At 57.4% G+C, this 112633-nt stretch carries 104 protein-coding genes and 6 tRNA genes (2 of these 110 cut by a window edge); 62 read left to right on the forward strand and 48 right to left on the reverse strand.

Going from position 1 to position 112633, the window contains the following annotated elements:
- From ACRZ9U_RS01700 to guaB, 3 genes are all read right to left on the reverse strand, one after another.
- Positions 1-417, reverse strand: partial view of an ATP-binding protein gene (locus tag ACRZ9U_RS01700; protein ID WP_170405860.1) — the start only. The gene continues 1875 nt to the left of window position 1, outside the view; the window shows 417 of its 2292 coding nt (coding positions 1-417); it begins with the start codon at positions 415-417; its stop codon lies beyond the left edge, outside the window.
- 103 nt (positions 418-520) lie between these two features.
- Positions 521-1684 carry an RsmB/NOP family class I SAM-dependent RNA methyltransferase gene (locus ACRZ9U_RS01705; RefSeq protein ID WP_170405863.1) on the reverse strand — a complete coding sequence of 388 codons (1164 nt, stop codon included), beginning with the start codon at positions 1682-1684 and terminating at the stop codon, positions 521-523.
- Between the two features lie 60 nt (positions 1685-1744).
- Positions 1745-3193: an IMP dehydrogenase gene (guaB, locus tag ACRZ9U_RS01710; RefSeq protein WP_170405866.1), complete on the reverse strand. Its 1449-nt coding sequence runs from the start codon at positions 3191-3193 to the stop codon at positions 1745-1747.
- Between the two features lie 215 nt (positions 3194-3408).
- Between guaB and ACRZ9U_RS01715 the strand changes: the two genes are divergently transcribed.
- On the forward strand, positions 3409-5454 hold the full coding sequence (locus ACRZ9U_RS01715; protein WP_170405869.1) for an ASKHA domain-containing protein: 2046 nt from the start codon (positions 3409-3411) through the stop codon (positions 5452-5454).
- Between the two features lie 24 nt (positions 5455-5478).
- Positions 5479-6336, forward strand: coding sequence for a class I SAM-dependent methyltransferase (locus tag ACRZ9U_RS01720; protein ID WP_170405872.1), 858 nt, complete (start codon positions 5479-5481; stop codon positions 6334-6336).
- Position 6337: 1 nt separating this feature from the next.
- Here the strand turns inward: ACRZ9U_RS01720 and ACRZ9U_RS01725 are convergent.
- The 4 genes from ACRZ9U_RS01725 to ACRZ9U_RS01740 form a co-directional block, all read right to left on the reverse strand.
- Positions 6338-6411 (reverse strand) — tRNA-Gly (locus ACRZ9U_RS01725).
- A 111-nt stretch (positions 6412-6522) separates the two neighbouring features.
- Entirely contained in the window at positions 6523-7587 is a 1065-nt protein-coding gene (locus ACRZ9U_RS01730) for a methyltetrahydrofolate cobalamin methyltransferase (protein ID WP_170393018.1), read from the reverse strand.
- Positions 7588-7596: 9 nt separating this feature from the next.
- Positions 7597-8523: a methylenetetrahydrofolate reductase gene (locus ACRZ9U_RS01735; protein ID WP_170393017.1), complete on the reverse strand. Its 927-nt coding sequence runs from the start codon at positions 8521-8523 to the stop codon at positions 7597-7599.
- Positions 8524-8549: 26 nt separating this feature from the next.
- Positions 8550-8846 carry a virulence factor gene (locus ACRZ9U_RS01740; protein ID WP_170393016.1) on the reverse strand — a complete coding sequence of 99 codons (297 nt, stop codon included), beginning with the start codon at positions 8844-8846 and terminating at the stop codon, positions 8550-8552.
- A gap of 241 nt (positions 8847-9087) precedes the next feature.
- Between ACRZ9U_RS01740 and ACRZ9U_RS01745 the strand changes: the two genes are divergently transcribed.
- Both ACRZ9U_RS01745 and ACRZ9U_RS01750 read left to right on the forward strand, forming a co-directional pair.
- Positions 9088-10200: a Ppx/GppA phosphatase family protein gene (locus ACRZ9U_RS01745; protein ID WP_170393015.1), complete on the forward strand. Its 1113-nt coding sequence runs from the start codon at positions 9088-9090 to the stop codon at positions 10198-10200.
- The gene (locus ACRZ9U_RS01750; RefSeq protein ID WP_170393014.1) at positions 10200-10916 is read left to right on the forward strand and encodes an RlmE family RNA methyltransferase; all 717 of its coding nucleotides are present in this window, start codon (positions 10200-10202) and stop codon (positions 10914-10916) included. Before ACRZ9U_RS01745 ends, ACRZ9U_RS01750 begins: the two co-directional genes overlap by 1 nt.
- 6 nt (positions 10917-10922) lie before the next feature.
- On the opposite strand, the gene ACRZ9U_RS01755 is transcribed toward ACRZ9U_RS01750, so the two are convergent.
- From ACRZ9U_RS01755 to ACRZ9U_RS01765, 3 genes are all read right to left on the reverse strand, one after another.
- Positions 10923-11117 (reverse strand): hypothetical protein, encoded by a 195-nt coding sequence (locus ACRZ9U_RS01755; protein ID WP_170405875.1) that lies wholly within the window; start codon positions 11115-11117, stop codon positions 10923-10925.
- A gap of 91 nt (positions 11118-11208) precedes the next feature.
- Complete coding sequence (locus ACRZ9U_RS01760) at positions 11209-13113, reverse strand: cytochrome c3 family protein (RefSeq protein ID WP_170406451.1); 1905 nt, start codon at positions 13111-13113, stop codon at positions 11209-11211.
- Positions 13113-13970 (reverse strand): YihY/virulence factor BrkB family protein, encoded by an 858-nt coding sequence (locus tag ACRZ9U_RS01765; RefSeq protein WP_170393012.1) that lies wholly within the window; start codon positions 13968-13970, stop codon positions 13113-13115. The genes ACRZ9U_RS01760 and ACRZ9U_RS01765 overlap by 1 nt, the downstream gene beginning before the upstream one ends.
- Before the next feature lie 158 nt (positions 13971-14128).
- Between ACRZ9U_RS01765 and ACRZ9U_RS01770 the strand changes: the two genes are divergently transcribed.
- Positions 14129-15220, forward strand: coding sequence for an AI-2E family transporter (locus ACRZ9U_RS01770; RefSeq protein WP_170393011.1), 1092 nt, complete (start codon positions 14129-14131; stop codon positions 15218-15220).
- Between the two features lie 7 nt (positions 15221-15227).
- Here ACRZ9U_RS01770 and ACRZ9U_RS01775 read toward each other — a convergent pair whose 3' ends face one another.
- A complete protein-coding gene (locus tag ACRZ9U_RS01775; RefSeq protein ID WP_170405877.1) occupies positions 15228-15908 on the reverse strand; it encodes a Crp/Fnr family transcriptional regulator in 681 nt (226 codons plus the stop codon).
- Positions 15909-16099: 191 nt separating this feature from the next.
- Here ACRZ9U_RS01775 and ACRZ9U_RS01780 point away from each other — a divergent pair, with 191 nt between their 5' ends.
- From ACRZ9U_RS01780 to cls, 3 genes are read left to right on the forward strand one after another with little or no spacing between them, the layout of a single operon-like run.
- Positions 16100-17710 (forward strand): arylsulfatase, encoded by a 1611-nt coding sequence (locus ACRZ9U_RS01780; RefSeq protein ID WP_255612093.1) that lies wholly within the window; start codon positions 16100-16102, stop codon positions 17708-17710.
- Positions 17711-17770: 60 nt separating this feature from the next.
- Positions 17771-18745 (forward strand): HAD family hydrolase, encoded by a 975-nt coding sequence (locus tag ACRZ9U_RS01785; RefSeq protein WP_170405881.1) that lies wholly within the window; start codon positions 17771-17773, stop codon positions 18743-18745.
- Positions 18746-18768: 23 nt separating this feature from the next.
- The gene (gene cls, locus ACRZ9U_RS01790) at positions 18769-20181 is read left to right on the forward strand and encodes a cardiolipin synthase (RefSeq protein WP_170405886.1); all 1413 of its coding nucleotides are present in this window, start codon (positions 18769-18771) and stop codon (positions 20179-20181) included.
- Here cls and ACRZ9U_RS01795 read toward each other — a convergent pair.
- Entirely contained in the window at positions 20178-20780 is a 603-nt protein-coding gene (locus ACRZ9U_RS01795; RefSeq protein ID WP_370644421.1) for a potassium channel family protein, read from the reverse strand. The two genes, cls and ACRZ9U_RS01795, sit on opposite strands and share 4 nt — an antisense overlap.
- On the opposite strand from ACRZ9U_RS01795, the gene ACRZ9U_RS01800 reads away from it, so the two are divergent.
- From ACRZ9U_RS01800 to ACRZ9U_RS01815, 4 genes are all read left to right on the forward strand, one after another.
- Positions 20779-21426: an ABC transporter ATP-binding protein gene (locus ACRZ9U_RS01800; protein WP_170405889.1), complete on the forward strand. Its 648-nt coding sequence runs from the start codon at positions 20779-20781 to the stop codon at positions 21424-21426. The genes ACRZ9U_RS01795 and ACRZ9U_RS01800 overlap by 2 nt on opposite strands.
- Positions 21423-23837 (forward strand): FtsX-like permease family protein, encoded by a 2415-nt coding sequence (locus tag ACRZ9U_RS01805; protein ID WP_170405892.1) that lies wholly within the window; start codon positions 21423-21425, stop codon positions 23835-23837. The genes ACRZ9U_RS01800 and ACRZ9U_RS01805 overlap by 4 nt, the downstream gene beginning before the upstream one ends.
- Entirely contained in the window at positions 23827-24861 is a 1035-nt protein-coding gene (locus tag ACRZ9U_RS01810; RefSeq protein ID WP_170405895.1) for a lipocalin-like domain-containing protein, read from the forward strand. Before ACRZ9U_RS01805 ends, ACRZ9U_RS01810 begins: the two co-directional genes overlap by 11 nt.
- Positions 24862-25476: 615 nt before the next feature.
- The gene (locus ACRZ9U_RS01815) at positions 25477-25701 is read left to right on the forward strand and encodes a hypothetical protein (RefSeq protein WP_170393004.1); all 225 of its coding nucleotides are present in this window, start codon (positions 25477-25479) and stop codon (positions 25699-25701) included.
- Between the two features lie 417 nt (positions 25702-26118).
- Here the strand turns inward: ACRZ9U_RS01815 and ACRZ9U_RS01820 are convergent.
- A tRNA-Leu gene (locus tag ACRZ9U_RS01820) sits at positions 26119-26204 on the reverse strand.
- 145 nt (positions 26205-26349) lie between these two features.
- Between ACRZ9U_RS01820 and ACRZ9U_RS01825 the strand changes: the two genes are divergently transcribed.
- Positions 26350-26928, forward strand: a complete 579-nt coding sequence (locus tag ACRZ9U_RS01825; protein WP_170405898.1) for a YqaA family protein — start codon at positions 26350-26352, stop codon at positions 26926-26928.
- Positions 26925-27389, forward strand: a complete 465-nt coding sequence (locus ACRZ9U_RS01830) for a disulfide bond formation protein B (RefSeq protein WP_170405901.1) — start codon at positions 26925-26927, stop codon at positions 27387-27389. Before ACRZ9U_RS01825 ends, ACRZ9U_RS01830 begins: the two co-directional genes overlap by 4 nt.
- A 3-nt stretch (positions 27390-27392) precedes the next feature.
- On the opposite strand, the gene ACRZ9U_RS01835 is transcribed toward ACRZ9U_RS01830, so the two are convergent.
- Positions 27393-27980 (reverse strand): HNH endonuclease, encoded by a 588-nt coding sequence (locus tag ACRZ9U_RS01835; protein WP_170405905.1) that lies wholly within the window; start codon positions 27978-27980, stop codon positions 27393-27395.
- A 211-nt stretch (positions 27981-28191) separates the two neighbouring features.
- Here ACRZ9U_RS01835 and ACRZ9U_RS01840 point away from each other — a divergent pair, with 211 nt between their 5' ends.
- Both ACRZ9U_RS01840 and ACRZ9U_RS01845 read left to right on the forward strand, forming a co-directional pair.
- A complete protein-coding gene (locus ACRZ9U_RS01840) occupies positions 28192-28797 on the forward strand; it encodes an rRNA large subunit pseudouridine synthase E (RefSeq protein ID WP_170405907.1) in 606 nt (201 codons plus the stop codon).
- Between the two features lie 31 nt (positions 28798-28828).
- Positions 28829-29254 carry a VOC family protein gene (locus tag ACRZ9U_RS01845; protein ID WP_170405910.1) on the forward strand — a complete coding sequence of 142 codons (426 nt, stop codon included), beginning with the start codon at positions 28829-28831 and terminating at the stop codon, positions 29252-29254.
- Between the two features lie 4 nt (positions 29255-29258).
- Here the strand turns inward: ACRZ9U_RS01845 and ACRZ9U_RS01850 are convergent, their stop codons facing one another.
- From ACRZ9U_RS01850 to ACRZ9U_RS01860, 3 genes are read right to left on the reverse strand one after another with little or no spacing between them, the layout of a single operon-like run.
- The gene (locus tag ACRZ9U_RS01850; RefSeq protein WP_170405913.1) at positions 29259-29561 is read right to left on the reverse strand and encodes a putative quinol monooxygenase; all 303 of its coding nucleotides are present in this window, start codon (positions 29559-29561) and stop codon (positions 29259-29261) included.
- 27 nt (positions 29562-29588) lie between these two features.
- Positions 29589-30254, reverse strand: coding sequence for an alpha/beta fold hydrolase (locus ACRZ9U_RS01855; RefSeq protein ID WP_170392997.1), 666 nt, complete (start codon positions 30252-30254; stop codon positions 29589-29591).
- Complete coding sequence (locus tag ACRZ9U_RS01860) at positions 30251-30883, reverse strand: DNA-3-methyladenine glycosylase 2 family protein (RefSeq protein ID WP_170405916.1); 633 nt, start codon at positions 30881-30883, stop codon at positions 30251-30253. The genes ACRZ9U_RS01855 and ACRZ9U_RS01860 overlap by 4 nt, the downstream gene beginning before the upstream one ends.
- A 98-nt stretch (positions 30884-30981) precedes the next feature.
- Between ACRZ9U_RS01860 and ACRZ9U_RS01865 the strand changes: the two genes are divergently transcribed.
- Positions 30982-32208: an MFS transporter gene (locus ACRZ9U_RS01865; RefSeq protein WP_170405919.1), complete on the forward strand. Its 1227-nt coding sequence runs from the start codon at positions 30982-30984 to the stop codon at positions 32206-32208.
- A 2-nt stretch (positions 32209-32210) separates the two neighbouring features.
- Here the strand turns inward: ACRZ9U_RS01865 and ACRZ9U_RS01870 are convergent, their stop codons facing one another.
- Genes ACRZ9U_RS01870 through cysS form a run of 3 tightly spaced genes read right to left on the reverse strand, consistent with a single transcriptional unit; the run spans position 32211 to position 36215 of the window.
- Complete coding sequence (locus ACRZ9U_RS01870; protein WP_170405922.1) at positions 32211-32987, reverse strand: squalene/phytoene synthase family protein; 777 nt, start codon at positions 32985-32987, stop codon at positions 32211-32213.
- 1 nt (position 32988) lies between these two features.
- Positions 32989-34623: a citramalate synthase gene (gene cimA, locus ACRZ9U_RS01875; RefSeq protein ID WP_170405926.1), complete on the reverse strand. Its 1635-nt coding sequence runs from the start codon at positions 34621-34623 to the stop codon at positions 32989-32991.
- Positions 34620-36215, reverse strand: coding sequence for a cysteine--tRNA ligase (cysS, locus tag ACRZ9U_RS01880; RefSeq protein WP_480453707.1), 1596 nt, complete (start codon positions 36213-36215; stop codon positions 34620-34622). Before cysS ends, cimA begins: the two co-directional genes overlap by 4 nt.
- Before the next feature lie 218 nt (positions 36216-36433).
- On the opposite strand from cysS, the gene ACRZ9U_RS01885 reads away from it, so the two are divergent.
- Both ACRZ9U_RS01885 and ACRZ9U_RS01890 read left to right on the forward strand, forming a co-directional pair.
- The gene (locus ACRZ9U_RS01885) at positions 36434-36778 is read left to right on the forward strand and encodes an MmcQ/YjbR family DNA-binding protein (protein ID WP_170405929.1); all 345 of its coding nucleotides are present in this window, start codon (positions 36434-36436) and stop codon (positions 36776-36778) included.
- A gap of 57 nt (positions 36779-36835) precedes the next feature.
- Positions 36836-38011: a pyridoxal phosphate-dependent aminotransferase gene (locus tag ACRZ9U_RS01890; protein WP_170405932.1), complete on the forward strand. Its 1176-nt coding sequence runs from the start codon at positions 36836-36838 to the stop codon at positions 38009-38011.
- 17 nt (positions 38012-38028) lie between these two features.
- On the opposite strand, the gene ACRZ9U_RS01895 is transcribed toward ACRZ9U_RS01890, so the two are convergent.
- Positions 38029-38547, reverse strand: a complete 519-nt coding sequence (locus tag ACRZ9U_RS01895; protein WP_170405935.1) for an outer membrane protein — start codon at positions 38545-38547, stop codon at positions 38029-38031.
- Positions 38548-38960: 413 nt separating this feature from the next.
- Here ACRZ9U_RS01895 and ACRZ9U_RS01900 point away from each other — a divergent pair, with 413 nt between their 5' ends.
- Entirely contained in the window at positions 38961-40505 is a 1545-nt protein-coding gene (locus ACRZ9U_RS01900; RefSeq protein WP_480901243.1) for a trimethylamine methyltransferase family protein, read from the forward strand.
- Between the two features lie 54 nt (positions 40506-40559).
- On the opposite strand, the gene ACRZ9U_RS01905 is transcribed toward ACRZ9U_RS01900, so the two are convergent.
- Positions 40560-40805, reverse strand: coding sequence for an EF-hand domain-containing protein (locus ACRZ9U_RS01905; protein ID WP_170405941.1), 246 nt, complete (start codon positions 40803-40805; stop codon positions 40560-40562).
- A 543-nt stretch (positions 40806-41348) separates the two neighbouring features.
- On the reverse strand, positions 41349-44966 hold the full coding sequence (locus ACRZ9U_RS01910) for a vitamin B12-dependent ribonucleotide reductase (RefSeq protein ID WP_170405945.1): 3618 nt from the start codon (positions 44964-44966) through the stop codon (positions 41349-41351).
- A 544-nt stretch (positions 44967-45510) separates the two neighbouring features.
- Between ACRZ9U_RS01910 and ACRZ9U_RS01915 the strand changes: the two genes are divergently transcribed.
- Complete coding sequence (locus ACRZ9U_RS01915; RefSeq protein ID WP_170392985.1) at positions 45511-45945, forward strand: hypothetical protein; 435 nt, start codon at positions 45511-45513, stop codon at positions 45943-45945.
- Between the two features lie 8 nt (positions 45946-45953).
- Here ACRZ9U_RS01915 and ACRZ9U_RS01920 read toward each other — a convergent pair.
- The 4 genes from ACRZ9U_RS01920 to pdxH all read right to left on the reverse strand — a co-directional run bounded on the left by ACRZ9U_RS01920 (position 45954) and on the right by pdxH (position 47799).
- Positions 45954-46030: transfer RNA gene (locus tag ACRZ9U_RS01920), tRNA-Pro, on the reverse strand.
- A 43-nt stretch (positions 46031-46073) separates the two neighbouring features.
- Positions 46074-46541, reverse strand: coding sequence for a DUF192 domain-containing protein (locus tag ACRZ9U_RS01925; RefSeq protein ID WP_170392984.1), 468 nt, complete (start codon positions 46539-46541; stop codon positions 46074-46076).
- 7 nt (positions 46542-46548) lie between these two features.
- On the reverse strand, positions 46549-47076 hold the full coding sequence (locus tag ACRZ9U_RS01930) for a cold-shock protein (RefSeq protein ID WP_170392983.1): 528 nt from the start codon (positions 47074-47076) through the stop codon (positions 46549-46551).
- A 117-nt stretch (positions 47077-47193) separates the two neighbouring features.
- Positions 47194-47799, reverse strand: coding sequence for a pyridoxamine 5'-phosphate oxidase (gene pdxH, locus ACRZ9U_RS01935; protein WP_170405948.1), 606 nt, complete (start codon positions 47797-47799; stop codon positions 47194-47196).
- Positions 47800-47933: 134 nt separating this feature from the next.
- Here pdxH and fabI point away from each other — a divergent pair, with 134 nt between their 5' ends.
- The 5 genes from fabI to trpE all read left to right on the forward strand — a co-directional run bounded on the left by fabI (position 47934) and on the right by trpE (position 53918).
- Positions 47934-48740, forward strand: a complete 807-nt coding sequence (fabI, locus tag ACRZ9U_RS01940; RefSeq protein ID WP_170405951.1) for an enoyl-ACP reductase FabI — start codon at positions 47934-47936, stop codon at positions 48738-48740.
- 6 nt (positions 48741-48746) lie between these two features.
- A complete protein-coding gene (gpt, locus tag ACRZ9U_RS01945; protein WP_170392980.1) occupies positions 48747-49256 on the forward strand; it encodes a xanthine phosphoribosyltransferase in 510 nt (169 codons plus the stop codon).
- A gap of 39 nt (positions 49257-49295) precedes the next feature.
- Entirely contained in the window at positions 49296-50471 is a 1176-nt protein-coding gene (locus ACRZ9U_RS01950) for an aminotransferase (protein WP_170405954.1), read from the forward strand.
- Positions 50472-50552: 81 nt separating this feature from the next.
- Positions 50553-52394: a peptidyl-prolyl cis-trans isomerase gene (locus ACRZ9U_RS01955; RefSeq protein WP_170405957.1), complete on the forward strand. Its 1842-nt coding sequence runs from the start codon at positions 50553-50555 to the stop codon at positions 52392-52394.
- Positions 52395-52406: 12 nt separating this feature from the next.
- Positions 52407-53918 (forward strand): anthranilate synthase component I, encoded by a 1512-nt coding sequence (gene trpE / locus ACRZ9U_RS01960; protein WP_170405960.1) that lies wholly within the window; start codon positions 52407-52409, stop codon positions 53916-53918.
- A 24-nt stretch (positions 53919-53942) separates the two neighbouring features.
- Here the strand turns inward: trpE and ACRZ9U_RS01965 are convergent, their stop codons facing one another.
- A complete protein-coding gene (locus ACRZ9U_RS01965) occupies positions 53943-55490 on the reverse strand; it encodes a divergent polysaccharide deacetylase family protein (protein WP_170405964.1) in 1548 nt (515 codons plus the stop codon).
- Positions 55491-55621: 131 nt separating this feature from the next.
- On the opposite strand from ACRZ9U_RS01965, the gene ACRZ9U_RS01970 reads away from it, so the two are divergent.
- The 6 genes from ACRZ9U_RS01970 (at position 55622) to lexA (ending at position 60439) form a co-directional block, all read left to right on the forward strand.
- Positions 55622-56203, forward strand: a complete 582-nt coding sequence (locus ACRZ9U_RS01970; RefSeq protein WP_170392975.1) for an anthranilate synthase component II — start codon at positions 55622-55624, stop codon at positions 56201-56203.
- Positions 56200-57219, forward strand: coding sequence for an anthranilate phosphoribosyltransferase (trpD, locus tag ACRZ9U_RS01975; RefSeq protein ID WP_170405967.1), 1020 nt, complete (start codon positions 56200-56202; stop codon positions 57217-57219). Before ACRZ9U_RS01970 ends, trpD begins: the two co-directional genes overlap by 4 nt.
- On the forward strand, positions 57216-58028 hold the full coding sequence (trpC, locus tag ACRZ9U_RS01980; protein ID WP_170405970.1) for an indole-3-glycerol phosphate synthase TrpC: 813 nt from the start codon (positions 57216-57218) through the stop codon (positions 58026-58028). The genes trpD and trpC overlap by 4 nt, the downstream gene beginning before the upstream one ends.
- Positions 58028-58501 carry a cyclic pyranopterin monophosphate synthase MoaC gene (gene moaC / locus ACRZ9U_RS01985; protein WP_170405973.1) on the forward strand — a complete coding sequence of 158 codons (474 nt, stop codon included), beginning with the start codon at positions 58028-58030 and terminating at the stop codon, positions 58499-58501. The genes trpC and moaC overlap by 1 nt, the downstream gene beginning before the upstream one ends.
- Complete coding sequence (locus tag ACRZ9U_RS01990; protein ID WP_170405976.1) at positions 58498-59670, forward strand: molybdopterin molybdotransferase MoeA; 1173 nt, start codon at positions 58498-58500, stop codon at positions 59668-59670. Before moaC ends, ACRZ9U_RS01990 begins: the two co-directional genes overlap by 4 nt.
- Positions 59671-59740: 70 nt before the next feature.
- On the forward strand, positions 59741-60439 hold the full coding sequence (gene lexA, locus ACRZ9U_RS01995; protein WP_170392970.1) for a transcriptional repressor LexA: 699 nt from the start codon (positions 59741-59743) through the stop codon (positions 60437-60439).
- Here the strand turns inward: lexA and ACRZ9U_RS02000 are convergent.
- Positions 60433-62460 carry a ComEC/Rec2 family competence protein gene (locus tag ACRZ9U_RS02000; protein ID WP_480901244.1) on the reverse strand — a complete coding sequence of 676 codons (2028 nt, stop codon included), beginning with the start codon at positions 62458-62460 and terminating at the stop codon, positions 60433-60435. The two genes, lexA and ACRZ9U_RS02000, sit on opposite strands and share 7 nt — an antisense overlap.
- Before the next feature lie 78 nt (positions 62461-62538).
- Here ACRZ9U_RS02000 and gltX point away from each other — a divergent pair, with 78 nt between their 5' ends.
- From gltX to ACRZ9U_RS02015, 3 genes are all read left to right on the forward strand, one after another.
- Complete coding sequence (gltX, locus tag ACRZ9U_RS02005) at positions 62539-63945, forward strand: glutamate--tRNA ligase (RefSeq protein WP_170405982.1); 1407 nt, start codon at positions 62539-62541, stop codon at positions 63943-63945.
- 114 nt (positions 63946-64059) lie between these two features.
- Positions 64060-65355, forward strand: a complete 1296-nt coding sequence (gene gltA, locus ACRZ9U_RS02010) for a citrate synthase (RefSeq protein ID WP_170405985.1) — start codon at positions 64060-64062, stop codon at positions 65353-65355.
- A gap of 171 nt (positions 65356-65526) precedes the next feature.
- Entirely contained in the window at positions 65527-66468 is a 942-nt protein-coding gene (locus ACRZ9U_RS02015) for an autotransporter domain-containing protein (RefSeq protein WP_170405988.1), read from the forward strand.
- Between the two features lie 9 nt (positions 66469-66477).
- On the opposite strand, the gene ACRZ9U_RS02020 is transcribed toward ACRZ9U_RS02015, so the two are convergent.
- Positions 66478-67545 (reverse strand): PA0069 family radical SAM protein, encoded by a 1068-nt coding sequence (locus tag ACRZ9U_RS02020; RefSeq protein WP_170405992.1) that lies wholly within the window; start codon positions 67543-67545, stop codon positions 66478-66480.
- Positions 67546-67860: 315 nt separating this feature from the next.
- On the opposite strand from ACRZ9U_RS02020, the gene ACRZ9U_RS02025 reads away from it, so the two are divergent.
- The gene (locus ACRZ9U_RS02025; RefSeq protein WP_170392964.1) at positions 67861-68559 is read left to right on the forward strand and encodes a corrinoid protein; all 699 of its coding nucleotides are present in this window, start codon (positions 67861-67863) and stop codon (positions 68557-68559) included.
- 101 nt (positions 68560-68660) lie between these two features.
- Entirely contained in the window at positions 68661-69326 is a 666-nt protein-coding gene (locus ACRZ9U_RS02030) for a DUF1638 domain-containing protein (protein WP_170405995.1), read from the forward strand.
- Between the two features lie 3 nt (positions 69327-69329).
- On the opposite strand, the gene ACRZ9U_RS02035 is transcribed toward ACRZ9U_RS02030, so the two are convergent.
- A complete protein-coding gene (locus ACRZ9U_RS02035) occupies positions 69330-69740 on the reverse strand; it encodes a SufE family protein (protein ID WP_170392962.1) in 411 nt (136 codons plus the stop codon).
- 141 nt (positions 69741-69881) lie between these two features.
- Here ACRZ9U_RS02035 and ACRZ9U_RS02040 point away from each other — a divergent pair, with 141 nt between their 5' ends.
- On the forward strand, positions 69882-70406 hold the full coding sequence (locus ACRZ9U_RS02040) for a hypothetical protein (RefSeq protein WP_170405998.1): 525 nt from the start codon (positions 69882-69884) through the stop codon (positions 70404-70406).
- On the opposite strand, the gene rnd is transcribed toward ACRZ9U_RS02040, so the two are convergent.
- The 3 genes from rnd to purM all read right to left on the reverse strand — a co-directional run bounded on the left by rnd (position 70403) and on the right by purM (position 73310).
- A complete protein-coding gene (gene rnd, locus ACRZ9U_RS02045; protein WP_170406001.1) occupies positions 70403-71560 on the reverse strand; it encodes a ribonuclease D in 1158 nt (385 codons plus the stop codon). The two genes, ACRZ9U_RS02040 and rnd, sit on opposite strands and share 4 nt — an antisense overlap.
- Before the next feature lie 110 nt (positions 71561-71670).
- The gene (gene purN, locus ACRZ9U_RS02050) at positions 71671-72267 is read right to left on the reverse strand and encodes a phosphoribosylglycinamide formyltransferase (protein ID WP_170406004.1); all 597 of its coding nucleotides are present in this window, start codon (positions 72265-72267) and stop codon (positions 71671-71673) included.
- The gene (purM, locus tag ACRZ9U_RS02055) at positions 72264-73310 is read right to left on the reverse strand and encodes a phosphoribosylformylglycinamidine cyclo-ligase (RefSeq protein ID WP_170406007.1); all 1047 of its coding nucleotides are present in this window, start codon (positions 73308-73310) and stop codon (positions 72264-72266) included. Before purM ends, purN begins: the two co-directional genes overlap by 4 nt.
- 107 nt (positions 73311-73417) lie before the next feature.
- On the opposite strand from purM, the gene ACRZ9U_RS02060 reads away from it, so the two are divergent.
- A tRNA-Ile gene (locus ACRZ9U_RS02060) sits at positions 73418-73494 on the forward strand.
- 2 nt (positions 73495-73496) lie between these two features.
- On the opposite strand, the gene ACRZ9U_RS02065 is transcribed toward ACRZ9U_RS02060, so the two are convergent.
- Complete coding sequence (locus ACRZ9U_RS02065; protein ID WP_170406010.1) at positions 73497-74816, reverse strand: ATP-binding protein; 1320 nt, start codon at positions 74814-74816, stop codon at positions 73497-73499.
- A gap of 44 nt (positions 74817-74860) precedes the next feature.
- Here ACRZ9U_RS02065 and ACRZ9U_RS02070 point away from each other — a divergent pair, with 44 nt between their 5' ends.
- The 3 genes from ACRZ9U_RS02070 (at position 74861) to ACRZ9U_RS02080 (ending at position 76115) form a co-directional block, all read left to right on the forward strand.
- Positions 74861-75775: an MBL fold metallo-hydrolase gene (locus tag ACRZ9U_RS02070; protein WP_170406013.1), complete on the forward strand. Its 915-nt coding sequence runs from the start codon at positions 74861-74863 to the stop codon at positions 75773-75775.
- 73 nt (positions 75776-75848) lie between these two features.
- A tRNA-Asn gene (locus ACRZ9U_RS02075) sits at positions 75849-75923 on the forward strand.
- Positions 75924-76040: 117 nt separating this feature from the next.
- Positions 76041-76115 (forward strand) — tRNA-Asn (locus ACRZ9U_RS02080).
- An 18-nt stretch (positions 76116-76133) separates the two neighbouring features.
- Here the strand turns inward: ACRZ9U_RS02080 and ACRZ9U_RS02085 are convergent.
- The 4 genes from ACRZ9U_RS02085 to zwf all read right to left on the reverse strand — a co-directional run bounded on the left by ACRZ9U_RS02085 (position 76134) and on the right by zwf (position 81598).
- A complete protein-coding gene (locus ACRZ9U_RS02085; protein WP_170406016.1) occupies positions 76134-77753 on the reverse strand; it encodes a long-chain-fatty-acid--CoA ligase in 1620 nt (539 codons plus the stop codon).
- 106 nt (positions 77754-77859) lie between these two features.
- Positions 77860-79470 carry a glucose-6-phosphate isomerase gene (gene pgi / locus ACRZ9U_RS02090; RefSeq protein ID WP_170406019.1) on the reverse strand — a complete coding sequence of 537 codons (1611 nt, stop codon included), beginning with the start codon at positions 79468-79470 and terminating at the stop codon, positions 77860-77862.
- 5 nt (positions 79471-79475) lie between these two features.
- A complete protein-coding gene (pgl, locus tag ACRZ9U_RS02095; RefSeq protein WP_170396937.1) occupies positions 79476-80147 on the reverse strand; it encodes a 6-phosphogluconolactonase in 672 nt (223 codons plus the stop codon).
- Positions 80144-81598, reverse strand: a complete 1455-nt coding sequence (gene zwf, locus ACRZ9U_RS02100) for a glucose-6-phosphate dehydrogenase (RefSeq protein ID WP_170626911.1) — start codon at positions 81596-81598, stop codon at positions 80144-80146. Before zwf ends, pgl begins: the two co-directional genes overlap by 4 nt.
- A gap of 163 nt (positions 81599-81761) precedes the next feature.
- On the opposite strand from zwf, the gene ACRZ9U_RS02105 reads away from it, so the two are divergent.
- Complete coding sequence (locus ACRZ9U_RS02105; RefSeq protein ID WP_170406026.1) at positions 81762-82715, forward strand: radical SAM protein; 954 nt, start codon at positions 81762-81764, stop codon at positions 82713-82715.
- A 3-nt stretch (positions 82716-82718) separates the two neighbouring features.
- On the opposite strand, the gene ACRZ9U_RS02110 is transcribed toward ACRZ9U_RS02105, so the two are convergent.
- On the reverse strand, positions 82719-82988 hold the full coding sequence (locus tag ACRZ9U_RS02110; protein ID WP_039535770.1) for an usg protein: 270 nt from the start codon (positions 82986-82988) through the stop codon (positions 82719-82721).
- A 194-nt stretch (positions 82989-83182) separates the two neighbouring features.
- Between ACRZ9U_RS02110 and gyrA the strand changes: the two genes are divergently transcribed.
- Complete coding sequence (gyrA, locus tag ACRZ9U_RS02115) at positions 83183-85906, forward strand: DNA gyrase subunit A (protein ID WP_170396932.1); 2724 nt, start codon at positions 83183-83185, stop codon at positions 85904-85906.
- A gap of 125 nt (positions 85907-86031) precedes the next feature.
- Complete coding sequence (gene trhA / locus ACRZ9U_RS02120) at positions 86032-86700, forward strand: PAQR family membrane homeostasis protein TrhA (RefSeq protein ID WP_170406032.1); 669 nt, start codon at positions 86032-86034, stop codon at positions 86698-86700.
- Between the two features lie 23 nt (positions 86701-86723).
- Here trhA and ACRZ9U_RS02125 read toward each other — a convergent pair whose 3' ends face one another.
- The 3 genes from ACRZ9U_RS02125 to ACRZ9U_RS02135 are packed head-to-tail and all read right to left on the reverse strand — an operon-like array spanning position 86724 to position 90146.
- Positions 86724-88193, reverse strand: a complete 1470-nt coding sequence (locus ACRZ9U_RS02125; RefSeq protein WP_170406035.1) for a carboxypeptidase M32 — start codon at positions 88191-88193, stop codon at positions 86724-86726.
- Between the two features lie 4 nt (positions 88194-88197).
- A complete protein-coding gene (gene ctaA, locus ACRZ9U_RS02130) occupies positions 88198-89343 on the reverse strand; it encodes a heme A synthase (RefSeq protein WP_170406038.1) in 1146 nt (381 codons plus the stop codon).
- A gap of 59 nt (positions 89344-89402) precedes the next feature.
- Positions 89403-90146, reverse strand: a complete 744-nt coding sequence (locus ACRZ9U_RS02135; RefSeq protein ID WP_170396917.1) for an RNA methyltransferase — start codon at positions 90144-90146, stop codon at positions 89403-89405.
- 164 nt (positions 90147-90310) lie between these two features.
- On the opposite strand from ACRZ9U_RS02135, the gene ACRZ9U_RS02140 reads away from it, so the two are divergent.
- The 4 genes from ACRZ9U_RS02140 to ACRZ9U_RS02155 all read left to right on the forward strand — a co-directional run bounded on the left by ACRZ9U_RS02140 (position 90311) and on the right by ACRZ9U_RS02155 (position 93532).
- Positions 90311-90931, forward strand: coding sequence for a thiamine phosphate synthase (locus ACRZ9U_RS02140; protein WP_170406041.1), 621 nt, complete (start codon positions 90311-90313; stop codon positions 90929-90931).
- A 55-nt stretch (positions 90932-90986) separates the two neighbouring features.
- Positions 90987-91880 (forward strand): PfkB family carbohydrate kinase, encoded by an 894-nt coding sequence (locus tag ACRZ9U_RS02145; protein WP_170406044.1) that lies wholly within the window; start codon positions 90987-90989, stop codon positions 91878-91880.
- The gene (locus ACRZ9U_RS02150) at positions 91877-92791 is read left to right on the forward strand and encodes a pseudouridine-5'-phosphate glycosidase (RefSeq protein ID WP_170406047.1); all 915 of its coding nucleotides are present in this window, start codon (positions 91877-91879) and stop codon (positions 92789-92791) included. The genes ACRZ9U_RS02145 and ACRZ9U_RS02150 overlap by 4 nt, the downstream gene beginning before the upstream one ends.
- A gap of 63 nt (positions 92792-92854) precedes the next feature.
- Positions 92855-93532, forward strand: a complete 678-nt coding sequence (locus tag ACRZ9U_RS02155) for a DUF502 domain-containing protein (protein ID WP_170396909.1) — start codon at positions 92855-92857, stop codon at positions 93530-93532.
- Here ACRZ9U_RS02155 and ACRZ9U_RS02160 read toward each other — a convergent pair whose 3' ends face one another.
- Positions 93533-94558, reverse strand: coding sequence for a patatin-like phospholipase family protein (locus ACRZ9U_RS02160; protein ID WP_170406050.1), 1026 nt, complete (start codon positions 94556-94558; stop codon positions 93533-93535).
- A gap of 64 nt (positions 94559-94622) precedes the next feature.
- The gene (locus tag ACRZ9U_RS02165) at positions 94623-95396 is read right to left on the reverse strand and encodes a 3-hydroxybutyrate dehydrogenase (protein ID WP_170406053.1); all 774 of its coding nucleotides are present in this window, start codon (positions 95394-95396) and stop codon (positions 94623-94625) included.
- 294 nt (positions 95397-95690) lie between these two features.
- Between ACRZ9U_RS02165 and ACRZ9U_RS02170 the strand changes: the two genes are divergently transcribed.
- The 5 genes from ACRZ9U_RS02170 (at position 95691) to ACRZ9U_RS02190 (ending at position 99957) form a co-directional block, all read left to right on the forward strand.
- Positions 95691-97517, forward strand: a complete 1827-nt coding sequence (locus ACRZ9U_RS02170) for an extracellular solute-binding protein (protein ID WP_170406056.1) — start codon at positions 95691-95693, stop codon at positions 97515-97517.
- A gap of 32 nt (positions 97518-97549) precedes the next feature.
- Positions 97550-98374, forward strand: coding sequence for an arsenate reductase/protein-tyrosine-phosphatase family protein (locus ACRZ9U_RS02175; protein WP_170406059.1), 825 nt, complete (start codon positions 97550-97552; stop codon positions 98372-98374).
- 26 nt (positions 98375-98400) lie between these two features.
- On the forward strand, positions 98401-98877 hold the full coding sequence (locus tag ACRZ9U_RS02180; protein WP_170406062.1) for an arsenate reductase ArsC: 477 nt from the start codon (positions 98401-98403) through the stop codon (positions 98875-98877).
- Positions 98874-99533 (forward strand): MIP/aquaporin family protein, encoded by a 660-nt coding sequence (locus ACRZ9U_RS02185; protein ID WP_170406065.1) that lies wholly within the window; start codon positions 98874-98876, stop codon positions 99531-99533. The genes ACRZ9U_RS02180 and ACRZ9U_RS02185 overlap by 4 nt, the downstream gene beginning before the upstream one ends.
- 187 nt (positions 99534-99720) lie before the next feature.
- Complete coding sequence (locus ACRZ9U_RS02190; RefSeq protein WP_170396893.1) at positions 99721-99957, forward strand: hypothetical protein; 237 nt, start codon at positions 99721-99723, stop codon at positions 99955-99957.
- Here the strand turns inward: ACRZ9U_RS02190 and ACRZ9U_RS02195 are convergent.
- Entirely contained in the window at positions 99946-100569 is a 624-nt protein-coding gene (locus ACRZ9U_RS02195; protein ID WP_170396891.1) for an XRE family transcriptional regulator, read from the reverse strand. The two genes, ACRZ9U_RS02190 and ACRZ9U_RS02195, sit on opposite strands and share 12 nt — an antisense overlap.
- A 65-nt stretch (positions 100570-100634) precedes the next feature.
- On the opposite strand from ACRZ9U_RS02195, the gene ACRZ9U_RS02200 reads away from it, so the two are divergent.
- The 5 genes from ACRZ9U_RS02200 (at position 100635) to ACRZ9U_RS02220 (ending at position 106487) form a co-directional block, all read left to right on the forward strand.
- Positions 100635-102152 (forward strand): class I adenylate-forming enzyme family protein, encoded by a 1518-nt coding sequence (locus tag ACRZ9U_RS02200; RefSeq protein ID WP_170406068.1) that lies wholly within the window; start codon positions 100635-100637, stop codon positions 102150-102152.
- Entirely contained in the window at positions 102149-102808 is a 660-nt protein-coding gene (locus ACRZ9U_RS02205) for a DsbA family oxidoreductase (protein ID WP_170406071.1), read from the forward strand. The genes ACRZ9U_RS02200 and ACRZ9U_RS02205 overlap by 4 nt, the downstream gene beginning before the upstream one ends.
- Before the next feature lie 73 nt (positions 102809-102881).
- Positions 102882-104090 carry a multidrug effflux MFS transporter gene (locus tag ACRZ9U_RS02210; RefSeq protein WP_170406074.1) on the forward strand — a complete coding sequence of 403 codons (1209 nt, stop codon included), beginning with the start codon at positions 102882-102884 and terminating at the stop codon, positions 104088-104090.
- A 58-nt stretch (positions 104091-104148) separates the two neighbouring features.
- Positions 104149-105813 carry a hypothetical protein gene (locus tag ACRZ9U_RS02215; protein ID WP_170406078.1) on the forward strand — a complete coding sequence of 555 codons (1665 nt, stop codon included), beginning with the start codon at positions 104149-104151 and terminating at the stop codon, positions 105811-105813.
- Complete coding sequence (locus tag ACRZ9U_RS02220; RefSeq protein WP_170406081.1) at positions 105810-106487, forward strand: SH3 domain-containing protein; 678 nt, start codon at positions 105810-105812, stop codon at positions 106485-106487. The genes ACRZ9U_RS02215 and ACRZ9U_RS02220 overlap by 4 nt, the downstream gene beginning before the upstream one ends.
- On the opposite strand, the gene mfd is transcribed toward ACRZ9U_RS02220, so the two are convergent.
- A complete protein-coding gene (gene mfd, locus ACRZ9U_RS02225; RefSeq protein WP_170406084.1) occupies positions 106484-109939 on the reverse strand; it encodes a transcription-repair coupling factor in 3456 nt (1151 codons plus the stop codon). The two genes, ACRZ9U_RS02220 and mfd, sit on opposite strands and share 4 nt — an antisense overlap.
- Before the next feature lie 21 nt (positions 109940-109960).
- Entirely contained in the window at positions 109961-110485 is a 525-nt protein-coding gene (locus ACRZ9U_RS02230) for a component of SufBCD complex (RefSeq protein ID WP_170406087.1), read from the reverse strand.
- A 120-nt stretch (positions 110486-110605) separates the two neighbouring features.
- Here ACRZ9U_RS02230 and hemB point away from each other — a divergent pair, with 120 nt between their 5' ends.
- The 3 genes from hemB to ACRZ9U_RS02245 form a co-directional block, all read left to right on the forward strand.
- Entirely contained in the window at positions 110606-111604 is a 999-nt protein-coding gene (hemB, locus tag ACRZ9U_RS02235) for a porphobilinogen synthase (protein WP_170406090.1), read from the forward strand.
- Between the two features lie 143 nt (positions 111605-111747).
- Complete coding sequence (locus ACRZ9U_RS02240) at positions 111748-112320, forward strand: lipid-binding SYLF domain-containing protein (protein ID WP_170396874.1); 573 nt, start codon at positions 111748-111750, stop codon at positions 112318-112320.
- A 165-nt stretch (positions 112321-112485) separates the two neighbouring features.
- Positions 112486-112633, forward strand: partial view of a penicillin acylase family protein gene (locus ACRZ9U_RS02245; RefSeq protein WP_170406092.1) — the start only. Its footprint extends 2315 nt past the window's final position; the window shows 148 of its 2463 coding nt (coding positions 1-148); its start codon is at positions 112486-112488; its stop codon lies off the right edge, out of view.

Below are 112633 nucleotides of genomic sequence, written 5' to 3' on the forward strand. Positions count from 1 at the left end.
CTGCAAACGCAACAGCGCCGCCGACGGGTTTGCAAATACGGTACGCAGAGACTCATCTAGTCGCGTACCCGCGTTCCGAATAAGACGCGCATTGGCCTGAGCGTTTGCAACTAGCACCTCGCCCGTCGCATCCGAAATGACACAGGCATCGGTTTCTTGCTCTAGAAAACCCGTCATCGCAGCGTATGTTTGCGCTTCGATCTGATTCAATATCCAAGCACGCGCCAATGCAAAGACCACTACTACCAGGAAGGACAAGCCAACGGCTGCGACCCCGGCACTTAACCGTGGCGGCAAGACGTCAAAGAAGGAAAGTACGCTCAATAAAATGGCGATCAATGCCAGCGAGGCATAGCGCCCACGATCGATGCCCCATCCACTTGATCGAGAGGGGGTAAATTCAGATTGAATAGACATAAACAGCCCGGATTATTACAATTTCTGATCAATATCTGCCTGCAATGGTTAATTGCTGCTTAATGATCAGTGACATAAACTTCTTAAGGTTGTGTTTTAAAGTTTATATTCGCGTCAAGTGTGCTGTGAAAAATCCATCGGTCCCGTGTGAAACCAGCCACGTTTTGCGGTATCCGCTCTGCCATTCGGGATTGCTGGCCAAGAATCCATCAATAATGCCGTCGTTTTCAATCGTCAGCATCGAGCAGGTCGCATAAGCAAGCACGCCTTTGGGCGCAACGAGAGGTGAAACATCTTGTAGAATAGCGGCCTGAATCTGCGTCAGCTCGTCCAAGCGCTCCGGTGTAAGCGCCCATTTCCCTGCCGGTGCGCGGCGCCACGATCCGCTGCCGGAACAGGGCACATCTGTCAAAACGACATCGAACGGCGCCTGACTGGAGACTTGGCCTGTGGTCAAGATCGTGACATCTGCGCCCGCCCTTGCCGCGCGTGCTGACAAATCCCGCATGCGTTTGGGACTGGCATCATGGGCAAAGACGTGAACGCCGGGGGCCCTTGCCGCCAATGCCAAAGCCTTACCACCGCCGCCTGCACAGTAGTCCAGAACTCGCATGCCTGGCTGCAAATCAAGCGCGGCAACAACCGCCTGGCTTGCGGCATCCTGCAACTCAACCAGCCCATCTGTATACGGACCGCTCTGAGATATCTTGCGTGCGCCCTCGGTAACTTCCAATGCAGTATCGCAGGCCGGATGTGGATGCGCCGTGATCTCCTCGGCAGCCAGTCGTTGAATGGCTGTAGGCAGGTCAGTTTTCAGCAGGTTGACCCTCAGATGAATCGGAGCGCGCGATTGTAGCGCGGCTGCGGCAAGTTCAGCTTCGTCCTTCAACGCGGCCTGAAATTGGGGCCACAACCACTCGGGGATATCCAGACGTTCTGCGTCGCTCCGAAATGACCTGGGTTGGTCAGCCTCGGTTACCTCTGCGGGTGCATATCGCGCGCTCGAAAATACTGACGTTAGGTCTGAGCCCAAGGATCGGGCGGCACCGATCATCAGGCCGCGCCCCGTCTCGGATCCACCGAGCGCCGAGAAGGATCGCTTGCACCGCAATGCATCAAACACATGATCCCGGATCGCAGCGCGATCCTTAGATCCCGCGAACCGACTGCGTCGAGCCCAGCCGGTCAACGCCTTCTCGACCGGTGCACCGGCAAGAATGTCATCGAGGATCTCGATCGAGGCCTGTACCCGAGCAGCAGGTGTCATCGCGTTTTCCGTTCGTCTACACGATCAATTTCGAGAGACCCCCTGAAGGGTCTCACAAACTTACATCACGCGATAATTGGGGCTTTCCCGTGTGATCTGAACGTCATGCACATGGCTTTCCTTCAAACCTGCGCCAGTGATTTTGACAAAGTTGCAGTTCTGGCGCATCTCATCGACGGTGGCACAACCGGTATAGCCCATCGCCGCGCGCAAACCTCCAACCAGTTGGTGCACAACAGCACTTGCGGACCCTTTGTACGGCACCTGGCCTTCGATCCCTTCGGGCACCAGCTTGTCATTCGCGGCGTCCTTCTGGAAATATCGATCCGCCGAGCCGCGCGCCATCGCACCCAGACTTCCCATGCCGCGATACGATTTGAACGAGCGGCCTTGATAGAGGATCACCTCGCCCGGGCTTTCATCCGTGCCCGCAATCATCGAACCCACCATGGCGCAAGATGCCCCTGCCGCAATCGCCTTGGCGAAATCGCCCGAGAATTTGATGCCACCATCAGCAATGACCGGAACTTCCCCCGCCGCAGCGGCACAATCCATGATGGCCGTCAACTGAGGGACGCCAACACCCGCGACCATCCGTGTGGTACAGATCGAGCCGGGCCCGATGCCCACTTTGATCGCGTCTGCACCTGCATCGATCAGCGCTTTGGTGGCCTCGGCAGTGGCGACGTTACCGGCGATGATCTGAACCTCATTCGACAGCGTCTTGGCACGTTTCACCGCGTCCAGAACCCCTTGCGAATGACCATGTGCGGTATCCACAACAATGATATCGACCCCGGAATCGACCAACTGCTCTGACCGCTCGAACCCAGCGTCTCCGACCGAGGTTGCAGCAGCCACACGCAGACGGCCCAACCGGTCCTTGCAGGCTGTAGGGTTCAGCACGGCCTGCTCGGTATCTTTCAGCGTCAGTAAGCCCGTCAGCTTGCCCTCGCCATCGACGACCAGCAATTTTTCGATCCGACGCGCACGCATGAGGCTTTTGGCCTCTTCCAGATCGGCGGGCTCTTGCAGCATCGCCAGATTGTCAGAGGTCATCATCGCTTTGATCGGCGTGTCATCCGAGGTCGCAAAGCGCATATCTCGGTTGGTGACAATGCCGACGACACGACCGCTTTCTTCAACGACCGGGAAGCCGGTGAAGTTGTAGCGCTCTACCAAAGCCTGAGCATCTGCCAATGTTTGATCCGCGCGCAGCGTGACCGGGTTATAGACGATACCGGATTCGAACCGCTTTACCCGCCGAATTTCACGAGCCTGTTCCTCGACCGAGAGGTTTTTGTGCACCACGCCGATGCCTCCAGCCTGCGCCATGGCGATAGCCATACGCGCCTCGGTCACCGTGTCCATCGCCGAGCTTAGCAGCGGGATGTTCATCGTAATCTCACGCGTCACGCGCGTGGTGGTATCAGCGGTTGCCGGCAGCACAGAAGATGCGCCCGGAACCAGAAGAACGTCGTCGAAGGTGAGTGCCTCACGAATCTGCATTTGATAACCCCATGCAAAAGCCCGTTTGACGGTGACCCTATTGCATGGATTTCACCAGAGGGAAAGCCCCGAACCCAAGTTGTTTTCCCCTGCGGGCTTCTGCCACGCCCGAAAACGACGCAAGCAATGCAAAACGTGCCGCTGAATGCCCTTTCCCTTTGCGTTCAAACCCATATGTTCGCCGGCATACGCGCGAATACAAAGGCAGGCCATTCATGACCACCGATCCTCTTGTCGTTTTTACCCCGTCCGGCAAACGCGGACACTTTCCCGTTGGCACGCCAATCCTGACGGCAGCGCGCCAGTTGGGTGTCGATCTTGATTCAGTCTGCGGTGGACGCGGTATTTGTTCGAAATGTCAGATCACCCCCAGCTATGGCGAGTTTCCCAAGCATGGCGTGACCGTCTCGGAGGACGCGCTGAGCGAATGGAACGCGGTTGAACAGCGATATGACGACAAGCGAGGCTTGAAACCCGGGCGCCGTTTGGGCTGTCAGGCCTCGGTTCAGGGTGACGTGGTGATCGACGTGCCTCCTGAAAGCCAGGTTCACCGTCAGGTGGTCCGCAAGGCCGCCGCCGCCCGCGCCATCACCATGGACCCTGCAACACGCCTGTATTTCGTGGTGGTGGAACAACCCGACATGCACTCGCCCACAGGCGATCTGGAACGGTTAGAACGCGCCTTGCGCGAACAATGGAAGATCGATGCGATTACCGCCGACCTGTCGCTGATGTCCAAGCTGCAGCCAGTGCTGCGCAAAGGGAAATGGGAGGTCACGGTCGCCGTCCACAAAGGCCACAAGGACAACGTAGCCCGTATCGTCGAAATTTGGCCCGGCCTGCACGAACATGGGCTTTACGGTCTGGCTATCGACCTCGGCTCGACCACCATCGCTGCGCACCTGACCGATCTGGAAACAGGTGAAGTCAAGGCTTCTTCCGGCCTGATGAACCCGCAAATTCGTTTCGGCGAAGACCTGATGAGCCGCGTGTCTTACGCCATGATGAATCCCGGTGGCGACAAGGAAATGACCCGGGCCGTGCGCGAAGCGATCAACGATCTGACCACTTCAATCGCTGATGAGGCCGGGATCGATGCCGCTTTGATCGTCGAAGCGGTGTTCGTCTGCAATCCGGTCATGCACCATCTTTTGCTGGGTCTGGACCCAGTCGAACTGGGTCAGGCGCCATTTGCGCTCGCGACGTCTGAAAGCATGTCCCTGCCTGCGCATGAGATGGACCTGACCACGATGAATCCGCGCGCGCAGGTCTACATCCTGCCGTGTATTGCGGGCCATGTGGGTGCGGACTGCGCTGCCGTTGCCCTATCCGAGGAACCCGGCAAGTCCGACGATCTGGTACTGATCGTGGATGTGGGTACCAATGCGGAAATCTTGCTGGGCAACACCCACCGCGTTCTGGCCTGTTCGTCACCCACCGGCCCCGCATTTGAGGGTGCCCAGATTAGCTCGGGCCAGAGAGCCGCGCCCGGTGCGATTGAACGAATCGAAATCGATCCTGTCACCAAAGAACCGCGTTTCCGCGTGATCGGGTCCGAGAAATGGTCGAATGACGAAGGCTTTGATCAGGACATTGCCACCACGGGCATCACCGGTATCTGCGGCTCAGGCATTATCGAGGCCGTGGCCGAGATGCGCATTGCAGGTCTTCTGGACGAAAGCGGGCTGATCGGCTCGGCCGCGCAGACGGGCACATCGCGTTGCGTTCCCGAAGGCCGCACCAACTCCTATCTGATCCACGACGCCAGCGCCGAGGGCGGTCCGCGTATCACGGTAACTCAGGGTGATATCCGTGCCATCCAGTTGGCTAAATCCGCGCTCTACGCCGGAGCGCGTCTCCTAATGGATGAGATGGAGGTTGACCGTGTGGATCGCGTGGTACTGGCCGGTGCCTTCGGCGCACATATTTCGACCAAACACGCGATGGTGCTGGGTATGATCCCTGATGCACCGCTGGAGAAGGTCTCCAGCGCGGGTAATGCCGCTGGAACCGGTGCCCGGATCGCGCTGTGTAACATCGGATCGCGGGCCGAGATCGAACGCGTGGTGCGCGAGATCACCAAGGTCGAAACGGCAATCGAACCCAAGTTTCAAGACCATTTCGTCGCCGCCAATGCGATCCCGCACAAAACCGATCCGTTCCCTGAATTGGCCCAGGTCGTCACCCTGCCCGCTCCGTCCTTCAATACCGGCGGCGGGGATGAGGAAAAATCTGGCCGCCGACGCCGCCGGAGGTCATAGTCGCCCCATCCACAGGAGGCGAACATGACATCAGTGAACGAGGAACAGGCGGAATTCTGGGGAAACTCGGAACAAGGCACCAAATGGCTGACCTATGAGGATCAGCTTGACCACGCCTTCGCGCCCGTTCTTGATCTCGTTCTGGACCGGGCCGCCCTGTCGGCGGGTATGCAAGTGCTGGATATCGGATGTGGCACGGGCGTCAGCGCAATCGCTGCCGCCCGCGCGGTAGGACCGAACGGGCACGTTCTGGCCGCTGACATTTCACAGCCCTTTCTGGACCGCGCAGCCAAACGCGCTGAAAGCAACGGGATACAGACTATCACTTTTCAGCACGCGGATGCGCAAACCTACGCGTTTGAACCAGGACAAATGGATGCCGCAATCTCCCGGTTTGGTGTCATGTTCTTTAACGACTCGATCGCAGCATTCCGAAACATCGCCTCGGCACTGAAACCCGGTGGGCAAATGACGTTCGCTTCCTGGGGGCCATTGGACGTCAACCCTTGGTTCAAGATACCCCATGTCGCCGCCGTTCGGCGAATGGGTCAACCGCCCCGCGTAGACCGCTATGCGCCCGGGCCGCTGGCGTTCCACGACATCGACCATGTCAAAGGTCTGATGACCCAAGCGGGGCTGTCTGAAATAACCGGCGACGCGATTACAGCGAACCTGACGGGTTTTGGCGGCGTTGAAGGCACGGCGAGGCTGGTGACACGTGTTGGTCCTGCGGGCCGTGTTGTTGCTCATTTCGAAGGGAGTGAGGCTGATACTGACGCTATTCAAGAAGCGGTCGCAAAAGAGTTCCGACAGTATAAGTCTGGTTCGGAGATCCTCATCCCGGCGATGATCAACCTCTATCAGGCCCGACGCGCAGAATGATTGGAGCGGGTAGCGGGAATCGAACCCGCGCGTTCAGCTTGGGAAGCTGACAGGCTACCATTACATCATACCCGCCGCTGAGCATTGATTAACACTGCTCTTTACTGGGGTTCAAGGGTCAACAAACGCTGACGAATCGAAAAGGCCGGATCAAAAAATCCGGCCCAATCCATTGTTTTATTTACCTTAAGCGCGGCGACGACGACCACCGCCACGACGTCCGCGTGCACCCTCGCCTTCGGCTCCGGCCTCGGCGGGTGGTTTGTTGAACCTGATCCACTCACCGCCATGTGCGTCGTTGTTGGTCAGCAGGTTGGCGGCGCGGATGGCCTCCATCTCTTTGCCCGCACGCGGAAGGGTCGAACCCAGACCGAACATCTGTACAAAGGTTTCGTCGTCCATATCCTCGGGCAGAATGATACCGGCGGCAGCAACGGCCTCTTTCTTTTCAGCAATCTTCTTCTGCGTAACCGGCAGAGCCACCGGGTTCATGATCGCTGAAGTCATTCCGGCACCCATTGCCATCGGCAGGAAGGCGTTGTTGATACCGTGACGGTTCGGCAGGCCGAACGAGATGTTGGACGCACCGCATGTGGTGTTCACGCCCAGCTCTTCCCGCAGACGACGGACCAGAGCAAACACCTGCTGGCCAGCAGTTGCCATCGCACCAATCGGCATGACCAGTGGATCGACCACGATGTCATGAGCCGGGATGCCGTGATCGGCTGCACGCTCAACGATGGTTTTGGCGACGGCAAAACGCACATCAGGGTCTTCCGAGATTCCGGTGTCATCGTTCGAGATCGCCACAACGGGTACGTTGTATTTCTTGACCAGTGGCAGAACCAGTTCCAGACGCTCTTCTTCACCGGTGACCGAGTTCAACAGCGGACGACCTTCCGCCGCCTCAAGACCGGCTTCCAAAGCGCCCGGAACCGAGGAATCGATGCAAAGCGGTACATCAACAAGCCCCTGCACCAGCTCGACGATCTTGGTCATCAGCGGCGGCTCGGTCTCGTTCGGGTTGGGGTTCGAGTTGTAGACGACACCTGCGTTGATATCCAGAACGGTCGCACCTGCAGCGACCTGCGCCAGAGCATCCTTTTCGACTGTCGAGAAATCGCCTGCTTCCAATTCGGCAGCCAGTTTCTTACGGCCCGTTGGGTTGATCCGCTCACCGATAACGCAGAACGGTTCGTCAAAGCCCAGAACGGCAGTTTTTGTTTTTGATTCTACGACTGTACGGGTCATGTCCGTTCCTTAGGAGTTAACCGGCTTTGCCGAAGCGCCGCCGTTGTTGATCGCCCAGTTGGCGTTGGTCTTGATCCCGCCCAGCGGGAAGAAGTGAACCTTGGTGATGTTGAAATCCGGGTTGGCCGCTTTGTGATTGGCCAGTTCGGTGACCACATCGGTTGGCTCGTAAGGCAACAGCAGCTTGGACACGTCCATGGCGCGCTTCTGCAGGACTTTCAGCGATGGACCAACGCCGCAGGCGATAGCGAATTTGATCAGCGTCTGCAGCTTCGCCGGGCCCGCGATACCGATATGGATCGGCAGATCAATACCCGCTTCTTTCAGGCTATCTGCCCAAGCGATGATCGGCTTGGCGTCGAACGCAAACTGAGTGGCCAGCGCCATTTCGGCGTCGGTGGTTTCCGAAAACTTCTGCTTCCAGCGCAGCGCGTCATCGACATTCTTGGTCGAGCCGTCGGGATCGATATCCTTGTTGCCTTCGGGGTGACCGGCTACGTGCAGTCGCTTGAACCCCGCCTTGTCGAACAGTCCGGTTTCCAGCAGCTGCATCGAGCTGTCGAAATCACCATGCGGTTTGGCGACCCCACCGGCCAGCAGAAGCGCCTGCTCGACACCCGCTTCACCCTGATACATGGAAATCCAGTTTTCCAGCGTTGCGGCATCCTTGATGATCCGTGCCGGGAAATGCGGCATGACAGGGTAACCTTCGGCCGCGATGCGCTTGGCAGTTTTGACCATGTCTTCGATTGGCGTGCCCTCGATATGGGCGATGTAGACACGGGTGCCTTCTGGCAGCAGCGCGCGGAAATCTTCGACCTTTTCCGCAGTGCGCGGCATCACCTCGATCGAGTAGCCCTGCAAAAAGGCTTCGACGGTCGGGTTCACAGGGCCGTTTTCGACCGCATCACGTTTCTTGAAGTTCAGCAAAGCCATAGCGGCCTCCCATAAAGATCTGGGGCTCATGCCCAACCGTCATTGGCGATCAGGGTCTTGATACGGTCCTGATCGTACTCTGTTTCCAAACGCGCGGCCTCGGCTTCGGCAATTTCGGACGGGTCGCCCTCAACTGCGAAAGGCTCGGCTTTGCGCCACTCGGCCAGATAGGCATCACTATCTTTGGCGTTCACCTTCATTGCGGCCCGGTCGATGGCTTGTTCAAACCGCTCTTCCAACTGCCGCTTAGCGCCACGACGGCCCTTGCCGACGATGACTTGGGCGGGAATATCGCGCCAATATACGATGGTGACGTCAGGCATTACCGTGATTCCTCCTAACCAGATGGACCGGTTCTAAACTTCAATGTGGGTCCAAGTCGGTCGATTTTCGACATACGGCGTATTTGCAGCGACCTTTTTGCCCACGGCTGCGTACCGCAGCTTTTAATGCCTTGGGGGGCAAAACCGAACATCAAAATCCTAATGACTTTAATGAGCGTCTTGCGTGATCCAATTGCGCGACCTATGGTCGGGGTAACTCGAAAATCGGAGGGCGTTTAAGATGGCGCCCAAGCGTCCCAGAGGTGCGGGCGCGTTCCCGAAAGCGGTCGAAAGCCCCGCGCCGGCAAGACCCGATCCAGATGCGTTATATGCGGCACTGGATTTGGGGACAAATAGCTGCCGCATGTTGATCGCCCAGCCCAAGGGCAGTGGATTTCATGTGGTGGACAGCTTCTCCAAATCGGTGCAGTTGGGTGCCGGTCTGGAACGCACCGGGCGGTTGTCGCGGGCGTCTATGGCACGTACCGTACAGGCGCTGCGGATTTGTCAGCAAAAACTCAAACGTAACAAGGTCAAGCGCATGCGCTTGATCGCAACCGAGGCTTGCCGTCGCGCCAAGAATTCACGCGATTTCATCCGGCAAGTTAAACGCGAAACCGGCCTGACGCTCGACATCATCCAGCCCGAGGAAGAAGCACGTCTGGCTGTGATTTCCTGTGCACCGCTGGTGTCGACCAAGACCGAGCAATTGTTGGTCGTCGATATCGGCGGCGGCTCAACCGAATTGGTCTGGATCGACATCTCCTCTGTTCCTCGTCGGGATCGGCCTGCCGCGATTATGAGATTGCATAACGGGTTCCACACGCCTGAAAGCCCTTTCCCTGCGGCCAAGGTGGTTGATTGGATCAGCGTCCCGCTGGGCGTGGCAACATTGCGTGATCAGTTCAACGACGTCGAAGACGATGCCGCGCGTTTTGCGCTTATGAGCTGGTTTTTCGAAGAAAATCTGGCCGATTTCGCACCTTACAAGGATGAACAGGCCCGCGAAGGGTTTCAGATTGTGGGCACCAGCGGAACGGTGACCACTGTCGCCGCCTCACACCTTGGCCTCAAGCGCTATGACCGGACGAAGGTGGACGGATTGCGGATGACCAGCGATCAGATTGACAAGGTGATACGAGGCTATCTAGAACTCGGCCCTCGTGGGCGCCGCCGTGATCCCCGGATCGGAGAAGATCGGCAGGCCCTGATCATGTCCGGCTCGGCCATCTTGCAGGCCCTGTTGCGCTGCTGGCCCACCGATCGCCTTTCTGTGGCGGACCGTGGGCTGCGCGAGGGTTTGCTTTATGCGCAAATGAGTGCGGACGGTGTATTGGAAGACGGACCGTTCTGATGGCGAAGACACCAACTGGCAAAAGCAACTCGGGTCGCGGACAACGCGACCTGAAGGTGAAGGTCAAGACAGCGCGCGGGCGCAAGCTCAGCTCGACCCGCTGGTTAGAACGGCAGTTGAACGACCCCTATGTCAAACGCGCGCAGGTCGAAGGCTATCGCGGACGCGCGGCATTCAAGATACTTGAGTTGGACGACAAGTTCCGGTTTCTCGTACCCGGCGCGCGCGTGGTCGATCTGGGATGTGCGCCCGGTGGCTGGCTGCAAGTCGCTGTGAAACGCGTCAATGCACTCGGCGAGAAAAGCGGCAAGCGCATCGGCACCGTCCTGGGGGTTGACCTTCAAGAGGTTGAGCCCGTCGCCGGTGCCACCGCGCATGTCCTTGATTTCATGGAAGATGACGCCGATCAGAAGGTCAAGGACTGGCTGGGTGGCAAAGCGGACGTGGTCATGTCTGATATGGCGGCTGCATCCTCGGGCCACAAACAGACTGACCACCTGCGGATCATGGCCCTGTGCGAAACGGCGGCTTATTTCGCGTTCGACGTGCTGGAAGAGGGCGGCACCTTCGTTGCCAAGGTGCTTGCTGGCGGGGCTGAGGGGGACCTTCAGAAACTGCTCAAGCAGAAATTCAACAAGGTTGCCAATGTGAAGCCTCCGGCCTCACGTTCTGATAGTTCCGAGAAGTTTGTTGTCGCCACCGGCTTCCGGGGTTAAGCGGCGTTAATCCAGATCGATCTTTCCCGGCGCTATACTCTGTTTCCGCAGAGACGCTGCAGCTATGCCTTGCAGCAATAGTGCTTCGCCATGATTGATATCGACAGGCTTGCGCGCGCGCAGCTCTTCAATACGCTGGTCAAGCGTTGTTTTACGAGCCGCCGTCAGCGGCTTTGCGAAGGTAGCGGTGCGATCCGGCATACATCACCTGTAGCAATCCGAGTGCTGATACCGGTTGGCTAACCGTAGAATGCGCCGCGAAGATGGCGCAATTCTGCCAGTTCCATGCCAGCTATCTCCCGAGTTCCTGCGCAAGTTGCATTAAGTTCGGATCATCGGGAAGCACTAACAAGGCCTCGTCCAATGTCGCCAACGCAGCCTGAACACCGCGATTGATGTGGGCAAGTTGAACCAGCATCGGCCAAGCCTCAACGCGCTGCGGGTCGAGCGTTACAACCTCGCGGAATGCACGTTCTGCAGCCGGCGCGTTTCTGAGCGTAAGCGCCCAACCACCCAGCACCAAATGGGTCTCAGGAAAGTCCAAACGATTGGAAATGCTACGTTGCCAATCCGCCATGCCCTGCTGCGCGCTTGCGCGTTGGTCTTGCGTCATGGCCTGCGCTGGGATCGATAAGAACTCTTTCGCAGCCGAGATGCGTACATTGCGCATGGGGTCGGATAACAACGGCTCTAACCGCGAAGCGCGCAACTGGGCAGGAACCTGACGCTGCAGTACCGGTCCATTGGCCCGTATCAGTGGGTCCGGATCGGCCAGCAACGGTGCTAGACGCTCGGCAAGATCAGGCGTTGCAAAAGGTTGCAACAAATACAGAGCGGTTGCGCGAACGATACCTGCCTGCCCTTCATCCAGAGCGATCGCGACCAGCGTTTCAGGGTCGTCCAATTGACCACTGCCTGCTGCTGCAAATGTCGTGCCATAATGCGCCACTCTATAGGATGATTCCGGGAACCAGAGTTCAATCTGCTGCGCCGCCCAAGACTGATCTTCATCCGCATGGCAATCGGTGCAGGCATCAGTTCCGAGCCCCAGATCAGGGCGGGGAATGCGGAAGCTGTGATCGTGCCTGCCATCTACCCCCATATAGACACGCTCGATCATGTGGCAGTTCTTGCATTGGCCACCCGCAGAATTTTCAGCATGTTGGTGATGCGCGGGCGTGTCATATTCGGCCAGCCGAAGGGTCGGGAAATCCGGGTTGCCAGCGGGGGAGTGGCATTGGGTACACAACCCATTACCCTCGGCTTTCACCTCAGCCCGGTGCGGATCGTGGCAATTCATACAACCCACCCCTTCTGCATACATGCGCGACTGCAGGAATGAGCCATAAACATAGACCTCGTCCAAAATCTGGCCATCTGGGTGATACAAACCCGGTCGCAGCAACGCCAGGTTATAGGCGTCGTGATACGGCTTGCCGGGAAGCGGATTACCATCTTCCAACGCCTCGCGCCGGGAATGACAGCCGGCGCATTGCTGAATTTCCGCTTCTGTCTGCCCCCTGCCCCATGTCGTAGGGAATCCGAACTCGCTCAAACCGTCTTGCAACACTTTTCCGGTCGTCCACTCCAAATGCGCAGAACCCGGCCCGTGGCAAGCCTCGCACCCGACACCAATTTCGACCTGTGTCGAGGCATAGCGCCTTTCCTCAGAGTCGTAGTTCTTCACATAGCCGGTCGCATGACACTCGGCACAGCGGGCGTTCCAATTTTTGTACGGACCGGTCCAGTGCAGCCCATCATTCGGAGGCAGATCCTGATCCGGGTAAAGGTGGAACCAACGGCCCTTTTCGACGTCCCAAACCACATCAAAACTCTGCAATCGGCCGGGTTCGGTTTCGAAAAGATATTGCTGTAGCGGCGCGATACCAACCACTGAATGGACCGGATAGGTCGTTGTAACGCCGTCCTTTTCGGTGACCTGCGCCGTAAGAGCTCCATCTTGATCCGCAAAGGCCACGCTCATTCCGTCATGCGAGAAGCGTGTTCCATCGAAATCAGCCTTAACATGGCCGTCCTCCACCTCGGTCCAGGCAAGCGCATGGTATGAGCTTTCCCAGGCTTCGGTTTCTTCCTTATGACAATCCGAGCACGCGTCTGATCCAACATAGTCCTGCGCCTGCGACTGCTGCGCGGTCGCCCAAAGGATCGCGGTCATCACGATAGCGCGGAGATACATCATTGCCCCTCTTCGTTTTGCAAATCGATAAGCGCACCGTTGTATTCGGCCCCGAGGATCAGCATGGCCGAGCATAAGTACAGGAAAATCAGCGCTGCCATTGCCCCTGCAAGCCCGGCATACGTCGCGCTATAGGTCGCAAACTTGGCGATGTAGATTGAAAAGCCCCATCCACCTGCAGCCCACAAAGCCAATGTCAGGATTACGCCCGGCAAGATTTGTAGTAGGCTGTGCCGTCGGGTGGGCAAGATCAGATGGGCCAAAAGAACGGTGCCAGCTGGGACAGCCACGGTAAAGGTCCATCGCAGACGATCCACCGACAGCCAGTTGTCCACATCCACTGCCGTCTTTTCCGAAACCAAACGGGTATAGACCGGCAGAACGACTTCGACCGCCGCGATGGCCAGAATGGCAGCACCGCCGATTATGACCAGCACAAAGCACAGCAGTCGGGTCTTCCAGAAGGGCCAATTGTCCGTGTCGTGATAGGCCTGCGCCATCGCCTTTCGCACGGCGGCGACTCCGTTCGAGGCAAAGTAGATCGCCAACAAGCCACCCAAAGTGATCACGCCCGAGCCCGCACCGGCCAGAACAGCACGCAGTTCTGAAACGATGGGATCGGCCACGTCTTTGGGCCAGGCGCCAAATATCAGTTCGATCAGTTCATCGGTCACATAGCCCTGTGACAAGGCCCCTGCCAGCGCAACCGTGAACAGAACGAATGGAAACAGGGCCATCATCAACGACATGGCGACGTGGCTGCTCATGACGAAGCCGTTTTTGTCATTAAATCGGCGCACAGCAAGCCAGAGCGCACGCAGGAATTGGCCGAACGAGGGAATCAAAACAGTTGGCATTGCGCTAGCCTAGCCTGCCTTTTCCTTTGGCAGAACCGCCAATCGGATCAGGCCACCGATTTCATGCGTATAACCTTCTGTATGGATTGCATAAACCCGCCAGCCTGTGCAGGATCAATCAAAACACATCCAGGCAGCACTCAGACCAAGGCCATCTTATGACCTCTGACCCAGAAAACAGCCCATCCCGTGCGCGTCCGCAACTGAGCGTATTGCGGGATGTAGCGATCGTGGCCACGCTAATGGTGCTTGGCCTCTATGCAGGGGCAAACTTTCTGGTGCCGTTGACCATGGCGTTACTGGTCAACGTGCTGATCCTGGCCCTTAGCGACCGGGTCATTGCAGTGACGCGGGTGCCAATCTGGTTGGCGAATGTCGCGGGAGTAACAGTTGTATTGGCCGGTTTGTTCATGATCATGTACATTCTGGGCAGTCAGGCCACGCAATTTGCACGCTCGATCAACACCTACGAAAGCCAGTTTGACGGGGCTGTTCATAGAATTACCGGGTTGGTCGGCAACGATGTCACAAGTTTTATCCGAGACAATCTGGTCAGCATCGATATGTCCTATGTCGCTCGGATATTGCTGGGCAGCGCCACATCACTGCTTAACCAGTTCTTCCTAATCAGCCTCTATGTCGCCTTTCTGATGGCCGAGCGGTTGGCCTTTCGCAAGAAAATCCAGCTTGCCGCCGGCAACCCACGGCTGGGGGCTGACCTGGCCTTGGTTCTGGATGCGATTTCGTACAGCCTGCAGCGATATGTCGGCGTGAAAACCTTTATCAGTCTGATCACCGCCACCATCAGCTACGCCGTATTCAAAGCGCTGGGTCTGGAATATGCTGAAACCTGGGCCGTGCTGACTTTCGCCCTGAATTTCATCCCGTCAATCGGTTCGATCATCGCCGTTATCTTTCCCGCAATGATCGCTCTGGTTCAGTTTGAGACGATCGGGCCATTTCTCGTGATCGTTCTGGGGTGCGGCACACTACAGTTTCTAATCGGCAACTTTCTGGATCCGGCTATGCTGGGCCGATCGCTGAACATGTCGACCTTCCTAGTGATTTTGGCGTTGACCTTCTGGACTACGGTCTGGGGTCTGATCGGAGCGTTCCTGAGTGTGCCTTTGACCGTCTGCATCCTGATCATCTTCAGCCACATCCCCGCGCTGCGCCCCGTCGCGATCTTGATGTCTTTGGATGGAAGGCTTGGCGAGGATGATCGGTCGTCAACCGAACATTCGGCTTGAACGTCCGTCAACTTTGACAGCTAGCGACGAGGGCGCGTCGATCTTTCAACCTCAGCCGACCATACCCGCCTTCGATCAAGTCCAATTCGATAAGCCTGTGTAATGCTCGGTGAAGCGTTGGCGCAGAGACTGCAATCATAGCCGCCAGCTCTTCCTGCGAAACCGGTATCCAACCCTCTGCATCGGATGTCACCTCATCCAGATGCAGCAGCCTCAAAACCAGCCGTTTCTCGGTGCCGGTCACCGCAAGATTGGCTACGATACGCAGGGCTTTTTGCATGTTTTCATGACTCAAGGCGTAGAAATCCCGAACAAAGTCAGGAGAATCCTGCACCAAGCGTTCTAGCCGCGAGGCCGGCAAGAAAAGCGTCTCGGTTGGCCGAGTCGCTACCACGCTGATCAGCCGATGTGCAGTCGCAAACAACGCGAGATCGCCGATCCAAAAGCCACGTCCCTCTTGGTGTATGACAAATTCCTGACCGTCATCTGCGGGGACGGTGATCTTAACACTACCATCCAATACAGCGTGGATCCCGTTGGCGGGATCACCCTGGACAAACAAAGCTTCGTCAGCACCGTAAGTTCGGCGCACGGCGCTGCGCATCAGAGCATCCTGAAAGGCGGGAGATCTGGTTTTGAACCAGGAACTTTCCTGCAGCGCGTCTAGATCAGTTTCAATTAGTGCCATCTATATATTTAAACTTCATCATATGATAAATTTCAATCAGGCTCACTGGCCTACATTACTTACACACGAATCCCGCAATCTGGCTATTTTCGCGGGATATCCAATGCTTAACGACTGCAACTAATCCTATTCTGGACACAAGTCTCAGATAGTTCACAGGGACAAATTGTCCACAAGTTCAGGAGTAAAACATGTTAACTACAACCCGGTTCTTGGAAAGCTGGCGTATCGGACTGCGCCGTACCGCAGCAGCGTCGATTGCCGTTCTGGTCGCACTGCCCGCATGGGCGCAGGATCAAAAACCCAACATTCTGGTCATTTGGGGCGATGACATCGGCCAATCCAACATTTCGGCCTACACAATGGGCCTTATGGGATACCAGACCCCCAATATCGACAGGGTCGCCGATGAAGGCATGATCTTCACCGATTATTATGGCGAGCAATCCTGCACAGCTGGCCGCTCATCTTACATCATGGGCCAATCGGTGTTCCGGACTGGACTGTCCAAGGTTGGCTTGCCTGGCGCTAAAGAAGGGATGCAGATCGAAGACCCCACGATTGCAGGGTTGCTTAAGGATCATGGGTACGTGACCGGCCAGTTTGGCAAGAACCACCTGGGCGACAGGGATGAGCACCTGCCGACAAATCACGGATTTGATGAGTTTTTTGGGAATCTCTATCACCTCAATGCCGAAGAAGAACCCGAGCATGAAGATTATCCCGGGGACGCGGTTCTGCCCGACGGGCGCACGTTCCGCGAGGCCTATGGTCCGCGCGGTGTGATCAAGTCCAGCGCAGGCGGCCCCATCGAAGACACCGGTCCACTGACACGCAAACGCATGGAAACGGTGGATCAGGAAACCCTGGAAGCTGCCGTTGAGTTCATTCGTGAGGCCAACCAGAACGGCACACCATTCTATGTCTGGTGGAATGGCACACGGATGCATTTCCGCACCCATGTCGGGGAAGAAATGCGCGAAACAGCCAACGAAATTCTAGGTAGTCCGGCCGATGAATACACGGCGGGCATGATCGAACACGACATTCAGGTCGGCCAACTGCTTGATCTGCTGGACGAACTCGGCATCGCCGACAACACGATCGTTCATTATTCCACCGATAACGGCCCGCATTACAACACATGGCCGGATGCCGCTTCGACACCGTTCTGGGGCGAAAAGAATACCAACTGGGAAGGCGGCTGGCGCGTACCATCCATGGTGCGTTGGCCCGGCAAGATCGAAGCGGGTTCGATCTCGAACGAAATCGTGCATCACATGGACTGGCTGCCCACCTATCTGGCGGTCGCTGGCGACCCCGAAATCAAGGAAAAGCTGAAAGCCGGCTATTCCTCACCTGCCATGGGTCGCGACTACAAAGTGCATCTGGATGGCTACAACATCTTGCCGTTGCTGACCGGTGAGACCACTGAAAGCCCCCGCCGTGAAATCTTTTATTTCACGGATGACGGCGACCTGTCCGCTTTGCGTTTTGACGACTGGAAGCTGATCTTTTTGGAGCAAAAAGCATGGGCCACCCTGCGCGCATGGATGGAACCATTCACGGAGCTGCGCGTGCCGATCATCGTGAATCTGCGCCGCGACCCTTATGAGCGTGGATACCGGACATCCAACACATACTATGACTGGATGATTGACCGGGTGTATTTCCTAGTACCGGCGCAGCAATATGTGGCGAGTTTCCTGAGTACTTTCCAAGAGTTCCCACCACGCCAGAAGGCGGCAAGCTTCAGTCTGGATCAGGTAATGCAGAAATTGGCCACACCGACTTCGAACTAGAAAACAAGACAGGGGCCGCCGTAAAGCGCGGCCCATTTTTCCAGTATCAGAGGCTATTAAATGAGATTTCTCAAACTCACGGCGTTTATAGCCACCGTCCCCTTAGTGGCGTTCGCAGACCCCCTGCCCAGCTGGACCGACTCGGCATCAAAACAGCAGATCATCGACTTTGTTGACGCGGTCAGCGACCCGGCGAATGAACTCTATGTCACTCCCGCCGACCGGATTGCGGTGTTTGACAATGACGGCACGCTCTGGGCTGAACAACCGGTCTATTTTCAGTTCATATTTGCCATGGACCAACTGGCAGAGCTTGCTAAACAAGACCCATCGATCTTATCGACTCCAGCGTTGAAAGCGGCTGCTGAAGGTGATCTGAAAACCATTCTGGAAGGCGGGCACGACGCTCTGATCGAAGTGGTCAACGCATCGCATTCCGGCAGCAGCGTTGAAGTATTTCAGGCGTCGGTGGCCGATTGGCTGGACACTGCACGACATCCCGAGACCGATCTGCCCTACGACCAGATGACCTATCAGCCGATGGTCGAGCTGTTGCGCTATCTGCGGGATGAGGATTTCAAAACTTATATCGTTTCAGGCGGAGGCCTGCATTTCATGCGTGTCTTCGCCGAACAGGCCTATGGCATCCCGCCCGAACAGATTCTGGGCACCTATGGTGAGACCACGTATGACAATGTGGACGGCACGCCTGTAATCAACAAGGCCCCCGGCATCGCCTTCATCGATGATAAAGAAGGCAAACCTATCAATATCGAGCGCACCATCGGCAAGCGCCCCATATTTGCCGGGGGAAACTCGGACGGGGATTTTGCCATGCTTGAATGGACCACCGCAGGCGACGGGCCACGGCTGGGCGTTTTGATCCATCACACTGATGCGGATCGTGAATGGGCCTACGACCGCGAAAGCCCGATTGGACGGCTGGTCGATGGGTTGGACAAAGGCCCGGATATGGGATGGGTCATTGTTGATATGGCCAACGACTGGTCCCGCATCTACACTGGGGCAAACTAAGCAACCCGGATCGCTGCGCCCCGATGTGGACATTACTCGTCTCGTTTTTTCTGTTTTCACTCTATTGCGTAGCGGTCGTCTTTGCAGTTCGCGCTGCGCAGACTGCACGCACACCACAAGGAGCGGTTGGCTGGGTTGTGTTCCTGCTGTCGGCCCCGATGTTTGGCGTGCCGCTGTATCTATTCCTCGGTCACCATCGGTTCAGAGGATACCGGATCGCTCGGCAAGAAAGTGAGCGCGTCGTCGAAGGGATCAAGACCTTTGCCGATTTCTCGAAACCCGACCCTCAGACGATGCGAGTCAATCCTCGCGCGTTTGAAGCGCTGGCCCATTTGCCCGTCTCACGTGGGAATGGAGCCGAGCTGCTGATCGACGGCAAAGCTACGTTTGATGCCATTCTCGACGCCATAGATAAGGCCGAGAATTACGTTCTGATCCAGTTCTACATCGTCCGGGATGATGATCTTGGGCGAAGGGTGCGGGACCGGCTGATCGCCGCGGTCAAGCGTGGCGTACATGTTCGGTTCATGACCGATGCAGTGGGTAGCTATGGCTTGCCGTCCAGCTATTTTGAGACGCTGCGCCAGGCCGGTGTGGATGTTGCAGATCCCCGCGAACAACGCGGGCCCAATTTCCGGTTTCAACTGAACTATCGCAACCACCGAAAAACTGTGATCGTGGACGGCAATGTCGGCTTTATCGGTGGTCACAACATCGGCGTTGAATACTTGGGGCAAAGCCCTCGGTTCGGTCGCTGGCGGGACACGCATATCAAGATGACCGGCCACGTTGTACGGCAACTGCAATTGATTTTTACCGAGGATTGGCACTGGGCGCGCAACGAAGATCTGATCGACCAACTCGATTGGGCTGGAAATGAATCTGATCAGGACATGAATGCGCTGCTGGTGGCAACGGGCCCGGGCGACGAAACAGAAACCGGCGCAATGATGTTCTTTGCGGCCATTTCTGAGGCGAAAGAACGGCTTTGGATCGCCTCGCCCTATTTTGTGCCCGACATCGACATCATGACCGCGCTACAGCACGCGGCGTTGCGTGGTGTGGATGTACGAATACTCGTGCCGGATGTCATCGACCATCGTCTGCCCTGGCTGGCCGCTTTTGCCTATTTCGACGAAATCCGAGACTGTGGCGCCCGGGTGTTTCGCTATACCGACGGCTTCATGCATCAAAAAGCGTTTGTTGTAGACGATACCTTGGCCGCCGTTGGCACCACCAATCTGGACAACCGATCTTTCCGTCTGAACTTTGAGGCGATGGCCCTGTTCTTTGATCGTCGCGCAGCAAACGCAGTGGCTGCGATGCTGGAAACCGATTTTGAAGCAAGTTACGAATTGACCCGCAATTTGCCCCAGCAACCGTTCCACATCCGTTTTGGTGCGCCGCTTGCTCGGTTGTTTGCACCGATCCTCTAGTTCAGGAACCGTTCTTCAAACACCCGCGTCATGAGGGCCACCAGGAACGCGGTCGACAGCCCAAAGGCCAGTAGGCCCGTGACCGATGCAAATGCTCCGAAGATGCGCAGCCCTTCGCCCAAGACGATGTCGCCGTAACCCAGCGTTGTGAACGTCACCAATGAGAAATAGAGGGCCGAATTCCAATCCGGCAGCACATCACCCCACACCCAGACAATCGCCCAGATCCAGACCTGAACCGTATGGGTCAGCACGATAAACACCAGCGCCACGCTGATCGGGCCTGCGGTTGCGAGGATAGTGCTGCGCGTCTCCCATTTCGCAACCAGTTTTCGGATGACCAGAACGCACCATGTCAGCAGCATGATTTCGATCAGAAAACAAATACCCAGATAGAAGCTGCCCCAAATGATTTGTTGCGACAATGTCATGTAAACGGCCTTTGTTCTGATCGCTGAAAACTGTGCAAGCATGGGGGTTTCGCGCGTTGCCGACAACCCCATGCGATGCGTAAGGCTGCGGCGAATAGAACCGATCTCGGCTCTGGACACTGGCGCGCCGCGTTGCACATTGTGACGAGACCAGATGAGAGTTTGCATGTTGCTATCAATTGATCACGTTCGAAAATCCTATCCCGGTGGGCGACCTGTCCTGACTGATGTTTCATTGACGCTGGAACAGGGACAGACCTTGGCGCTGACCGGAGAAAGTGGCAGTGGCAAAAGCACATTATTGCATCTGGTGGCGGCGCTGGATGGGTTTGATGGCGGAGAGATTACTCTGGACGGGCGCGCCATGTCGGCCCTGAATGATGCGGAACGCGCCGAATTGCGTCGCGGCACCCTGTCTCTGGTCTTTCAGCAGTTCAACCTGATCCCGTCGCTGACCGTTGCCCAGAACCTCTCGATCCATGCGCGACTTGCGGGTCGGAACGACCCGGATTGGGTTGTCCACCTGACCGAGCGCCTTGGCCTGAGAGAACTGCAAGACCGCTACCCCGAGAACCTTTCGGGCGGACAGCAGCAGCGGGTTGCCATCGGACGCGCCATGGCGATCCAACCACGATTGCTGCTAGCGGATGAGCCGACGGGCAATCTGGACGAAACAGCAAGTGCGGTGGTGCTGGACCTGATGCTTTCATTGGTTGCCGATACCGGCGCTGCGCTCCTGCTGGTCACCCACTCGAATGACATCGCCAGCCGTCTCGACCGGCGTGCCCACCTGACGGGCGGGCATATCGCATGACACGCGCTGCGGTCCTGGCGCTGGTGTCCCATTGGCGGATGCACCCATTGCAATTGATGACGCTTCTGACGGGTATCGCGCTGGCAACTTGTCTGTGGTCGGCCGTGCAAGCCATCAATGCCGAAGCGCGCGCGAGCTATGAACGCGCCAGCACCCAGCTTGCCATCGGACAATTCGACGAACTGCGCGCCTCCGGTTCCACGATCCCTCTTTCCCGCTACGCCGAGCTCAGGCGCGCAGGTTGGCAAGTGGCGGCCGTCTTAGAAGGCACGCTTCGCATCAAGGGCCGTTCCGTACGTCTGATGGGGGTGGATTTGGTGGCCTACCCTGTCCTGCCCGCGATCACCCAGATCGAGCAAGGCGCGGATGCCCCCGACCCGGCTGATATGCTGACAGCTCCGGGGCGGCTGCTGATGTCACCCGCCCTGACCCCGCTGTTTCAATCTAGTGACGACTTCCCACCGGTGCTTTCCAGCACCGCGCTGCCACCTGATCTGGTGCTCACCGATATTGGAGTGGCCGAGCGTCTTCTGAACCGTCCCGGTCAGATTTCCCGTCTGGTGATCTTGCCCAATCAGCCCCGTGGTGTCCCGTCTCTGTCAGAACTTGCGCCTGAACTTCAACGCATTAGCCCCTCGGCCCAGTTGGATACCGCGCAGCTTACCGACAGCTTTCACCTGAACCTCTCAGCTTTCGGCTTGCTGTCTTTCGCCGTCGGCCTGTTCATCGTTCACGGAACGGTCGGCCTCGCCTTCGCGCAGAGGCGTGGCACTATCCGTACATTAAGGGCGTTGGGCCTTCCCATGCGGGGCCTGATCTGGATCGTTCTGGGTGAATTGCTTCTCTTGGCCCTGATCGGTGGCCTGTTCGGGTTAATCCTGGGGTATTTTCTGGCTGGAGCCTTGTTGCCTGATGTCGCCGCCACGTTGCGCGGCCTCTACGGGGCAACAATCGACGGGCAGATGTCATTACGCCCCCAATGGGTCGCCGCAGGTCTTGCGATGGCAACAGGCGGCACGTTGGCGGCCAGTGGCCACGCTCTTTGGCGACTTTCGCGCATGCCCATCCTCGCAGGGCCGGGCTTACAAGCTTGGCGTGGCAGTAAAGCCTCGGCCCAGATTACAGGCGCATGTGGCCTAGCCTTGCTAGCAGTGGGCTTTATCGCATATTTCACAATCGGCGGACTTATCGCAGGATTTGCCTTGCTTGCCGGGATGCTGACCGGAGCGGCCTTGTTGCTGCCGCTCGCACTGTCAGGGATATTGACCTTGTGCCTGCGCCGGGCCCGCACGCCTGTTGGTCAATGGGTGCTCGCGGACATGCGGGCGCAATTGCCCGGTCTGTCACTTGCGCTGATGGCCTTGCTGCTGGCGCTCGCCGCGAATATCGGCGTCGGCACAATGGTTTCAAGCTTCCGCCTCACCTTTACTGGCTGGCTCGATCAACGGTTGACCTCCGAACTTTACGTGACCGCAGCCGACAATGCACAAGGCGCAGCCCTTATCGATTGGCTCGACCCAAGGGCGTCAGCTGTCCTACCCATTCGCAGCACCGAATTGCCGCACGAGACCGGGCCGTTGTTTCTGTACGGGATTGTTGATCACGATAGCTATCGCAACAACTGGCCACTGATCGCCAAGGGTCCTGACGTCTGGGACAACGTCCTGTATCGCGGCGCCGTACTCATCAACGAGCAACTCGCACGACGCGCGGATCTATGGCCTGGAGATACCATCTCGATCACACCCGAGCACAGCTTGCCGATTGCAGGTGTCTATTCCGATTACGGGAACCCGACAGGTCAGGCCATCGTCGCTATGCCGATGCTAGATCAGATTGCCCCGGATACGGATACACGCCGCTTCGGCATCCGCATCATACCGGATCAGGCCTCGGAGCTGGCACAGGCGTTGCGTGACCAATTTGACCTGCCTCCATCGGCAGTTGTGCAGCAGGCCGCTATGAAAGCGCAATCGATGGCTGTTTTTGAAAAAACTTTCGTCGTCACCTCAGCGCTGAATGTCCTGACACTGGGCGTTGCGGGGTTCGCGATACTCACCAGTTTACTGACATTGTGGACCCAGCGCCTGCCTCAGGTCGCACCGGTCTGGGCGCTGGGTCTAACGCGCGCGCAACTGGCCAAGCTAGAGCTTCTGCGCAGTGTCCTGCTTGCGGTGATGACCGCTTGTCTTGCCCTTCCATTAGGCCTTGTCTTGGCATGGGTGCTGCTGGCCGTGATCAACGTGCAGGCCTTCGGATGGCGCTTGCCCATGTATTTGTTCCCAACTGATTGGCTGAGCTTATTCCTGCTGACTTTGGTTGCCGCCGTGCTCGCAGCGGCCCTACCCGCATTACGACTGCTCCGCCTGCCACCTGCTGCGCTATTGAGGGTTTTTGCCAATGAAACTTAAAGCCTTCATTCTGTTCATCCTCCTTCCAATTACCGGTTGGGCGCAGGGTTATGCCGGTTTGGGCGGCAATGCGGATGGCTTTACGCGTCCTGAACCGGGCTACAGCTTTCAGTTTCCACAAGATCACGGCGCCCATCCGGATTATCGGATTGAATGGTGGTATCTGACGGCAAACCTCAAAGACGCAGAGGGTCGCGACTATGGCATACAATGGACCCTGTTCCGATCGGCCCTGAAACCGTCCGAGGCTGACGGCTGGCAAAACCCACAGATCTGGATGGGCCATGCCGCGCTCACAACGCCAGAAACACACTATTTCGCCGAACGACTCTCTCGCGGCGGTGTTGGACAGGCTGGCGTTACGGCCCAACCGTTTGAGGCATGGATCGATGAATGGCACATGCGCGGCGATGATTTGGAAACCCTGAGCCTGACAGCAAACGGATCAAACTTTGGATATGATCTGACTCTGAAGGCCCAAGGCCCATTGGTGTTTCACGGGGCCGAGGGGTATTCGGTGAAATCCGCCGATGGTCAGGCCAGCTATTACTATTCACAACCCTTCTACTCGGTCGAGGGCACGCTCCACCTGCCCAACGAAGATGTCGAAGTCGCCGGCCAGGGTTGGCTGGATCGCGAATGGTCTTCGCAACCCTTGGCCGAAGATCAAAGCGGCTGGGACTGGTTCTCGCTCAGCTTTGACGACGGTGACAAGCTGATGGCCTTCCGCCTACGCGGGGATCGAGGGGATTTCACGGCGGCTACGTGGATTGAGGCCGATGGGCAAACGACCACCCTACCTGACGGCTCAGTCCTGCTAGAACCCCTTGAAACCGCCCGCGTGGCACAACGTGACGTTCCGATCAAATGGCAGGTGTCGTTGCCGGATCGCGGGATCGATGTTGAAGTCGATGCCATAAGCCCGAAAGCCTGGATGGGAACCCGGTTCGAATACTGGGAAGGCCCAATCACCATCACAGGCAGCCACACAGGGCGCGGATATCTTGAGATGACGGGGTATTGAAGTTGAAATTTCGTGTTCTTTCAAGCTAGCGGATGTCCCCAAACGGGGTCAGAGCTTGCTGTTCAGGGTCATGCAATACCCAGCGCCCACTTATTCAAATTCGAGACCATGTAGAAATCCAGTTCCCACTTCTGGTCATATTCAGAAACACAAGAAACAACACGCCGAGCCGTCCCACACATCATAGTGATATTCCCGAGCTGTTTGCAGGACGTTGCTGGTATTTGATGTCGGAGCTGAAGATCAGTTTCACGACACTGAACCTCGTCGTATTATAACATACTCTGCTATCCTGAGTGCGATAAACACCCGGTCAGGATTGCACATATTTTTAATCGATGGGAGGCGAGGGAATCAGAAAAATCGCTATGTCATAACACGTTAACAAAACACGCAAGGAATAGGCAGAAGACTTGCAATAGCTGTCTGGTCTGAGCGAGGCGCAAGCCAAACATTTTTCCATTTCGCTCATGCGGTTGTGCGGAAAATTGAAAAATTCGATCAAATCCACTAGTGTTCAAAACACGGCAATTTCGCCCGTTTCAACAAAACTATTTTTAACTAATCGAATTCGGGCGTTGCCTGTTACACACACTTATTTGAAAGGAATTGAAAATGGCTAATGGCGTTGAAGTGAGCCGCGAAGAGATCGAAGCCTATTTGAACTCACTCGATCTAGGGCAACCAGAACAGGTAAAAGGTATCGATTTTTGCGATGCGTGGCCTGTGGTACGAGTGGTTCTGGAAAAGATCAAAGAAAAGGCGAACGGTGCAACCAAATTTATCATCAAGTGGATCATTGAATTACTTGATGCCTACTACGAGCAAAAGTGTAGCTAACGCTCTGCCCGCTGCGTTCTAAGCAGCGGGTCCCACCCACAGGTCAATTACAAAGCCGCCATCTCGCGCGACTGGGCATCAGAACTATTAAGAATTGCTGGATGTGACTACTTCAGAGTTCCGCGATTTAGTGGGCAATGGCGCGTTGCCTCAACCAATATCGCACTGGCGGGATCGAGCGCTGGAACGCGCGTGATTAGCACCCATTCTGAATAACGAAACCGACCGTCCAGAAAATGTTATGGAAGTGTGAAATATCTGCATAAACCTAGAATTGTGAAGCCACGGCTTGTCCAGAAATGGCGATATGACTCGTGCATTCAAAGCAAACTCGTTGATGAATCAAAACAGTTCAAAGTAAATGTCCCCCAAAAGAAAAAACAGCGAGCCGGCAACCCTAACTCACTGTTTTTACTTTGGTACCCAAGGCCGGACTCGAACCGGCACGGTATCACTACCGGGGGATTTTGAATCCCCTGCGTCTACCATTCCGCCACTTGGGCCACGAACACTGGATTAGCGCCCTACCGAGAGAAGGTCCAGAGGCAAAAAACAACCACTGCTCTGAATGTTTCATCGAAGGAGGTTGACGGTCAGTCGGGTGCATGGTTTGGCTTGCCGCAGCGGTTACCAGGATACTTATTCTTCATGTTGCGATCCCTTTATGACTGGACCATTCGTCTGGCCGAACATCCTCATTCGCTCTGGGCGCTGGCTGTTGTGGCTTTTGTTGAAAGTTCGTTTTTTCCGATCCCACCCGATGTTTTGATGATTCCCATGATCCTTGCACGTCCGTCGAGGGCCTGGCTGATCGCGACGGTCGCCTTGGTTGCCTCGGTGCTGGGTGGGATATTGGGTTATGCAATTGGGGCATTCTTTTACGAAAGCCTTGGGCAGCCTGTTCTGGAAGCCATGGGCAAAGCTCACGCAATGGAAGAATTCAATACCCGCTTCAATGATTTCGGCTTCTGGGCCGTGCTGGCGGCTGGTGTGACGCCTTTCCCATATAAGGTCATCACCATCATGTCGGGCTGGACCGGGATGCCGATTGGGACGTTCATAGCCACCTCGATCCTGGCGCGCGCCTTGCGCTTCTTTCTTGTGGCCGGGCTGCTGTGGAAATTTGGGGAACCAATCCGTGACTTCATCGAAAAACGGTTGGGTTTGATGTTTACCTTATTCACAATCCTGCTGTTTGGCGGCTTTCTTGTGGTGAAATACTTATGACGCGCAAAAGACTTCTGGTTCTGGTTGCCGCATCCGGCTCGGCCGCGTTGCTACTTGGGGCTTGGGGCTTTCAGTACATCGGTGGGCTCGCGCCGTGCAAAATGTGCATCTGGCAGCGGTATCCTCATGGTGTCGCAGTGATTCTTGGTGCTCTAGCCTTTGCCTTCCCGGGCGTCCGCCCCCTGCCCCTACTAGGCGCTCTGGCGGCGGCCACAACGGCGGGAATAGGGTTTTACCATGCTGGGGTCGAGCAAGGCTGGTGGGAAGGCCCATCGACCTGCACATCTGGTAATATCGGCGGCCTGAGTGCAGAAGAGTTAATGGATCAGATCATGTCCGCCCCGCTCGTGCGTTGCGATGACATCCCGTGGGAGATGTTCGGGATTTCCATGGCGGGCTGGAATGGATTGATTTCGACGGGTCTGGTCCTGATCTGGATAGCAGCTTGGCGCGCGCGCTAGGGTTTATAGCTGATCCAGTTCGGCATCCCAGTAGAGGAAGTCGATCCAGCTTTCGTGCAGATGGTTCGGGGGGAACTTCCGACCGATATTGCGCAAAGCCTCAGCATCCGGCTGACGCGGCGGTTTATTCAGTGACATTCTGGCCTGTCGCAGGGATTTTGAGCCCTTGCGCAGATTGCACGGGCTGCACGCTGCAACGACATTCTGCCAACTTGTGACCCCGCCCGCAGCGCGCGGTACAACATGATCAAAGGTCAGGTTTTCACGGCTGCCGCAGTACTGGCATTTGAATTCGTCCCGCAAAAATAAATTAAAGCGCGTGAAGGCCACGCGCTTTCTGGGTTTTACATAGTCTTTCAGGACAACGACCGAGGGTATTCGGATCTCGGTACTGGGACTGCGGACAACCTCGTCATATTCCGCAACAATATCCACCCTGTCCAGCCAGGCAGCTTTGATCGCCTCCTGCCACGGCCATAAAGACAACGGGTAGTAGGAAAGAGGTCTGTAATCGGCGTTCAAAACCAATGCCGGATGATGCTTGAGCGCACCGGTTTCCCTGACAAATTCGGTCCTGAAGTCTCCGTCCATAACAGAATCGCTCCTCGCTCTGTACTGCCCGTTTGTGACATCAGAGCGGGGAACACCCGCCCCGGCCTTAAGTTAACTATATATCGTGTTAAATCTCTGACAAGTGCCGAGTTCACACAACATCTCGGGTATTGGTTAGGCCGAATACGTAACAGATAAGTGACACTTATCCACAGGTTGCGCAAATGTGGTCTGCAAGCTATGGCGGGGCATGTCCTGGTTCATCCGTTTCAACAAACCTTACGATGTATTGCCGCAGTTCACCGACCGCGCCAATTCTGACTCGCCCCGTAGCACGCTGTCGGAATTCATCGACCTGCCCGGTGTCTATCCTGCGGGACGCTTGGACCGGGATAGCGAGGGTTTGATGCTGCTGACTGATAATGGGCGATTGCAGGCGCAGATATCAGACCCCAAGCACAAGATGCCTAAGACATACTGGGTTCAGGTCGAAGGCGTTCCCGATACAGCGGCACTAAAGGCGTTGCGGGAAGGTGTTGAACTTAAGGATGGTTTGACGCGCCTCGCCAAGGCGCGGCTGATTGACGAACCCGAATGGCTGTGGCCACGCACCCCGCCGATCCGGGTTCGCCAAACGGTGCCCGACAGTTGGGTTGAACTGACGATTAAAGAGGGCCGCAACCGTCAGGTTCGCCGGATGACAGCCGCAGTCGGGCACCCAACTCTGCGCCTGATCCGAGCCCGTGTTGGAGATTGGTCTTTGGACGGCCTTGACCCCGGTCAGTGGGAAAGCCTGCCGATGCCAGCTGTTGACGCAGCACCGTCGCGCAAGCGGGACCGCCGCCCGCGCCGGTGACAAAAACTGCGTGATGTGATAGGCTTAGGGCATGAAGGTCACACCGGATATCCCTGCCCCGTCAGCCATCCTGGAAGCTGCGCTGTATGTCGACGATCTAGATGCGGCCGAGGATTTCTATGGTCAGATATTGGGGCTAGAGAAAATCCAGCGCGTCACCGACCGCCATGTGTTCTATCGGATCGGCGGGTCCGTCCTATTGCTGTTCAATGCCAGCGAAACCGAGAAACCGCCAGGAAACCCCGATCTGCCGGTCCCACCGCATGGGGCGCGCGGTCCCAGCCATGTTTGCCTTGTCCTAACCCGAGATGAAATCACTGTGATGCGCAAACATCTTTTGGACTGGAACATCCCTGTCGATGCCGAGTTCGACTGGCCCAACGGAGCCCGGTCGCTCTATGTACGAGACCCTGCAGGCAATTCGGTCGAATTCTCGGAAGGAAGGCTTTGGGAGTGATCGATCAGCGAAGCGGCTGCTTCTCGCCCCCGATCACACGGTAGATTTCGCTAGAGACAACGCCGACCTCACCAAGTGCCGCCTGAAAAGCAGCCATATGAGGGGTCGCGAAATGGGCCTCAAGCGCGGCCTGATCCTGCCATTCCTCATAGACCCGAAAGCGGGTCGCCTGACCCAGGATTTGACTGAATTCATAGATCAGGCATCCGGGTTCTTTCAGAGTTTCCGCAACCATTTCCTGCGCGGCATCAATGGCTTTCTCGACCGCTGCATCTGAAACTTCGACCACTCCTGTCACGATCAGCATCATGCTCTCCTTAGATCGCCCTGCAAGTCAGAGGCTCAGCTTATCCCGCATGAAGGCCAGCGCAACACTCAAGCCATCCGGAGCAATCCCGTGGCCGGTGCCCTTCATTATATGGGCATAAACCTCTTTGAACCCGGCCGCCTGAAGTGCCTCAGCTGCTTCTGGCAACGATTGCGGCGGTACAACGTCATCAGCATCGCCATGCACCAGCAGGATTGGCATGCGACTTACGGTTTCGTCCGGCAGCAAATCAGGTTCCAGCAAACGTCCCGAGAACGCTACGATCCCCGCCACTGGGTCCTCGCGGCGCGGGGCTACATGTAAGCTCATCATCGTGCCCTGGCTGAAACCGAACAGCACTACCTGCTCTGGCAGGACATCCTCATCCACCATCAGCGCATCAAGGAACGCGTTGAAATCCTCAACTGCCATTTCCATACCCCGTCGGGCTTCCTCCTCGGATGAGCCATCAATCCACGGGATCGGGAACCACTGGAAACCGTTGGGCATACCGATGATCTGTTCAGGCGCGTCCGGAGCTACAAACAACGTATCCGGCAGATGCTCGCCTAACGGATCAGCCAGCCCCAAAAGATCGGCTCCGTTTGCACCATAACCATGCACAAACACCACGACCGAGCGTGTGTCGCCTGAAACCGGCTCTTTCCTGAGCGCGTTCAAAACCCGTGTCATCTGATCCCTTCTCTGTCTTTTGCAACCCGGTAATAGGCCCACAGCACCCGCGCCGCAACCGATCGCCACGGCGACCATGCTTCAGCCATCTGGTGTAACTCTTTGTCTTTTGGTCGTTCTGGCAATTCATAGAGGATGCGTGCAGCTTCCTGTAAGGCCAGATCGCCTGGTGCAATCACATCGGCGCGACCCAGTGAAAACATCGCATAAATCTCGGCGGTCCAGACACCGATTCCCGGTACCTCGGTCAGAATTGCGACCACTTCGTCATCTGGCGCATCACGCAACGCTTTGTAATCGATCCGCGCCTCAGCCAAGGCGCGGGCATAGCGAATTTTCTGACGGCTGAGACCCACAGCGCGCAGATCATCATCAGTGGCCCACATAATCTTGCGCGGACCGGTCAGTTTTGCGTCCTGCAGCCTCTTCCAGATTGCGTTTGCCGAGGCCACGCTGACCTGCTGACTGACAATCGCGCTGAGCAATTGGGCGAACCCGTCAGGCTTGCGCCTGAGTGGCAGGGGTCCGGTTTGCTCCATCGCATAAGCCATCCGGGGGCAGGCCTCAGCCAACCACTCGGCCCCTTCGGTAACGCAGTCCGGTGTTTCGATGATGCGTCCGACGGACATGCGCTCTCCGATAAGTGATCCTTGTCCGCACGTTAGGCGGATGTGCCGCATATGCAACCCGCTTGTGCCAAGTCTCAATCGTAGATAACCATTCGCCCATGACAATGATCGCTGCCACCCCTGACGATAGTCAGGCCAAACGCAACGTTGCCGTTTTGGTGGCAGCACAGGCAATCCTGGGTGCACAGATGCCCATGATGTTCATCGTCGGCGGGCTGGCAGGCCAATCGCTGGCCAGCAACGCTTGCCTTGCGACGCTGCCGATTTCACTGATCGTTCTGGGTTCAATGCTGGCGGCCACGCCGATTTCGGCCATCATGCAACGCTGGGGACGCCGTGCCGGGTTTCTTGTGGGATCAACCGCAGGTGCCGCAGGGGGCGTTATCGGGGCTTACGGCCTTTATCTCGGCTCGTTCCCGATCTTCCTGATCGGCAGCTTCCTGACCGGCATATACATGAGCGCACATGGCTTTTATCGCTTTGCAGCAGCAGACACCGCCTCTGATGCATTTCGGCCCAAGGCGATCTCATACGTCATGGCCGGAGGGCTTGCGGCGGCGATCATCGGCCCTCAGATCGTCAAGCTGACCTCGCAGGCGTATGTGGTCCCGTTTTTGGGCACTTATCTGGCGGTGATCGCGATCAACGTAATCGGCTCAGCCCTGTTCTTCTTTCTCGACATCCCTACTCCGCCGAAACCGACCGAAGATGAACCCAAAGGTCGCACACGGCTGGAGTTGCTGAAAACTCCACGCATCGCAGTAGCGATCATCTGCGCAATGGTTTCCTACGCGCTGATGAACCTTGTAATGACGTCTACACCTTTGGCCGTCGTCGGGTGCGGATATACCGAAGGTGATGCCGCGGATATCGTCACCAGCCACGTACTGGCGATGTACATTCCCAGCTTCTTCACCGGCCACCTGATCGCGCGGGTTGGGGTCGAAAAGATCGTAGCTCTCGGTTTGGCAATCCTTGGCGGCGCAGGCATTGTCGCCCTGCAAGGTGTTGATCTAGGTAACTTTTTCGTCGCCCTAATCCTGCTTGGCATCGGATGGAACTTTGGCTTCATTGGCGCCACCAGCATGTTGGCAGACTCGCATGAAGTGCACGAACGCGGGCGAATGCAGGGCCTGAATGACTTGCTGGTGTTTGGCGGCGTTACCTTTGCCTCGCTTGCCTCTGGCGGATTGATGAACTGCTCGGGCGGCTCAGCGGTCGAGGGTTGGACGGCCGTAAACCTCGCCATGATCCCGCTGCTGACCCTTGCAGGTGGCGCACTGCTATGGTTGGTTCTGAGACCTTCAGACCCCCAGACGGCCTGACCCTACCAACGACCGGTCGCTGCGGTTTTCATCAGCGTAAACCGACGTCGGATTTCACCCTGAGCCAACGCACCTGCGGCCACCCGGTCCGGTCTGGCCAATGCAGTCCGCAACACCCATTCCGTCTGCCACCCCGCATAGAGCGCAGGCCGTGCTTGTGCCGAGACCTCGTTGCGGGCGGACCGCGCTTGCGCCATTCGGTCCAAAGCCTTCTGCGCCAGCGCCCGAACCCCGTCATGGGTTCCGTCCAGCAAAGGAATGCGCCCACGTGCCTCAAGCTCGGGAATTGCGCGCAGCCAATTCGCGATCCCCGCTGCATATCCGAAATCACGCAGAACAGTTTCATCCGCCGAACCCAGAGCCTGCGCCGACACCACCATTAATGTTCCAGCGCTATGGGCAATATAGGCGTCAAAATGCGCCTCATCCTCGAACGGATCACGATAGATATCCCAACGCCTTACGGCCACATATTCATCCAGCAGCGCTGCCAGATGCGGAGAAATCACGCGCGACACAGGTGTGACAACCTCGTGCCGGCGAACAGATGGACCTTCGGCAATCTCTTGCAAGGCATCGCGCCACCATTGCAGCCGCATCTCGGCGATCATGCTCTCTTGCGTCACCCACGGGGCACGGGCCACCTCGACGTTCAGCGCATAAACCGGGAACAAAACTGCCCGTGCCTCAACTGGTGCGGCCATGGCAGCCATAAAGCGATCGGGATCGGCCCGATGAACCAGCGCAGCACAAGCCTTGATGTCGTCGTCGAACTCCACCTTATTCGGCGGCCGCTGACTGCGGGGCGCAATCGCTCACCAGTTTCCACTGAATCGCATCCAGCAGCGCTTCGAACGAGGCATCAATTATGTTCGCGCTCACCCCAACCGTAGACCAGCGCCGCCCTTGCCCGTCTTCGCTGTCAATGATCACGCGCGTGACCGCCTCGGTCCCGCCCTGAGTGATGCGCACCTTGAAGTCGACCAGCCGCATATCCGACAGTATCTGCGAATACTGCCCCAAATCCTTGGCCAGAGCTTTGGCGAGCGCGTTCACCGGACCGCGATCACTACCGCTTTCGTCCAACGACTCACTGACCGACAGCTTCTTCTCACCATCCACTTTCACAACAACAACCGCCTCGGACAGGCTGACCATCTTGTTGTATTTGTTCTTCCGGCGCTCAACGGTCACCTTATAGCGCTTGACCTCAAAGAATTCGGGCAATTGCCCCAGCTCATCCCGCGCCAGCAGCTCAAAACTAGCCTGCGCGGTGTCGTAGGAATACCCCTCGGCCTCGCGCAGTTTTATCCGCTCAAGGATACGTCCCAACGCCGGATCGCCCGCTTCTACGACCAATCCCGCATCGGTCAAACGTTTGCGCAGGTTCGATTGCCCGGCCTGGTTCGACATCGGAATGATGCGCGCATTTCCAACACTTGCCGGATCGATATGCTCATAGGTTGTCGGGTCCTTGAGGATCGCGCTGGCATGCAGCCCGGCCTTATGCGCAAAAGCCGACGCGCCTACATAGGCGCTCTGCTTGCTGGGCACTCGGTTTAGGATATCGTCCAGCATCCGGCTGATGCGCGTCAGCCCGGCCAGCGCCTCGGGCTTCACTCCGATCTCATAGCGCGAGGCATAGGGTTCTTTCAGCATCAGCGTTGGGATCAAAGCGGTCAGGTTGGCATTGCCACAGCGCTCTCCCAACCCATTCAACGTACCTTGAATCTGCCGCGCCCCCGCATCGACTGCAGCCAGCGAGCACGCCACTGCGTTCTCGGTGTCGTTATGCGTATGAATGCCCAGCCGATCCCCCGGCAGACCGGCCGCAATCACCTCGGATACGATCCGCCCGACCTCTGCCGGCAATGCTCCGCCATTGGTGTCACACAGAACCACCCACCTTGCCCCTGCATCGAGCGCAGCGCGGCAGACTTCAACCGCATATTCCGGGTTGTCCTTGTAGCCATCAAAAAAATGCTCGGCATCAAACAGAGCCTCCCGCCCCTGCGCCACGATATGCGCGACCGAGGCGCGAACGTTCTCGGTGTTTTCCTCCAGCGTGATACCAAGTGCGTGGGTCACGTGGTAATCGTGCGATTTCCCAACCAGACAAACGGCTGGTGTTCCCGCGTTCATTACAGCCGCCAGAACGTCATCATTCTCAGCCGACCGGCCCGAGCGTTTGGTCATTCCAAACGCCGTCATACAGGCCGACGTCTCAGGCGCGCTTTCAAAAAACGCACTGTCGGTCGGGTTCGCTCCGGGCCAACCCCCTTCGATGTAATCAATCCCCAGCGAATCCAACGCCTGCGCGATCTGCACCTTCTCGGCTGTCGAGAACTGCACACCCTGAGTTTGCTGCCCGTCGCGCAACGTGGTGTCATAGAGGTAAAGGCGTTCTTTGGTCATCTAGAACTCTCCAATTTTAATTTGAGAGCTGTTAGTGTTGCTTGGACAAATTCTTTCTTAGGCTTCGAACGCCAGGCTGGCGCGATATCTAGCGACTGCGAAACGGAAAAATGGACACCGGCGTTTTCTGCTTCTGCCAGAGCAATATCTAGTTCTTCCTTATCTCCGGAGGCATAGGCAGCTCTAACTCTCTGAAAATATGGAATGGAGTCGAGTTCATCTTTTTCCAGTGACCACGTAGGGCCGCTTGGTCCATCCGTTACTCGAACACCAGCGGCCTTAAACGAATCGCGAATTAAGTCTGCTGTTGTCCAATTCTTTTCCGACCGAGCTCGTGATCTTGCAGCCAGCAAAATGTTAATCAAGTCATCTAAATCAGTCTCGAATTTCGTTACTGAAGCCCAACCACCTAGCTCAGGCGTTAACAAACCAAGCAACTGTGCGCTCGCAAGCAATTGTTCCGCCTTGCCGTAAGAGGCCAAGCTAAACAACTCCGCGATGGCTCCTGCCGTATTCAAATCATCTGCAAGCGCATCGATGACCGCTGGTGCCGCGGTGGCGGCGGGCTCGATGCCCGCTGTCAACGCCCGCCACTTGCGCAATGTTGCCTCGGCTTCGCGCGCCTTCTTCTCGGTCCAGTCCATCGGCTTGCGATAATGGGTCTGCAGGAACACAAATCGGATCACTTCACCCGGCACACCCTGCTCAAGCAGATCATGAACGGTGAAGAAATTGCCCAGCGATTTGGACATTTTCTTGCCCTCGACCTGCAGCATCTCATTATGCATCCAGACACGCGCGAATTCGCCATGCGGGTGGGCACATTTGCTCTGAGCAATCTCGTTCTCGTGGTGCGGGAACATCAGATCGTTGCCGCCACCGTGAATATCAAAGCTCTCGCCCAGCAATTCATAGCTCATGGCCGAGCATTCGATATGCCACCCCGGACGCCCCCGGCCCCATGGGCTGTCCCAGCCGGGCAACTCATCGGTCGACGGCTTCCACAGCACAAAATCCGTCGGGTTCTTCTTGTAAGGCGCGACCTCGACCCGCGCCCCGGCGATCATGTCATCAACCGACCGCCCCGACAGCGCACCATAGTGTTCCTTCCAGCTGTCCACCGCGAACAACACGTGACCCTCGGCAGCATAAGCGTGCCCCTTGGCCATCAGGTCTTCGATCATCGCAATCATCTGCGCGATATACTCTGTGGCGCGCGGCATCGCGTTGGGTTCCAACGCCCCCAGCGCGCCCATGTCGTGCAGATACCAGCCGATGGTTTCGTCCGAACGTTCCTGCACCAACTGTTCCAAAGACCCGTCAGCCCCAGCCTTCTTGCGCGACAATGCGGTGGCGTTGATCTTGTCATCCACGTCGGTGAAATTGCGCACATAGGTCACGTGATCAGCACCGTATACATGCCGCAACAAACGATAGAGCACGTCGAACACAACCACAGGCCGTGCGTTCCCCAGATGCGCCCGATCATAGACCGTCGGACCACAGACATACATCCGCACATTATCGGGATCGATCGGCGCGAAATCCTCTTTCGTCCGTGTCCTTGTGTTGTGCAGTTTGATCGTCGTCATCGGGTCGTGCTCCTGAAACAGCATATACGTCACGCGTTGGCGCGGGCTTAGCAACTTGTCTCAGAGATGAAAACGAAAGAGACCGGCCCGCTTGAGAAATCAGCAGGTAATGCAGCAGATAATGATGCGAGTTTTCCGGTTCATGCGCTTTGCCTAGCACGGGATTGATGCTGAGCCAAGCCTTGAGTTTCAACCTCCACAGAGGCAGTCTGCCCACCATGACCCGTGATTACGTCAATTCCGTATGCGCAGACCTGCCCGGTGCCGAACTTTCGGACCCTTGGGGTGGCGGCCACGACGCATGGAAAGTTGGCGGCAAGATGTTCGCCTGCGTCGGTTCGGTCGGGGATGGTGTATCGGTCAAGACTCCCGACATTGAGACCGCGCAGATGCTGATCGACGCAGGGATTGGCACCAAGGCCCCGTATTTTCACCGCAGCTGGGTTCGCCTGCCGTGGGAAACTGACGCCGACGAGATGCAACATCGCCTGATCACCTCATACGATATCGTCCGTGCATCGCTGACCAAGAAGATACAGGCGAGTTTGCCGCCGCGAAGCTGATTGACAAAATTGCTGTGCTTTGCCCCATTCGGCGTCATAGCCGGTCGGGAGAATCCCTTGAAACTATCGCATCGCATTACGCATCTGACCGAGGGTGGATCAGACGGCTGGGAGGTGTTCATCCGCGCGCGTCGGATGATTGCCGAAGGCCATGCCGTTACCGAGTTGACGATCGGCGAGCATGACATTCGGACCGATCAGTCAATATTGTCGGCCATGGAAAGTTCGGCCCGCAGCGGGCACACAGGATACGCGATGGTTCCGGGCACTGATCTGCTGCGTGATACTGTGGCCGCCCGTGTCCAAATGCGAACAGGTGTAGCGACCACTCGCAACAATGTCATCATAACCCCCGGCGGTCAGGCCGCGTTGTTTGCGGCGCACACCGCGCTTTGCGATCCGGGCGATATCGCGCTCTACCTGGATCCGTATTATGCCACCTACCCCGGCACGATCCGTGGCGTTGGAGCGGAAGCCAAACGCATAGAAACACGCGCCGAAGATTTGTTCCAACCTCGTGCTTCCGATATCGATGGCGCGGCAGGCGGGGCGGTGTCGCTGCTGATAAACTCCCCAAACAATCCAACTGGTGTGGTCTATTCCGCCGAAACACTTTCTGCCATCGCCGAGGTTTGTCAGCGCCGCGATCTATGGCTGATTTCCGATGAGGTCTACGACACGCAAGTTTGGGAGGGTGAACACCTGTCACCGCGCGCCCTACCCGGCATGGCTGAGCGCACTCTGGTCGTGGGTTCAATGTCGAAATCTCATGCCATGACTGGCTCGCGTTGTGGGTGGATCGTTGCTCCGGAGGGCGTGATCGACCACCTGATCAACTTGGCAACACACACAACCTATGGTGTGCCCGGCTTTATACAGGATGCGGCCAACTATGCGCTGAGCGTGGGACAACCTCTCGAAGACAAAATCGCCGCGCCGTTTCGCCGCCGCCGCGCTCTGGCGATTGAAGTGCTGGCTGCGCAGCAGGTCGTCACCTTAATACCGGCGCAAGGCGCGATGTATCTGATGCTGGATATCCGGGCTACGGGTCTTAGCGGCGATGTGTTCGCAAATGCGCTGCTGGACACGCATGCCATCGCTGTGATGCCCGGTGAGAGCTTTGGTTCTGCCGCCGCAGGTCACATCCGCGTGGCCATGACAATCGATGACGAGAAATTCGTCACATCGCTACAGACCCTATGCGAATTTGCCGCTCAATTGGCAGATGGATGACAATCGACCACCGAGTTTCAGAAGCGGAATGTGGTGCGCAAGTTGAACACATTTGCGTCGAGGCTTCGACCAGACTCCGGTATATCATCGAAGTTCTGCCGCAGCGCTTCGCCACTGATTACAAACCGATCGCCAAGCGGATAGGCAACACCGATCCCGTAAACGGCAGCCGTATCACTGTCACCCGACGTACTGGCCCGCGCGGTTCCCAAGACAACATAGCCAAGGGCTGATCCAAAATCGTAGCCGCCGCGCAACTTCAATCGCGACATACTATCAAGGCTTCCTTCGGATTGTCCCAGATCAAGATTCAGGCGGTTATATTCCAACTCACCGCCAAGCACGAAATTTCCAAAATCATAGTCGTATCCGATCAGCGGGCCAAAACTGCCCCCGCTTCCGCCTGCCCCTCCGGACCCATCAACATCTGCATAACCAAAGCTGAAACCAGCGTACGCGCCTGTCCAGTCTTCTGCCACAACCTGCCCTGCACCTGTTATCAGTGCTGCGGCGAGTGCGGCCAGTAATGACTTCATGCAGACCTCCAAACATCCGTTGCCGGTTTGGGCGCATCCCCGAGGCAGCGATCTGCTGATCAGCCAACCCCAGTATTTACTTAAACCTAAGGTACAAATCCAAATAACTACGTGCAGATTAACAGATTCTTACCGCAATTGGAAAAAAACATTTAGTCACGAGGATTTGCGCCCAGTTCATTTTGACTGATGGCCCAATAAAATTAGTCCAAAGTCGCAAACAGAACAGATTTTCCAAAAGTGCATTGAAACAATGGGCGCATCAGACTGAGGAAGTTGATGCATAACGAAGTTTGGAAAATTCGGCTGGTCAGCCGCACCATTGGTGCGGATCGCGGTCGTGCGGCACGAGGACGGCCAGCACTGGTCTAGGTACACTCACCCACAACGTACTTTTTTGACCGGACACACACATGAACGAACAAACGCGAAACTCATCCCGCAGCGGTGGCCGCGCCGCGCGTCGTGCCGCCCGTGCGTCAGCTCTTCCGGAACATCTTCGCCCGATTCGGCCTGGTATGGAGGGCGGAACCCTGAAGGTTCTGACCCAAGCACAGATCGAACGCATCCACGAGGCCGCTCTGACCGCACTGGAAACCATCGGCCTTGCTGATGCGCCACAAAGTGGGATCGACTATCTCGTGGCTGCGGGATGCACCTTGGGCGACGATGGCCGCATCCGCTTTCCGCGCGCATTGGTCGAGGACACAATCGCCAAGGCCAAACGCTCGATCACTCTGCACAGCCGGGACGGCAAATCGGATCTGGAGCTGTCGGGAACGCGTGTCCATTATGGCACCGCAGGCGCAGCGGTCAGCATCGTCGACGTGCATGGGCAGGAATATCGCGACTCGACCCTGCAGGACCTGCATGACGCGACTCGCATCTGTGAACAACTTGAAAACATTCACTTTGTTCAACGCCCCATGGTGTGCCGAGATATCGCCGACAACCTAGAGATGGATCTGAACACGGTCTACGCCACCACCTCAGGCACGTTCAAACACATCGGTACGTCGTTCACAGAGCCCAGCCATGTGGCCCCCGCCATCGAGATGCTGCACATGATCGCGGGCGGAGAGGACAAGTGGCGCGAGCGGCCCTTCATGTCCAACTCCAACTGCTTCGTTGTGCCCCCGATGAAATTCGCCACCGAAAGCTGCGAGGTGATGGAAGAATGCATCAAGGCCGGAATGCCGGTTTTGTTGCTTTCTGCGGGCATGGCAGGAGCTACCGCACCCTCGACCGTTGCCGGAGCGATCACACAAGCCACCGCCGAATGTCTGGCGGGTTTGGTTTATGTAAACGCCGTAAAGCCCGGTGCACCCGCGATTTTTGGCACTTGGCCTTTTGGTCTGGACCTGCGCACCGGTGCTATGTCCATCGGATCGGGTGAACAAGCTCTGCTAACCGCGGGCTGCGCGCAAATGCACCAGTTTTACGATCTGCCCGGTGGTGCCGCAGCTGGTGCATCGGACGCGAAATTGCCCGACATGCAGGCCGGTTGGGAACAAATGTGTTCGAACGTCATGGCTGGGCTGTCAGGCCTGAACATGGTGTATGAAGCCGCAGGCATGCATGCCTCGTTGCTGGGGTTCTGCCACGAGAGCCTGATCCTGAGCGATGACCTGATCGGACAGGCACAGCGCTGTGTGCGCGGAATCGAGGTAACGGACGAGACGCTGGCACTGGACCAGATGGCCGAAGTCTGCATGGGTGGTCCTGGGCATTATCTTGGCACCGATGCGACGCTAGGCCGTATGCAGGCAGATTACGTCTATCCTACCTTTGGTGACCGATCATCTCCGAAGGAATGGGTTGAGCTTGGCAAACCAGATCTGATCGAAAAGGCAGTGAAGCGGAAGGAAGAGATCCTCGCCGTGCCATCCCCGGCCAGATTCGACCCGCTTTTGGACGCGGAAATTCGCGGCAAGTTCAACATTTACTTACCCGCGTAAGCCGCTGAAAAATAAGCGGCCCGGATATTCCGGGCCGCCAGCATTCCTGCTTGATCAGCCGTTGGACGGCGGCAGCAGGCCCGCTTGTTCAGCGATGGTGATCTCATCCTGATCTAGCGCACCGTCGCCGTTTGCGTCCATCTGCGCAAAGCCTTCGGCATCAACGTCAGGCACGACGGCCTGAACTTCATCGATCGTCAGTACTCCGTCGCCGTTGGTATCGGCGGCGCTTTGGCCGACGGCCAATGTCGGCAGGCCAAGTGCGAAGGTTGAGATAAGGGCCAGAATTTGCGGTTTCATGTTATGCCTCCTGATTGCGTTTTCTTGAGTGTTTGCGTCCGGACAAGCGCCAAAAAAAGGCCATCCTGAAGGCGTGTCACCCGCTCAGATTGATGTGGCCGCTTTCAAGCCAATCTCTGCGTGTTTGACTGAGTCGCATCTGCGGAGGCTTGCTGGGCGAAATGGCCAGGACAGGTTTCGGCAACTCTTGCCCGATCCAAACAGGATGATCCGGCAATGCCCTGCTCAAATCCACGACTCGGGGTTGAAAAAAGAAAGGGGGCCGAAGCCCCCTGTCAGTTTCGCCTTCCAGGCTCATTTCGTTGACCGCCCGGTGTTTTTTTGCCTGCGGCCTGGACTGCGCATGGGACGAGCGCACCCGTCCCGTGAGAGAGTGGGAGGGAGCAAATATTCCGCCCCACCCTGTTCCCGGCCGACACGGGCATGTCGGCCGAGTGAAACAAGGCATCGATGGTAAGTCTCAGCGCCTTGCTTCGTATTCGTCGGGGCCGGTTACTGTGGCAGCATCCGACCCCTGCACCCCGGGTTGCCGGGGCGCTAAACTCAGCTACACCCGCTTGTCGCGCCGCAGGTGTTGCATTTCATGCAGGTGCCGTTGCGCACCAGCGTGTAGTTTCCGCATTCGCCGCAGGGATCGCCCTCGTACCCTTGCATCTTGGCTTTGGTACGAGCGTCCATTCCGGTCGCAACCGCCGTCTCAGCGGGTGCTTCGAATGTCGCTGCGGTTTCGGCCATACCGGACACGTCGGCTTGACCACCATTGAAGACCATCAGATCCTGCGGTAGCCGCTTGCGCAGATACCCAGTCGAGCTGATTTGTTTCAGCACTTCCAAGGATTTGGTCGCCGCGCTTTCACTGATTTCCGATACGTTGGACAGACCATCCTCTTCGCCGCGACCCAGATCGTCGAAGGTTGCGCCTTCGGGTTTGACATGCGCCAGATCGGTGCGATCCAGATAGGACACGGCCAGTTCGCGGAAGATATAATCCAAGATCGACGTCGCGTTCTTGATCGAGTCGTTGCCTTGCACCATCCCCGCTGGTTCGAATTTGGTGAAGGTAAAGGCATCCACAAACTCTTCCAGTGGCACGCCGTATTGCAGGCCAACCGACACGGCGATGGCGAAGTTGTTCATCATCGCCCGGAAGCCAGCGCCTTCCTTGTGCATGTCGATGAAAATCTCGCCCAGCTTACCGTCTTCGAACTCACCGGTCCGCAGGTAAACCTTGTGGCCGCCCACGATTGCCTTTTGGGTATAGCCCTTGCGGCGATGCGGCAGTTTCTCGCGATGGCTGCGGATCATTTCCTTGACCACAACCTTCTCGATCACCTTCTCGGCCAGAACGACAGCTTTTTCTTGCGTCGAACCGCTTTCCAGAATTTCCGCCGCTTCGTCATCATCTTCGACCAGCGCCGCGGCCAGAGGCTGCGACAGTTTCGAGCCGTCGCGGTATAGCGCGTTCGCCTTCACACCCAGCGACCAACTGAGTTCGTATGCCTTTTGGCAGTCCTCGATGGTCGCGTCATTCGGCATGTTGATCGTCTTGCTGATCGCGCCTGAGATGAAGCTCTGCGCCGCCGCCATCATGGTGATGTGGCTATCAACCCCAAGGAAACGCTTGCCTTTTTTACCGCACGGGTTGGCGCAGTCGAAGATCGAATAGTGCTCTTCCTTCAGATGCGGCGCACCTTCCAGCGTCATGGTTCCGCAAACATGGTCGTTGGCCGCGTCGATATCCGCCTTGGTAAAGCCCAGATGGCGCAGCAGATCGAAGGTCGGGTCATTCAGCTTGGTCGCCGGGATGCCCAGAACACCGGTGCAGAAGTCCTCGCCCAGCGTCCACTGGTTGAAGACGAACCGAATGTCGAACGCGCTTTCCAGTGCGGCATCTACTTTTGCCAACTCGTTCGGGCCAAAACCATGACCGGTCAGCGAGGTGTGGTTGATCCCCGGCGCGTTGCCGATGGTGCCATGACCAACCGCATAACCCACGATCTCTTCAATCTGAGCCGAGGAATAGCCCAGCTTTTCCAGCGCCGAAGGCACCGAGCGGTTGATGATCTTGAAGTAACCACCGCCGGCCAGCTTCTTGAACTTGACCAGAGCAAAGTCCGGTTCGATCCCGGTCGTGTCGCAATCCATCACCAGACCGATGGTGCCGGTTGGTGCGATAACTGTGGCCTGCGCGTTGCGATAACCGTTCTTTTCGCCGAGGCTCAGCGCTTCATCCCAAGCTGACATGGCCAGATCGATCAAACGCTTATCCGGGCAATTGTCGTGATCCAGAGGCACCGGCTTAACAGCCAGTTTTTCATACCCCTCGGTCACTCCTTGCGACGCACGACGGTGGTTGCGGATGACGCGCAGCATATGGTCTGCGTTGCGCTCATATCCTTTGAACGGGCCAAGCTCGCCTGCAATCTCTGCCGAGGTCGCATAAGCCACACCGGTCATGATCGCGGTCAGCGCGCCACAGATCGAACGCCCCTCATTCGAGTCGTAGCTGTAACCCATGTTCATCAGCAGACCGCCAATGTTGGCATAACCCAGACCCAGCGTACGGAAATCGTAAGAGAGTTTCGCAATTTCCTTAGACGGGAACTGCGCCATGGTCACCGAGATTTCCAGCGTCAGGGTCCACAGACGCGAGGCGTGCATATAGTCCGCCGCCTGGAACTCACCGTCCTTGAAAAAGGTCAGCAAGTTCATCGACGCCAGGTTACAGGCCGTGTCATCGAGGAACATGTATTCCGAACACGGGTTCGAACCGCGGATTTCACCGTCTTCGGGGCAAGTGTGCCATTCGTTGACAGTATCATGGAACTGGATGCCAGGATCGGCACAGGCCCATGCGGCGTGGCCGACCTTTTCCCACAAATCACGTGCTTTGACTGTACGAGCAACCTTGCCGTCGGTGCGGTTGATCAGTTCCCAATCCGCGTCTTTTTCGACTGCGGTCAGGAACGCATTGGTCACCCGGATCGAGTTGTTCGAGTTTTGGCCCGAGACCGAGCTATAAGCCTCCGAATCCCAGTCCGTATCGTAGGTCGGGAATTCAATGCTATCGTGGCCCTGCTTGGCGTAGTCCAGAACGCGCTTGATGTAAGTTTCTGGGATCGCGACCTTTTTCGCTTCGCGAACCGCATTTTTCAGGGCGTCGTTTGCGTTTGGATTATAGGCATCATCGGCAGAGCCGTCCCAAGACCGGATGGCCTCGAAAATGCCGTTCAGCATCTTCTCGTGCATCTTCGATCCGGCAACGATCGAGGCCACCTTCTGCTCTTCGATCACTTTCCATTCGATGAATTGCTCGATGTCCGGGTGATCTGCATCGACGATTACCATCTTTGCTGCTCGACGGGTTGTACCGCCTGATTTGATCGCGCCAGCGGCGCGGTCGCCGATCTTGAGAAATCCCATGAGGCCCGAAGACTTGCCGCCACCCGAAAGCGCTTCACCCTCTGCACGCAGATGGCTGAAGTTGGTTCCGGTGCCCGAGCCATACTTAAACAGGCGCGCCTCACGCACCCACAAGTCCATGATGCCGCCTTCGTTGACCAGATCATCGTCGACCGACTGGATGAAGCACGCATGCGGTTGCGGATGCTCATAAGCGGATTTCGATTTGGTTAGCTTGCCGGTTTTGTAGTCAACATAGTGGTGCCCCTGCGCCGGGCCATCGATCCCATATGCCCAGTGCAGACCGGTGTTGAACCACTGCGGCGAGTTCGGAGCTGCACGCTGGGTCGCCAGCATATAGCGCATCTCGTCAAAATAGGCGCTCGCGTCCTCTTCAGTCGAGAAATAGCCGCCCTTCCAGCCCCAATAAGCCCACGCGCCGGCCAGACGATCAAAAACCTGTTTCGATGAGGTTTCGCCATCAAATTCAGCATCTTCCGCAGGAACCGATCGCCACAGGAATTCGGGAACGTCCTTTTCCTTAACCTTCTTCAGCTTGGAAGGAACACCGGCCTTGCGGAAGTACTTCTGTGCGATGACATCGCTAGCCACCTGGCTCCATTTTGCAGGCACTTCGATCTCGTCCAGACGGAACACGATTGTGCCATCCGGATTGCGAATCTCGGATGTTGCGGACACAAAATCCAGATCGCCATATGCATCCTGTCCCGGTTTGGTGAATTTTCTTTCAATCTTCATGTCCGCTGCCCCAGCTTCGATCTGTCCAAATTTCAAGTCCCGGCACTAAATCTTGATGCTGCGGGGTGCCGCCCGCACTACCGACGAATTTGAGACGCAAGGGACCGGACGCTGCCTAGAACAGCGCAGAACCGCGAATACGGTCTACGTCATAGTGGTATGCTTTCCGTCCCTCGCCCGATGCCTTTTCCGGTCATAGCCTACCAGATTTAGTGGCTCGTCTTTCGGCCCATACAATCTGACGTATATTCCCATAGTTGGTCAACGGGCTTTTTCGGTCATTTTTGGAATCTTTTAGCTTGACCTGTTTTGCTGAACCGGCGGAATTTCGCCGCATCGCGATTCCTCCACAGACATGTCCCGGACGACCAGCCCATTCCGCCTTGATGTGTCAGAGTGATTTCTCGTGTTTTCCGCCACAGTTAGAGGTCATTGATCAACCGATCCCGCGTTAAGGACATGTTCAGAGAATCATCGTCACGACATCGCAGCGCGTGCCATACTTGAAATCACACGACATTTCTGGATGGGAAATCTACTCTACATGCGTTTGATTTCATTGTTAACTATTGTGGCGCTAATCGTGTCCTGCACATCACAGGAAGCACCACCTGCATCTCGCAGCGCGCAATTCGACGGTTATCCGCAGAACCTTTTCAATTCCTTCAGGACCGACTGCGCGGGGCCGGGCGACAAGTATATCAAGACCACCGCAAGCATCTTTGAATGCCGCGAGACCTTGCCGCCCGAGGCAACGGCGTATTTGATTCTCAGCTTCAACGGCTATCCGCAGAACTTGCCGCAAATCGTAACGCGACTGAGCTCGACCAAGAATCAGGCCGGGTATCGCGTGGACGCAGAGTTGTACTTTCTGGTTCCGCAGAAAGATGGTTCAACTCTTAGAATACCTATTGAAAGCAAAGATTTGGACAGGGATTTTTCCAAACTCTACACCGACTATGGCGGAACGCCAGTGTAGAGGAAAAATGGTCGGGGCGGCAGGATTCGAACCTACGACCCCCTGTACCCAAAACAGGTGCGCTACCAGACTGCGCCACGCCCCGGACCGTGCGCCTTCCTAAACGTGCCGATCTGATTTGAAAAGCCCTAACAAGGCCAAATTGCAGGACCTTGCGAAAAAACTTCGTGGCGCATCTGCGATCCAGGCCGAATGGCGTAACGCTCGGCTAGGCCAGCGTTGATTTCCAAGACTGCATAAACCGAATCGCCGCCTTCGATTGGGCTCAGATCCCCCGGAATTGCACCTTCGTGCACACGCGTCACAGTGCCCGCGCGATCAACAAAGATCATATCAAGCGGAATCAGGGTATTCTTCATCCAGAACGCAACAGGTTGAGGGGGATCAAAAACAAACAACATACCAGATCTGTTGGGCATGCTTTCGCGAAACATCAATCCGCGCGATCGCTCTTTCGGTGTGATGGCCAGTTCAACGTCGAAGCGAACCTCTGCCAGATCATTTCGAAGCTCGACACGATCCGGACGGCATTCAGCCCGCGCGATCCCGCCAATCAAAAAACTCAGGAGCGCCAGTACGAAAGCCGTTCTCATCATTCAGAACCTAGTCGTTCAGGGCCGCTTCCCAGGCCAGAACCTGCGCGGCCATTCTTCCACGCTTGCCATCAATGACCCGCATGGCAAGCGCTTCGCCCGGTTGCAGATCTGCCAACCCAGAACGACGTAGCACCTCAATATGCAGGAATACGTCTTCACTGCTGCCGAAAACATTGGCAAAGCCAAACCCTTTGCCCTTGTCGAACCATTTGACGCGCGCAGCCTCAAGCGGAGCGCTGCCGATCACGGTTGGATCAAGCTCGGCAAAATCGGCCAACATCATGGTTTCCGCGCGAACAGGCGGGTCAACACTGATCACTTCGACCGCTTGAACACCGCGATCAGTTTTGTGGGTCATGATCTCGATGCCGGCGCCATCCGCGACCGAGCTTTGCCCGAAGTTTCGCAGCACGTTGACGTGCAACAGAATGTCCGGGCCGCCTTCGTCAGACACAACAAATCCGTATCCCTTGGCGGGATCGAACCATTTTACGTGTCCACGGACGCGGTACATGCTGTTCAGATCTTCTGGCACTGTTTTCCCATTACGATAGGCAAGTCGTTAAGGGTTTCTTGTTTATGTTTTGGCTCGCAAATTCAAGCTGAAAAAAGCTATTGTCTGCAAACAGTTGCATTTCACGCAACGCGAACGTCATGGATTTAACCTCAGCACTTGCCAGTCGGAATCGACATTTTGTCGCTTCCACTGAAACCTGTCATGCAACCTGAAGGCACCATCGGCCCAGAACTCGACTTCGACAGGTGTTACACGGTATCCCCCCCAAAATTCAGGGCGAGGCGGGTTGGTACCCAACTTTGCGGTCACTTTAGCCACTTCGGCCATCAGGGATGCACGACTTTCCAGCGGTTGCGACTGGTGTGACGCCCAAGCACCCAAGCGGCTTTTGAGCGAGCGCGAGGCGTAGTATGCGTCCGCCTGCGGCCCATCTTCCTTGGTGATTGTACCACGAACACGGATTTGTCGCCGCAAAGATTTCCAATGCATCACAAAAGCCGCTTTGTGGGCGCTGTCCAACTCCTGAGCCTTGGCGCTGTGATAGTTCGTATAGAAAACAAACGCGTCCTTCTCGATTTCCTTCAGCAGAACCATACGGGCGTTCGGCAAACCTTCCGGGTCCACGGTTGCCAAAGCAATCGCATTAGGATCATTCGGTTCGGTCTTTTCTGCCTCGGCCAGCCACCGATCCGCGATTTCAAACGGATCAGCCCCGGCGAAGATGCCATTATGCTCGTTCATTTCCATCCCCAGGAAACAATTAACATGACCCTAAGGCGAGAACCCGCTGCGGGCAAGAGCGCATGGCCTTGAAGCAGGACAATCAATGGCATAAACCAACCGAACACAATGCGACGACAGGCGGAGAACCGAAGATGTCAAATCAGTTGATGGCCGGAAAACGCGGCCTCATCATGGGACTGGCCAATGACAAATCAATCGCATGGGGTATCGCCCGCGCCTTGTCCGACGCCGGGGCCGAGCTGGCCTTTTCCTATCAGGGGGACGCCCTGAAAAAACGCGTCGATCCATTGGCGGCGCAGTTGGGCAGCGAGATCGTTTTGCCCTGTGACGTCAGCGACGAAGAATCAATTAATGAACTCTTCAGCGCGCTGGAAAAGAAATGGGGTAAACTGGATTTCGTCGTCCACGCCATTGGCTTTTCTGACAAGAACGAATTGCGCGGGCGCTACGTCGACACATCGCGCGCGAACTTTAACCTGACGATGGATGTTTCGGTCTACTCTTTCACCGCCGTTATGCAGCGCGCGGAGAAAATGATGAACGAAGGCGGCAGTGCGATCACCCTCACCTATTACGGCGCTGAACAGGTCATGCCACACTACAATGTAATGGGTGTTGCAAAAGCCGCCCTTGAGGCATCCGTAAAGTATCTGGCCGAGGATTTGGGCAAAGACGGCATTCGCGTGAATTCGATCTCGGCAGGCCCGATCAAGACGCTCGCGGCCAGCGGCATCGGCGATTTCCGTTACATCATGAAGTGGAACGAGTATAACTCGCCCCTGCGCCGGAATGTGACCATCGATGATGTTGGTAAATCGGCCCTGTATCTGCTGTCTGATCTCAGCAGCGGAGTGACAGGTGAGAATCTGCACGTGGATTCAGGTTATCACATCGTCGGAATGAAGGCCGTCGACGCGCCGGACGTTGAAAAAGGATAATAGACAATGAGCGCCAAGGACCGCCTGCCACACGAAAAAGGCTTCCACATCAGCTGGGATCAGATTCATCGCGACTCGCGCGCTCTTGCGTGGCGTCTGGATGGGCAAGGACCAGATGATGGCGCTTGGCGTGCGGTCGTGGCAATTACACGTGGCGGCATGGCCCCCGCAATGATCGTCAGCCGCGAACTGGATATCCGTACGGTCGATACCGTCAGCGTGAAATCCTATCATCATCAGGCGCAGGGCGAAGCAGAAATTCTCAAAGCGCCCAATGCTGATCTGATGGGTGATGGCACCGGTATTCTGATCATCGACGATCTGGTCGATAGCGGCAAAACGCTGGAACTGGTGCGCGAGATGTTCCCCAAAGCGCATTTTGCGACCGTATACGCCAAGCCTAAAGGCCGTCCGATGGTAGACACCTTCATTACCGAGGTCAGTCAGGACACATGGATTTTCTTCCCATGGGACATGGCCCTGCAATATGTCGAACCCTATCGGGGAACCGATTAATCAAGCGTTTCAACTAAGCGCTGAAATCACGGACTCACCATGACAATGACCCGCACTGCCGCCACCTTTGCCCCTCCGGTGATGGAGGCACGCCGTTGGCTGGACGGGGTCGAGTTCGCGGTTGACCGTCCGTTGATCAATGTCAGTCAAGCGGCTCCAGTCGATCCGCCCCCGTTAGCGCTGCGGCAAGCAATGGCCGAATTCGCAGTCGAGCAGGACAGCGCACATCTTTACGGCCCGGTCTTGGGCAACGATGACCTGCGGTCCGAGCTCGCGGCTCAGATCAGCGCACATTATGCGGCTGAGGTAACGGCGAATCAGATCGCAATCACCTCGGGCTGCAATCAGGCCTTTTCAGCCGTGATTTCGGCAATTACCGATCAGGGGGATGAGGTGATCCTTCCGACCCCTTGGTACTTCAATCACAAGATGTGGCTGGATATGGCTGGGGTAAAAACCGTTGATTTGCCCACAGACGATGATTTGCTTCCCGATCTGGAACGCGCCCGCGCCCTTATCACCGAAAAGACACGGGCGATTTCGTTGGTGACGCCGAATAATCCCGGTGGTGTCGAATACCCTGCGGACTTGGTGCGCCGCTTCTATGATCTTGCGCGGGAAACGGGGCTTCGTCTTTTGGTTGACGAAACCTATCGCGATTTCGACAGTCGATCAGGCGCGCCTCATAACCTGTTCCAGCAATCGGGTTGGGACGATACGTTTGTCCATCTCTACTCGTTCTCAAAAGCCTATCGCCTGACCGGTCACCGTGTCGGCGCGATTTCAACCAGCCCCGCCCTGTTGGCGGAGATCGAGAAATTTCTGGACACGGTCGCGATCTGCCCCGGCCAGATCGGCCAGTTTGCCGCGCTTTGGGGCATGCGGAACTTGACCCAATGGGTTGCGGGTGAACGAGATGAAATTCTCGACCGAAGAGCCGCCATTGCAGAAGGAATGCCACGCCTTGAAGACAAAGGCTGGCGTCTTTTGGGACTTGGCGCTTACTTTGCCTACCTCGAACATCCCTTTGGCATCGCTTCCGACGAATTGGCCCGACGGCTGGTACCCGAGGCAGGTATACTGCTTTTGCCGGGTACCATGTTCATGCCAGAGGGCGATTCCGCGGGAAAGCGGCAGGTTCGTGTAGCATTTGCCAACCTCGACCGCGCCGGTATCGCGCAATTGTTCGACCGATTGCAGGGCTTGTCCTTCTAAGCTTGCCCCCCGGCTGCACGCATCGTATTCAGGGCCGCAACCGACTGGGCAGATATTTGCCGACAAAACCAAGAGGGCACCATGGCCGCAGGCATGAAAAACCTATCCAAAACCTTTGTCTGGATTCTCATGGGTCTTTTGATGCTGGGCCTTGCGGGCTTTGGCGCCACCAGCCTGACCGGAACCGTTCGTACGGTTGCGCAGGTCGGTGATGAAAGCATTTCGGTCGACGCGTATTTTCGTGAGCTTCAGCGCGAGATCCGGGCCGTCGAAGCGCAAACCGGACAGGCAATGCAGATTTCGCAGGCACATGATCTTGGCCTCGATCAACTTGCCCTTTCGCGCCTGATCGCGCTGGCCGCAATCGATAACGAGGTCGGACAGCTTGGCATTTCGATCGGTGACGAGAACCTGCAGGACGAGATTGTACAGATACCGGCGTTCCAAGGTGTAAACGGTACATTCGACCGCGAAGCCTATCGCTTTCAGCTGGAACAGGTCGGAATGACCGATTCCGAATTCGAATCGGATCTGCGCAAAGAATCTTCACGCACCATCGTTCAGGGTGCGGTCATGAGCGGTGTTGAAATGCCCCGTACGCTGACCGAGGCTTTGTCGAACTATGTGCTGGCCCGCCGCAGCTTTACCGTGGCGACCCTGTCAGCCGACCTTCTCGAAACGCCCGTGGCCCAACCCACAGACGCGCAGATTCAGACATATTACGATGAGAATACCGATCAGTTCACCCTGCCCCGCACCAAGCAACTGACCTACGCCATTCTGTCGCCCGACATGCTGCTCGATACGATCGAAGTGGACGAAGATTCTCTGCGCCGTCTATACGACCAACGCGCTGACGAATTTTTCCAACCCGAGCGCCGCTTGGTCGAGCGCCTTCCCTATCCCAGCGAAGAATCCGCAACCGAGGCGCTGGCACAACTTGAAGTTGGCGGGGCCGATTTCGAACAGTTGGTCCGCGAACGTCAGCTTGAGCTGAGCGATGTTGATCTGGGCGATGTCACCCGTGAAGATCTGGGCGATGCAGCCGACGCCGTGTTTGCCGCAAAGATCGACGATGTGGTCGGCCCGCTTCCCACGGTGTTCGGCCCTGCCCTGTTCCGGATCAATGGATCGCTGGCCGAGAACAATGTCAGTTTCGAAGACGCCGAACCCGAACTTCGTGCAGAACTCGCCGCCGACCGAGCGCGCCGTCAGATCGAAGCACAGGCCGAAGACATCAACGACCTGCTTGCAGGCGGCGCAACACTGGAAGAACTGGCCGGTGAGACCGAGATGGAACTGGGTCAGATCGACTGGACCCAGCAAAGCGACGATGGCGTTGCCGCGTATGACGGCTTCCGCTCAGTCGCTGAGGCTGTGCAAGAAGGTGATTTCCCAGAGGTCGCGTTCCTTGAAGATGGTTCGATCTTTGCGCTGCGCTTGAATGAAGTGCTAGAGCCGCGCCCGGAACCTCTGGAAAGCGCCCGTGACCGTGTCGCCGAGGCATGGCTGCAGGTAGAAACTGCGAAAGCGCTGCAAAATCAGGGCAACACGGTTCTGACCCAACTGGCAACAGATGGCGACTTTACCGCCACAGGCCTGCCCTTCCGCGTCGAAAATGCGCTGACACGTACCGCATTCCTCGAGGATGTTCCCGTGGACTTCATGACTCAGGTGTTTGAAATGGACCCTGGTGAGCTGCGTGTCATTCCCGGAAACGGTAACGCCCTGATCGTGCGTCTGGATGAAGAGCTACCTCCGGCGGAAACCGATGAGCAACGCCAGATGCAGGATGCACTGGCTGCGCAATTGAGCCAGGCGCTGGCGCAGAACATCTTCGACATCTATGTGCGCAATGCCCAGACACGCGCACGCCCTGTGCTGGATCAGCAAGCGCTGAACGCGGTACGGGCCAGTTACTAAAAGAGACAGAACATGGCCCTGACCCCGGATTTCGAAAGTTTCGCGCGCGCTTATGATGCAGGCGAAAATCAGGTCGTCTATACCCGCCTCGCCGCTGATCTGGATACGCCGGTTTCACTGATGCTGAAACTGACAGGCGCTCAGAAAGACGCCTTCATGCTCGAGTCGGTAACCGGGGGTGAAGTGCGTGGGCGCTATTCGATCATCGGAATGAAGCCCGATCTGATTTGGCGCTGTCAGGGCGAGACATCGGCCTTGAACCGATCAGCCCGCTTCGATGCCGAGGCCTTCGAGCCACAGGATGGCAAACCGATGGACAACTTGCGCGCCTTGTTGGCTGAAAGCCGCATCGCGCTTCCCGATGACCTGCCGCAGGCCGCCGCCGGGCTGTTTGGCTATCTGGGCTACGACATGGTCCGGTTGGTGGAATATCTGCCGGATGTGAACTCTGACCCGTTGGGCCTTCCCGATGCGATCATGCTGCGCCCCTCGGTCATTGCTGTATTGGACGGCGTCAAAGGCGAGGTTACCGTGGTGTCGCCCGCCTGGGTCAGCGAGGGGCAAACCGCCAAAGCCGCCTATGCGCAGGCTGCCGAGCGTGTGATGGATGCCGTGCGCGATCTGGAACGCGCCATGCCCGCCGAAACCCGCGATCTGGGCGACGCGGTCGAAGTTGGGCCTCCGGTGTCGAACTTTACCAAGTCGGGCTATATGGAGGCCGTTGAAAAGGCCAAGGAATATATCCGCGCGGGCGATATCTTTCAGGTCGTCCCGGCCCAACGCTGGACGCAGGATTTTCCACAACCGCCATTTGCTCTCTATCGCTCGCTGCGGCGCACTAACCCGTCGCCGTTCATGTTCTATTTCAACTTCGGCGGCTTTCAGGTCGTAGGTGCAAGCCCAGAAATCCTGGTGCGTGTCTTCGGCAATGAGGTCACGATCCGCCCAATCGCGGGTACCCGCCCGCGTGGCGCGACGCCCGAAGAAGACAAGGCCAACGAAATCGACCTGCTGGCCGACAAGAAAGAACTGGCCGAGCACCTCATGTTGCTGGACCTGGGCCGCAATGACACCGGGCGTGTTTCTAAGATTGGAACCGTGCGTCCTACCGAAGAGTTCATCATCGAGCGCTACAGCCACGTGATGCACATCGTATCAAACGTGGTCGGCGAACTGGCCGAAGACAAGGATGCACTGGACGCGTTCTTTGCCGGGATGCCTGCAGGCACGGTTTCGGGCGCGCCCAAAGTGCGCGCGATGGAGATCATCGACGAGTTGGAGCCTGAAAAGCGCGGCATCTACGGTGGCGGTGTCGGGTATTTCAGCGCAGGCGGCGACATGGATATGTGCATCGCGCTGCGGACGGCCATTGTGAAAGACCACAAACTGTATATCCAAGCTGGAGGCGGCGTTGTCTATGACAGCGATCCAGAAGCGGAATACATGGAGACCGTCCATAAATCGAACGCCATTCGCCGCGCGGCTGCGGATGCGGCGCGGTTTACAGGCAGCGGAAACAGCTAGTGGGGTGGCGGATGGTCGCTGCCGTCACCCGTCCGTCAGCGATCCGGCAACGCCCTGCTGGACTTCTTTCATCATCACGGCAGAAATTGGGGCCATCGCCACGCGGCTGCCGCGATCCTCAAGCCCCCACAGCAACAGAGCCGAGATCGTCTCGGGACGCAGACGACCCAGCATCACCACGGCACCTTCCTGTCCGGCGCGGAAGGCTGCCTGATCCAGAAAACGCCGCATGATCTTGGGGTCCTGTTTGGCACCATCGAAATCGCGGAACACTACGCTGGATGGAATGCCGTTGCGCGCTGCAAGCTTTTGCGCAGTGTTTAGACCATTGTCCTGCGTCACCAGCCCGCGCCCGGTATCTCCGGCAATCGCCGCAACCTGATCAGCCAGCTTTCGGTTGCCCTGAATGCCGCTTCCGACACCTTCCAGAATGCCAACGGTTTGAGGCAATTGATCCAACCACACTGACAACGACACCTCAGCGTCTTGAGCACTGGCGGCTTCGTGCATGTCAACCAAGGCCAATACTTCAAATCCAGCCTCGCGATGACGGGCCATTTTTTCCGCTGCATTCGGGTCAGACGGGCTGACGGCAAAACTTAGCGGGTATGGGAAATCCTGCAACGCCTCGGCCCCAAAAGCCCCTTCATCATCGATCAGAATGATCGACATCAATGGCTTGGATTCTGGGTTTTCGAAGGTGGCAGCATGTGCTTCGATGGGCTTGGCCGCCACTTCTGGAGTAATCACGGCTTGTTCGACGGGCGGGTCATCCCTCTCGGTTAGGGGCACGACACGCTTGCCGATCAACGAACCGGAACCTGTGGCTCCCTCTCCGCCAATTTGCGGCAGGGTCAATACGCGCGGCTGACGTACAGGGCGGGTATCTTCTTCACCCTCAACCGCGATTGGATTTTCATCAGGCACGGGTTCCGCTTCCTGAGCCTCTGGAGCTGCATCCGGCACATCCGCGATCTCAGGCTGCAAGGCAGCGACCTGAGGGGCCTCCTTGGGCGTTTCTTCCGCAACCTGCGGTTCCGGGGCTTCCTCGGGCGCAGGCGCTGCTGGAGCGTCCGCGAGCGCTGCCGGTTCGACTTCCTGTTGTGGCGAGGTCGGTTCGGCAAGTGGATTTGGCGGTGCCGCGGGCGCTTCGGTTTGAACGGTCACGTCAGAAGATGAGATCGCTGCGGGTGCCTCGGCTACGGTCGGTGCTCCACCCGCCTCAGGACGGGCACCGGGCTCAAGCTCGATACCTGCCAAGCCATCCAGCGAATCTGATGATAGATCGGGGGTTTCAGGGCCGGATGGTGGCAACTGAACCAGATCGGCATCGGCATTGCTTTCTTCAACTTTCGCAGCCTCCAGAGGCTGCGGAGTATCAGCCACTTCGGGCGCGGTTGCCGTCACATCTGGTTTACGTGACAAAGGAGTTGTCAGCGAAAGAACCGCGCCCAGTGCCAATACCGAGACCGCCCCGGCGATCACTCCACCGTAAAATCCGCTCATCGAAATCTCGCCTCTCGCGTTGTTTCGTGCCTCATCCACCCAGACGCCATCTTCCGCGGCGCTCACCCGCACGGTGTCAAGTTGGGTATGTCCTCTTGACGCTGCCGCACAAGCCTGAGCATGTATGTCCCGACATTATACCGCGCTCAGGGACTGCATCGCCAGCCCGAAATGCCCATAGGAAGATAAGTGCCCAAATGCTGCTGCTGATCGACAACTATGACTCGTTTACCTACAACCTCGTTCATTATCTGGGTGAGCTCGGGGCCGAGATGGTCGTGCGCCGGAATGACGCGCTGGATGTACAGGAAGCAATGGCGATGAACCCGGCTGGTATTCTGCTCAGCCCCGGCCCTTGTGATCCCGATCAGGCGGGCATCTGTCTGGCCCTGACCGAAGCCGCGGCCGAGACGCAAACACCGCTGATGGGGGTCTGTCTGGGGCATCAAACCATCGGTCAGGCATTTGGCGGCAAGGTTGTGCGCTGTCATGAGATCGTGCACGGGAAAATGGGCACGATGAAACACACCGGCAAAGGTGTATTCGCTGGCCTGCCCTCGCCCTTCGAGGCCACCCGGTATCATTCGCTTGTTGTAGAACGCGAAAGCCTGCCCGATTGCCTTGAGATCACGGCCGAGCTTGAGGATGGCACGATTATGGGTCTGCAGCACAAAGAACTGCCGATCCACGGCGTCCAGTTTCACCCGGAATCCATCGCGTCCGAGCATGGTCACGCCCTGCTCAAGAACTTCCTGAACGAAATGAAAGTCCCCGCATGAGCGACGCTCTGAAACCGCTGATCGGTGCTGCGGCCGATCGACCTTTGACCCGTGCCGAGGCGGAACAGGCCTTTGGCATCCTCTTTGAAGGGGCCGCCACGCCCAGCCAGATCGGCGGGTTGCTGATGGCAATGCGCACGCGCGGCGAGACGGTCGAGGAATACGCCGCTGCCGCTGCCGTAATGCGCGCGAAATGCAATGCAGTGAAAGCTCCCGCTGGCGCGATGGACATCGTTGGCACGGGGGGCGACGGCAAAGGAACACTCAATATCTCGACAGCCACGGCTTTTGTGGCGGCGGGCGCCGGTGTCACCGTTGCAAAACACGGTAATCGGAACCTGAGCTCGAAATCCGGCGCAGCAGATGCTCTTGGGCAGCTTGGTATTAACGTTATGGTCGGCCCGGAAGTCGTTGAAAAAGCGCTGAAAGAAGTCGGTATCGGTTTCATGATGGCCCCGATGCACCACCCGGCGATCGCCCATGTCATGCCTTCGCGGCAAGAACTTGGGACGCGCACGATTTTCAACATTCTGGGGCCCCTGACCAACCCCGCCGGGGTGAAGCGCCAACTGACCGGTGCGTTCAGCCGCGACCTGATCCGCCCGATGGCCGAAACTCTGGGTCTGCTTGGGGCTGAACATGCCTGGCTAGTCCACGGCTCAGACGGTACGGATGAGCTTACGATCACCGGGGTCAGCTGGGTCGCATCAGTTGAGGACGGCTTTGTCAAAGAGGTCGAGCTTCACCCCGAAGATGCAGGCCTGCCGGTGCATCCGTTCGAAGATATCATCGGCGGCACCCCCGAAGAGAACGCCGTCGCCTTCCGCGCCCTACTGGATGGGGCACCTTCAGCCTACCGCGACGCGGTGTTGCTAAACTCGGCAGCGGCGCTGGTCGTTGCAGATGCGGCAAGCGATCTGCGCGAGGGCGTTGCGATGGCCACAGAAAGCATTGACAGCGGCAAGGCCCGTGAAAAGATCACCGCGCTGGCGCGCATTACACAGGAAGCCGCATGACCGAGACCGTTCTGGACAAAATCAAAGCGTACAAGCTGGAAGAGATCGCTGCGGATAAGGCGCATAAGCCTCTGGAAACACTAGAATCTGAGGCACGGAACGCACCCGAGGTACGCGGTTTTGCCGAAGCCCTGCATTCGGCTATGCGCAAGGGGTACGGATTGATCGCCGAGGTCAAAAAGGCCAGCCCGTCCAAAGGTCTGATCCGCGCTGATTTCGATCCGCCCGCGCTTGCCAAAGCTTATGAAGAGGGCGGCGCGGCTTGCCTGTCGGTTCTGACGGACACGCCTAGCTTTCAGGGCGACAAATCCTTTCTGACCGAAGCGCGCGCGGCCTGTTCGTTGCCAGCATTGCGGAAGGACTTCATGTACGACCCCTATCAGGTGGTCGAAGCGCGTGCATTGGGTGCGGATTGCATCCTGATCATCATGGCATCGGTCAGCGATGCACAGGCCGCCGAGCTTGAGCAAACCGCGTTTGACTGGGGCATGGATGTTCTGATCGAAGTGCACGACGCCGATGAACTTGCACGCGCATCGCAGTTGAAAAGCCCGCTTATCGGGATAAACAACCGCAATCTCAAGACGTTCGAGACGACCCTCGATACCACCCGCCACCTTTCAAAGCTGGTTCCAGCGGATCGCACGATCGTCTGCGAGAGCGGCCTGAGCACTCCGGCGGACCTCGCCGATATCGCCCGCTACGGTGCGCGCTGTTTCCTTATTGGTGAGAGCCTGATGCGTCAGGATGATGTAGCTTCGGCAACTCGAGCACTGCTCGCCAACCCGCTCATTCCCGGAGTGATGTGATGCCGCTGACCCATTTTGATGCCAAAGGTGAGGCCCATATGGTGGACGTGTCCGACAAGGCTGTCACCGACCGGGTTGCGGTTGCATCTGGATACATCAAGATGGCGAAGGAAACCTTTGATATCATTTCAGAAGGACGCGCTAAGAAAGGCGATGTTCTTGGTGTTGCCAGACTTGCGGGCATAATGGGCGCCAAGAAAACGCCTGACCTGATACCTCTGTGTCATCCGCTACCCGTGACCAAAGTCGCCATTGAACTGAGCTTAGACCCGGACCTTCCCGGCGTTCAGATTGAAGCGACTGTAAAGACTTCCGGCCAGACTGGCGTAGAGATGGAAGCGCTGACAGCAGTCTCGACAGCCGCACTGACGGTTTACGATATGGCGAAGGCCGTGGACAAATCGATGGAGATCGGCGGTATTCGTGTTCTACTGAAAGACGGCGGAAAATCAGGGCGTTACGAGGCATCATGATCTCGGTTGAAGAAGCGCGGGCTCTGCTGTTCGATCTGGTCTCACCGCTGCCCGCAGAAACGGTTGCCCTTGCCGAGGCTGCCGGTCGTATCCTGGCAGAAAACGTTGCAGCAACGCGTGATCAGCCGCCCTTTGCTGCGTCATCGATGGATGGGTACGCCGTCAAGGCGGCCGAAGTCGAACTGCATGCAATGTTCAAAGTGGTTGGCGAAGCTGCGGCCGGACGTCGCTTTGCTGGAAGCGTCGGACCCGGCCAAGCTGTGCGGATATTCACTGGTGCGCCTGTGCCGGATGGTGCAGATTTCGTCGTCATACAGGAAGATGTCGACCGACGCGGTGATCTGATCACCATAACCGACGCCCCCGGTGAAAAGGCCAATATCCGCCCTGCGGGGATCGATTTCAGCATCGGTACGCAGATCACGGCCCCACGCCAGCTCAGACCCGAAGATGTCGCATTAATGGCTGCGATGAACATCGCTTCGGTCCCTGTGAACCGCAAACCCGTGGTTGCACTAATCTCAACCGGTGACGAACTGGTGATGCCCGGAGAAACACCCGGCCCCGATCAGATCGTCGCCTCAAATACCTTTGGTCTTAAGGCGTTACTGGAAAACGCTGGCGCACAAGTTCGTGTACTTCCTATCGCACAAGATACTTTAGCCTCACTAGAAACAGCTTTTGGCTTGGCGCAAGGCGCTGACCTCGTGGTGACCATCGGAGGGGCGTCGGTTGGCGAGTACGACCTGGTAGCGGATGTCTCGGAAGGTCTTGGGCTGAAGCAATCGTTCTACAAGATTCGCATGCGACCGGGTAAACCACTGATGGCCGGGCGGCTTGGGGGGGCTGCAATGGTCGGTCTACCCGGAAACCCGGTCAGTGCCATGGTGTGCGGTTACCTGTTCCTCATCCCAATGGTGCGCCGCATGTTGGGGATTGAACAGGCCCTACAGCCATTCCAACGCGCCCGCCTTTCTGCCCCGCTCGGAAAAAATGGCCCGCGTGAGCATTATATGCGGGCGGTGTTGGACAACGGCGGCATCCGCGCCTGTGATGATCAGGACAGCTCGCTGCTGAGTGTTTTGGCGCAAGCCAATGCACTGTTGGTACGCCAACCACACGATCCCGCACGCGAGGCCGGGGATGAGGTCCTTTACCTGCCGATCTAGCAAATCCGTTGACACAAAACGTGAACATGCGTAGAACAAAAGAAAACGCATGAGCGACGAGGTATGAGCAATGCTGACCAAGAAGCAATTGGATTTGCTGGAATTCATCCACAAACGCGTGCAAGCGGACGGTGTTCCGCCCAGTTTTGATGAGATGAAGGCCGCGTTGGATCTACGGTCAAAATCCGGGATTCATCGACTGATCACCGCGCTGGAAGAACGTGGCTTTATCCGCCGCCTTGCCCATCGAGCCCGTGCCATCGAAATTGTCAAGCTGCCAGAAAGCCTTGGGGGAGAGCCCACGGCAGGTTTCAAACCCCGTGTGATTGAAGGCGATCGCCCTGAAGGTCCACGCCCCGCGAACTTTGAACCCGTCACAGTTGATGCGATGGAATTGCCTGTTATGGGCCGGATTGCTGCCGGTGTACCGATCGAAGCGATCAGCCATGTTTCGCACCGCGTTGCGGTACCGGGCTCGATGGTTTCGGGCCGTGGTGAACATTATGCGCTTGAGGTTCGTGGCGACTCGATGATCGACGCCGGTATCAACGATGGCGATGTCGTGGTGATCCGCGAAACAACGGCCGCTGACAACGGTGACATCGTGGTGGCATTGGTGGAAGATCAGGAAGCCACGCTGAAACGGTTTTTCCGCCGAGGTCAGGCCATTGCGCTGGAAGCGGCGAATCCGGCCTATGAGACCCGCGTGCTGCCAGAGGACAAGGTGAAAGTTCAGGGCCGCCTGGTAGGCTTGATCCGAAGCTACTGAGGCAGCTTGGGGGACCATAGGCGGCGGCCTGAGATATCAGAACTCGCGAACAAACGCCCCTTGGATAACGCAAGACTGCCTGTCTTCCGCAGAAATTCCGTATCGTAAACGCTGCATGCACCGGTCAAAGTCAACGACACCGGGGCGACAATGATCTGATCTTTCCTGCATTCCTGAAAGGCGCTCGCAGCCCGCTTGCCAGTCAAGTGGACAAGCTCTTTGTCTCCCAGAAGAAAACGTTGAATTCCCGCTGATGCCTCTGGCCATCGCAAAGCGGCCTTTGGTTGATCTGCCCCGTCCCCGTCATTTTCCAGCCACACCGACGCGACAAATCCGCTGCCTTTCGGTTTGCTCAGCGCGCGCCCGTGTTCAGTCATCACTCCGACCAGCCCGCCGGTATCGGCGATCAGCACGTCTGGGCGGCTTCCCTGACCCCACAGCGCTATCGCTAGTGCTGCCGGAGCGATGCCGAGCCACCGTGCGCGCCCTTGCCACAGCATTAGCCACAGAAGAGACAGAGCCAGAGCAGGCAATACGAAATAGTCTGGGCTTACTACGTACCCGCGCGCGCCCTCCAGTCCCGCGACCCAATTGGCAACGGTAAGGATCCATCTCAGCCCAAGACCCATTACGTGCAATGCAATCGCTTCAAGCCCAAAAGGTGCAAGAAGGGCGGCGACCACCGCACTTGGAACGACCAGCGTTCCCATGACGGGCACGGAGACGAGATTTGCCAACAACCCATAGTGCGAAATAGCGTTAAAATGCGCCGCCCCGATCGGAGCTGTCGCGATCCCCGCGATCGCCGAGGATGTCAACAAGGCCAGCACAGGCCGCAGCCACTTTGGGCCTGGCATTGGGCCATAGTCCCGCAATGCGCCGAACCCTGCGACCAAGGCGGTTGTAGCAGCAAAAGACATCTGAAATCCGGGGCTCAATAGAGTTTCCGGGCGCAAGGTAAGAACAATCAGCGCAGCCATGGCCACCGCCCGCAATGAAATCGCGCGCCGGTCCAACAATACGGCCCCCAGCATAACGCAGACCATCACAAAGGCGCGCTCAGTCGCGACGTTCCCACCAGACAGAAGCAGGTAGATTGTCGACGCGAATAACGCACAGAGCGCGGCCACCTTGCGTACGGGCATGCGAAGCGCGATGACAGGTACCATTGAGAACCCCATGCGGCACGCCACAAAAACGAAACCGGTCAACAAACCCATGTGAAGGCCCGAAATCGCCAGAAGATGAGCCAGGTTGGACGCGCGCAACGCCTCTAACGAGGCCTGCCCCATCCCGCTGCGATCACCGGTAGTTACGGCGGCGGCAAAGCCCCCGACTTCGCCCGGCAGGATCGTGCGCACCCGATCCGAGATCTCCATGCGCAAGGCCGTGATACGCACTCCGTCCAAACCATCTCGCGCCGCAGCCGACGTCAGGACCGGAGCCCGAGTGTATCCAACAGCGCCGAGTTGCTGGAACCAGGCGTGGCGGCGAAAATCAAAACCTCCGGGTTCAACTGGCCCTTGCGGCGGCGAAAGATGTGCTGTGGTCATAATCCGCTGACCCGGGGACAGCGCAACTGACTCACCGTGAATAGAAAGCCGGATGCGCCGGGGTCTTTGATCAGCAGGAACGTCCCCGATCCGCACCTGATCCAATGTCACCCTCAGCGCATCCGACGCAGAGCGGTCCAGCGCTACGACCCTCCCCTCGACCGGGCCATAGTAACGCCATTGCAGGACCGGCTCCGCAACCATATGTGCCCGCGTCCCGGCCAGAGCGAACCCCATCGCGATCAGGGCTAAGCCAGTGGCCAGCGGTGACCACGCGGCCCCCATCCAACGGGTGGAGGCAAGCGCCAGCAAGGCAAGCGCCAGAACGCCGACATAGAGCTCAACCTCGGGTTCGAACCTGAGGCTGAAATACCAACCAATCCCGACCGCCAGGCAGATCGGGGACCACGGAAACAAGTGTCCCCGCTGGGTCAGCAATGCGGTCTCGACCCGTGTCAGAACACGCATGGTTGCCCCCGTCCTTCGGGCTGGGTAGATAGTCGCCAAACTATGCCCGCTAAGGTTACCAAAAGGTTAATCCACACCATGTCCGATCAGGTCGTCACCCGTTTTGCCCCCTCTCCCACCGGATTTCTGCATATCGGTGGCGCCCGCACTGCGCTGTTCAACTGGCTTTATGCGCGGGGTCGCGGCGGCAAGTTCCTGTTGCGGATCGAGGATACCGATCGGGAACGTTCCACGCCGGAAGCAACAGCGGCCATACTGCAAGGCATGGACTGGCTAGGGCTTGATCATGACGGTGAGGTCGTCAGCCAATTCGAGGGTGCCCCTCGACATGCAGAGGTCGCGCATCAATTGCTGTCCGACGGCAAGGCATACAAGTGCTTTTCGACGCAGGAAGAAATCGCTGCATTCCGTGAACAGGCGCGGGCCGAGGGGCAGTCGACCCTGTTTCGCAGCCCGTGGCGCGAGGCTGACCCTGCCACACATCCCGACGCACCTTACGTGATCCGCATCAAGGCTCCGCAAGACGGTGCCACTGTGATCCGCGATCAGGTGCAGGGCGATGTCACCATTCGCAACGATCAGTTGGATGACATGATCCTGCTGCGTTCGGATGGGACTCCGGTCTATATGCTGGCCGTTGTGGTTGACGATCATGATATGGGCGTGACTCATGTGATCCGGGGCGACGATCACCTCAACAACGCCGCCCGTCAGATGATGATCTACGAGGCGATGGGTTGGGAAGTACCAGTCTGGGCGCATATCCCTTTGATCCATGGACCAGATGGTAAAAAGCTCAGCAAACGTCACGGTGCGTTGGGGGCGCAAGAATATCAGGCTATGGGATATCCGGCATCCGGAATGCGCAACTATCTGGCTCGGCTGGGCTGGAGCCATGGGGATGATGAGTTCTTTACCGATGCCCAAGCTAAAGAGTGGTTCGATCTGGATGGCATCGGCAAAAGCCCGGCGCGATTTGATGTGAAGAAGCTTGAAAACCTTTGTGGACAACATATTGCCGTCGGGGAAGATGCCGCGCTGCAGCATGAAATTCAGGGATATCTGAAGTCAGCTGGTTTGCCGCCGCTTTCCGAAACACAATCCAGTGATTTGATCCGTGCGATGTATTGCCTCAAGGACCGCGCACGCACGTTCCCGGAACTCATTGAAAAAGCTCATTTTGTGCTTACGTCGCGACCTATCCAGCCAGATGAAAAGGCCGCAAAGGCGCTGGCATCTGTATCCGACGGTATACTGAAAGAATTGACGCCGCAGCTGCAAAATGCTAGCTGGTCCCGGAACGAACTGGAGGAGACCCTGAATTCGTTCGCAGAGGCGAATGGGGTTAAGTTCGGCAAATTGGCTGGTCCGCTGCGGGCGGCACTAGCGGGCCGGGCAGTTACACCTTCGGTATTTGACATGATGCTTGTGCTTGGGCGCGATGAAACCCTGGCGCGGCTTTCTGATGCAGCGAACCCGGCCTGATTTCACATAAGGGTAACGCTGCTCCGTTAAGAACGGACTGCGCGACGGAACGCAGTCGTTGCCTGCTTTGTCGGACAGCGATCCGGCATGCGCACGAATGAAGAAGGGACAAACATGACCGAGAGCAAAAAATCAGCCAAACTGACTGTCCACGGCGAAAGCTATGATCTGCCGGTGTTTTCTCCGACCGCTGGGCCCGATGTGATCGATATCCGCAAGCTCTATGGTCAGGCTGGCGTCTTTACTTATGATCCGGGTTTCACGTCCACCGCAAGCTGTGACAGCACCATTACATTCATCGACGGTGACAAGGGCGAGTTGCTGCATCGCGGTTATCCGATCGAACAGATCGCCTCGAAGTCGCATTTCCTCGAACTCAGCTATCTGCTGCTGTATGGCGAGCTGCCTTCGGCGAAGGATCTGGAGAACTTCGAGACCACAATCACCCGCCACACGATGCTGCACGAGCAGATGCAGTATTTCTATCGCGGATTCCGCCGGGATGCGCATCCGATGGCCATCATGGTGGGTGTGGTTGGTGCCATGTCCGCGTTCTATCACGATTCGACCGACATCGCGGACCCGCGTCAGCGTGAAGTAGCTTCGCACCGTTTGATCGCAAAAATGCCGACCATCGCGGCCTGGGCCTACAAATACCATATTGGTCAGCCCTTCGTGTATCCGCGCAACGACCTGGACTATGCGTCAAACTTCCTGCGCATGTGTTTTGCCGTTCCTGCCGAAGATTACGAGGTGAACCCGATTCTGGCACGCGCCATGGATCGTATCTTCATGCTGCAGGCGGATCACGAACAGAACGCCTCGACTTCGACGGTGCGTCTGGCATCTTCTTCGGGTGCAAACCCATTCGCCTGTATCGCGGCCGGTATCGCCTGTCTATGGGGTCCGGCCCATGGTGGTGCGAACCAGGCTTGCCTTGAAATGCTGGAAGAGATCGGCAGCGTGGACCGCATCCCCGAGTTTATCGAGCGTGCCAAAGACAAAGATGACCCGTTCCGTCTGATGGGCTTTGGCCACCGCGTCTACAAGAACTTCGATCCACGCGCGAAAGTGATGAAGCAATCGGCAGACGAAGTACTTGACCTGCTGGGCGTAGAAAACAATCCCAAACTACAGGTCGCGAAGGCGCTGGAAAAACAGGCGCTGGAAGATCCGTATTTCATCGAAAAGAAACTGTTCCCGAATGTCGACTTCTATTCGGGCATCGTGATGGAAGCGATGGGTTTCCCAACCTCGATGTTCACGCCAATCTTCGCATTGTCACGCACCGTTGGCTGGGTTAGCCAGTGGAAAGAAATGATTGCCGATCCACAGAATAAGATCGGACGCCCACGTCAGCTTTATCTGGGCGCGAGCAACCGCGATTACGTGGACATCGAAAACCGCTGATCCACACACAATATCGATGTTAAGACCCCGGTTAGCCGGGGTCTTTTTTTCCGTAGCGTTACCAAAATGAGACCGTTCGAAACCAATCGTAAATGACTGTTTCGATGCATCTTTCCGCGTTACCTCAGTCCGCCTAATGTTGCCGCGTCCGACGAATAGTGTTTGGTTCTCATGCGTTTCATCTTCTTGTTCACCATGTTGCTACTTGCGCAATCGGCATCCGCTCAAAGCGTGCTGGAACGTGCTTTTGAGAAGCAGCAGCAGGAAAACGCCGCCGGGTCGTTGGCAATCTTGGGGCTGGCAGGCATCCCGGACGATTCTGCCAGCGCAATCTCACTGCAATCAAATACAGACAATCGCGATTACGATTTCAAATCCGCCCAGCTGGGCGGCGGGTTTCGCCTTGCTGAGGGCGTGCCGATCTATCTTGAGGGGTATTTAGGCTACGCGCGCTATGACCCCGTTCTGACCTTCAGCGGCACCGGAGATACCACGCGTATTCCGCTGAAATGGACCAGCCTCGCCATGACCGGCGGTGTCGGCTATCAGTTCGACATCGGCGAGTATTGGAAAATGACCCCGATGGCCCATATCTCGGTCGGACGTACGCAATCCGACGCATCTGTCGGTGCGCAAGCCATCGCCAACCGCCTGGGGCTTGATCGAGACTTTCTCGAAAGCGGCGGCATCTGGGCTGGTGGCGCAGGCGGATCGATGACGGTCTCGTACGAGAGAGCTCTGTCCAACGACCGGGAATTCGAGGCAAGCCTGCGCTATACCCATATCGAATACTGGCCTATCGGAGACAACGAGGACCTGTTGGTTGAATCAACTGCCGCAAATGCAGTTCTGTGGTCACGCTACCGCTTTCCAACTGGAAAACGCATGTTCGGTCGCCCGGTCCGCTGGGTGGGCGATCTGTCCCTGTCCTATCTGATCGGGGATCAGGCACTTGTATTGGGCACCGACTGGCTGGCACGCGTAGGTGGTGGGATCGAGGTCGATCTGTCTGACACATGGGTGCCTTGGGTATCAACGACACGGTTTATGGTCCGCTACTACGGCAGCGATACCGTCAACGGCTTCTCGGCCGGTATTGGCATTAGTTTCTGAACCAAGGCTTCAAAACAAAGCCAGTTGATCACCGGGCTGGGGTGGAGGTGCAAACGCCGCACAGTTCAGTGGCGGCATGTCTGTCGACAGCCCGAGACGTTTGACTGCGGCCTTGAACCGTTGCGCAATCATCTCGGCATAGGTCCCTTCGCCCCGCATGCGGTGGCCCCACCGGGGGTCATATTCCCTACCCCCATGCATTTCGCGCAGCCGCGCCATCACCTTCTCTGCTCTGCCTGGCTGATGTTCACTCAGCCATTCGCGCCAAAGCCCGGATACTTCACGCGGTAGCCGCAGCATGATCCAGCTCGCGGAATCTGCGCCGGCCTGCTTTCCGGCCTCCAGCAGATTTTCCAGCTCATGATCGGTTAATCCGGGCACGATTGGAGACGTCATAACGCGCACAGGCACGCCAGCCTCGGTCAGGTTGCGGATCATTCCGAGCCTGCGCTGTGGTGAAGGCGCCCGGGGTTCCATCCGCCGGGAAAGATCCCGGTCCAATGTGGTCAGCGAAATGCCAACCCGGACAAGACCATTGCTGGCCATCGGTGCCAGAATATCAAGATCACGCTCGATCAGAGTCCCCTTGGTCACAATACCGACCGGATGTTGAAAATCTCTCAGAACCTTTAGACAGCTTCTTGTTATCTTGCGGTTTTTTTCGATGGGTTGATAGGGATCGGTGTTGGTGCCCAGTGCAATCGTGGCCACCTTGTAAGAACGTGCCGAGAGTTCGCGACGCAATAGCTCAGCCGCATTGGGTCGTGCAACAAGGCGGGTTTCGAAATCCAAACCCGGAGACAGCCCCAGATACGCATGCGTTGGCCGAGCAAAGCAATACACGCATCCATGCTCGCAGCCCCGATATGGGTTTATGGATCGGTCAAAAGGTAGGTCCGGCGACTTGTTATAGGTGATCAGATTGCGCGCCATTTCTTCCCGAACTTCGGTCCGCAACGGGGGCAGTTCGTCTGGCAAATCCCAGCCATCTTCGGTCAACTCGGTTGTAAACCTCTCGAATCGACCTGCTTCGTTTGAGGTTGCTCCGCGCCCAGGGCTTTTGATGGCAGCAGTCATTTGTTCGCTTTTTGTTCCTATCACTAGATGTAATTAAAACCAGTTTCACTGGCAAGATTCATGTTTCGATTCTCAAAAATCATCAGATGCTCGAAACCGGCGACGCATTAGACTGCAGGTGAATTTACCGTGGCTAATGAAACCAATGCAGGATGATCTTGCAAAATTCGATGTCGCTGAGTGCGAATATTCGGCCTATAGGTCGGTCTCAGAACGACCTAGGTCGCAATCGTCACAGTAGACCTGCGACGAAATGGCCAAAACGGTGAAAATGCCACCACGGGCCGCAGGCCCGCACAGCTCAGGGAAATACCCATGTCTGATGAAGAAGACATCGTCCTGTCCGAACTGAATGACGACGAACTCGTCGAACAGATGTTCGATGACCTTTATGACGGCCTGAAGGAAGAGATCGAAGAAGGTGTGAACATCCTGCTCGAGCGCGGATGGCAACCCTATGACATCCTGACCAAAGCGCTGGTTGGCGGCATGACAATTGTCGGCCATGACTTCCGCGACGGCATCCTGTTCGTGCCTGAGGTTCTGCTCGCGGCCAACGCCATGAAAGGCGGTATGGCGATCCTGAAGCCTCTGCTGGCTGAAACTGGTGCTCCGCGCGTTGGCAAGATGGTGATCGGCACCGTAAAGGGTGACATCCATGACATCGGCAAGAACCTTGTTGCGATGATGATGGAAGGCGCCGGGTTCGAAGTTGTTGACATCGGCATCAACAACCCGGTCGAGAACTACCTCGAAGCGCTGGAAAACGAACAGCCCGACATTCTGGGCATGTCCGCTCTGCTGACGACGACGATGCCTTATATGAAGGTCGTGATCGACACTTTGGTCGAACAGGGCCTGCGTGATGAATATACCGTTCTGGTTGGCGGCGCTCCGCTGAACGAAGAGTTCGGCAAGGCGATCGGCGCTGACGGCTATTGCCGCGACGCAGCCGTGGCGGTGGAAATGGCCAAGGACTTTATGTCGCGCAAGCACAACCAACTGGCCGGCTGACGCGCGATACCATATCGCGAGACAGGCCGCCCTTATTGGGGCGGCCTTTTTTGTCCGAACCTCGGGCACATATTTAGCTAAAGACCAGTCAGAGAGATCAGATGACCGACTCAAACATGCCAGATGATGACAGCCTGACCCGTCAGGGCTATGTCGCACCGCACAGCACCGAGTCAATTCTTCTGATCGCATGCGGCGCACTGGCGCGCGAGATTTTGGACTTGAAAGAACGGAACGGCTGGGATCACATGGCGCTGACTTGCCTGCCCGCCATTTTACATGTGCACCCGGAAAAGATTACACAGGCGGTCGAGGATGCGGTTGCCAAGCATCGGGACTCCTACGATCGCATCTACGTTGTCTATGCTGATTGCGGAACCGGTGGGTTGCTACAAGCAGCGTGCGAGCGACTGGGGGTCGAGATGATCCAAGGGCCCCATTGCTATTCCTTCTTCGAGGGCAATTTGGCCTTTGCCGCGCATGGAGACGATGAAACCACCGCTTTTTATCTGACAGATTTCCTTGCGCGGCAGTTTGATGCGTTTGTCTGGAAACCGCTGGGTCTAGACCGGCATCCTGAATTGCGAGAGATGTATTTCGGCAATTACACCAAGCTCGTCTATCAAGCACAAACTGATGATCCCAACCTCACTCGCCGCGCGCAGGAGTGTGCCGAACGGATGGGGCTGGAATTCGAACGTCGGCAAACCGGCTATGGCGATTTGGAAACCACGCTTGCTGACTGGGCAGCACGCAAATCCACCTAAAAGTCAGGCGCTGGCCAATGCCACTTCGCGAATACGTTCTATCATAGCGCGTAACCCGTTCGAACGTTGGGCAGACAAATGATCCTGCAACCCCAGTCGCGCGAGTTCTCCACCGGCATCAACACTGGGCACCTCGGCCACCGGCAAGCCGTTATACAGGCTACGCAGAACCGCAATCAGGCCCCGAACAATCAGGGCATCGCTGTCACCGTCAAATCGGAATTGACCGCCCTCAATGGTTGGATGCAGCCAGACCTGACTGGCGCAACCATTCACCTTGGTCGCAGGGACTTTGAATGCATCATCCAGAGGCTCCATCGCTTTGCCCTGCTCGATCACATGGCGATAGCGGTCTTCCCAGTCCTCCAGGAACTCGAAATCCTCGACTATCTCTTCGAAGGCTGGCGTTGCCATATCGGGTCCGTCCTTGCGTTACGCGTTCACAATTGTGAACTATGCTCAGCGCTACCGACTGTCCAGTCCCCAGCGTGGCTTTTCAAACGATCGAATTTGCGTTAACCCGATGCAGGTAAAGTTGCACAAAGTACTGGGTCCATGCACAAAACTCTGCCTGTTCTGATGATCTCCACAATGGCTCTGTCCGCTTGTAGCAACTGGAGCAACTCAAGCGCGAATCCATCGAACTGGTTTGGCAGCAGCACACCCAGCCCATCCGAAGTATCAGCCGATGACGCTAATGCCTTGGTTCCCGAAAATGCCGACAAAAAAGGCCTGTTCGAGCGTCCGGACGCCGAGGATAATAGCGTTCCAATCGCCGTGATCAACGAATTGCGGATCGACCCAACCTCGACGGGTGCAATCATCTATGCGGCTGGCACAGCCATTCGACAGGGTGCGTTCAACGCACAGCTCGCGCGCGTAAGATCGGAAGAACTCAGCAAAAATGGCGTTATGGAGTTCACCTTCCGCGTGGATTACCCGGACTACGCCACTGCGCAGGGCACCGAACGGTCGCGGATGGTTTCAGAGGCCGTCAATGTAAGCCGAAAAGAACTGGAAGGTATTCGTTTAGTTCGGGTCAAAGGCCAGCAGAACGCGTTGGAATCTCGTCGCCGTTAAAGCGAGACAACCTGCACTGCCTGTCCCTTGGCGGCCAAAGCAATCTTGCCTTCGCAAAGCTTCAGCGCGTCCTCGCCAAAAACCTCGAACCGCCAACCGGACATGGCGGGAACTTCTCGTTCGCCTGCAGCGATCTGATCCAATTCCGCGCTGGAGGCGATCAATTTTGCGGCAACGCCTGCGCTTTCGGTCTTTGATTTCAAAAGAACGCGCAGCAAATCTGCAAGTGCCGGGTTGACCTTCAGCTTGTCACGGCTGTTGTCAATTTTCGGCAATCGGTCTTGCGGGCAACCTACGCCCCGTTTTACCGCCTCCAGAATGCCTTCTGCGATCGCCCCTTTGCGCGCTTCGCGCAGCAACAAGCGCGACCCGCCCAGATCAGAGGGCGTCTTGGGCTTGGTCGAGGCCATCTCGATTAACGCATCGTCTTTGAACACACGGCTTCGTGGCACATTGTTCTCTTGCGCATAGGCCTCACGGAACTGCGCCAGCTCTCGAACCACGGCCAGAAACTTGGCAGAGTTGGTCCGCGTTTTGACCCGCCGCCACGCCTCTTCCGGGCGAATGTCATATGTCTCGGGTCGGGTCAGTATGCGAAGCTCTTCTGCGACCCAGTGATCCCGGCGCGACTTCTTAAGTTCTGCAGCCAGATGCTCATAGATTTTCCGAAGATGGGTTACATCTGCCAGTGCGTATGTTTTCTGCGCATCCGTCAGAGGGCGCCGTGACCAGTCGGTGAAGCGAGAAGTTTTATCGACCCCTTCCTTGCAGATCTTCCGGACCAGAGTTTCATAGCCAACCTGTTCACCAAAACCGCAGACCATCGCAGCGACCTGAGTATCAAACAACGGAGTCGGAAAGACGCCCGCGTCGACCCAAAAAATTTCAAGATCCTGCCGCGCGGCGTGGAAAACCTTGACCACGCTTTCGTCGCTGAACAGCTGGTACAAAGGCTCCAGCGACATGCCGTCAGCCAATGGATCAACCAGAACGGCGCTGTCTTCATCTTCCGATGGCACTGCAAGCTGCACCAGACAGAGTTTCGAATAATAGGTCCGTTCGCGCAGAAATTCGGTATCTACAGTGACATAAGGATATTGTGCAGCAGCCGAGCAGAATGCGGCCAGCTCTTGCGTCGTCGTCAGGGTTTTCATGCGCGGTGCTGTTCTTGCTTTTGGTTATTGTGACTGCCCGTGCCGTCCTCGTCCCGAGCGATATGCGACCATAAGACGAATAACCTTTGCGTGTAAATCACCCCTCCGCGTTAGGGCAGAAGAACTGGGTCTTTGTTGCCCATACAATAACGGCGAAGCACGGCAGGGTAGAGTTTGTGCTCCCAGGTCAACACGCGGGCGGCGAGCTCCTCAGGCGTGTCCCCTACCCGTACACCCACGCGCGCCTGACCCAGAATCGGCCCGTCATCCAACGCTGCAGTAACTTCGTGAACGGTGCAGCCATGTTCGGCGTCGCCTGCTTCAATGGCGCGGGCATGGGTGTTCAAACCCTTGTACTTAGGCAAAAGCGATGGGTGGATGTTCAGCATCCGGCCCTGGAAACGCGATACAAATTCACCCGTCAATACACGCATGAAACCGGCCAGACAGACAACATCCGGCTGGGCTGCCATAAGCGGTTTAAGCAGTTCTGCCTCAAACGCAGCGCGATCTTTGCCAAAGGGCTTGTGGTCGACGGCTGCGGTCGGAATTCCGCGCTGTGCAGCTTTCTTCAGCCCTCCGGCATTTGCATCGTTCGACAATACCAGACATGGCCGACCGGGATGATCGCAATTCATGCTGTCGACCAGCGACAGCATGTTCGATCCGCCCCCGGAGATCAGGATCGCGACGCGCTTGTGGCTCACAGCAGTTTGCCTGAGTAGGCCACACCCGGCGCTGCGGTGACTGTTCCGATGCGCGCAACGGATTCGCCTGCCTCTGCAAGCAGTGTTGTAAGATCATCTGCCTGATCTGCAGCGCAGACAACAATCATGCCGATGCCGCAGTTGAAGGTCTTCAACATCTCAGACTCGGCGATGCCACCGGTCTCGGCCATCCATTTGAACACAGGCGGCAAGTCCCAAGCATTCAAATCAATCTCGGCCCCGAGCCCTTCGGGCAATACGCGCGGCAGATTTTCGGTGAGGCCGCCGCCGGTAATATGGGCAAGCGCGCGAACACCGCCAGCCCGGATCGCCTGCAGCGCTGGTTTCACATACAGCCGCGTGGGGGTCAGCAGAGCCTCACCCAATGTTCCGCCACCGAAAGGCGACTCTTCCTCCCAGCCCAGCCCGGACATTTCAACCAGTTTGCGCACCAGCGAATAGCCGTTGGAATGCACCCCGTTCGAAGCCAGCCCCAGCAGGACATCACCCTGTTCAACGCCCTCGGGCAATGCGGCCCCGCGTTCCATGGCACCAACCGAGAAACCGGCCAGATCGAAATCGCCGTCAGGGTACATACCCGGCATCTCGGCGGTTTCACCACCAATCAGGGCGCAGCCAGATTGGACACACCCCTCGGCAATTCCTTCGATAATCCGCGCGGCAGTATCGGTGTCCAGCTTACCGGTGGCAAAATAATCCAGGAAAAACAGCGGCTCAGCACCTTGGCAGATCAGATCATTGACGCACATCGCCACCAGATCGATTCCCACGCCATCGACAACGCCGGTATCGATTGCGATCCGCAGCTTGGTGCCCACACCATCGGTTGCGCCCACCAGAACCGGGTCTTGATAGCCAGCCGCTTTCAGGTCGAACAGAGCGCCAAAACCGCCTAGCCCGCTCATCACGCCCGAACGGTTGGTGCGCTTGGCCGCAGGCTTGATCCGATCGACCAGAGCGTTGCCTGCATCGATATCTACACCTGCGTCGGCATAGGTGATTCCGTTCTTGCCCGCTGTCATGGCCAATCCCTCATGAGTGCTTTGCGCGCGGGTTATTCGATTGTGGGCCATGTTGCAACGGTCAGGCTTGACGCGGCCAGTGATCGTGATACCCAAGGCGGGACGGTGGGCCTGTAGCTCAATTGGTTAGAGCAGAGCGCTCATAACGCTTTGGTTGGGGGTTCGAGTCCCTCCGGGCCTACCAAATCACCGTCCAATCACGATATCCGCGCTTAATCCGCCCAGCCTTTCGCTGCTGCCCAGTCGCAGAATACCACCATGTACGCGGGCGATATCGGCAACAATGGCAAGGCCCAAACCCACGCCGGTGCCCTGATTCTGGTTTCGCGCCGGATCAAGTCGCGTGAAGGGTTTGACGGCCTCGGTGCGTTGTTCGATCGGGATACCGGGGCCGTCATCTTCTACCCGAATGCGTAGTGACTTTGGCGTCATCGAAAGGCTGACCTCGGCGCGTGAACCATAGCGATTCGCGTTTCCAATCAGATTCTCTACTGCCCTGCGCATGGCCGATGGGCGCAGCATTGTCGTTCCACGCCCCTCGACCGAGATTAGTTCAACGTGCTGGCCCGCGCGCTGTGCATCGTCAACGATTTGGCTCAGCCAATTTTCGGGTTCAATCTCTTCGGGTGCGCTCTCTGCAGCGCCACGCGAGAAGTCCAAGAATGCATCCAGCAGCGATTGCATCTCGTCCACGTCTTGCAACAACGGTGCGGCCTCGTCCTCGGGCAACATAGCTAATCCAAGTTTCAGACGCGTCAGAGGTGTGCGCAGATCGTGGCTGACCCCCGACAACATGAGCGTGCGCTGCTCAATCTGCCGCTCGATTCGGGCGCGCATGTCAACGAAGGCATTGCCCGCAGCGCGTACCTCGATTGCACCACCGGGTGAATAAGGCACGACCCGCCCGCGACCAAAGGCCTGCGCCGCGTCCGCAAGGCGCGTGATCGGGCGCAACTGATTGCGCATGTAGAGAAACGAGATCGTTGTCATCAGAGCCGCAAAGAACACCATCGTCACAATCAGCTGATGCGGTGCAGTCGGCGACAGGCGTCGGCGATCAAACTCTAGCTCAAGCATGCCCAGATTGGTTGCCAGAAAAAGACTCACTTCCTGTCCATTTGGCAGAGCCACATACTGGGTTTCAGGCAACAAGCTGCGCATTTCCGCATCCACCTGCGGGGCAATGAAATCGTACCATCGACGCGGACTGTTTTTCGGCTCTTCATTCGGCGGCAGAAAGCGGGCGGTCATGTTCAAGACCGACAAGTCCTGCCGCGCAGCTGCCAATGCCTGCTGCTGGGTTTCCGCACCCTCCATCACGTCCAGCACCAGTGTCACCTCGCGCGCCGCCGTGCGGGTCATCTGGGCGGTCACTTCTTCAAGATGTTTTTGCAAAAAGGCAATCGCCACCACCAAAAGCACGACAATGACCGGCAGTACCAGAATGAGTGCGGCACGCGCATATAGGCTACGCGGCATATAGGGTTTGAGCCATTGGGTCGACATGCGCTAAACCTAGCGGGCTGCTCGGGCAAGAGGAAGAGGTCAGAATGCAAGCCCCCGACGATTTCAACCCTCTCCCTGGACAGGTTGCCGTGCTCACCCCGGGGCTAAGGCGCATTCTTGCTCCCAATCCCTCGCCAATGACTTATCGTGGTACGAATACCTACCTTCTGGGCGATGAGGACATTGCTGTCATCGACCCTGGGCCATTGAGTGATGCCCATTTGCAAGCCATTGTTGACGCGCTGGAACCCGGGCAGCGGATCAGCCACATATTTGTTACGCACACCCATCTGGATCACTCGCCTTTGGCCGCCCCGCTCGCATCCCGCGCCGGCGCTCCGATTCTGGCTTTTGGTGGTCCGCAAGCTGGACGCAGCGAAGTCATGACCGAGCTGGCCCAGAACGGGCTTGCCGGAGGTGGTGAGGGAATCGATGCCGATTTCCGCCCTGATATCGAGCTTGAAGACGGTGAACGCGTCGCGGCAGAAGGCTGGCAACTCGAAGTGATCCACACACCCGGCCATCTGGGCAACCATATCGCGTTGGCCTGGGGGGATGTCTGCTTTACGGCTGATCACGTCATGGGCTGGGCCAGCTCTCTGGTCTCGCCCCCGGACGGAGACCTGACGGATTTCATGGCGGCCTGTCGCCGCCTGCGTGCGCGCGAGTGGTCGGTTTTTCATCCGGGCCATGGTGCCCCTATCACGAATCCTGCCGAGCGCCTGGATTGGCTGATAGACCACCGATTGCAGCGGGAATCACAGATACTCGACGCCCTGGAAAATGGCCCAGAAACGGCCCAACAGCTTGCCCAGCGAATCTATATCGAAACCCCCGCCGCGCTGCTTCCCGCGGCCGAGCGTAATGTCTTCGCCCATCTGGTTGATCTGACCGGCAGATCCCGTGTAGCGCCCTTGGGGGATCTGTCAGTTGCGTCTCGTTTCAAGCGCATCGCGTGAATCGGAAAAAATTGACGGCCCGTGCGCTTCCCCTCTGGACGCCGAAAATACGGGTTGTTATACGCCCCTCAGTTCCGGCGTAGCTCAGCGGTAGAGCAGTTGACTGTTAATCAATTGGTCGTAGGTTCGATCCCTACCGCCGGAGCCAAATCACACCAAATTCTTCATAATTAGCTGCGTGAGCCACGGCGAAGTTTTTTCGCAGAAAAAACTCCACTACCCCACTGGACGCCGCAATTTGAGGTTGCTATACGGCGCGGACCGTTCCGGCGTAGCTCAGCGGTAGAGCAGTTGACTGTTAATCAATTGGTCGTAGGTTCGATCCCTACCGCCGGAGCCATTCTTCCCAGACTGGCACTTATACCATCAGCGCATCACTGAAATCCGAGCGCAACGTGCGTTTCAGGACCTTTCCGGTCGCGTTAAGGGGCAAGGCGTCGACGAACACGACCTTGTCGGGCACCTGCCATTTGGCGATTTTGCCGTCGAAGAATGCCAACAAATCCTGCTCGGTCGGTTCTTCGCCCTCGGCCTTCACTGCTACTAAAAGCGGGCGTTCGTCCCATTTCGGATGCGGCACGCCCACAACGGCAGCCGTCGCTAGTTGAGGGTGTGCGACCGCGATATTCTCCAACTCGACAGAGCTGATCCATTCACCCCCCGATTTGATGATGTCCTTCGATCGGTCGCGGATGGTCATGTACCCATCCGGGTCCAGTGTGGCAACGTCGCCAGTCGCGAACCAGCCATCCTGCAACAAGGCCTCATCCTGCATGTGGAAGTAGCTGTCCAGCACCCAATGGCCGCGCACCATCAGATCGCCCTGCGTTTCACCGTCATGGGGAAGATCTCTGCCATCATCATCGACGATTTTTAGTTCAACCCCAAAGGGCGGGCGGCCTTGGTTTTCGCGCAGCTTGTGCTGTGCCTCCATGGGCATGTCCAGATGTTTGGCCATCGGATAGTTCGTCGTGCCCAGCGGGCTCATTTCGCTCATGCCCCAGGCGTGGACGGTATCGACGCCATAAGTTTCGCGGAACGTTTCAATCATTGAGGGCGGGCATGCCGCACCACCGATTACAGTACGATTGAGGCTTTTCAAGTTGGTCCCGCATGTCGCGGCATGGGCCAGCAGACCTTGCCAAATGGTCGGTACGCCCATCGCCAGCGTGACGCCATATGTGTCGATCAGATTGACCAATGCCTCGCCATGCAATCCCGGCCCTGGCATCACCATTCGCGAACCAGACATAGCGCTGGCATAGGGCGAGCCCCAAGCGTTGACGTGGAACATTGGCACCACCGGCATCACCACATCCATGGCGGAATAGCCGATTACGTCGCGCGTGTTCGACGCGAAGCTATGCAGAACTGTAGAGCGGTGGGAATAGAGAACGCCTTTGGGGTTCCCAGTGGTACCCGAAGTATAACAGAGGCTGGAGGCAGTGTTTTCATCAAAGCTGGGCCACGCGTAGTCTGTATCACCGGTTTCAATCATCTCGTCATAAAAAACCAACCCCGGCACCTGAGACAGCGCAGCCTCGTCCCGCGCACCCATCAGCACATAGTACTGCACCTCAGTCAGATGCTCTTGCAGCGCGGCGACCAAAGGTAGGAAGGTCGCATCGAAAAACAGGACCCGGTCCTGCGCGTGGTTGATTATATAGGTTAGTTGTTCGGGAAACAGACGCGGGTTTATCGTGTGGCAGACAAAGCCCGCGCCGGACACTGCATAGTAGATCTCAAGGTGGCGGCGGTTATTCCAGGCCAGCGTGCCCACGCGATCCTGCGGTTGCAGCCCCAGCTTTTCCAAAGCCGAAGCCATCCGTCGGGCGTTCTGCGCGATCCCGGACCAATTTGTCTCGGTCACGGTTCCGTCGGTCTCGACCGAGATGATCTCGGTCTGCCCGTGATAACGTTCAGCATGTTCAATCATCGACGAAATCAGCAAAGGCTGCGTCATCATCTGTCCCAGCATGGACATTCCTCCCATCGTCAGCGCTTGGCCGCGCCGTTATGTCTTGGCAACAACCCTGCCAAGAATTCAATTGTCTGACAATAAGAGAGTGCGGCAGGGTGCCGCGTCAACCGCGATGTCGCAATGCGTATCCAACCAGCGCCGAGGTCGAGCCATCTTTGCCATCGGCGCTGACCTCACCGTCCACGATCGGTCCCAGAGACGTTGCCAGTTCCTTGCCCAGCTCAACACCCCACTGATCGAACGAGTTGATTCCAAGCAGCACGCCTTCGACAAACACACGGTGTTCATAAAGCGCAATGATTTGACCCAGCACAAACGGGGTAAGCTGCGGATAGATCAGCGTGGTTGACGGGCGGTCGCCCGAAAACACACGATGGCGTGCCTGACGCTCCAACTCGTCGCCTGTCAGGCCCTTTTCGGCCATGCGTGCGCGTGCAACATCCAGCGACCGCCCCCGCATTAGCGCTTCGGACTGGGCCAAGCAATTGGCCAATAGAAGGCGATGATGATGGGCCAGTTCCGGCTCATGCCCGTTTGCCGCCACCATGAATTCGCAGGGGATCACGTCGGTGCCCTGATGGATCAACTGATAAAATGCATGCTGCCCATTTGTGCCGGGTTCGCCCCAGACAACCGGACCTGAAGGCATGGTCAGCGCGCTGCCATCCATCGCGACAGATTTACCGTTCGATTCCATCTCAAGCTGTTGGAAATAGGCAGGCAGGCGCAGCAGACGCTGATCATATGGCAGAACTGCGCGGCTGGCATGCCCAAGCACCTGACGATGCCAGACCCCCACAAGCGCCAGCATAACTGGCAGATTTTCTGCCCATTCGGCGGATTGAAAGTGCAGATCCATCGCCTGACCGCCCCGTAGAAACGCGTCAAACGCGTTCGAGCCAACGGCGATCATTACCGGCAGTCCGACCGGCCCCCAGACCGAGTACCGCCCGCCGACCCAATCCGCGAAGCCAAACACCCGCGACTCGGGAATCCCGAAGGCCTGAGTCTTGTCAACAGCGCTGGAGACCGCTGCGAATTGCCGCGCCGGATCACCACCACCATCGACCATCCAAGCCCGCGCCGTGCGTGCATTGGTCATCGTCTCGATGGTCGTAAAGGTCTTCGAAGCGACAATCACCAGAGTCCGTGTCGGATCAAGCGGGCGCAGCGTATCCGCAATATGCGCGCCATCCACGTTTGAGACATAATGCAGCCTTGGCCCGTCGTGATAAGGTGCCAAGGCATGCGTCGCCATCACCGGCCCAAGGTCCGAGCCGCCGATGCCAATGTTGACCACATCCGTAAAGCTGCCCCCTGCCCCTTTGATCGCCCCGCCACGCACTTCTTCGGCAAAGACGCGCATTCGCTGCAAAGTGCCCAGTACGTCCGGCATTACGTCCTGACCATCGACCTCGACCGGGCCTCCGTCGAGATTGCGTAGCGCGGTATGCAATACAGCCCGGCCTTCGGTTTCGTTGATCTTTTCACCGGAGAACATCGCGGCCCGACGCTCTGCCAATTCGACTTGATCGCAAAGCTGGATCAGTGCCGCGCGGATATCTTCGTCGATTTGTGTCTTCGAATAGTCAAACAGCAGATCTCCGGTCGAAGCCGAGAAACCCTGCGCCCGGTTTGGATCGGCGTCAAACAGATCGAGTATCCGACGGCCCGTCTGTGTGGCTGCGAGTGAGTTCAATTGATCCAGCTGCATCGTGATTACTCCGCCCAATGTACGGTCATGCCGCTGAGCACGGCCGCGATCGGAGCTTCCTCGGGTGGCAGTGACATGGCACGATCCAGGGCATTCCGTTTAGTTTCTCCGAATATGACGAGATGCTTGGACAAAGCGCCGTCCAGAACCGGACCCGTCAGCGTGATACGCGCTTCGGGCTGCACGTCGGTCCGCGCTACCGCCAGTGTCGGGGCGTTGTTGTTCAGAGCAGCAGACAAGCCCTGCATCCCCGGAAAGAGCGAGGCGGTATGCATGTCCTCACCCATACCTAGCACCAGAACCGATAGCGGCAGATGCGGGTTAATCAGGCTTTCGATCTCGGGCAAAACCGCCTCAGGCTCATGTTCCGCAACATAGAGCGGCATGTATTGTGCAATGGATGCGCGACTGGTCAGCAACCGTTCCCGGATCAACCTCTCGTTCGAACGCTCGTGATCACCCGGCACGCATCTTTCATCGGTCGGCAGTATGTGCACACGATCCCATTCCAGATCCGCAGCGCACAATCCATCAAAGATCGGCCCCGGTGTGGTTCCGCCCGGAACGGCCAACGAGACAGTATCATGATGTAGCAATGCGGCCTCAAGGTCTCCGGCCAATGCATTCGCGACATCAATCGCCAGCATGTCGCGATCGGCATATTCTTTGATATTCATGGATTTATTCCTTGCCAGCGGCGGTGGTCTCGTTTCATCAGCAACTCAGCGTCGCCCGGGCCGGTGCTGCCGTTTTCATAGGGTTTGGGAACATCACCACGCGCCTCCCAGCCCGCGATAATCGGATCGGTCCAGGCCCATGCGGCTTCTACCTCATCGCCGCGCATGAACAGGGTTTGGTTGCCGCGAATGACATCCATCACCAGCCGCTCATAAGCGTCGGGTGGGTCCTGGTTTTCAGGCCCAAGCGCTTCGGCAAAGCTCATGTCCAGCGGAACGTCAACCAGACGCATGCCTCCCTGCCCCGGCTCTTTAATTGTCACTTTCAAAGTGATGCCTTCATTGGGCTGCAACCGGATCGACAGGGCATTCGCATGACGCCCGGCCTCTTCGCCAAAAATCGAATGCGGAGCATCCTTGAACATCACATTGATGACCGAGGACCGCGCCACCAGCTCTTTGCCCGTGCGCAGATAGAACGGTGTGCCCGCCCAACGCCAATTGCTGATATGTGCGCGCAATGCGATGTAGCTTTCCGTCGTCGACCTTTGATTGCCGACAACTTGACGATACCCTCGGCCATCGGCACCGCCTGCAAACTGACCTCGCACGATATGGTGCGGCTCAACCGAATCCAACGCGCGTATGACCTTGAGTTTCTCATCGCGCACCGCGTCCGGATCAAATTTTGCGGGTGGTTCCATCGCGATCAGACACAAAAGCTGCATCAGATGGTTCTGCATCATGTCGCGCATGGCGCCAGCGCGCTCGTAATACTCTTCACGACCGTCAATGCCGACGGTCTCGGCCACAGTGATCTGAATGTGATCGACATACTGGCTGTTCCAAAGCGGTTCGAACAGCATGTTGCCGAACCGAACGGCCATAAGATTCTGAACGGTTTCCTTACCCAGATAATGATCGATCCGATAGATTTGCCCTTCGTCAAAATGCGCCGCCAGTGTCGCATTCAACGCGCGAGCACTTTCCAGATCGTGCCCAAAAGGCTTTTCGACGACGATACGGGTTTGCGGGGTGGCCAGATTGTGCGCCCTGATCTGTTCGGCCAGCGGGCCAAACAATCGGGGGCCTACCGAGAAATAGAAGGCCCTGATACGATCCGCATTCAGCATTTCGGCCAACTGGGCCCAACCATCTTCGGACAATGCGTCAAGCGGGACATACTCCACACGCTGCAGAAAACCGTTCACTGCCTCCTGATCATTTGCCCGCTTCGGTGCGTGCTGCCGCAACGATTCGGCCACCATCTCGCGAAAGCCATCAACGGTCAGAGCGCCCCGCGCTGCGCCGATGATCCGGGTGGCCTCGGGCCACTGCCCGGCGCAGTAACGCCGAAACAGGGCCGGAACGATCTTGCGCTGTGCCAGATCGCCGGTTCCGCCGAATATGACCAGATCAAATGGGTCAACAGGTATGACACGAGAAACCATGGCTTTTCCTTACCTTGCCGCTTGGGGCATGTCCAATGTTAGCGCAACCAATCAGCAACTTTCTTCCCACATCAAAACTCTGTCAGCGAGGGGTAGATACTCTTAACTAAACCGGCACAAACGGTTAAGTCGGTTTGGCACAAGCACAGAACCGGATGCCGGAATGAAAGACAACGCCCAACAGGCTGCGAATATCGGGAAGTTTCAGAACAGTTTAGTGACAGCAGACGGGCAAACGCGCGCGTCCGTCGCGCTGACTCATCCCGAAACCCTTTGGTTCAACACCGGAACGCTGTGCAACATCGAGTGCGTAAACTGTTATATCGCCAGCAGCCCAACCAACGATGCTCTGGTTTACATCACCGCCGACGAAGTCCGCGACTATCTGGATCAGATCGAACAGCGCCAATGGCCGATCCGCGAGATAGGCTTTACAGGTGGTGAGCCCTTCATGAACCCCGAGATGATCGAGATGACGCGCGTTGCGCTAGAGCGCGGGTACGAAGTTTTGATCCTGACCAATGCAATGCGGCCGATGATGCGCCGCAAAATGCGCGAGGGTTTGCTGGAATTACAGCGCGATTACGCAGAAAAACTGACGCTGCGTGTCTCCGTCGACCACTACCGCCCCGATCTGCATGACGAAGAACGCGGCAAAGGCAGTTTTGCCAAAACTCTGACGGGGATGGAGTGGTTGCGGGACAACGGCTTTAGGATGGCAATTGCCGGGCGCTCAGTCTGGGGGGATAGCGACGCTGAAAGCCGCGCGGGGTATGCAGCATTCTTTGCCAAGCACGGCTTTGACATCGATGCGCAAAATCCGGGCCAAACAGTTTTGTTTCCCGAAATGGACGAAACAGTTGAAGTTCCTGAAATCACAACCGCTTGCTGGGGCATCCTGGACAAAGCCCCTGATGCGGTGATGTGCGCCAGCTCGCGTATGGTCGTCAAACGCAAAGGCGCCGAGCGTCCGGTGGTGCTGGCCTGTACGCTGCTGCCTTATTCGCCGGAGTTTGAATTGGGCGAAACCCTTAAAGAGGCCGAGGCCGACGTGCATCTGAACCACCCGCATTGCGCCAAATTCTGTGTATTGGGCGGCGCGAGCTGTTCGGCCTGAGGGCTAATTTACCCGAAACTCACCCACCATGTTGCGCCATTCCCCCGGCGCGATCATTTTACGGTGCGTGAACCTGACCGAGTGCAGCGGACCTTCAATCTCTTTCTGCCAGAATTCTACGAATTCGAACAGCTTCGGATGGTCCGGAGCAAGGTCGTAATCCTGCCAAATAAACGTGTTCAGTACGTGAATATAGTCGGGCATGTGGTAGAAAAATTCCGCCGTGGTCAGCCCGTACCCCTTAAGCATGAGTTCAGTTTCACTTTGCGCCATGCAGACCTCCAAATTTGTTACAAGGTCTAGTCAGAGTAACACGGAACTGCCCTAATACTTAGATAACAATATGTTACTCAGGTGTTACCGACCTAATTTGGCCGGGGAACGGTTGCTTGCTTGCACCTTATATGCCGGGTCTGATAAAGTGTATCCACAAGATATAGATCAAGAACAAGACACGGGCAGCCTACGTGAGCGATACGCCAGAAATCCCTGAAAACATGGACGAAACCCCGCCCGAGCGCCCCGTTTATGACGGCCCGACGGTATCCATCGAATCCGAAATGCGCACGTCCTATCTGGACTATGCGATGTCGGTCATTGTCAGCCGTGCGATCCCCGATCTGCGCGATGGGCTGAAACCGGTGCATCGGCGTATTCTCTACGCGATGCATGAGACCGGGAACACTCATGACAAGTCCTATCGCAAGTCGGCCCGTCCGGTTGGTGACGTGATGGGTAAGTACCACCCGCATGGTGATAGTGCGATCTATGACGCGCTGGTGCGGATGGCGCAGGATTTCTCGATGTCGCTGCCGCTGCTTGATGGTCAGGGCAACTTTGGCTCAATGGACGGCGATAACCCGGCGGCGATGCGTTACACCGAAGTACGGATGGACAAACCCGCCGCGTCCCTGCTGGCCGATATCGAAAAAGAGACTGTCGATTTTCAGGACAACTATGACGGCAAAGACAAAGAGCCGACCGTCCTACCCGCCCGTTTCCCGAACATGCTGGTCAATGGTGCCGGTGGTATCGCCGTGGGTATGGCAACCAACATCCCACCGCATAACTTAGGCGAAGTGGTCGATGCCACGCTGGCGCTGATCGACGACCCGGATCTGACATCAGAACAACTGATCGAATATGTGCCCGGCCCCGACTTCCCGACCGGCGGTGTGATGCTGGGCCGCTCAGGTGCGCGCAAAGCGTACCTTGAAGGCCGTGGCAGCGTTATCATCCGCGCCAAGACCCGCGTAGAAGAGCTGCGCAAGGATCGGTACGCCATCGTTGTGGACGAGATCCCCTATCAGGTGAACAAAGCCTCGATGATCGAAAAGATCGCCGAAGCCGTGCGTGAAAAACGCATCGAAGGCGTCAGCCACGTACAGGACGAATCCGACCGCAATGGTGTGCGTGTCGTGGTCGAACTGAAACGCGATGCAACGCCCGAAGTGGTGCTGAACCAGCTCTACCGCTTCTCGCCGATGCAGACCTCATTTGGTTGCAACATGCTGGCGTTGAACGGTGGTCGACCCGAACAGCTGACCCTGCGCCGCTTCCTGACCTCGTTCATCGACTTCCGCGAAGATGTTGTTGCCCGCCGCACAGCCTATGACTTGCGCAAGGCGCGTGAGCGCAGTCACATCCTGTGTGGTCTGGCCGTGGCCGTTTCGAATGTTGACGAAGTGGTTGCCACGATCCGCTCGTCGGCAGACGCTGCTGAAGCGCGCGAGAAACTGATGACCCGCCGCTGGCCTGCATCCGAGATCGAAGGCTATCTACGCCTGATCGACGATCCGCTGTCCAAGATGAATGACGACGGCACCTATAACCTGACCGAGGTACAGGCCCGCGCCATTCTCGAACTGCGGCTGCAGCGTCTGACCCAACTGGGTGTCAAGGAAGTCACGGACGAACTGGAAGAACTGGCCGACAAGATCAAGGAATACTTGGATATTCTGTCTTCGCGTGAGCGCATCATGGGCATCATCGCCGATGAGCTACGCAGCGTGCGCGAGCAGTTCGCCGTCGACCGCCGCACCGAGATCGTTGACTGGTCCGGTGATATGGAAGACGAAGACCTGATCGAACGCGAAGATATGGTCGTGACCGTCACCTCAGGCGGCTACATCAAACGCACCCCTCTGGCCGATTTCCGGGCGCAAAAGCGTGGCGGCAAAGGCCTGTCGGGTATGCAGACCAAGGAAGAGGATGTTGTCACCAATCTCTTCGTGGCGAACACGCATACGCAACTGCTGTTCTTCACCACCGAAGGCATGGTCTACAAGCTCAAGACCTGGCGTCTGCCGCAATCCAGCCGGACCGGTAAGGGTAAGGCGATCGTCAACATTCTTCCGATCCCGACCGGTGTCTCGATCGCGGCGATCATGCCCGTGGATGTGCCGGATGAAGAGTGGGAGAACCTGCAAATCGTCTTCGCCACCAGTGCAGGTGACGTCCGCCGCAATCGTCTGTCAGATTTCACAAACGTCCGCCGCAATGGCAAGATCGCGATGAAACTGCCCGAGGATGTGGAACTGGTAAACGCTCGCATCTGTTCAGAAGATGAAGACGTGATGCTGGTCACCAATTCGGGCCGTGCGATCCGCTTCCGGACCACTGATGTACGTGTCTTCAACTCACGCGAATCTACCGGTGTGCGCGGCATCAGGCTGAGCAATGGCGACCGTGTCGTCTCGATGTCCGTAATTCGCCATTTCGAGGCCGACCCGGACGAACGCGCCGCCTACCTCAAGATGCGCCGCGCAGTCGCGGGCATTGCGGATGACGGCGAAACGGACGAGGACGAAGCCGCGCCTGGCAGTATCACGCAGGAACGCTATGCCGAGATGTCGGCAGCCGAGAACCTGATCTTGACCATCACGTCGGGCGGCGCGGGCAAGCTGAGCTCCAGTCACGACTACCCTGTCCGCGGTCGCGGTGGCATGGGTGTGGCGGCGATGGACAAAGCCATGCGCGGCGGCGAGCTGGTTGCCTCCTTCCCCGTAGAAATCGACGATCAGATCATGCTGGCTACCTCGAAAGGCCAATCGATCCGGGTGCCGGTCGAGGGCATCTCGTTCCGCTCCCGCAGCGCGGGTGGTGTGCGGGTATTCAACACCGGCAAAGGCGAAGAAGTCGTTAGTGTGGCCTGGATCGCCGACCAGGGTGACGAAGAAGCCGAGGAATAACAAAGCACTACAGAAGTGTAACAAAACGCCCGTATTGCGGGCGTTTTGTTACTCAGGGTCACGTTCCTGCCAACGGCACTGGGCTGGGCTTGCCCCAGCAGACCCGGCGCGCCTAGCATTTCGATATGTGGTCATTCGCCCATATCCGACCTGCCTACAGCCGTGCTGAACGAATAAGTGACGGTGTTGTTCATGTGCTGGGTGTTTCTTCGGCGGTGATCGCAGCGCCTATGCTAATCATCATGACAGTCTTCTATCGGTCAGACCCGGCGGCGGTTTTGGGCGCCTCGATCTATGGAATAACTCTGGTTTTGATGCTGACGTTCTCGGCGCTCTACAACATGATCGAGCATGATGAGTGGGCAGAGTTTCTGCGCCGCCTTGATCACTCGGGTATCTACGTGAAGATCGCAGGAACTTATACGCCGTTCCTGCTGCTCTCGGCTTCACAACCTCCGGGACTTTTGCTGGGGCTGTGGTCTTCTGCGACGCTGGGCTCTGTTCTGAAGATGATCGACCCGAACCGCTTCCGCTGGTTCGGGCTGGCGCTGTATCTTCTGATGGGATGGGCCGCGGTTTGGGCCGGACAATCCATGTTGGCCGAACTTTCACCCCTTACCCTTACTTTGATGATCGCCGGAGGCCTCATCTATACCGCAGGCGTGGTATTCTACCTTCTGGACTGGCTGCCCTACCACAACACCATCTGGCACGTATTTGTATTGGCAGGAAGCGGCCTTTTCTTCGCCGCTGTTGCCTTGCGTATCGAAATGGTACCGTCAGGGCCAGTGTAACGCCGGAGCGCCACGAACACGCCTCAAAGCCCGTACAACGCCCCGAACTTCTGCTCCAGATAAGCCAACAGCGGCTCCGGCCCTGGTTCCACCCCACTGGCGCGCTGGATGATTTCGCGGGGCGCGTACAGGCCGCCATGTTGCTGCACATGCTCTCGAAGCCAGCCTGTGGCCTCGGATGTATCGCCAGCTGCCAACTGCCCCTCAAGTCCGGGAATTGCCGCGCGCAGTGTTTGATACAGGCATCCCGCATAGACATTACCCAGCGAATAGGTCGGGAAATAGCCAAACAGGCCAACCGACCAGTGTACGTCCTGCAAGCATCCATTCGAGGGCTTGTCGACCGCATAACCAAAATCTGCTTTGAATCGGTTGTTCCAGGCGGCTTCAAGGTCGCCGACCTGCAAGTCACCGGCCATCAGTGCGCGTTCCAAATCAAACCGCAGCATGATGTGCAGATTGTACTGCACCTCATCCGCCTCGGTCCGGATATAGCCGTTGTGGACGCGGTTGACGGTGGCATAGAACGCATCTGCATCGGCGATTCCAAAATCACCGAACGCCTCTTTCATCTGGTCAAACAGCCATCCGGTAAAGGCGCGCGAGCGGCCCAACTGGTTTTCGTAAATCCGGCTTTGGCTTTCATGCACACCCATCGACACACCACGTCCCAGCGGGGTCAGCAGGTAATCGCGGTCGATGCCCTGCTCATAGGCGGCGTGTCCAACCTCGTGAATGGTCGAGTAAAAGCAGTTGAACGGATCGGTCTCGCTGGTGCGGGTGGTGATCCGAACGTCCAGCCCACTGCCCGAGCTGAACGGATGCACCGCTTTGTCGATGCGGCCATTGTTCAGGTCATAGCCGAATGTCGTTGCCAGTTTCTGCGTCAGGCGCATCTGGCTCAGTTCGTCAAAGTTGCCGGTCAGCGCGACAGGTTCCGGGCGATCCAGAACGGCGGCGCGAAGAGCCACCAGACGTGGGCGCATTTCGTCAAAGATCGCGGCGATCTGAGCGCCGGTTGTGTAGGGCTCGTAATCCTCAACCATCGCATCATAAACGTCGCCACCCTGTGCCAGCGCTTCACCTTCTTGCCGTTTCAGCGAGACAACTTCTTCCAGCACCGGCAGGAAGGCTGAGACATCTTCGTCCGCTCGCGCCTGGGCCCATGTGCCCTGCGCGGCGGATGTCACGCGTGCAATCGCCGTCGCCAGATCGGCGGGCACCTTCACCGCGCGGTCATAGTCGCGGCGTATCTCACGCAGTTGTGCCTTGCCGACCTCATCTTGCGGTGCGGCCTGCTCCAACCATTCGGCAACGCGAGGGTCAGAGCGGCGAGCATGCAATACAGCCTCGATCGCTGCCATTTCCTCGGCCCGTTGCGGCGCGGCACCGCGCGGCATCACCGTTTCCTGGTCCCAGCCGAGCCTACCGGCAATCTGGCCCAGGGCCGAGGTTTCGCGCTGAAAGGCCATCAGGTCATTGTATGCTGTCATGGGATCATGCTCCGCGCACAGATGTTGCGATAGGGTAAGCTGTCAGGAAGCGGGCGCGCAGGATCAGTGTCCAGACGATCACGGCCATGAACTGGTGGAAAATGGCAATCTGCCAAGGTGCCGCATAGACGACTGTGATGATGCCCACGACCACTTGCAGTGACAAAGCCGCGAACATGGCGTTGAAGGCAAAGCGGGTCTGTGGGTGCGCGCTGCTGCCACCGCGCCGCCAGACTATGATGGCGAAAATAAAGAGCAGATAGCCGACGCAACGGTGGATAAACTGCACCAGACCGGGACTTTCAAAGAAGTTACGCCACATCGGTTCCAGCATGGCCGCATCGGGCGGCAGCAACTGACCGCCAATCAGAGGCCAGTCAGTGTAGGACCTCCCCGCGTCGATCCCGGCCACCAGCGCACCGATGAGGATTTGCAGGAAGGTGAAGTGCAGCAGTCCGGTCGATATCGAGAAAAGCTTAGCCTCTTTCGCGCGGCGGGCCTGCATCAGGTCGCGTTCGTCACGGCCAAGTTCAAAGATGTACCAGGCAAGAAAGCCGAGGATCACGAAGGCCAAGCCAAGATGCGTTGCCAGACGATAGCTGGCAACGGCGGTCATTCCTTCACCCTGTGTGACGCCCGAGGCGACCATCCACCAGCCTACAGCACCCTGAACACCGCCAAGCAGGCCGGGGATCAGCAGCTTACCAGCCCATCCTGTCGGAATCTTGCGGGTCACAAGGAAACCGATAAATCCAACGGCCCAAACCAATCCTATCACGCGGCCCAACTGGCGATGGCCCCATTCCCACCAATAGATGGTTTTGAAATCATCCAGCTCCATCCATTGGTTCTGAATGCGCCATTGGTCAATCTGCTTGTATTTGTCGAATTCGGCTTGCCAGTCGGCAGCGCTCATCGGTGGGATCGCACCCGTAATAGGTCGCCATTCGGTGATCGATAGTCCACTGTCGGTCAGCCGCGTGAGCCCGCCCACGGCAATCATGATCACGACCAGCGCGAACAGGATCATCAGCCAAACCCGGATCGCGGCCCGCGCACCGCCACGCCCCCGGTCGATCATACCGGGTTGGACGGCCTGTTGTTTTTCGCTGTCCGAGACCTCTTCGAAGATGCTGCGCTTACCGCTCATGCTGTCCTCATGTCCTGTTTTCGTCGCAAGCTATGGTTTGGCGGAAGATAGGTCCAGCCTCAGCTTTTGTCTTTCCAGCGGACCATCTGCCGCATGATCCCGTGAAGCATCTGTACATCGGCCCGTGTCATCCGCATCCGCGACCACAGATTGCGCAGGTTCACCTTCATTCCTTCAGCTTTTTCCGGCGGATAGAAGAACCCGGCCTGTTCCAGACGGTCCTCATAATGCTCGACCAACTTTTCAACCTCGATCCCGGTCGCCCAATCGCCCTTGCCCAGATCAGTTGCCTCATGCACGACATCCCCGGTCTGGCGCATCCATTCGTAGGCGGTCAGCAGAACGCACTGCCCGAGGTTCAACGACGCATATTCCGGATTCACTGGCACCGAGATAATCGCATTGGCCTTGGCGATATCCTCATTCTCAAGCCCTGCCCGTTCCGGGCCAAACAGAACAGCGACCTTTTCGCCCGCCGCCACTTTCTGCGATGCAAGCTGCATTGCGCGCTCCGGGCTATAGACAGGCTTGGTCAACCCACGTTGCCGCGCTGTGGTGGCGAAGACAAAGGTGGTGTCCTCCAGCGCGCCCGCCAGATCGTCAAATAACTGCGCCTCATCCAAAAGCCGCCCGGCCCCGCTGGACATCGCCACCGCCTTGGGGTTGGGCCAGCCGTCGCGCGGTGCCACGATCCGCATCCGATCCAGCCCAAAGTTCCACATCGCCCGCGCGGCAGCACCGATGTTCTCACCCATCTGAGGGCGCACCAGAACAAAAGACGGCTGTGATGTATCGCTGGGCATGGCTAACTCCGAAAAACTCCGCTTGCTCTAATGGCCGCATGGGTCGAGGGCAAGTCGGCCCGGCGTCTTCTGTTCGCAAAAGGGTACGTAGCCGGCATAAAAGTTTGCTTCCCCCGCGCAATCCGCTAAACCGCGCGAAAGATGACAAACCCGAAGGACGCGCCATGGACACCCCCGAGCAGCCGCAGATTTACCTGATCACGCCTCCTACCATCGCGCTGAGTACATTCCCTGATCAATTGGGCCACGTATTGGACGGGTCTGAAATTGCATGTATCCGCCTCGCCTTGGCTGGAAGCGACGAAGATACCATCGCGCGCGCCGCCGATGCTTGCCGCGAAGTTGCGCATGCGCGCGATGTAGCCATCGTGATTTCCAACCATGTATTGCTGGCGCAGCGGTTGGGTCTGGACGGGGTGCATCTGGATGACGGCGCGCGGTCTGTCAGGGCAGCCCGCAAGGAGCTGGGCACGGATGCGATTGTCGGCAGTTTTTGCGGGTCTTCCATTCATGACGGGATGACTGCTGGTGAAAGTGGCGCGGATTACGTGGCCTTTGGCCCGGTTGGTTCAGCCACGCTGGGCGATGGTACTCAGGCCGAAAAGGACCTGTTCCAATGGTGGTCCGAAATGATCGAGGTTCCCGTCGTGGCCGAGGGCGGCCTGACGTCCGATCTGATCCGAGACCTCACCCCCTGCACCGATTTCTTCGGCATCGGAGAGGAAATCTGGTCGCAAGATAACCCGTTGGAGGCGCTGAACTCTCTGATTGCCGCAATGCGCTGAGGGATGCGAGCGTTAACCCTTGCACCCGCGTCGGGGCTGCGGCATGACACAAGGCATGAACAAGAACAGCGAAATTTTGTGCATCGGCTCGGTCCTTTGGGACGTGATCGGACGCTCGGCCAGCGCCATGCGACAGGGCTCGGATGTACCCGGCCGCATTACTCGCCTGCCGGGTGGCGTCGCCATGAACATCGCCATGACGCTGGTGCGGTTCGGAATGACCCCGACTTTGCTGACCGCAATTGGCCGCGACGCTGAAGGGGATGAACTGGTCCGGTCCTGCGCGCGTTTGGGGATGGTCACCGATCACATCTATCGCTCGCAAGACCTGCCAACCGACAGATATATGGCGGTTGAAGGAGCCAACGGGCTGATCGCCGCCATTGCCGATGCGCATTCGCTTGAAGCTGCCGGAGCCAAAATCCTGCACCCCCTGATGCACGGGCCACTGGGCTACGAGAATACCCCATTTGAAGGACCTATCGCGCTGGACGGCAACCTGACGCTGACCTTGTTGGAAGAGATCGCCCAAAGCCCCGCCTTCGCTAAAGCCGACCTGCGCGTCGCCCCGGCCTCGCCCGGCAAGGCAGAACGGCTGCTGCCCTTCCTCAAACACGCCCGTGCAACGCTCTATGTGAATCTCGAAGAGGCCGGACTGCTTTGCCAGCGCGAGTTCACCGATTCCGAGAGCGCCGCCAAAGGCCTGCTGGACCGTGGCGCGTTGCGGGTTCTTGTGACCGATGGCGGCAACTCGGCCACCGTCGGGGATGCTGATGCTGTCTTGACCCAAACACCCCCTTCCGTTCTGGTCACCCGCGTGACCGGCGCGGGTGACACTTTCATGGCCGCCCATATCGCGGCCGAGGCGAATGGTGCCGACAGCGACGCGGCACTCAGCCGCGCGCTGCGCGCCGCTGCAACCTATGTTTCCGGAGAAACCCCACTGTGATCACCATTCATTATTCTGCAGAGGTCCGCGCCGCCAAGGATGCGGGCCAACCGATCGTGGCATTGGAAAGCACCATCATCACCCATGGCATGCCCTACCCCCAGAACATCGAGGTCGCGGCACAGGTTGAACAAGACATCCGCGATGCGGGCGCCGTTCCAGCAACGATTGCCGTTATTGACGGAGTTTTGCACGTCGGCCTCGAAGCCGACCAGCTGAGCGCACTGGGTCAGGCGCAAGGCGTCGCCAAACTGTCACGCGCTGACATGGCCGCCTGCCTCGCCACAGGCGGCACCGGGGCCACCACCGTCGCCGCAACAATGATCGCCGCACATTATGCAGGCATCGAGGTCTTCGCCACCGGAGGCATCGGTGGGGTGCATCAGGGGGCCGAAACCTCCTTCGACATCTCCGCTGACCTGCACGAGCTCGCGCAGACCCCGGTGACTGTGGTCGCGGCCGGGGCCAAAGCCATCCTCGACCTCGCCAAAACACTTGAAGTTCTGGAAACGCTCGGCGTCCCCGTCATCGCCCACGGACAGGACGAGTTCCCGGCCTTCTGGTCCGCAAAATCACCCTTGGCAGCCCCGCTGCGCATGGATGATGCCGCTGACATAGCAAAAGCCCACGCAGCACGGCGTGCGTTGGGGCTGCCGGGTGGTCAGTTGGTCGCTAACCCGATCCCGCAAGCCGACCAGATCCCGTCCGAGGAGCTGGCCCCGATCATCGCGTCCGCACAGGCCGATGCAGAAACTCACCGGATCACAGGTAAAGGCGTCACACCTTATCTGCTACAGCGTATCTATGAACAGACCGAAGGCCGTTCGCTTACCGCCAACATCGCTTTGGTACGCAACAACGCCCGACTGGCAGCGGTCATCGCGCGTGCGCTAACGGAATCAGCCCACTGACCCCAGCTATTGCACCAAGCGCCCGGACTGCTTACCTAATTCCGCAAACCACTCAGGACCGCAATGAACACTCCGTTTGACGAAGAACCCCACCGACGCCCCGGCCTGTTCTCCCGGCTACGCGCGTCCTTTCTGACTGGTATCGTCGTCATTGCTCCGGTGTGGCTGACCATCTGGTTGATCTGGTCTGTGGTTGGCTGGATCGACAGCGCCGTCCTGCCACTGATCCCGCAACGGTTCCAACCCTCGGAATATGTCGGCATCAACCTGCGCGGCGTTGGCGTGGTCATATTCCTGCTGTTCACGATTATCGTCGGCTGGATCGCAAAGGGCATTCTGGGCCGTTCTCTGATCCATTTCGCCGAGAGTGTCGTCGACCGCATGCCCGTGGTCCGTTCGGTTTATTCCGGGATCAAGCAAATCTCGGAAACTGTGTTCGCCCAGACCGAGCGGTCTTTCGAAAAAGCCTGCCTGATCCAGTATCCGCGCCGGGGCATCTGGGCAATCGGCTTCGTCTCGACAACAGCGCGCGGTGAAGTGAGCGATCGCGCCGAAACCGGGGGCGAGTTGCTAAGCGTGTTTGTCCCGACAACCCCAAACCCCACATCCGGGTTCCTGTTGTTTTTCCCCGCAGAGGATGTGATCCTGCTGGATATGTCCATCGAGGACGCAGCCAAGCTGGTGATCTCAGCGGGCCTGGTTTACCCGAATGACAAAGACCCAACCCAGCCGCCTGAATAATCAACCAAACATTGCGGGCAAATCGACCGTGCTTCGCTGACCCAGATCGTCCTTATGCGCGCTCAGAAACTGATCCGCCGCATCGCGCCCGGACTGTTTCAGCCGGTTCAGCACAACCGGGTTTGGCACGATCTTGGTGGCCGCCGAAAGGTCGTTCATCAAGGCGTCATCAGCGATCATATGCACCAGCACCCGGCTCATCTCACCAGCCTTCAGCTTGCCTTCGGCCAGAAGCCGTTGAACGAAATTGATCGCACGCAGCTCGCGAAACAACGATGAGTTAAAGCTGATCTCATTGATCCGGTTCTGAATCTGCTGCGGCGTTTTAGGCACCTCATCGCGTTCCAGCGGGTTGATGTTCACAATCACCACATCATCTGGCAAATCTCCACCGAACAACGGATAAAGCGCCGGGTTTCCGGTATAGCCGCCATCCCAATACGCTTCGGTCCGCTCGGATTTCGGGTCATAGATTTCAACCGCCTGAAACAGGTTCGGCAAGCAGGCCGAGGCCAGAATCGCATCGGTCGAAATCTCCTCGCCTGTGAACACGCGAATCTTGCCGCTGCGCACACAGGTGGCGCAGACAAACAGCGCGGGCCCTTCGTCTGCACAAATCTCATCAAAGTTGAACCGATCCACAACCGGGGTGAGCGGATTGCGATAAAACGGCCCATAGGCGTAAGGCGATACCAGCCGCGACCATGCTTCGGCCATCGAGAACGGAACGGAGTACTCTAACACTTGTGCAACATGAGCAGGCTCAATGCCCCGCATCCAATGGGCAATTCGCATATCGCCGACGGCACCCATGCGTTTCCAAAGCCCATCCAGACACGCCCGCGCCCCGTCGCGCCCTGCATGCACCATCCCTGATTTGAACGCTGCCCCGTTCAGCGCGCCGGCCGAAGTCCCAGTGATCGCGGCAACCTCGATATCCTCTTCATCCAGCAATCGATCCAGTACACCCCAGGTAAACGCGCCATGCGCCCCACCGCCCTGCAATGCCAGATTGATCCGTTTCATGGTTCCGCCTCTTCATCTGGCCAGAAATACCTCGGGGGTATGGGGGCAGAGCCCCCATGGTCCCTCACAATGCCGTCCATCCCCCATCCACGGATATCGTCGTTCCTGTGATCTGTGCCGCTGCATCCGAGCACAAGAAGATCGTAGTTCCGCCCAGCTGCTCGACCGTGGCAAACTCCTTCGACGGCTGCCGCTCCAGCAGGATGTTCTTCACCACATCCTCACGGCTCATATTGTACTCTTTCATCGTGTTGGGAATTTGCGCCTCAACCAATGGAGTCAGTACGTATCCCGGACAAATAGCATTGCAGGTAATCGGCTCCTGCGCAGTCTCCAGCGCCACGGTCTTGCTCATCCCGACGACACCATGCTTTGCCGCGATGTAAGCCGCCTTGTAGGGCGAGGCCGTCAGACCGTGAGCCGAGGCAATATTCACGATCCGCCCCCAGCCCGCCGCGCGCATCATCGGAAGCGCTGCCGCCATCGTATGAAAGACCGAATTCATGTTGATCGCGATGATCGCATCCCATTTGTCCGACGGAAACTGATCGATCGGAGCCACATGCTGAATGCCGGCGTTGTTCACCAGAATGTCACAAGCACCTGCCTGTTCGATCAGTGCACGGCATTCATCGCCCTTGGACATATCTGCCTTGATATAGCGCGCGTTGGTTCCCGTCTCTTTGCCAATCTCGGTGGCCAGCGCATGATCTTCATCACGGTCGTTGAACGAATTCAGCACCACATCCGCCCCGGCCTTCGCCAGCTCACGCGCGATGCCCAGCCCAATCCCCGAATTCGACCCCGTGACGACGGCTGTTTTGCCCGACAGACTCATGGCACTCTCCTTATGAGTTTTTGTTTCTCAAACACAGTGCCATGCTGCACCTGCAAAGAAAACGGGGAATGATCTGATCCGCGCACCCGCACGAGTTTTGCCAAAAAAAAACGCCCGCACGAAGCGGGCGTTAAGTTATTGAGGCAGGTTTCATACAGGCAAGAAACCTATCGAGCAGTAGAACCTTTATAAGCAATTCCACGCCCTCGTCCAAGCTAAAAGTTTGATAATAAGAAAAATCATGGCTACGGTGAATCCCAAACAAAATAAGGCCAGAGCAGGATTGTTTCCAAAATGAGCCCCGATTATCTCCGCCCCCTTCGTCCCGCGATTGTGGGAATCACCTGTATTTTCGCCGCCTCAATGGCGTCAGCAGAATCGGCCCATGGCATAGCTATGTATGGTGACCCGGCCCTACCACCGGATTTTGTGTCGCTACCCTACGCAAATCCTGACGCGCCCAAGGGCGGCAAGGTCGTATTTGGCAATACCGGCGGCTATAACAGTCTGAACCCGTTTGTGCAAAAAGGTACCGCGCCGTGGCAGTTGCGATTTTGGACTCATGAAAGCCTGATGGGCCGCTCCTGGGACGAACCTTTCACTCTTTACGGGTTGTTAGCCGAATCAGTTGAGACGGATTCGGACCGCACATGGGTCGAATTCACGCTGCGCGAAAATGCTGAATTCTCGGATGGATCGCCGGTCACTGTCGATGACGTGATATGGTCGTATGAGACACTGGGCACCGAAGGCCACCTGCGATATCGCGGGCTGTGGGGCAAGATTGATAGCATTGAACAGACTGGACCGCGCAACGTTCGGATCACCTTTAACGAACCGGATCGCGAACTGGCCCTGATCGCCGGAATGCGCCCGATCCTGCAAAAAGCGCAGTGGGAGGGAAAGTCGTTCGCTGACGCTCAACTACACGATATACCCATCGGTTCCGGACCATACGTAATCGATGACTATGAGGCTGGCCGCTATGTGAACCTGCGTCGCAATCCTGACTATTGGGGTGCCGATATCCCCTACCGCAAGGGCACGATGAATCTGGATGACATGCGGATTGAGTTCTACGGAGACGGCACAGTCGCGTTTGAAGCGTTCAAAGCTGGTGAGCTTTCGGCCGTTCGTGAATTCAACGCGGATAAATGGAACACGCAGTACAACTTCCCAGCGGTTCAGCGCGGTGATATTGTGAAGACGGAAATTCCCCATCAAAAGCCGTCAGGCATGACCGGCTTTGTCATGAACACACGCAAGGCCCCATTCGATGACTGGCGCGTACGCGAGGCACTAACGCTGGCCTTCAACTTCGAGTTCATCAACGACACCATTACAGGCGGGGCGCAGCCCAGGATCATCTCATATTTCTCGGGTTCGGAATTGGGGATGCAACCCGGACCGGCCACTGGTCGTGTCGAGGAATTGCTTCAACCTTACGCCGCCGAGTTGGCACCGGGCACGCTGGATGGATATGAATTGCCTCAAAGCGATGGAACCGAACGCAACCGCCGAAATATCCGCAAAGCGCTTAAACTGCTGGAAGAGGCCGGATGGACCATTCAGGACGGCCAGCTTCGCAACGCCAGCGGTGAGCCGTTTGTGATTGATCTGGTCATCAGCCAGGGCAGCCTGAACGTGGTCCAGGATGTCGGCGTGATCGCGGAAATCTACGCCCGCGCCCTCGAACGCCTGGGTATCCAGTTGACAGTCGAGAAAGTAGATGACGCGCAATATACTTCACGCATCGATGCGCAAGATTTTGACATGACCCCGTTCCGTCGTGCGCTGTCGCTCTCGCCAGGCAACGAACAACGCCTGTATTGGGGCAGCGAAAACGCCAACGCTCCCGGGACGCGGAATGTCATGGGTCTGACCTCGCCCGCCGTGGACGGGCTGATCGACGCGATGCTGGCCTCGGAAAGCCACGAGGATTTTGTTGCGGCAACGCGCGCGCTGGATCGTGTTCTGACAGCGGGTCGCTATGTTATTCCTATCTGGAGCTTTGATGTCGGCCGTATCGCCCATGTCAAAGAGCTGAAACAACCCGACACTCTGCCAATTTATGGCGATGGGCCAGAATATATGCCACAGGTCTGGTGGTTTCAGGATTGACGAGTCCTTTCTATTTCCATATTTCATGAATTATGGAAATAGAGATTCATGACAGGCTGAACGCACTCGCACATCCCAAGCGGCTGGATCTGTTCCGGCTGTTGATGCGTCGCTATCCAGATTCCGTTGCTGCGGGTCAGATTGCCGAGGCTTTAGCGCTGAAACCCAATACTGCGTCAACCTACCTGAATGCATTGAAATCCGCCGGGCTGATCCAGCAGTCGCGCAGCGGGACATCATTGCAATATGCCGCCAACTTACCAGCGGTGCGCGGGCTGTTTGATGAGTTGCTGGGCGGTTGCTGTCAAAATCGTCCTGATTTGTGCATGCAACCCTCGGATGACCCCGTTATGGCGTCCCCTGACCGCGTAATGAATGCGCTTTTCCTCTGCACCGGAAATTCGGCCCGTTCGATCATGGCGGAAGCCATCCTGAACAATGAAGGTAACGGCTTGTTTCGCGCTTATTCGGCAGGAACGGCACCATCGGACGGACCAAATTCAATCGTTTTGGAACTCTTGAAGCAAAAAGACTACGACACGACCTCGCTCCGCTCAAAATCACTGGAAGAATTTGCCGCTGCTGATGCCCCAAAGATGGATTTTGTCTTTACCGTCTGCGACCACGCAGCGAACGAGGCCTGCCCCGCTTGGCCAGGACAACCGATAAGCGCGCATTGGGGTCTGCCCGATCCGGTCAAAGTTGAAGGAACCGACGCGCAAAAGCAGCTGGCATTCCAGCAGTCCTACGGATTGCTGCGCAACCGTATCACCACCTTTGCCAGCCTCCCGTTCGAAACGCTCGACCGCATCTCACTACAGCACAAGGTGGATGATATCGGCCGAATGGCCGAGTAGTCCTCGATCAATCCAAGGATACCCCCATGAACATACTGGTTCTATGCACCGGCAACTCGGCTCGGTCGATTCTGCTGGAGTCGCTCTTCAATCACACCGGCGAAGGGCGTGTACGCGCCTATTCAGCAGGCTCCAACCCGACCGGGAAGGTGCATCCGCAATCCTTGACGCTGCTTGGTGCCGAAGGCCATGACATCCGCGATGCCCGCTCTAAAAGCTGGGATGAGTTTGCAGCAGAAAATGCTCCGGAAATGGACATAGTGATCACGGTTTGCGGCTCAGCCGCCGAAGAGACATGTCCCGTCTGGCCCGGCGCCCCCGTACGCGCGCATTGGGGTGTCGAGGACCCAGCCGCCGCGTCTCAGTCAGACTGGGAAACCGCCTTTAGGACCGCATATGACATTCTTGGGCGCCGCGCCGAGGCACTTCTGGAGCTGCCCATTGAAACCATGGACAGCGTTGAACTCTCGGCCCATCTCAAACGTATAGGAGCCCTGCTGTGAGCGCCCGCCAATACTTTGCCGAATTCCTCGGAACCGCCTTCCTGCTGATCGGCGTTGTCGGATCAGGCATCATGGCGCAAACCTTGTCCGAGGGGAACATCGCGCTGGCGTTGCTGGCCAATGCAATTGCGACCGGCTGCATCCTTTACGCTATCATCACTACGCTCGGCCCTGTCTCGGGCGCTCACTTCAACCCTGCAGTGACATTGGCCTTTGCGCTGCGCGGTGAACATCCCTGGCGTGCGGTCACCCCTTACATGCTTGTTCAGATTGCCGGAGGTATCGCGGGGGTCTGGGCCAGCCATTACATGTTTGACCTGCCGATTCTGCAAACTTCGGAAACGATGCATCGTACCGGGGCACATCAGTGGTTTTCGGAAATTGTCGCCACTTTGGGTTTGCTGTTTGTGATTTTCGGCGGAATTCGGCACAAGCCGGACACGGTACCAGCCCTTGTGGGCCTCTATATTACCGGCGCCTACTGGTATACGTCTTCCACAAGTTTTGCTAATCCGGCCGTTACAATCGCAAGGGGCTTTACGGATACCTTTGCAGGGATATACCCTGCGCACATTCCGATGTTCATAATTATGCAGTTAATTGCTGTATTTATCGGACACAAAATACTGAACTGGTTATTCGAACCAGCAGAATAACGGACCGGCCGCCACTCACTTTACAGCAGGTCCGTGGGCCCGTTGCGGTATCTCCGCAGCGGGTTTTTTGCATCTTATCTCCCGACTCCGGCTGCGACATTTTGTCATGTCTGCAGCAACGCACGGCGCTCCGTAGGCTGTCTTGGGGGAGAGCAATCCTGAAACACCAACTAAGGAAGGCTCGCAGATGCTAAACTGGGCTGATCTGACGCAAGACTGGGACGCGTCATATGCGCGTGCAAAACGTAGGTTTCCGAACCTGCGCGATAGGGATATGGCGCGCGTTGGCGAAGATCGCAAACAGTTCGAAGCTTACCTGGCCGAGCGTCACCACCTGACCGTAAACGAGGCGCGCGAAGAGCTTGAGGATTTCCTGTTCACCGAAGCATTGAACCGCGAAGCGGCCCAAGCCCTAAGCAAGTGACGTCACCCACAGGATCGTCGCATCCTCATCACTGACCGAAATGACGTTATGCCCCATGCTGCCGTCGTAATAAGCGCTGTCGCCGCGGCGCATTTCGACCGGCTCATAGAACTCGGTAAACAACCGCACCACTCCGGTCAGAACATACAGAAATTCCTCACCATCGTGACGCACCCAGCCGTCAAATTCTTCCATCGAGCGTGCACGTACACGGGCGCGATAGGGCAGCATCTGCTTTTTGGTCAGCGTTTCTGCCAGCAACTCATGTTCGTAGGTGGTGGTCGCATGGGCCGCACCCCCGCCCATCTTGGTCACTGCCATTCGACCGATCACCTGATCGCGTTGTGGCGGCGTAAAAAGCTGAGGCACCGAAATCTCCAATCCGGTCGCCAGCTTTTTCAAAGCATCATAGGTCGGAGACATCTGACCATTTTCGATCTTGCTGAGTGTCGACCGAGCCAGACCCGCCTGACTCGCCGCCTGTTCCAGCGTCCAGTTGCGGGCTTTACGCAGTTCGCGCACGCGCGCGCCCAGATCGACCGGCTCCAACTCGGTGTTGACACCATTGTCGCGGGCAATTCTGACGATAGATTTATGATCATTGGTGGCCATGGGTCTTTCTATAGGGCGAGCATGCCCTGCTTGCAACGCGCCTCGCACGGGGATAGCCAGTTCTCATGTTGTCGATCTTTGATCAGGGGCCGCCTACGCCCTGCCCGCGCCCATTCAATCTTGCCGCGCATGTGCTGCGCCATGCGAAAAGTTCAGCTGAGAAGACCGCACTTTCGGTGCTGGGATCGGATGGTGCAACAGACTGGACCTATGGCGATCTGCATTCGGCGATAATGGGCACCGGTTCAGGATTGCTGCAGAGCGGCCTTCGCGCCCAAGACATTGTTCTCATGCGATTGGGCAATACCGTCGATTTTCCGATCGCCTATCTGGGCGCAATCGCCGTGGGGCTGGTCCCCGTGCCCACCTCATCACAACTGACCGAGCAAGAGACCGCAAAGATCGTCGACGATCTGAAACCCGCCGCCATTTTGCGAGATCCCCAGGTCGCCTGCGCGGCGCACCCGGATCAGATCATGCTGCCTGAACTGGCCCGGATGCGATCACTGCCGCCTGCAAGTTTTGCCATGGGTGATCCCGAGCGGCTTGCCTACGTGGTCTACACTTCGGGTACTTCGGGCAAACCCCGTGCGGTTGCGCATGCACACCGCGCCATCTGGGCTCGGCAGATGATGGTCGACGGCTGGTATGGCCTGAAATCCTCGGACCGGCTGTGCCATGCGGGGGCATTCAATTGGACCTACACGCTGGGCACCGGCTTGATGGACCCTTGGGCCATTGGTGCAACGGCTCTGATCCCTGAACCCGGGACAGACATACGCGATCTGCCTGCCCTGTTGAAACAACATCGTGCCACCATCTTTGCAGCCGCACCGGGGGTCTTTCGGAAGATGATGCAAAGTGACACGCAGCCCGGCCTTCCCGATCTGCGCCACGGCCTTTGCGCCGGGGAAAAGCTGTCGCGACACCTGCATGAAAAATGGGTGCAGTTCACCGGCACCGAGCTTTATGAGGCTTACGGCATGTCCGAATGCTCGACCTTCATCTCATCCAGCCCAAGCCACCCGGCACGCGGCACAGCGTTGGGGCAGCCGCAGCCCGGGCGTCGGATTGCCATCCTCGGGCCGGATGGCCCTGTGCCACAAGGTCAGGAAGGTACAATAGCCGTACATCGCGAAGATCCGGGCCTGATGCTGACCTATCTGAATGCCCCCGACGAGGCCGCTGCTCGGATGCAGGGGGATTGGTTCCTGACCGGTGATCAAGGCGCGATGGCGGTTGATGGGCAAATCACCTATCTGGGTCGAGATGACGACATGATGAATGCGGGCGGATATCGCGTTTCCCCGGTCGAAGTCGAGGCGGCCTTATCCACCCATCCCGAGATCACCCAGGTCGGGGCGGCTACGGTTGAGGTAAAACAGGACAGTTCGATCATCGTTGCCTTCTACACTGGCCCCGAAGAACTGGACGCGGCGGACCTGCACGCCTATGTGTCTGACAAGTTGGCGCGCTACAAACAGCCGCGTGCCTTTGTCCATCTGCCCGCCTTACCCACCGGAGGCAACGGCAAACTTCTGCGCCGCGCCCTGCCGGCCTATTTCAAGGCGACGTCCGAATGACACACACTGTAAAGCTCGACATCATGTCCGATCCGATTTGCCCCTGGTGCTATATCGGCAAGACCCATCTGGACAAGGCGCTGGCCGAAGTGCCAGACCACCCCTTTGTGATCGAGTGGCACCCCTTTCAGCTGAACCCCGATATGCCCGACGAGGGCATGGATCGGCGCGAATACCTTGAACGGAAGTTCGGCGGCAAGGACGGAGCAGTTCGCGCATACGCTCCCGTTGTCGAACATGCCGAAAACGCAGGTTTGAATATCGATTTCGAAGGCATGAAACGCACGCCCAACACGCTGGATGCCCACCGCCTGATCCACTGGGCGGGGATTGAGGGCAAGCAGGAATCCGTGGTCGATGCACTCTTTAATGCTTACTTCGTCGAGGCGCGTGATATTGGTGATCATGAGGTGTTGGCTGATGTCGCCGACAGCGTCGGCATGGACGCAGCGGTCGTACTGAAACTGCTGCAGTCAGACGCCGACCGCGAGGATATCCGTAACCGCGACAGCCATTCACGCGAAATGGGCGTAAATTCGGTTCCCACATATATCGTTGCAAACCAGCACGCTGTTCCGGGCGCGCAACCTCCTGAATTGTGGGCAAAAGTGATCGCTGAGATCATGTCTCAGATTGAGGCTTCCCCTGCAGAATAGCACATACCCCTGTGCATTTCTGATCTAGTCCAACCCGAAACGCCGTGATAGCGCATTCGGGAAGGAGTTCCCCATGGCCGACCGCATGTCCCGGGGCGAATTCATTGCGTTGATCGCGATGATGTTCGCCACGATAGCCTTTTCGATCGATTCAATGCTGCCAGCCCTGCCCGAGATCGGCGCAGAGCTCAGCCCCTACGATCTGAACAAAGCACAGTTGATCCTGACCTCTTTTGTGCTGGGCATGGGGATCGGCACATTCTTTACCGGGCCAATTTCCGATGCGGTCGGGCGCAAGCCGGTGATTTATGGTGGTGCCGCTCTCTATATACTGGCCTGCGCTGTTGCGTGGTCGAGCTCATCGCTTGAACTGGTGCTGGCTGCGCGCATCGCGCAGGGCCTCGGGGCGGCCGGGCCGCGCGTTGTGGCTATGGCGATCATTCGCGACTTGTTTTCAGGGCGCGAGATGGCGCGCATCATCTCGATTGCGATGATGATCTTTACTCTGGTCCCCGCCGTGGCACCGCTGCTAGGCGCAGGCGTTATTGCACTGGTCGGCTGGCGCGGCATCTTTGTGTCCTTCATCATATTCGCCACGATCATCGTGATCTGGATGGCCACGCGCCTGCCTGAATCTCTGGCGCCCGAAAACCGGCGCCCCTTCCGCCTGCCCCTGATGATTGCGGCAGTGCATGAGATGTTCGCACACCCCACCGTACGCCTCTCGATCCTGGTGCAGACCCTTTGCATGGGGTTGCTGTTCACCATGCTAACGATGGTTCAGCCGGTTTTTGACGTCATCCATGATCGGGCAGACAGCTTTCCCTTCTGGTTCGCCTTCGTGGCGCTGATCTCGGGTTCGGCCAGCCTTTTGAACGCCGCCGTGGTCGTACGCGTCGGGATGCGCCGTATGGTGACCTGGGCCTTGGGCGCGCAGATTCTGATCACAAGCGCCGTCATCATCCTGAACATGACACCACTTTCACCGGGCGCATCCTTTGCTGTTTTTGTGGCGTGGCAGACCTCGATCTTCTTTATGGCCGGTGTAACCATGGGCAACCTGAACGCCATTGCCATGGAACCTATGGGTCATATCGCGGGAATGGCTGCATCGGTCATTGGCTCGATCGCCACAATTCTGGCGGCTGCCATCGCGGCCCCTATTGGGCTGTTATTTGACGGGTCGATCACACCGCTGACGACCGGCGTGCTAACGATGTGCATCCTTGGCTTCGGCCTGATGCTACATATGGGCCGGATCGAAAACAGACTGCCCGCCTGATCTGTGCAGAGCCGCTGAAACACGCTAACCTTCCCGCAAATCGTGGGGAGGGGGCGCCATGAGCGACTATTATGATCTGGGCACGTATTCCTGTGCCGTCACCACAGCATCACCCGAAGCACAGCTTTGGTTCGATCGCGGATTGGTCTGGACGTATGGCTACAACCACGACGAAGCGGTCACGTGCTTTCAGAAAGCTGCCGAGATTGACCCGGATTGCGCCATGGCCCATTGGGGCGTCGCCTATGCAGCAGGCCCAAACTATAACCTGCCGTGGGAATTGCGGGACGATCAGGGCCGGGCCAAATCACTGGCCATCGCCTATGATGCAACACAGAAGGCGCTGTCGCTGCTCAACGGGTGCACAGCGGTTGAGCAAGCATTGATCCGCGCCCTACCCGCCCGATACCCTCAGCGTGACCCCATCGAAAACATGCACCAGTGGGACTATGACTATGCGGATGCCATGCGCGCCGCATTTGCCGAACAGCCTGATGATCTGGACCTGCGCACGATCCATGTTGAGGCGCTGATGAACCTCACCCCGTGGCAGATGTGGGACCTGAAAACGGGCCAACCGGCCGAGGGTGCCGCGACCCTTGAAGCGCAAGACGCTTTGGAGAGCGCTTTGGTCAATGACCCGGCGTCGATGTCTCATCCCGGTCTACTTCACCTATATGTGCACCTGATGGAGATGTCGCCGACGCCAGAAAAGGCGCTGCAGGCCGGAGACATCCTGCGTACACTCGTACCCGATGCCGGTCACCTGGTGCATATGCCGACCCATATCGACGTGCTGTGCGGCCACTATCACAACGTTGCCTACTGGAACGAAAAGGCTACCGAGGCCGATCTGAAATATTATGAGCGTGAAGGCGCGTTCAACATTTATACCGGCTATCGTCAGCACAACTATCACTTCACCATCTATGGCGCTCTGTTTCTCGGTCAGATGGAACCAGCCCTGCGTGCCAATCAGGGCCTGTGGGATACCACCCCCGAAGATATGCTTCGGATCGAAAGCCCGCCCATGGCGGATTATTTTGAAAGCTACATGTCCATGGGCCCGCATATCCTGATCCGCTTTGGCCGCTGGGAAGAGGCCAAGGCACTGAATTTGCCAGACGACCCTGACCTTTATCGCACTTTGACAGCAACAACACATTATGCTCGCGCCATCGCCCATGCGGCCACTGATGAGGTGGCGCAAGCCGAGGCCGAAGAGCAGTTGTTCCTTGCCGCAAAAACCTGCGTGCCCGAGACCCGCCGCCTGCACAACAATCGGGTCATCGACCTTCTGGAGATCGCAGCGGAAATGCTGCGCGGAGAAATCGAGTATCGCAAAGGCAACTACGAGATTGCCTATGCACATCTACGCCGCTCGGTCGAGTTGGATGACACGCTGCCCTATGACGAGCCATGGGGTTGGATGCAACCAACACGCCATGCGCTTGGTGCGTTGTTGTGCGAACAAGGGCATGTGAACGAGGCCGAGGCAGTCTATCGTGAAGATCTAGGCTTGGGTGGCACGCTCAGCCGCGCCTCGATCCACCCTGACAATGTCTGGAGTTTGAAGGGTTTGCATGATTGCCTGAAAGCACGCGGCGAGACAGTAGAAATCCGCCAAATCAAGCAACGCCTTGATCTTGCCTTGGCGCGCGCGGACCGCACCGTCGGCGCGTCGTGCTTCTGTGCCCAAGCCGCCATGAGGGCTGCGGAATGAAGCTATTCCTTTTGGTGGCAGGCTTGCTGCTTGCCAGTCCAGCGCTGGCACAGCGCCAGACCTTTCCACCTATCGACGAGGCAGGTCAAAATCCATCACTGGTCGCATTCCGAGCTGACTTGCTGGCGAAAATCGAGGCACGCGATACCGATGCAGTTGTCGCCGCCGCTTGTCCCGACATCTATCTCAGTCACGGCACAGCAGGTGGACCGGAAGAGTTTCGCACCAACTTGACTGTGCCTCCGGAAACGCTTGGTGAAGAATTTCAGGACGAGGCTGCGGAGCTACGTGATTTTTATTGGTCGCAATTGCAGCAAACAGTTTCCCAACCGGGATATTTTGACGATCAGGGTGAATTCTGGATGCCGCACTATTGGCGGATCATTCTTCCCGCTACAGTAGACCCTTTCACCGCCTTCTATGTTTCGGGCGAAAGCATCACACTGCGTCAGGCACCGTCTCGTGGCGCGCCCATCCTCGCGCTGATCAGTCATGAAATCGTGATCGTCCCTGACTATCAACCTGATGGGGAATACCAGAAAATCAGACTAACCGATGGGACATCGGGCTACTTACTCAGCGATTTTCTGACATCGATGGTTGGCTACCGCGCTGCGTTTGTTAAATCCGATACGGGCGACTGGCAAATCTGCACTTTTGTGACGGGGGACTAGGCTTTCGCCTTTTTCTTCACAGCCACGACCTTTTCGGCCAGATCACGGGCGATGGCAAACGCACCTTTGATCTTGTCGCTGTCCTTCTTCCAGTCGCGCCGCACAACGATCTTGTTGTCCTTGACCTTGGCCAGCCCGCGTTGGTTCTGAATGAACTCGACCAACCCCTCGGGTGAGGCGAATTTATCATTGTGGAACTGTATCGTTGCGCCCTTTGGCCCGCCGTCCAGCTTGGCGATCCCGGCACGTTTGCACATCGCCTTAATGCGCACGACAAGCATCAGGGTATTCACCTCTTTCGGCAGGCTGCCGAAGCGGTCGATCAACTCGGCAGCGAATCCTTCCAGTTCCACTTTCGTCGACAGTGACGACAGGCGGCGGTAGAGGCCCAGACGCACGTCCAGATCGGGCACATAATCCTCGGGGATCAGAACCGGGACACCCAGATTGATCTGCGGCGCCCATTGGTCATCGGCATCCGATAGCCCCTCCATCTCGCCGGCTTTGATCTTGGCAATCGCCTCTTCCAGCATCGATTGGTAGAGTTCGTAGCCCACATCACGCATCTGGCCGGACTGTTCCTCACCCAGCAGGTTGCCCGCACCACGAATGTCGAGATCTTGCGATGCCAGTGTGAACCCGGCCCCGAGCGTATCCAGCGAGCCCAGAACCCGCAGCCGTTTCTCAGCCGTCGCCGTCAGGCGCTGGCGCGGTTTGGTGGTCAGATAGGCATAGGCGCGGGTTTTTGAGCGCCCCACCCGCCCCCGGATCTGATAGAGCTGCGCTAGGCCAAACATATCCGCCCGATGCACGACCATCGTGTTGGCAGTCGGGATATCCAGCCCGCTTTCTACGATCGTCGTGGCCAGCAGAACGTCGTATTTACCGTCGTAAAACGCGTTCATGCGGTCATCAAGCTCACCCGCAGCCATCTGCCCGTGTGCGACCACGTAGGACAACTCAGGCAACTGCTCTTTCAGGAATTCCTCGATCTCAGGCAGGTCAGAGATGCGCGGCACCACATAGAAGCTCTGCCCGCCACGATAATGCTCGCGCAGCAGCGCCTCACGGATTGTTACCGCGTCGAATTCGCTAACATAGGTGCGGATCGCAAGCCGGTCGATGGGGGGCGTGCCTATGATCGACAGATCACGCACGCCTGTTAGGGACAGTTGCAGAGTTCGTGGGATCGGTGTCGCTGTCAGGGTCAGGACGTGCACGTCCGAGCGCAGTTGTTTCAGCCGTTCCTTGTGGCCCACGCCGAAATGCTGTTCCTCGTCGATGATCAGCAGACCCAGATTATTGAACCGTATCCCTTTGGCCAACAGCGCATGGGTGCCGATCACGATATCCACCGTGCCTCGCGCCAACCCATCGCGGGTTTGCTGCGCCTCTTTGGCCGAGACAAAGCGCGACAGTTGTCGGACTTCAAGTGGGAAACCCCGGAAGCGATCCTTGAAGGACGCCGCGTGTTGCCGCGCGAGCAACGTGGTCGGTGCCACAATGGCAACCTGTACGCCCGACATCGCGGCGACAAAGGCTGCGCGCATGGCGACCTCGGTCTTGCCAAAGCCTACATCGCCGCAGATCAGACGATCCATCGGCGCGCCGGAATGCATGTCTTCCATCACCTCGGAAATCGCGCGCAACTGATCGTCGGTCTCCTGATATGGGAAACGCGCGCTGAACTCTTCCCATGCATGCGGCGGTGGGTCCATGACAGGAGCTTTCCGCAGGGCTCGTTCGGCGGCGATGCGGATCAGCTTGTCCGCCATTTCGCGGATGCGCTCTTTCAGCTTGGCCTTCTTGGCCTGCCAAGCGCCACCACCCAAGCGATCAAGCAGCCCTTCGTCATGGCCATATTTCGAAAGCAGTTCGATGTTTTCGACCGGCAGGTAGAGTTTGGACTGTTCAGCATATTCCAGCAGCAGGCATTCATGGGCGGCCCCAGCAGCCGTAACGACCTCCATCCCCTGATACCGCCCGATCCCGTGGTCAACATGCACCACCAGATCACCGGGCGATAGCGACTGCGTTTCAGTCAGGAAGTTCTCGGCCTTGCGGCGTTTCTTGGGTTGGCGGATCAGACGGTCGCCCAGAACGTCCTGTTCCGAGATCACGGTCAGATTGGGCGCTTCAAACCCGTGTTCCAATGCCCAAACCGCAAGATGCAGGCCGCGCTTTCCAACCCGGGTTCCGTCGGTCACCGGGATTGCCTCGGCCAGGCCTTCATCTTCGATCAAGCCGGTCAGTCGTTCACGAGCGCCTTCGGAGTAAGAGGCAATGAGGACCGGCCCCTTGTCCATCTTTTCGGTGATATGCGCCGCCAGAGCGCCAAACAGGCTGATGCTTTCCTGCTGACGTTCGGGTGCAAAGTTGCGCCCGATCCGTCCGCCTGCATCGACCACGCCCGGACCACTCGCCTGCGGCAGCGGGCTGAACTGCAAAACGCGACGATCGCCCACTGCATCTGCCCATGCAGCATCGTCCATATAGAGCAGACCGGGAGGCGTCGGTTTATAAACCGTATCCATGCGCGAGTGGTTTTCCAAAGCGAGCTTTCGCGTCTCATACTGATCCGCAATCGTATCCCAGCGCGCCAGCCGAGCAGGCGTGACCTGATCGTCAAGCGAGATTGAGGCCCCTGGAAGATAGTCGAACAGCGTTTCCAGTTTTTCATGGAAAAACGGCAACCAATGCTCGATCCCCTGATGCTTGCGACCTGCGCTGACAGCTTCGTATAAGGGATCATCCGTACCCGCGGCGCCGAATTCGATGCGATAGTTCTGACGGAATCGGGTGATGGCGGCTTCGTCCAGTATGACCTCGGACACCGGGGCAAGCTCGACCACATCAAGTTTTTCAGTCGTTCGCTGCGAGACAGGATCAAACCGGCGTGCACCATCCAGAACATCCCCGAACAAGTCCAGCCGCACGGGACCGCTCTCACCGGGTGGGAAGATGTCGATGATACCGCCTCGGATAGCGTAGTCTCCGGGCTCCATCACCGTGGGGCTTTGGGTAAAGCCCATCCGCACCAGAAAGTTGCGAAGGGCATCTTCGTCTATGCGCTGATCTACGCGAGCGGTGAATGCGGCCTCTCGCAACACTGCACGCGCGGGTACCCGTTGGGTCGCGGCATTGAGCGTGGTAAGCAGCACGAACCGCTGCGGAATCTGATGCACCAAAGCAGCCAATGTTGCCACGCGGGCAGCAGAAATGTCGGCGTTGGGCGACACCCGATCATAGGGCAAGCAGTCCCATCCGGGGAATACAAATACGGGCATGTCCGGGGCAAAGAATGCCAACGCTGCCCGCATCGCCTCCATCCGTTTGTCATCGCGGGCGATATGACAGACTGGACCGCCCGAGCGCGCGATCTCATTCAGCACAAGCTGTGCATCAAACCCCTCGGGGCCGCCGCCGACTGTTACGTGGTTCGGAGCCGTCATTACCTTGCCTTTCAGGGACTACTAACCCAGGACACCAATCGAAATGTTCTGATACATTCCCCAGAACGCAGTGATCAAGATCGAGAACATACCGATGATCTGAGTAAAGGTTCGACTTCGCGTCAGCGTTTTGGAAACATTTTCTACGGTCGCTTCTTGAGTCTGTAATCGACGCGCTGCCGCAATACTGATCATCATTACAAAACACATCGGGAGCAGAAGGAGGAATACGGCCTGTGCAAATTCCACGTCGTAGAAGAAACCCAACGTCGCAAGGCCAGTCAAAACAAAACAGCAAATTGCCATCAATACCAGACCCGAGGCTTCAACGATGTACAACACTCTGTTCGAGTTGATCCGCGCGATATCCAAAAGGTCCTGTTCCGCTTGACCACCCACACGACGGGCGCGCATCACCAGATCATAGGGCACTCCCATGGTCCAATGGCTTGCAGATGACCAAAGGGCGGCCAAGCCGATCCAATACCACAGATTTGAGAAGCTCCGCATATCGATGAGTTCGAAAATCGACGAGTAAATGTCCAAGCGTCTGCCCTTTGTTCAACGTCCGCAGGGACCGTCATCGCAGCGATGCGTCCATTGTTACCCTTGAGACCACCGGGAATTCATGCCACCCAATGCGCAATTGTTCAAGGAGAGTGCGCCATGAAACCGACTATCGCCCCATATCCCCGGACCCGTTTCCGCCGGGCCCGCCAATCCGAGGCGATCCGGGGTCTGGTGCGCGAGAACACCTTGACCGTGAATGACTTTATCTGGCCTATTTTTGTGCGCGACGGTGAAAATATCGAAGACCCCGTCCCGTCGATGCCCGGGGTCGTGCGACGCTCGGTCGACCTGATCGCCAAAGCCGCGGTTGAAGCGCAAGCCCTTGGCATTCCTGCAATATGTATTTTCCCATACACCGATCCGAGCCTGAAAACCGAGGATTGTGCCGAGGCCTGGAACCCCGACAACCTGTCCAACCGCGCCATTCGTGCGATCAAGACCGCTGCGCCCGAAATCGCGGTGATGACGGATGTGGCCCTGGACCCCTACAACATCAACGGCCATGACGGCTATGTGGTCGATGGCGAGATTGTGAATGACCAGACTGTTGAGGCGCTGGTGAAAATGACGCTGGCGCAGGCCCAAGCCGGAGCTGACATCATCGGCCCGTCCGACATGATGGATGGCCGTATCGGCGCCATGCGCAGCGCACTTGAGTCGGCGGGTCACCAGAATGTCATGATCCTGAGTTATGCCGCCAAATATGCCAGCGCTTTCTACGGCCCTTTCCGCGACGCCGTTGGGGCATCGGGCGCTCTGACCGGTGACAAGAAGACCTATCAGATGGACCCTGCCAACTCGGACGAGGCCCTGCGTCTGATCGAGCGTGATCTGACCGAGGGTGCAGATATGGTCATGATCAAACCGGGGATGCCATACTTGGATATCTGCCGACGGGTCAAAGACAGCTTCGGTGCGCCGACCTATGCCTATCAGGTGTCTGGCGAATACGCGATGATCCAAGCCGCTGCACAAAACGGTTGGATCGACGGCGAAAAGGTGATGCTGGAAAGCCTGCTGGCCTTCAAGCGCGCAGGCTGTGACGGCATCCTGACCTATTTTGCACCCGAAGCCGCGCGCATCCTGCAGGGCTAACACCTCAGATTGTCGCAATTTTTCGCCGATTTGCTGCGTGCGCAGCACAGCTTTCCCGTGACAGGCCGGTGCAATCGGCGTATTCTTGCAGACAAGATCGGGAACACCCGACATATCAGGCACATACACAGAGACAGAGAAACATGAGCAGTTCAAACTCCCCCCGACTTAGCCGTCGCGGTTTTGCTTTTGGCATGGCCGGACTGACGCTGACCGCCGCTTGCGGCAACGGCGTTGGCAACTCCAACGCCGTCACACTCGACGCGCGTGTCGACGCGACACTGAACGAGATGTACAGCAAGTATCCCAACACCGTTGAGATTGCCAACAAGGCCAACGGAATGTTGGTCATGCCACTGATTACAGATGCCGGATTTATCTTTGGTGGCGCCTATGGTCAGGGTGCACTGCGTATTCAGGGCGCGACGGTCGACTATTATTCCGCCATCTCCGGTACTGCGGGTCTGCAGATCGGCGCACAGCAATATGCGCATGTTCTGTTCTTTATGACCGAAGAGGCATTGAACGATTTCCGCCGCTCCAGCGGTTGGACGGCCGGTGCAGATATCGGATACGTCGTCGACGCGACCGGAGAATCCTTATCGACCGACACCACTCAGTTGCGCAAACCCGTGCTGGCCGCAGTCTTTGGACAAGCGGGTCTGAAGTTCGGCGCGACGGTCGAAGGCACCAAATATACGCGCATCATCCCCTAAGACTCAAGATACCACCCTCCCCCCTCTGACGAGCCCCGCTACATCTTGTGGCGGGGCTCCGAGTTTTCGCGGTTTTCCACAAATTCCAGTGGCATTCCTCTTTCGGTCGGGCGGAGGTTCCAGTAACCTTGGCGCAAATGACCGCATAGAATTCTCGGGGGACAAATGGGCCTGGTTTTTCGCTGGCTGGTGAGACTTACGACAGGCCTGATCCTGCTGGCAATCGCTGCTGTGGGGTTGGTCTACTTTCTGGCCAGCCAATCCCTGCCTGAATACAATCAAACCCTTGAAGTTGAAGGAATAACTGCCCCTG

The organism is Ruegeria sp. D7 (genome assembly GCF_056534355.1).

What these genes read in the sequence shown, in the direction of transcription:
- ACRZ9U_RS01705 (WP_170405863.1), bottom strand. Translation starts at nt 1,684, where the DNA reads ATGACACCTGCTGCTCGGGTACAGGCCTCGATCGAGATCCTCGATGAC.
- guaB (WP_170405866.1), bottom strand. Translation starts at nt 3,193, where the DNA reads ATGCAGATTCGTGAGGCACTCACCTTCGACGACGTTCTTCTGGTTCCG.
- ACRZ9U_RS01715 (WP_170405869.1), top strand. Translation starts at nt 3,409, where the DNA reads ATGACCACCGATCCTCTTGTCGTTTTTACCCCGTCCGGCAAACGCGGA.
- ACRZ9U_RS01720 (WP_170405872.1), top strand. Translation starts at nt 5,479, where the DNA reads ATGACATCAGTGAACGAGGAACAGGCGGAATTCTGGGGAAACTCGGAA.
- ACRZ9U_RS01730 (WP_170393018.1), bottom strand. Translation starts at nt 7,587, where the DNA reads ATGACCCGTACAGTCGTAGAATCAAAAACAAAAACTGCCGTTCTGGGC.
- ACRZ9U_RS01735 (WP_170393017.1), bottom strand. Translation starts at nt 8,523, where the DNA reads ATGGCTTTGCTGAACTTCAAGAAACGTGATGCGGTCGAAAACGGCCCT.
- ACRZ9U_RS01740 (WP_170393016.1), bottom strand. Translation starts at nt 8,846, where the DNA reads ATGCCTGACGTCACCATCGTATATTGGCGCGATATTCCCGCCCAAGTC.
- ACRZ9U_RS01745 (WP_170393015.1), top strand. Translation starts at nt 9,088, where the DNA reads ATGGCGCCCAAGCGTCCCAGAGGTGCGGGCGCGTTCCCGAAAGCGGTC.
- ACRZ9U_RS01750 (WP_170393014.1), top strand. Translation starts at nt 10,200, where the DNA reads ATGGCGAAGACACCAACTGGCAAAAGCAACTCGGGTCGCGGACAACGC.
- ACRZ9U_RS01755 (WP_170405875.1), bottom strand. Translation starts at nt 11,117, where the DNA reads ATGCCGGATCGCACCGCTACCTTCGCAAAGCCGCTGACGGCGGCTCGT.
- ACRZ9U_RS01760 (WP_170406451.1), bottom strand. Translation starts at nt 13,113, where the DNA reads ATGTATCTCCGCGCTATCGTGATGACCGCGATCCTTTGGGCGACCGCG.
- ACRZ9U_RS01765 (WP_170393012.1), bottom strand. Translation starts at nt 13,970, where the DNA reads ATGCCAACTGTTTTGATTCCCTCGTTCGGCCAATTCCTGCGTGCGCTC.
- ACRZ9U_RS01770 (WP_170393011.1), top strand. Translation starts at nt 14,129, where the DNA reads ATGACCTCTGACCCAGAAAACAGCCCATCCCGTGCGCGTCCGCAACTG.
- ACRZ9U_RS01775 (WP_170405877.1), bottom strand. Translation starts at nt 15,908, where the DNA reads ATGGCACTAATTGAAACTGATCTAGACGCGCTGCAGGAAAGTTCCTGG.
- ACRZ9U_RS01780 (WP_255612093.1), top strand. Translation starts at nt 16,100, where the DNA reads ATGTTAACTACAACCCGGTTCTTGGAAAGCTGGCGTATCGGACTGCGC.
- ACRZ9U_RS01785 (WP_170405881.1), top strand. Translation starts at nt 17,771, where the DNA reads ATGAGATTTCTCAAACTCACGGCGTTTATAGCCACCGTCCCCTTAGTG.
- cls (WP_170405886.1), top strand. Translation starts at nt 18,769, where the DNA reads ATGTGGACATTACTCGTCTCGTTTTTTCTGTTTTCACTCTATTGCGTA.
- ACRZ9U_RS01800 (WP_170405889.1), top strand. Translation starts at nt 20,779, where the DNA reads ATGTTGCTATCAATTGATCACGTTCGAAAATCCTATCCCGGTGGGCGA.
- ACRZ9U_RS01795 (WP_370644421.1), bottom strand. Translation starts at nt 20,780, where the DNA reads ATGCAAACTCTCATCTGGTCTCGTCACAATGTGCAACGCGGCGCGCCA.
- ACRZ9U_RS01805 (WP_170405892.1), top strand. Translation starts at nt 21,423, where the DNA reads ATGACACGCGCTGCGGTCCTGGCGCTGGTGTCCCATTGGCGGATGCAC.
- ACRZ9U_RS01810 (WP_170405895.1), top strand. Translation starts at nt 23,827, where the DNA reads ATGAAACTTAAAGCCTTCATTCTGTTCATCCTCCTTCCAATTACCGGT.
- ACRZ9U_RS01815 (WP_170393004.1), top strand. Translation starts at nt 25,477, where the DNA reads ATGGCTAATGGCGTTGAAGTGAGCCGCGAAGAGATCGAAGCCTATTTG.
- ACRZ9U_RS01825 (WP_170405898.1), top strand. Translation starts at nt 26,350, where the DNA reads ATGTTGCGATCCCTTTATGACTGGACCATTCGTCTGGCCGAACATCCT.
- ACRZ9U_RS01830 (WP_170405901.1), top strand. Translation starts at nt 26,925, where the DNA reads ATGACGCGCAAAAGACTTCTGGTTCTGGTTGCCGCATCCGGCTCGGCC.
- ACRZ9U_RS01835 (WP_170405905.1), bottom strand. Translation starts at nt 27,980, where the DNA reads ATGGACGGAGACTTCAGGACCGAATTTGTCAGGGAAACCGGTGCGCTC.
- ACRZ9U_RS01840 (WP_170405907.1), top strand. Translation starts at nt 28,192, where the DNA reads ATGTCCTGGTTCATCCGTTTCAACAAACCTTACGATGTATTGCCGCAG.
- ACRZ9U_RS01845 (WP_170405910.1), top strand. Translation starts at nt 28,829, where the DNA reads ATGAAGGTCACACCGGATATCCCTGCCCCGTCAGCCATCCTGGAAGCT.
- ACRZ9U_RS01850 (WP_170405913.1), bottom strand. Translation starts at nt 29,561, where the DNA reads ATGCTGATCGTGACAGGAGTGGTCGAAGTTTCAGATGCAGCGGTCGAG.
- ACRZ9U_RS01855 (WP_170392997.1), bottom strand. Translation starts at nt 30,254, where the DNA reads ATGACACGGGTTTTGAACGCGCTCAGGAAAGAGCCGGTTTCAGGCGAC.
- ACRZ9U_RS01860 (WP_170405916.1), bottom strand. Translation starts at nt 30,883, where the DNA reads ATGTCCGTCGGACGCATCATCGAAACACCGGACTGCGTTACCGAAGGG.
- ACRZ9U_RS01865 (WP_170405919.1), top strand. Translation starts at nt 30,982, where the DNA reads ATGACAATGATCGCTGCCACCCCTGACGATAGTCAGGCCAAACGCAAC.
- cimA (WP_170405926.1), bottom strand. Translation starts at nt 34,623, where the DNA reads ATGACCAAAGAACGCCTTTACCTCTATGACACCACGTTGCGCGACGGG.
- cysS (WP_480453707.1), bottom strand. Translation starts at nt 36,215, where the DNA reads ATGACGACGATCAAACTGCACAACACAAGGACACGGACGAAAGAGGAT.
- ACRZ9U_RS01885 (WP_170405929.1), top strand. Translation starts at nt 36,434, where the DNA reads ATGACCCGTGATTACGTCAATTCCGTATGCGCAGACCTGCCCGGTGCC.
- ACRZ9U_RS01895 (WP_170405935.1), bottom strand. Translation starts at nt 38,547, where the DNA reads ATGAAGTCATTACTGGCCGCACTCGCCGCAGCACTGATAACAGGTGCA.
- ACRZ9U_RS01900 (WP_480901243.1), top strand. Translation starts at nt 38,961, where the DNA reads ATGAACGAACAAACGCGAAACTCATCCCGCAGCGGTGGCCGCGCCGCG.
- ACRZ9U_RS01905 (WP_170405941.1), bottom strand. Translation starts at nt 40,805, where the DNA reads ATGAAACCGCAAATTCTGGCCCTTATCTCAACCTTCGCACTTGGCCTG.
- ACRZ9U_RS01910 (WP_170405945.1), bottom strand. Translation starts at nt 44,966, where the DNA reads ATGAAGATTGAAAGAAAATTCACCAAACCGGGACAGGATGCATATGGC.
- ACRZ9U_RS01915 (WP_170392985.1), top strand. Translation starts at nt 45,511, where the DNA reads ATGCGTTTGATTTCATTGTTAACTATTGTGGCGCTAATCGTGTCCTGC.
- ACRZ9U_RS01925 (WP_170392984.1), bottom strand. Translation starts at nt 46,541, where the DNA reads ATGATGAGAACGGCTTTCGTACTGGCGCTCCTGAGTTTTTTGATTGGC.
- pdxH (WP_170405948.1), bottom strand. Translation starts at nt 47,799, where the DNA reads ATGAACGAGCATAATGGCATCTTCGCCGGGGCTGATCCGTTTGAAATC.
- fabI (WP_170405951.1), top strand. Translation starts at nt 47,934, where the DNA reads ATGTCAAATCAGTTGATGGCCGGAAAACGCGGCCTCATCATGGGACTG.
- gpt (WP_170392980.1), top strand. Translation starts at nt 48,747, where the DNA reads ATGAGCGCCAAGGACCGCCTGCCACACGAAAAAGGCTTCCACATCAGC.
- ACRZ9U_RS01950 (WP_170405954.1), top strand. Translation starts at nt 49,296, where the DNA reads ATGACAATGACCCGCACTGCCGCCACCTTTGCCCCTCCGGTGATGGAG.
- ACRZ9U_RS01955 (WP_170405957.1), top strand. Translation starts at nt 50,553, where the DNA reads ATGGCCGCAGGCATGAAAAACCTATCCAAAACCTTTGTCTGGATTCTC.
- trpE (WP_170405960.1), top strand. Translation starts at nt 52,407, where the DNA reads ATGGCCCTGACCCCGGATTTCGAAAGTTTCGCGCGCGCTTATGATGCA.
- ACRZ9U_RS01970 (WP_170392975.1), top strand. Translation starts at nt 55,622, where the DNA reads ATGCTGCTGCTGATCGACAACTATGACTCGTTTACCTACAACCTCGTT.
- trpD (WP_170405967.1), top strand. Translation starts at nt 56,200, where the DNA reads ATGAGCGACGCTCTGAAACCGCTGATCGGTGCTGCGGCCGATCGACCT.
- trpC (WP_170405970.1), top strand. Translation starts at nt 57,216, where the DNA reads ATGACCGAGACCGTTCTGGACAAAATCAAAGCGTACAAGCTGGAAGAG.
- moaC (WP_170405973.1), top strand. Translation starts at nt 58,028, where the DNA reads ATGCCGCTGACCCATTTTGATGCCAAAGGTGAGGCCCATATGGTGGAC.
- ACRZ9U_RS01990 (WP_170405976.1), top strand. Translation starts at nt 58,498, where the DNA reads ATGATCTCGGTTGAAGAAGCGCGGGCTCTGCTGTTCGATCTGGTCTCA.
- lexA (WP_170392970.1), top strand. Translation starts at nt 59,741, where the DNA reads ATGCTGACCAAGAAGCAATTGGATTTGCTGGAATTCATCCACAAACGC.
- ACRZ9U_RS02000 (WP_480901244.1), bottom strand. Translation starts at nt 62,460, where the DNA reads ATGCGTGTTCTGACACGGGTCGAGACCGCATTGCTGACCCAGCGGGGA.
- gltX (WP_170405982.1), top strand. Translation starts at nt 62,539, where the DNA reads ATGTCCGATCAGGTCGTCACCCGTTTTGCCCCCTCTCCCACCGGATTT.
- gltA (WP_170405985.1), top strand. Translation starts at nt 64,060, where the DNA reads ATGACCGAGAGCAAAAAATCAGCCAAACTGACTGTCCACGGCGAAAGC.
- ACRZ9U_RS02015 (WP_170405988.1), top strand. Translation starts at nt 65,527, where the DNA reads ATGCGTTTCATCTTCTTGTTCACCATGTTGCTACTTGCGCAATCGGCA.
- ACRZ9U_RS02020 (WP_170405992.1), bottom strand. Translation starts at nt 67,545, where the DNA reads ATGACTGCTGCCATCAAAAGCCCTGGGCGCGGAGCAACCTCAAACGAA.
- ACRZ9U_RS02025 (WP_170392964.1), top strand. Translation starts at nt 67,861, where the DNA reads ATGTCTGATGAAGAAGACATCGTCCTGTCCGAACTGAATGACGACGAA.
- ACRZ9U_RS02030 (WP_170405995.1), top strand. Translation starts at nt 68,661, where the DNA reads ATGACCGACTCAAACATGCCAGATGATGACAGCCTGACCCGTCAGGGC.
- ACRZ9U_RS02035 (WP_170392962.1), bottom strand. Translation starts at nt 69,740, where the DNA reads ATGGCAACGCCAGCCTTCGAAGAGATAGTCGAGGATTTCGAGTTCCTG.
- ACRZ9U_RS02040 (WP_170405998.1), top strand. Translation starts at nt 69,882, where the DNA reads ATGCACAAAACTCTGCCTGTTCTGATGATCTCCACAATGGCTCTGTCC.
- rnd (WP_170406001.1), bottom strand. Translation starts at nt 71,560, where the DNA reads ATGAAAACCCTGACGACGACGCAAGAGCTGGCCGCATTCTGCTCGGCT.
- purM (WP_170406007.1), bottom strand. Translation starts at nt 73,310, where the DNA reads ATGACAGCGGGCAAGAACGGAATCACCTATGCCGACGCAGGTGTAGAT.
- ACRZ9U_RS02065 (WP_170406010.1), bottom strand. Translation starts at nt 74,816, where the DNA reads ATGTCGACCCAATGGCTCAAACCCTATATGCCGCGTAGCCTATATGCG.
- ACRZ9U_RS02070 (WP_170406013.1), top strand. Translation starts at nt 74,861, where the DNA reads ATGCAAGCCCCCGACGATTTCAACCCTCTCCCTGGACAGGTTGCCGTG.
- ACRZ9U_RS02085 (WP_170406016.1), bottom strand. Translation starts at nt 77,753, where the DNA reads ATGCTGGGACAGATGATGACGCAGCCTTTGCTGATTTCGTCGATGATT.
- pgi (WP_170406019.1), bottom strand. Translation starts at nt 79,470, where the DNA reads ATGCAGCTGGATCAATTGAACTCACTCGCAGCCACACAGACGGGCCGT.
- pgl (WP_170396937.1), bottom strand. Translation starts at nt 80,147, where the DNA reads ATGAATATCAAAGAATATGCCGATCGCGACATGCTGGCGATTGATGTC.
- zwf (WP_170626911.1), bottom strand. Translation starts at nt 81,598, where the DNA reads ATGGTTTCTCGTGTCATACCTGTTGACCCATTTGATCTGGTCATATTC.
- ACRZ9U_RS02105 (WP_170406026.1), top strand. Translation starts at nt 81,762, where the DNA reads ATGAAAGACAACGCCCAACAGGCTGCGAATATCGGGAAGTTTCAGAAC.
- ACRZ9U_RS02110 (WP_039535770.1), bottom strand. Translation starts at nt 82,988, where the DNA reads ATGGCGCAAAGTGAAACTGAACTCATGCTTAAGGGGTACGGGCTGACC.
- trhA (WP_170406032.1), top strand. Translation starts at nt 86,032, where the DNA reads ATGTGGTCATTCGCCCATATCCGACCTGCCTACAGCCGTGCTGAACGA.
- ACRZ9U_RS02125 (WP_170406035.1), bottom strand. Translation starts at nt 88,193, where the DNA reads ATGACAGCATACAATGACCTGATGGCCTTTCAGCGCGAAACCTCGGCC.
- ctaA (WP_170406038.1), bottom strand. Translation starts at nt 89,343, where the DNA reads ATGAGCGGTAAGCGCAGCATCTTCGAAGAGGTCTCGGACAGCGAAAAA.
- ACRZ9U_RS02135 (WP_170396917.1), bottom strand. Translation starts at nt 90,146, where the DNA reads ATGCCCAGCGATACATCACAGCCGTCTTTTGTTCTGGTGCGCCCTCAG.
- ACRZ9U_RS02140 (WP_170406041.1), top strand. Translation starts at nt 90,311, where the DNA reads ATGGACACCCCCGAGCAGCCGCAGATTTACCTGATCACGCCTCCTACC.
- ACRZ9U_RS02145 (WP_170406044.1), top strand. Translation starts at nt 90,987, where the DNA reads ATGAACAAGAACAGCGAAATTTTGTGCATCGGCTCGGTCCTTTGGGAC.
- ACRZ9U_RS02155 (WP_170396909.1), top strand. Translation starts at nt 92,855, where the DNA reads ATGAACACTCCGTTTGACGAAGAACCCCACCGACGCCCCGGCCTGTTC.
- ACRZ9U_RS02160 (WP_170406050.1), bottom strand. Translation starts at nt 94,558, where the DNA reads ATGAAACGGATCAATCTGGCATTGCAGGGCGGTGGGGCGCATGGCGCG.
- ACRZ9U_RS02165 (WP_170406053.1), bottom strand. Translation starts at nt 95,396, where the DNA reads ATGAGTCTGTCGGGCAAAACAGCCGTCGTCACGGGGTCGAATTCGGGG.
- ACRZ9U_RS02170 (WP_170406056.1), top strand. Translation starts at nt 95,691, where the DNA reads ATGAGCCCCGATTATCTCCGCCCCCTTCGTCCCGCGATTGTGGGAATC.
- ACRZ9U_RS02175 (WP_170406059.1), top strand. Translation starts at nt 97,550, where the DNA reads ATGGAAATAGAGATTCATGACAGGCTGAACGCACTCGCACATCCCAAG.
- ACRZ9U_RS02180 (WP_170406062.1), top strand. Translation starts at nt 98,401, where the DNA reads ATGAACATACTGGTTCTATGCACCGGCAACTCGGCTCGGTCGATTCTG.
- ACRZ9U_RS02190 (WP_170396893.1), top strand. Translation starts at nt 99,721, where the DNA reads ATGCTAAACTGGGCTGATCTGACGCAAGACTGGGACGCGTCATATGCG.
- ACRZ9U_RS02195 (WP_170396891.1), bottom strand. Translation starts at nt 100,569, where the DNA reads ATGGCCACCAATGATCATAAATCTATCGTCAGAATTGCCCGCGACAAT.
- ACRZ9U_RS02200 (WP_170406068.1), top strand. Translation starts at nt 100,635, where the DNA reads ATGTTGTCGATCTTTGATCAGGGGCCGCCTACGCCCTGCCCGCGCCCA.
- ACRZ9U_RS02205 (WP_170406071.1), top strand. Translation starts at nt 102,149, where the DNA reads ATGACACACACTGTAAAGCTCGACATCATGTCCGATCCGATTTGCCCC.
- ACRZ9U_RS02210 (WP_170406074.1), top strand. Translation starts at nt 102,882, where the DNA reads ATGGCCGACCGCATGTCCCGGGGCGAATTCATTGCGTTGATCGCGATG.
- ACRZ9U_RS02215 (WP_170406078.1), top strand. Translation starts at nt 104,149, where the DNA reads ATGAGCGACTATTATGATCTGGGCACGTATTCCTGTGCCGTCACCACA.
- ACRZ9U_RS02220 (WP_170406081.1), top strand. Translation starts at nt 105,810, where the DNA reads ATGAAGCTATTCCTTTTGGTGGCAGGCTTGCTGCTTGCCAGTCCAGCG.
- mfd (WP_170406084.1), bottom strand. Translation starts at nt 109,939, where the DNA reads ATGACGGCTCCGAACCACGTAACAGTCGGCGGCGGCCCCGAGGGGTTT.
- hemB (WP_170406090.1), top strand. Translation starts at nt 110,606, where the DNA reads ATGAAACCGACTATCGCCCCATATCCCCGGACCCGTTTCCGCCGGGCC.
- ACRZ9U_RS02240 (WP_170396874.1), top strand. Translation starts at nt 111,748, where the DNA reads ATGAGCAGTTCAAACTCCCCCCGACTTAGCCGTCGCGGTTTTGCTTTT.